Genomic DNA, 81,303 nt, shown 5'->3' on the forward strand with positions numbered 1-81,303 from the left:
AAAAGTATAGTTTTAGTGGTTGGGGGGTTGTGTTTATCTTAGCTCCTGCTCTTTGTGCTTAAGTTTTATCCGATACAGGCGGGGGGGCCCTGGCGGGCTGCTCTTGTCTCTTGCATGGCGGAAGAACGCCTGCTTCAAGCCGCCTTTGCTTCTGCTTCATGGAGCGCGAAAGAGCGCCCGTCCGCGTCGAAAATATGCAGGTCTCCGGCGTCCGCCGTCAGCCGCAGTGTCGCTCCGCGCTTGACCTCGACATTGCCCGGCAGCTTGGTCACCAGCGGCAGGTCGGCGCGGCCGATGTCGACATAGACGAGCTGGACCTCGCCGAGCTGCTCGACGTAATCGACCGTCCCTTCGAACAAATAGTCGGCGCCGGTGGCAATCATCAGATCCTCCGGCCTCACCCCGAAGCTCACCGCTGCGCCTTTCGCCGACGCAGGCGTTGCGATCGGCATCGTTGCCTTGCGGCCGCCGACATGGCTGACGACCGTCGGGTTGCCGGTCTTGTCGATCGTCGCCGGCAGGATGTTCATCGCCGGCGAGCCGATGAACTGGGCGACGAAAAGATTGCCGGGCCGCTTGTAGAGCTCCATCGGCGTGCCGACCTGTTCGATATGGCCTTCCTTCAGCACGACGATGCGGTCGGCCAGCGTCATCGCCTCGACCTGGTCGTGGGTGACGTAGATCATCGTCGTGGCCGGCATCGACTCCTTGAGCTTGGCGATCTCGATGCGGGTGGCGACGCGCAGCGCCGCGTCGAGGTTGGATAGCGGTTCGTCGAACAGAAAAACCTTGGGATTGCGCACGATGGCGCGGCCGATGGCGACGCGCTGGCGCTGGCCGCCCGACATCGCCTTGGGCAGGCGGTCGAGATATTTGGTCAGCTGCAGGATCTCGGCCGCCTGGCGCACCCGCTTGTCGATCTCGGCCTTGCTTTCCTTGCCGATCTTCATCGAGAAGGCCATGTTGTCGTAGACGGTCATGTGCGGATAAAGCGCATAGGACTGGAACACCATGGCGATGCCGCGCTTTGACGGCGGCACGTCGTTGACGATCTCGCCGTCGATCTTGAGCTCGCCCGAGGTGATCTCCTCCAGCCCGGCGATGCAGCGCAGCAAGGTCGACTTGCCGCAACCAGAGGGACCGACGAAGACGATGAATTCGCCCGACTTTATGTCGAGGTCGACGCCGTGCAGAATGTTGAGATTGCCATATGATTTCCTCACTTGCCTTAGCGTGACATCGGCCATGGTACCCTCCAGTTCTTCCTTGAATTCAGTCGATACGCCCGAACCAGGCGCCGTAGCCGCCGAGGCGGATAGTGCCGGCGCCAGTCTGTCCCGAAAACCCGTGTCCCGGCAAGGGCTGCAATGAGCGGCCGCCAAGATCGACTTCGGCCGGCTTTGCTCCGAGATTGAAGGCGCAGACGATCTGCTCGTTGCCTTCGCGGCGGGTGAAGGCGACGGTGTCGCCCTCGCTTTCGATGAACTCGATATCACCCTTGGCCAGTGCCGGATGGGCGCGGCGGAAAGCCAGGAAGCGCCGGTAGTGCTCGAGCAGCGAGCCGTCGTCGCCCTGCTGCACGTTGACGGCTTGCGCAAGGTGCTTGCTGGGCACCGGCAGCCAGGGCTTTGCCGTCGAGAAGCCGCCATTGCGGGCAGCGCCGTCCCAAACCATCGGCGTACGGCAGCCGTCGCGGCCCTTGAATTCAGGCCAGAAGCGGATGCCGTATGGGTCCTGCAGATCCTCGAAGCTGAGCTCGGCCTCGCTGAGCCCGAGCTCCTCGCCCTGATAGATGCAGACCGAGCCGCGCAACGACATCAGCAGCGCGGAGATGACCTTGAGGTAGGCGGTCGGGTCGGGCTCGCCGGCTGCCCAGCGCGAGGCAGGGCGCATCACGTCATGGTTGGAGAAGGCCCAGCACGACCAGCCGTCGCTGGCCACCTTGCCGAAGGTTTCCAGCACCGAGCGCACCTTTGCCGCGCTGATCTTCTCCGGCGCCAGGAAGTCGAAGGAGTAACACATATGCACGCGCTTGCCGCCGGCCGTATAGGCCGCCACCACTTCCAGCCCACGCTGCGAGTCGCCGACCTCGCCAACCGCGGCCGTCGCCGGGTATTCGTCGAGCAAGGCGCGGAAGCGTTCGAGGAAGCCGAGGTTTTCAGGCCGGCTCTTGTCGTACAGATGGTCCTGGTAGTTGTAGGGGTTGACGGCCGGCGCCGTCTGGTCGTTGCGCTGCTCGGGCGGCAGCGGCGGATTGTTTTCGAGGCCCTGGCTGTGGAAATAGAAATTGATGGTATCGAGGCGAAAACCGTCGACGCCGCGCTCCAGCCAGAAGCGGGTGACGTCGAGCAGCGCGTCCTGGACCGCGCGGCTGTGGAAGTTGAGGTCAGGCTGCTCGGCCAGGAAATTATGCAGATAATATTGCTGGCGGCTGGTGTCCCACTGCCAGGCCGAGCCGCCGAAGATAGACAGCCAGTTGTTGGGCGGCGTGCCGTCCGGCTTGGCATCCGCCCAGACATACCAGTCGGCTTTTGGATTGCTGCGGCTCGACCGGCTTTCCTTGAACCACGGATGGATGTCGGAGGTGTGCGAGAGCACCTCGTCGATCATCACCTTGAGGCCAAGCCGGTGCGCCTCTGCGGTCAGCGCGTCGAAGTCGGCCAGCGTGCCGAACATCGGATCGACTTCGCAATAATCCGACACGTCGTAGCCAAAGTCCTTCATCGGCGATTTGAAGAACGGCGAGATCCAGATGGCGTCGACGCCGAGCGAGGCGATATAGGGCAGCCGGCCGATAATGCCCCTGAGGTCGCCGATGCCGTCGCCGTTCGAATCCTGATAGCTGCGCGGGTAGATCTGGTAGATCACGGCACCTCGCCACCAATCGCGATCGATAGCGAGATCGGGCTTCGGGGTCGCCTTCAAAGCGGATTGCATGATCTCAACCTCCTTTCACCGAGCCGGCAAGCAGCCCGCGGACGAAATAGCGCTGCAGCGAGAAGAACACGATCAGCGGCACGATAATGGTGACGAAGGCCGATGTCGTCAGGATCTCCCAGTCGCCGCCGCGCGAGCCGAGCAACGCATTGAGCTTGGCGGTAAGCACGATCTGGTCGCCCTCGGTACCAAGGAAAACCATCGCCACCAGCAGATCGTTCCACACCCAGAGAAACTGGAAGATGGCGAACGAGGCCAGCACCGGGAACGACAATGGCAGCACGATCTTGACGAAGATCTCGAAATCGCTGGCCCCGTCGATGCGTGCCGACTCCATGATCTCGCGTGGCAGGCCGGCGATATAGCTCCTCAACAGATAGATGGCGAAAGGCAGGCCGAAGCCGGTATGCGCCAGCCAGATGCCGAGATAGGTCTTCGACGGCACGCCGAAGAAGCTGCCGACGCCGTTATAGAGCTTCAATAGCGGGATCAGCGACATCTGCAGCGGCACGACCAGGAGGCCGATGATGACGGCGATGAGCAGCGCCCGGCCGGGAAAGCGCATCCAGGCCAGCGCGTAAGCGGCGAACGCGGCGATCAGGATCGGGATGACGGTCGCCGGAATGGTGACGGTCAGCGAGTTCATGAAGGAGCGGCCGATGCCCTCCGAAAACAGCACCGTGTCGTAATTGTCGGTGGTGAATTTCGGCGGCGCCGACGAGGCGTAATAGACGCGCTGGCCGCGCTCGCCTTCGAAAGCCTTCGGCGAGGTCATGACGAAACTGCCGTCGGCATTGAGCTGCAGGGTCACGCCGTCGCCGAGATCGGCTGTCGTGCCGGCGGGATATTGCGTCGGCGCTGCCGACTTGACGCCGAAGGCGCTGATGTTGCGGGCCGGACCGTCGCCGAAAATATTGCCTTGCAGGATGAACTTGCCGTCCTTCTCGACTTGCGCCGAGGCGGGCGGCAGCCGTCCGGCCTCCGTCTGGCTGGAACTGGTGAACGAGTTCCACCAGCCCGAAGCGATGATCTGGTCCTTGTCGCGCAGCGACGAGACCAGAATGCCGAGCGTCGGGATCGTCCAGATCGCAACGAAGATGAAGACGGCGATATGGACGCCGAAACGGCTGACAAAGGACTTTCCGGTCGCCACGGCCATCTCAATGCCCTTCCGTCTCTTTGTTTGCCTGGCGGATGTTCCAGACCATGATCGGAATGACCGCTATCATGATGATGATGGCGATGGTGGCGCCGCGGCCAAAATCGCCGCCGCCGCGGAACATCCAGTCGAACATCAGATTGGCCAGCACCTGGCTGTTCCACTGGCCGTTGGTCATGGTCAGCACGATGTCGAAAACCTTCAGCACCAGGATGGTGATGGTGGTCCAGACGACGGCGATGGTGCCCCAGATCTGCGGCACCATGATCTTCCAGAAGATCTGGAAAGGGTTGGCGCCGTCGATGACGGCGGCTTCCAGCGTCTCTTCCGGAATGCCGCGCAAGGCCGACGACAGGATGACCATGGCAAAGCCGGTCTGGATCCAGATCAGGATGACCATCAGGAAGAAGTTGTTCCAGAACGGCAGCGAGATCCAGACCTGCGGCTGGCCGCCGAAATACTGGATGATGGCATTGAGCAGGCCGATCTGCGTCTGGCCCTCGCCGCGATATTCGTAGATGAATTTCCAGATGACGCTGGCGCCGACGAACGAGATGGCGAGCGGCAGGAAGATCAGGCTTTTTGCGATGGTGCCCCACCAGATCTTGTCGGTGAGCACGGCGATGATCAGCCCGAGGAAGGTGCAGGCGGCCGGCACCACCGCCAGCCAGATGATGTTGTTGAGGATCGAGTTGCGGAACTCGCGGTCGCCGAACGCCCATTGATAGTTGGCCAAGCCGACGAAATGGGCGCCGCCGCGATCGAGGAACGACAGCCTCAGCGTCTCCACTACCGGGTAGATCAGGTAGATCGTGAGGATGATCATCGCCGGGCCGACGAACAGCCAGGGTCGGATCACCCCCTGCCGGCGCAGATTGTTGATCGCCGCCTTGCCGGAAACGCCGCGTGCCGGAAAGATCGTGTCGAGTGCCTTGTTGGCGCCCCAGAAATAGGCGACGCAGCCGCCCACGCCGATGATGATGACGAATATCGCCGAGAAAATCTGAGCCGCCATGGGTCCCTCCCCCTGCGCACGGATCCGCCAGTCGAGAATGGCTTTGGCGACGGGATCATGCGCCGATTCAGTTGTCTGGAGCGCGACCAGCCGGAAAGCAGGTCACTGGGCGCGCGTCATGCCGGAATACGTTGTGCTCACGACAATCGACGCGACGCCAAGCACCGGATAAGGTCCGGGCCGTTTGAGGCCCGGACCACATCACATTTGGAACTCAAGCCGGCCGCTTACTTGATCGCGTCCCAGCTTTTCTGGATGTCGGTGGCGACGTCCTGGGCGGACTTGCCGCCGACCAGGTCGATCATGCCGGTCCAGAACGCACCGGCGCCGATCTTGCCCGGCATCAGGTCGGACCCGTCGAAGCGGAAGGTCGAGGCGTTGGCCAGGATCTCGCCCTGCTTCTTCAGCGCGTCGCTGGCATAGGCGTCCTTGTTGACCGACTTGAACGGCGTCACGAAGCCGCCCTGCGCCATCCAGATCTCATGAGCGAGCGGCAGCTTCAGGAATTCGATGAACGCGCGGGCACTCTTGCTGTCTTTGGTGATCATGGCGAGCGTGCCGGCGCCGAGCACCGGAGTGCCGAGCTCGGGCTTGGAAGCGTAAGGCGGGAAGTAGAAGAAGTCGGCATCCTCGCCCATCTTGGTGCCTTGCGGGAAGAAGGTCGGGATGAACGATGCCTGATGGTGCAGATAACATTTCGGCGGCACCGAGAAGAGGCCCTTCGGGCTGTCACGGAAATCGGTCGCCGCAACCGCCTTGGCGCCGCCCTCGACCATCTTGTCGTCGGTGGCGATCTTGCCGAAAATGTCGATGGCGTTGACCACTGCCGGATCGTTGAACGGAATTTCGTTCTTCACCCATTTGTCGTAGGTCTCGGGCGTCTGGGTACGCAGCATGATGTCTTCGACCCAGTCGGTCGCCGGCCAGCCGGTGGCGCCGCCCGAACCAAGCCCGATGCACCATGGCGTGCCGCCGTCGGCGATGATCTTCTTTTCGAGCTCGGCAAGCTCTTCCTGCGTCTTCGGCACCTTGTAGCCGGCTTCCTCGAAATTGTCCGGCGAGTACCAGACCAGCGACTTCACGTCGGCCTTATACGGAAAGGCGAAGAAGCCGGGCTTGCCGTCCTTGTCCTTGAACGTGCCGAGATCGACCCAGGATTGGCCGGCGCCGTAATTGTCCTTGACCCAGTTGGCCGTGTCGTCGCCGAGCGGCGTCAAAAGGCCCTTCGATGCTAGATCCTGGATCAGGCCCGGCTGCGGCAGCACGGCAATGTTGGGCGGGCTGCCGGCCTGCGTGTCGATGACGATCTGCTGCTCGTAATTCTCCGACGAGGAGTACTTGATCTCGGCGCCGGTGGCTTCGGAGAAGTAATCGAGGACGGTGCGGATAAGCCCTTCGTCCTCGCCGCGCCACGGCCCGAAGATCGTCAGCGTCTCGCCCTTGAGGTCGACTTTCTTGAGCTCTTCGTAGTTGGCCCAGTTGAAACGGGGATCTTCGCCCGGCTTGAACTTCAGTTCGGCTTGCGCCGGCATGGCGAGCGCAAGCGTGGCGAACGCAGCACCCAGCAGAAGCATTTTCTTCATCGGTATTCCCTCCCAGTGGTGACAAACACCGAACGAAACCTCCATTCCGTCCGCCGGCGCTGCAGGACTGTGACTCAGTCGGAAAGGAACTGCAACCTTTCGTAGAGTCTTCCAAAGCGCTTTGGTGATTTTGATCTCGCCACTGAATTGATCCGGAGTCAAGAGAAAGCCAGACTAATCGATTTAATTTCTGCGGCCGGGTGCCGGCGAAAGTGCGCTGCAGCACAGTTTCTGGCGGTGCAGCAGCAAATTCGGCTTCAAACCGGTCCGAACCGTGCGTATGGTCAGTGCGCTCGGCAACGCGGTTCGTAGCGGCTAGCTCGATTCAGATTAAAAGCGCTTTGAGGTTGGAGGCCTCCGGTGAACCTCAAGCAGCTCTCCCACATGCTGGCGCTTTCGCAGACTACGGTGAGCCGCGCATTGAACGGCTACCCGGAAGTCAACGAGGAAACGCGCCGGCGGGTGGTCGATGCCGCCAAGCGTCACGGCTATCGCCCCAATCCGAGCGCCCGCCGGCTGGCGACCGGCAAGACCGGCATGATCGGCTATGTGCTGCCGACGGGAACGACCGTCGACATCGACCCGCATTTCGTCGAGTTCCTGTCCGGCCTCGGCGACTATGCGCGTTCGCACGAGCTCGACCTGGTGCTGTCACCGGCCGATGCCGACGACCAGGAGACGACCTACCGCCGCATTGTCGCCAACCGGCAGGTCGACGCGGTCTATATCTCGTCGCCGAGGCCGGCCGACCGGCGGGTGGCACTCGTCAACACGCTCGGCATTCCCTTCATCGTCCATGGCCGCAGCGAAGGCTTCGATTTCGACTATCCGTTCACCGACATCGACAATGAGGGCGCCTTCCACGAGGCGGCACGGCTACTCGTTCAGCTCGGTCATAGGCGTCTGGCGCTGATCAACGGCGACGATCGCGAGACCTTCGCCATCCATCGCGAGCGCGGCGTGCGCCGCGCGCTTGCGGCGAGCGGCCTGGTGCTTCGTGATCAGCATGTCTGTTCGCTCACCATGACCGAGGAGAACGGCTACCGCGCCGCCCGGCGCTTGCTGGAACAAAGCGACGCGCCGACGGCGATCGCCTGCTCCAGCCTGATCATGGCGCTCGGCGTGGTGCGCGCGGTGCGCGATCTCGGCCTGACCATTCCGGGCGACCTGTCGCTGATCGCCCATGACGACGTCTTTCCCTGGCTGAAGCCGGAAAATTTTTCGGTGCCATTGTCGACGACGCGTTCGTCGATCCGCCTCGCCGGCGCGCGCATCGCCGAACGGCTGGCGGCGCGAATTTCCGGCCTGGAGGAGGGCGCTCGCGGCGAAGTCTGGCCGGTCGACCTGGTGGTCAGGGGATCGGTCGCCGGCGCGCCGGCCTAGAGGCAATCACTCTGAACGGCCGAGGTCGACTCTTGGCGGCTGTTGGCCAGCACCAGCGGGTGCGTCCTGGCCTCAGGTCGCGGATTTGAGGTGATCGATGAAGGCGCGCAGCTTCGGCAGGACTTGGCGCTTGCCGGGATGATAAAGGAAGACACCCGGCGTCGTCGTGGCGACGCTGTCCAGCACCGACTGGAGTTTTCCTTCGGCTATCGGACCTTCGGCGAGTGGTCGCGGCGTCTGCGCCAGCCCGACGCCCCGCATCGCGGCCCCGACCAATGTCGAATAGTCGTGCGCAATCAGCGGGCCTGAGACGATCGCTTCGATTGCACCGTTACCATCGATGAACGACCAGGGTGCGATGGCGCCATTCGAGCGGCGCAAGCGTAAGCAGGCGTGGTGGCGCAAGTCGTCGACACGCTCGGGACGGCCGTAGCGCTCAAAATAGTCAGGGCTGCCGACGACTACGAACGAGAACGGCGGGGTCAGCCGCACCGCGACCATGTCGGCGGCGATGAGTTGCCCGAGGCGGATGCCGGCGTCGAACCCGCCGGTCGCGAGATCGACCATCTGGTCGCTCACGGCGATCTCCAGTTCGATCTCAGGATAGGCTTGGCAGAACGACGCGAGCACCGGCTCCAACATCAGCGGCACGATAGCGCGAGGCACAGACAGGCGCAGCAGACCGGTCGGCCGCTGGCCGATATCGCGGGCAGCCTCGCCGGCCGCTACGAGCTCCTCGAATGCCGGGCCGGCACGGTCGAGGAACCGCTGGCCAGGTTCGGTTAAACCAACGCTCCGCGTCGTGCGGACGAACAACGCCGTGCCCAGGCGAGCTTCCAGCGCGCGCACCGCTTGGCTCACGGCCGATGGCGTCACGCCGAGATCGGCGGCGGCACGGCGGAAGTTACGCCGCCTGGCGACGGCCAGGAACGCCTCGACGCCCTCCAGCGCACCATGTCGGACTGTGTAGTTCTGCTTCATAGGTTGTTGTGATTACACCGGATAGTCGAATTGCGGTAGCGGGCTTAAAGCCGCGTGAACCAACTATTGAGAGTAGGCCAAATGTCCACGGAAATGGTGTTCCAAACCCATCTTGTTCTCGGCTATCTCGCGTGGCTGCTTTGCTTCGGCGCGTACGGTTTGCCGTTGCTCAGGTCGATGGACCGGGTCGCGGCGCAACGCGCTATCGCTATGCTGCACAGCTTCCGCTTCTTCGGGCTCGTCTTCCTGGTTCCGGGCGTCGTAAGCCCCACTCTGCCCGCTGATTTCGCCGTGTTCGCCGCCTACGGCGATTTCGCGACTGGCGTGCTGGCCATGCTGGCGCTGCTCACGGTGAGGATACGCCCGCTCTTCTGGCCGTTGGTCGTCGCCTTCAATGTCGCAGGGACCGTCGACCTCATCGTCGACTATTACCACGCCATTCAGATCGGCCTTCCTGGACGCGCAGGCGAACTGGGCGCCACCTACGCGATCCCGATCATCTACGTACCGCTGCTGATGATAACGCATATCGCCGCATTCTATTTTCTCCTACGTCCTCAGCAAAACGCGACCTGAGCGGGCTATTCCTTCGCCGCCTCGGCCGCCTTGGTGTTCAGAAGCCCGTAGCCGAAGTCATTGTCCCGCCCCTTCGCGCCGAGATCCTTTGCCGTGGCGGCAAGTGCTTTCTCGACCCAGTCGGCGGAGCGGTCGGGCGCGGCATGCAACAGATTGGCGACGGCGCCGGTCACGATCGCCGCGGCGAAGGACGTCCCGGTCACCACGTCCGAGCCGGCGCCGCTCGGCGCCACCATCTCGACGCCGGGAGCGGAGATGAAGACATAGGCGCCGCGATTGGCCTGCGGCATCAGCCCGTCCTTGGCATCGGTGGCCGTCACCGCGATCACGCCGTCGAAGGCGGCCGGATAACCATAGGGCGCCTTCGGTCCGTTATTGCCGGCGGCCGCAACCAGCACGATGCCAAGCGCACGCGCATTGCGGCAGGCGATGCCGAGCAGGTCGTTCTTCGGGCCGACGAAGCTCATATTGATGATGCGGACATCCTGCTCCGCCGCCCAGTCAAGCGCCGAAAGGATGACGTCCATGGTCGACTTGCCGCCCTCGAAGGCGCGGGCATGATAGATCCTGGCGCCCGGCGCCATGCCTTTGAACGCGCCGGTGCCGGCGATCAGTCCATCGACCGAAGTGCCGTGGTCGCGCGCCTCGATCGGCACGTCGGGCATGGCATCGAACTGCCCGGCGATGACGCCGGAGAGCGCCGGATTGCCGTCGTCGATGCCGGTGTCGATGACGCCGACGCGCACATTCTCGCCGCTGGCTTTGTCGGCATCGAGCGCGATGCGCTCGAACGCATAATTGGCGATGCTGGCCGCCTGCTGCAGCGAGTAGACATGGTTGGCCTCACGCCGCAAAGTGCGGCCGTCGGCGGCGAGCTGCGCCAGCACAACGCCGACCGGGTGGCCATCGGGAATGCCGAAGCGCACCAGCGTGTTGCCGAGCAGCCGCGACTGCCGCTGCGAGCGTATCTCGAGGCCGAACGAGGCCGCGATCTGCTGGACCGCGCCGGCATCGCCATTGACGGTGACCAGCACCTCGTCGGGCACGAAATCGCCGGTCACGGCGCGCGGCGGCTCGGTTGCCACAAGATCGGTCGGCGCAACCACCGCACCGCCCGGCGCGGCAAGCTGTATTGCCGGCGCGACGGCGGGTGGGGTTGCAGTATTGCCAGGAGGTATCGGCGCCTCGGTGACTACGGCAGGATTGGGGAACAGGTCGACAATCAAGCCCGGAAGAAACACCGCGCCCGTCGTTCCATGAGCCGGCGCTTTGCCGCCATCCTTCACGCCGCCGCCATCCTTGGCGCAGTCGGCGTTGGCAGCATTTCCCCGGTTCAGGCAGTCGATCTCAGCCTGGGTGAGGTTAGGATCGTTGGTTTGTGCAACGGCAGACGCGGCGAAGATTGTCATCGCCGCCGTCAATCGAATGACCGCCTCAGCCGCCATCAGCCGGTTTCCTTCCCTCCAGGGCAGCTTCGGTGAAAGGCTGGGCGGCGATAAGGCCAAGCAGCTTCTGATAGTCGGCGGCGGTCTCGGCCGGGACGCCGACGCGGAAGACGCCGTCGGCGGTCGGCCCGCCAGCGATCTTCAACTGGTTCTGGTCGAGAAAAGCGACGATATCGGACAGCTTCGCATCCGGTTTGAACTTCACCAGTGCAAACGGCATTTTGGCCAGATCGTCCTCCGATCCGGCAATCTCGAAATCGCCACCTCTGTTGCCGGTCTGCACAAAGGATTGCGCGACGACCAGGGCCAGCAGCACCGCGGCCGCGGCCCAGGCGACGCCGGCGGGCACCGCCATGAAGCGGCTCCAGGCTTGCGCCAGCCAGGACGATGCCGTCGGCGCGCGGGACGGGCCGGCCTCGGCGTCGAGCGCCTTGGCAAAGCGGCTGAGCGCATCGGCCGGCGGGCGGATTGCCTCGTTTGCGGCAGCGGTGCCGGAGAATTCGGCCTCGGCCTCGCCTAGTGCGGCCATCGCCGCCGGATCGCTCGTCAGCCATTCCTCGATGGCTTCGAGCTCGGTGCCCTCCAGCGAGCCGTTCAGATAAAACGGCAGCAGCATTTCCATTTCGTCGCGGCGTGACATCTTTTCAGCGGCGCTCATGGCCACCCCCTGTCGTAACCGGCGGCCTTGAGGGCTTCGCCGAGTTTCTTGCGGGCGTAGAACATCCTGGTCTTGACCGTTGCGACCGGGATGCCGAGTACCTCGCCGATCTCGCTCACCGATTGCCCGTGATAATAGGCAAGGTCGATCACCGTGCGGTGCTCTTCCGGCATGGCATCGATAAAGCGTCGCAAGGCGGCGGCCTTGTCTTCCTTCATCGTCACGACTTCCGGCGTGTCGGCGCCGTCGGCGACCTGGGCCGCGTCATGGTCGTCGATCCAGTCTTCCTTCCTCTTGCGCAGCAGGGACAGCGCCTTGAAGCGGGCAATGCCGAGCAGCCATGTCGAGACCTCCGAGCGCCCCTCGAAGGCCGGTGCCTGCCGCCAGAGTTCGAGGAACACCTCGTTCGCGATATCGTCGGCCATCTGTTCCGATCCCGTCTGGCGTGCCACGAAGCGGTAGACCCGCGCGTGGTGGCGCATGAACAGGAGCCGCACGGCGGCACGGTCGCCTTTCGCGACCCGCTCGACAAGCGCGCGATCGGTCTCCGCGGCCGTCATCGCCGGTCGAGCCGCCTGGCTCCTGCCTGCTCTGTCGCTGATCGGCCCAAAAAGGTTCACCGCATCCGCCCGTATATCTGCGGAGGCTAACTGAAGAGCGGGAGCGTTGCCAGAGGGAGAAGAGGGCGCGCGCTCAACTCAGGAACGGCTTTGCCTTCATCGTCGCCGGCACCGGCACGCCGAGGCGCGCAAGCACCGTCGGCGCGAGCTGCAACTGATCGAGCAGCGTATTGGCTTCCGGACCCTCGCCGGATCCGAAGTAGTAAAGTGCGAAATTCTGCATCTCCTCGTCGTGGCCGCCATGATGGCCGCGATCGGTCTGGCCATGATCGGCGGTGACGATCACCTCGTAGCCGGCTTCCCGCCAGCGCGGCAGGAAGCCGGCGAGCATGGCGTCCATTGCATAGACGGCATGATCCATCTCGTGGCAGTCATGGCCGAAGCGGTGGCCCATCGAGTCCAGAGTACAGCTGTGCAGGATGCCGTAGTCGATGCCGTAGCGCCTGGTCAGCATGGTCAACGTCGCGAACAGGTCGACGTCGCTCGGTGTCATCTGGTTCCTGGCATTGTAGCCGGTCATGGTGTGAAACCGGCCATGGCTGATCGGCCTGCCCGGCTGGTCGAACTCCATGTCCTCGACCAGATCGAACGGATAGGCCCGGAAGAATTCGGACCAGTAGGAGTGGGTGACCGCACCGGTCTTGCCGCCGGCCCTGCTGACTTCGGAAAAGATGTCCGGCTGTTCGACGCGAAACCGGTTCTCGTTCGACAGGATACCGTGCATTTGGGGCGGCACGCCGGTGTGGATCGAGGCATAGCAGGATGCCGAGGTCGACGGCAGCACGGAGCGCATTTTCCATACGCGGGCTTCGCCTGATTGCACCCAGCCTTCGAGATTGCCCATCAGCCGACGCCAGTTCCGGTAAGGCACGCCGTCGAGGATGATGAGCAATAGTTTTGTGTTGAGCGCCAAGGGCGCCTCCATGCGGCTTAATCGGAAAAGTCAGGGCCGGCCTGCCGTTCAATCCACGCCCGGACAGGATCGTCGGGCGCAAAGTGCGGCCCGCTAGTTCCCCGCGCTGGCCATGCGCCGTCCCTTGATCGCCTTCTCTAGCCAGCCGATCTCCATTTCTGGCACCGACGATAGCAAAAGATCGGTGTAGGCATCGAATGGTGGCGTCAGCACGGTGCTCTTGGCGCCGTAGCGCACCACTTCGCCGCGATACATCACGGCGATTGAATCGGCGATCGACTTGACCGTGGCCAGGTCGTGGGTGATGAACAGATAGGCGACGTTTTCCTCTTTCTGCAGCCCGAGGAGCAGCTCCAGTATGCCGTGGGCGACCAGCGGATCGAGCGCCGAGGTCACCTCGTCGCAGATGATTAGCTTCGGCTTTGCGGCGAGCGAGCGGGCGATGCAGACGCGCTGCTTCTGGCCGCCCGAAAGCTCGGCCGGATAGCGGTCGACATAGCCTTTGCCCATTTCGATCTTGTCGAGCAGTTCCGCGACACGGGCGTCACGTTGCCTTCCGCGCAGACCGAAATAGAATTCCAGCGGCCGACCGATGATGGTGCCGACCGTCTGGCGCGGGTTCATCGCCACGTCGGCCATCTGGTAGATCATCTGCAGTTGGCGAAGATCCTCTTTCGGCCGGTCGGCAAGCCGGTTGGCGAGCGGCCGTCCGTCGAAGGTGACGGTGCCTTGTTCGGGCGGCAAGAGGCCGGTGATGGCGCGCGCCAGTGTCGATTTGCCGGAGCCGGACTCGCCGACCACCGCCAGCGTCTGGCCGGGGAAAATATCGACCGAGACGTTCTTCAGCACCTTGATGTGACTGCGGCCATAGGCGGCGGTGATGTTCTTGACCGACAGGAACGGGCTCGTGCCGGGCTTCTGCTCCTGGTGTTCGATCTCATGCACCGAAACCAGCGCGTTGGTGTATTCTTGGCGCGGCTCCTTGATGATCTGGCGGGTGCCGCCCCATTCGACCAGCCGGCCGTGGCGCAACACCATGATCTCGTCCGAGACCTGGGCGACGACGGCAAGGTCGTGAGTGATGTAGAGTGCCGCGACATGCGTGTCGCGGATGGCATCCTTGATCGCCGCCAAGACGTCGATCTGCGTCGTCACGTCCAGCGCCGTGGTCGGCTCGTCGAAGACGATCAGGTCGGGCTCCGAGCACAGCGCCATTGCCGTCATCACGCGCTGCAGCTGACCGCCCGACACCTGGTGGGGAAAGCGCTCGCCGATGCTTTCGGGGTTCGGCAGGCTGAGCTTCTTGAACAGCGCCACGGCGCGCTTTTCGGCTTCGGCCCGCGTCGCCGTGCCGTGCAGGAGTGCTGCCTCGACCACCTGGTCCATCAGCCTGTGCGCCGGATTGAAGGCGGCTGCCGCCGATTGCGCGACATAGCAGACCTCGCGGCCGCGCAATTTGCGAAACCCTTCGTTGCCGCCCTTCAGGATGTCGCGGCCATTGAGGATGACCTCGCCGCCGGTGATGCGCACGCCGCCGCGGCCGTAGCCCATCGACGACAGGCCGATGGTCGATTTGCCGGCGCCGGACTCGCCGATCAATCCGAGCACCTTGCCCTTTTCGAGCGTCAGCGAGACATCGTGCACCAGCACGATGTTCTTCGGCGCCTCACCCGGCGGATATACCGTGGCCTCGATGCGCAGATTGCGGATGTCGAGCAGCACGCCGGACTTTGGTTGCCCGGGCTTCGGTTGCCCGGGCTTCGGTTGCTTGTCAGCCATTACCCGCGTCCTCCCTTCAGGCTTGTCGTACGGTTGAGCACCCAGTCGGCGACGAGATTGACGGAAATCGCCAGCGCTGCGATCGCCGCCGCCGGAATGAGGGCGGCGCCTATGCCGAAGACGATGCCATCCTTGTTTTCCTTGACCATGCCGCCCCAATCGGCGTCCGGCGGCTGCACGCCAAGCCCGAGGAAGGACAGCGTCGACAGGAACAGTACGGCATAGATGAAGCGCAGGCCGAGTTCCGAAACCAGCGGCGACAGCGCATTGGGCAGGATTTCCCGGAAGATGATCCAGCCGCTGCCTTCGCCGCGCAATTTGGCCGCCTCGACATAGTCCATGACGTTGATATCGACGGCGACCGCCCTCGACAGGCGGTAGACGCGGGTCGAGTCGAGAACGCCCATGACCAGGATCAGCGTCACCAGATTGGATGGCAGCACCGACAGCACCACAAGCGCCATGATCAGCGTCGGGATCGACATCAGGAGATCGACGAGACGCGACAGAAGCGTGTCGAACCAGCCGCCGAAAACCGCCGCCGAGAAGCCGAGGATGGCGCCGAGCGAGAACGACAGCGCGGTCGCCAGCACCGCGATGAACAGGGTGATGCAGGCGCCATAGATCATGCGCGACAACAGATCGCGGCCGAGATTGTCGGTGCCCAGCCAATGCGCCGCCGACATCGGTTCCCAAGGGACGTCGCTGACGATCTCGGCATTGCCATGCGGCGCGATCCACGGCGCAAAGATCGCTGCCAGCACGAACAGCGCCGTCAGCACGATGCCGACCAATGCCGGGATGGGGATGCGTTTGATGACGAGCATACCCGCCCCCCTCATTTCGGATGTCTGAGGCGCGGATTGGCGACGATCGCCGCTATGTCCGCGATGATGTTCAGGCTGATGTAGACAGCGGCGAAGATCAGCCCGACCGCCTGCACCACCGGCACGTCACGCTTGGTGACGTGGTCGACGAGGTATTGGCCCATGCCTGGATAGACAAAGATAACTTCGACCACGACGACGCCGACGATCAGGTAAGCGAGATTGAGCATCACGACGTTGATGATCGGCGCGATGGCATTGGGGAAGGCATGCCTGCGGATGACCGCGAAGGCCGAAAGCCCCTTGAGTTCGGCGGTCTCGACATAGGCGGACTGCATCACATTGAGGATCGCAGCGCGCGTCATGCGCATCATATGCGCGAGCACCACCAGGGTCAGCGCTGCCGCCGGCAGTGCTATGGCCTGAATGCGTTCGCCGAAAGGCATCCCGTCATAGACCGTGGAAATGGCGGGAAACCATTGATGTTGCACCGCGAAGAAAAAGACGAGCACATAGCCGATGAAGAATTCCGGAAACGAGGTCGAGGCGAGCGCTAACCCGGAGATCAGCTTGTCGACCCAGCCATTGCGGTAGCGCACCGCGATCAGGCCGAGGATGATCGCCAGCGGCACCGCGACGATCGCCGCCCAGAAGGCAAGGAACAGCGTGTTCCACAGCCTTCCCTTGATAGAGGTTGCGATATCCTGACCGCTCGACATAGCCGTGCCGAGATCACCGGTCAGGATGCCGCCGAGCCAGCGAAAATAACGGATGTAAGCGGGATCATTGAGGCCGAGCTGCTCGCGCAGATTGGCGAGCGACTCCGGTGTCGCCGACTGCCCGAGAATGGCTTGCGCGACGTCGCCGGGCAGGATTTGGGTGCCGGCGAAGATCAGGACCGAAACGGCCAACAGCAGCAGAATGCCCAGCGCAATGCGCTGGGCCACCAGTTTCACGATGGTTGAGGACATATCCGCAAGGCCGGGCTCAGGCTTCGAGCCAGCACTTCGCCAGAGCATATCCGTTCATCAACTCCTGATGCGGATCATCCACCCAGCCGGCGACCTTGGCGCCCGTCGCGTCGATGAACTGATTGAACATCGGCAGGATCAAGCCGCCCTCGTCGCGCACCATCACAGCCATGTCGTGGTACATTGCCTTGCGCTTGGCCTCGTCGAGCTCGGCGCGAGCCGCCAGCACCATCTTGTCGAAATCCGGACGCTTGAAACGTGTGTCGTTCCAGTCGGCCGTCGACAGATAGGCGGTAGAGTACATCTGGTCCTGCGTCGACCGGCCGCCCCAGTAGGAGGCGCAGAAGGGCTGCTTGTTCCAGACTTCCGACCAGTAGCCGTCGCCCGGTTCGCGTTTGATCTCCAGCTTGATGCCGGCCTTGGCCGCGCTTTGCTGGAACAGCTGTGCGGCATCGACGGCACCGGGGAAGGCGACGTCCGACGTCCGGAGCAGGACGGCACCGTCATGGCCCGATTTCTTGTAGTGGAACTTGGCCTTATCGGGATCGTATTTGCGCTGCTCGATCTCGGTGAATAGCGGGTACGATGCATTGATCGGGAAGTCGTTGCCGAGCGAGCCATAGCCACGCAGCACCTTGTTCAGCATCTCCTCGCGGTCGATCGCCAGCTTCAACGCCATCCGCAAGTCGTTGTTGTCGAACGGCGCGGTGTCGCAGTGCATGATGAAGACGTAGTGGCCGGGTCCCGAATGGTTGCGGATGGTGACGCCGGGCACGCGCTTGATCAGATCGACGATCTTCGGCTCGACCCGGTTGATCATGTTGACCTGGCCGCCCTGCAGCGCCGCCGTGCGGGCCGTGGCGTCGTTGATGACGATGATCTCTATCTGGTCGGCATGGCCCATCTTGTCGCCCTGCCAGTAATTGGCGAAGCGCTCGCCGCCATGGCGCACGCCGGGCTCGTTGGTGGTGACCTTGTAAGGACCCGCCGAGATACCGGCATCGGCCTTGTCCTTGCCGCCGTTCGGCTGGATGATCAGGTGATAGTCGCTAAGCAGGTAGGGCAGGTCGGCATTCGGCTCCTTCAGCGTCAGCACCACTTCCTTGCCGCTGGCCTTTATGCTCTCGATGCCTTTCATGTAACCGAGCGCGCCGGACTTCGACTTCTCGTCCGAATGGCGTTCGAGGGTGGCGGCCACGTCCTCTGCGGTCACCTTCTTGCCGTCGTGGAACTCGACGCCATCGCGGATCTTCAGCGTCCAGGTCTTGGCGTCGTCCGACGAGCCGATCTCCTCGGCGATGCGGTTCTCGAGCTTGCCTTCGGGAGACAGTTCGACGATCAGTTCGCCCCACATCTTGCCGAAGGCGAACGGCACCTGCGTCATAAACAGCGCCGGATCGAGGCTGTTGGTGGACTCGCCACCGACCAGGCCGGCCTTGAGCGTGCCGCCCTTGACCGGACCCGCCGCGCGGGAAGCGCTGGATAGCAGCGAATTGGCGAAAGTTGCGGTGACGCCAAGCGCTGCTGCCCGGCCGAGAAAATCGCGACGGCTCAGCTTGCCGGACGCAACGCGCCGGCTCAGATATTCCAGTTCGTTCGACATGTTGAGTTCCTCACTCTGTTGGTCCGACCTTATGGTCGTTTTTCTCATTTCTATCGGGAGAATAATGACCGTAAGGGAAAGCGGTAAGCAAGACCGAATGCGACATGCCGTGGCGTAAATCGTGCGTCGCAATTGGACCAATCGCTATAAGCGCTCAAAGCAGTGCGCGCGGGATTTTCTCCTCGAAGTTGCGCTCGAAGACGAGTTTCTCGCCTTCGTAGGCTTCGATTCTGGCGCTAACCACGAAGCTTTGCGCGTCGGACCGCATTTCGGCGAAGGTTTCTGTGCGCACCGACCATCCATTTCGCGACAGCGTCTGGGTCCAATGCGTCTTGCCCGAGGCTGACAGCGGATTGTCGGGATGGATCGCCCATGTCTCTCTGGCGATGCTGCCATTGGCGAGGCCATGCCCCAGGTCGCGCACCTCACCGAAATCGTCGACGATGAAAAGCGTAATCATTCCGGTCTTTTCGTCGCGATCGACATGACGCTCGGAATTGGCGGGCCGAAGCGTCTCCGTTGCCCAGGGCGCAGCACCTTCGGGAGCGGGGAAGGTGACCTCGTCGCCTGTCGCTGGCGGGCGCACCGGCAGCATCAATGTCGCGGCCGACAATTCCAGCCGGACCGGCTCCGGCGACGGCCAGATCATCGGCCAGTAGGCGTTCGAAACGGCAACGCGCAAGCGATGGCCGGCCGGCACGCGATAGGCGCATTGGTCGAGCACCACCCGGGCGCTGACGGTTTCGCCGGGCACCAGCGCTTCGGGAAATTCGTGCGAGTTGCGATGCGTCAGGTTGAGCACGCCGTACGAGATCAGCTCCGATGCCCCGTCCGGATGGACGTCGCACAGCCGAACCGCGATGTTCGCCTGGCGCCGGTCCGACGAGACGCTGACCACAACTTCGGGAGCACCGACAATGTCGACCGTTTCGGTCAGCACCGGCTGGTCGAAGCACACCGACAGCGCATCGTCGGGGCGCTGGTCACCCGGCAGTTCCGGGCCGAAGGTGAAGGGGAAATATTCGCCGCCGGCGAGGCCGCAGCTTTGCGGCGAAGCGACGATAGCGTGGTTACCTTCAGCGATAAGCTCAACCTCTTGGGTCTTGATGTTGGGTGACGGCCATTCCGATTCAGCGACCCAGCGGCCCGGGCGCTCGGGATGCCAGCGCGCCGGACGCACGCTGTCCATGACATAGGCGCGGTAGGCGGGGTCGGCCTCGACGCCGGTGTCGATATCCTTCAGCCAGCGGTCCCACCAGCGCAAGGCCTCCTGCAGGAAGCCGATGCGCGGTTCGGGCGCGGCGTAATGCGGGTATTTGTGGATCCACGGGCCGACGATGCCCTTGACCGGCGCCTCGATATTGACGGCGAGATGGGAAATCGTATTGCGATAGCCATCATGCCAGCCGCCGATCGACAGCACCGCGGCATGGATGGCGGAATAGTCCTCGCAGATCGAGCCGCGCTTCCAATAGGCATCGCGATGCTGGTGCTTTAGCCACAGCGGTACCAGGAAGGGCTGGTTCTCCAGCCTGGTCAGCCACAGGTCGCGCCATCTGTTGTCGCCGGCCAGCAACGGATCCGGCGGCCTTGACGAATAGGACAGCATGGTCGAGGCCCAGCCGAAATTCTCGATCAGCAGGCAGCCGCCCTTGTAGTGGATGTCGTCGGCATAGCGGTCGACCGTCGAACAGAGACTGATGACCGCCTTCAGCGCCGGCGGCTGCTTGGCTGCTACCTGCAGGCAGTTGAAGCCGCCCCACGAAATGCCCATCATGCCGGCATTGCCGTTGCACCAGGGCTGGTCCGCCGCCCAGGCGATGACGTCGCAAGCGTCCTGCAATTCCTGCTCGGAATATTCGTCGTCCATCAGCCCTTCGGAATCGCCATTGCCGCGCATGTCGACGCGGATCGAGGCGTAGCCGTGGCCGGCAAAATAGGGATGCGTCAGCTGATCACGATAGATCGTGCCGTCGCGCTTGCGATAGGGCAGGTGTTCGAGGATTGCCGGCACTGGATCGTCGGCAGCATCGGCCGGCATCCACACCCGCGCCGACAGCCGGCAGCCGTCCGGCATGATGATCCCCATATCCGGAAATTCGACGATCTTTCGTGGGAATTCAGTGACGATTTTCATGCGGGCGAACTCCAGGAGCGCCAGATGATGGAGCCCGTGAGAGCGCGTCATGGGCCAGTCAACGAATTCGGCTGGTCAATCCGCGTCAATTCAGCGGTATGTCGTTTTCGGCCTTGCTTGCTTGATAGGCGGCGGACAATTCGTCATAGCGCGCTGATATTGCGCCGATACGCGCTTCCAGCCGCTCGCGCTCGGCATCGGGCAGCGAGCGCACCAATTTGCGGATCGAAAAGCTCTTCCAATAGGCATTCTCGGCATTGTAGCCGCCGGGATCGAGGGTGAAGACCTCTTTCAGGATCTTCAAATCGTGCGGGATGTCGAAGCTGTCGCGCGAGTCTTCGTGGCTGAACAGATAGAAGAAATTGTCGAAGCCGGTCCAGGTGATCGCCGACAGGCAGAGCGAGCAGGGTTCGTGCGTGGCAAGAAAGATCGCGTCCTTGGTGTCGACGCGTTCGGCTTTAGGCATTTCGTAGAAGCGCTTCAGGCAATGCACCTCGCCGTGCCAGAGCGGGTTTTCGGTCTCGTTGTTGGTTTCGGCAAGCACCAGCGAGCGGTCGTCCTTGCGCAGAATGGCCGCGCCGAACAGCTTATTGCCGTGCGCGACGCCTTCGACGGTCTTCGGCACGATGTCGTGCTCGATGACGTCGAGCAGTCGGTCGATCAGCGAAATGTCGGTCATCATCTAATCCCGTCGGGAAGATCGATCTCGTAGGCGTGCGAGAAATGGCACTCTTCGAGATTGGAGCCGTCGCCGCCGCGGTCGACGACCACAAAATCCTGGACATCGCCGATCGGCGTCAGCACTCCGTGCCACAGATTGCGCGGATAGTTGATGCCTTGCCCGGGCGCGGTGATGAAGGCATGCGGCTCGCCCGGGCCCTCTTCGCCGTCATGGCAGACGACGACCAGGAACGGCCGTGGTGACAGCGGGATGAAGGCCTGGCTGCCAAACGGATGGCGCTCCACCATGGTAAGCTTCAACGGCAGCTCATAGGGCGTGCCACGCACCATCGAGATCAGCACGCGCGCATTCGGCCCTCGTGCTTCCGCCGTGGCGAGGTCATGGTAGCGCTCAGCCTTGCCGCCATTGATCGGATAATGGTTGTCGCCGCCCATATCGATGACGTCGCCGAATTCGGCGAAATTCTCGCGGGTCAGCGGCCGCGCGACGATGCGGGTCATGGTGTGGGTCTCACGACGCCGGCGCTGCCAAGCTTGGCGTGGCGGTTGACGTCCTTATAGAGGAGATAGCGGAATTTGCCCGGCCCGCCGGCATAACAAGCCTGCGGGCAGAAGGCGCGCAGCCACATATAGTCGCCGGCTTCGACTTCGACCCAATCCTGGTTGAGACGGTAGACCGCCTTGCCCTCCAGCACATAGAGCCCGTGTTCCATGACGTGCGTCTCGGCGAAGGGAATGACCGCGCCAGGCTCGAGCGTGACGATGGTGACATGCATGTCGTGGCGCATGTCGGCCGGATCGACGAAGCGCGTCGTCGTCCATCGGCCTTCGGTACCCGGCATTGGCGTCGGCGCGATTTCCTGTTCGTTGGCGAAGAACGCTTGCGGCTGGTCGATGCCGTCGACTGCGTCATAAGTCTTGCGGATCCAGTGAAAGCGGACGGCGGCACCGCTTTCATTGCGCACCGTCCACCCGCTCGCCGGCGGCAGGTAGGCAAAGCCGCCCGGCCTTAAGCTATGTTTCTTGTCGGCAAGCGAAACGCATAGCTCGCCTTCGACTACGAACAGGGCACCTTCGGCGGCGGCGTCAAGCTCGGGGCGGTCGCTGCCGCCGCCGGGCGCGAGCTCGACGATATATTGCGAAAACGTCTCGGCAAAACCCGACAGCGGCCGCGACAGCACCCAGACGCGTGTCCCATCCCAGAACGGCAAAGCACTGGTGACAATGTCCTGCATCACGCCTTTGGGGATCACGGCATAGGCCTGTGTGAACACAGCGCGGCCGGTCAGCAATTCACTCTGGCCGGGATGTCCGCCCTGCGGCGCATAATAGGTTCGCTCGGCCATTTTCATCATATCCATAAATTCAAGCCTGTTGCGGAAGCCAGGGCATATGGCGGCAGCCAAAGCCTATTGCGGAAGCATGTCCTTGAGACGAAGCAGCGCGATGCACTCGACCTGTCTGCAGGCGGTTTCGAATTCGACGTCGTGGCTGTTGCCGATACGCGCCTCGAACTCGGCCAGGATCTCCGCCTTGGTCTTTCCTTTCACCGCAATAATGAAGGGGAAACCGAAACTGGTGACGTAGGCGGCATTGAGTTTTGCGAACAGCTCGCGCTCCTTCTCGGTCAGCGCGTCGAGCCCTGCCGAAGCCTGTTCCCTCGACGATTCCGCCGTCAGCCGCTTGGCCTGTGCCAGTTTTCCGGCAAGATCGGGGTGGGCATTGAGCACGGCAAACCGCTCGGCCTCGCTGGCCGCGCGAAACACGCGGCAGAGCGCGTTGTGCAGGCCGCCGGCACTGTCATGGGCCGGGCCGAGCTCCAGCTCATAAGCGCGCTCGGCAACCCACGGCGAATGCTCGAAGACGCCGCCGAATGTGTGGACGAAGGCCTCGAATTCCATTTTCGACGGGCGCAGCGCCGGCAACCGGAACGGATGCGTCTCCTGCCAGTGTTTTGCAATGTCGATGCGTCGTGCCAGCCAGACCTTGTCATGCGATTTGACGTAGTCGATGAAGCGCTTCAGTGCCGCGACCCGGCCCGGGCGGCCGACCAGGCGGCAGTGCAGGCCGATGTTCATCATACGCGGCCGCCCTGCCTTGCCCTCGGCATAGAGCGTATCGAAACTATCCCTGAGATAGGCAAAAAACTGGTCGCCCGAATTGAAGCCCTGCGGCGTGGCAAAGCGCATGTCGTTGGCGTCGAGCGTGTAGGGTATGATCAGCTGCGGTTTCGCCGTGCCATCCGGCACCACTTGCTCGAACCAGTAGGGCAGCTCGTCGTCATAGGTATCCGACACATAGTCGAAGCCGCCCTCTTCCGCCGCCAGCCGCACCGTGTTGATCGAGGTGCGGCCGGTGTACCAGCCGGTCGGCCGCGCTCCTGTCACCTCATAATGCAGCCGGATCGCCGCCTCCATGTCGCGGCGCTCGTCTTCCGGGGTATGGTCGCGGTAGTCGATCCATTTCAGCCCGTGCGAGGCGATCTCCCAGCCGGCCTCCTGCATCGCCGCAACCTGGTCGGGCGAACGCGCCAGGGCCGTGGCGACGCCATAGCAGGTGATCGGCACCTGTGCCTCGCTGAACAGGCGCAGCAATCGCCAGAAGCCGGCTCGGGCGCCGTATTCGTAGATCGATTCCATGTTCCAGTGGCGCTGGCCGGGCCAGGGCGCGGCGCCGACGATCTCCGACAGGAAAGCCTCCGAAGCCTTGTCGCCGTGCAGGACGCAATTCTCGCCGCCCTCTTCGTAATTGACGACGAACTGCACCGCGACATGCGCCCCGCCGGGCCATTTCGGATCCGGCGGATTGGCTCCGTAGCCGCGCATGTCTCGTTCGTAACGCATTCTCGCTCCTGCCGGAAATTGTGATCAGGATAGTCGAAAGGAGTGCCTGCGCATTCCCCCGAAATTTTTGAAAGTGTTTTTGTCGCGCTCCGCTCGACCGGGACTTATGCATCGCCTTTAATTGGCGCACAATTCATGAATAGTGTTCGACCGTTCAGGGAATGGAGCAGCCAGTGGCGGAAACGTCGAAAGCCGAAGGCGGGCGCCTGACGACCCACGTCCTCGACACTGCGGCCGGCAAACCGGCGGCCGGTCTGTCGATCGAGCTCTATCATCTTGACGGTCAGGCCCGGACGCATCTGAAAACGGTCGTCACCAATCATGACGGCCGTTGCGATGCTCCGCTGCTTGCCGGCGCGGAATTCCGCACCGGCGAATACGAGCTGGTCTTTGCGGCCGGCGATTATCTGCGCGGGCAAGGGACAAAACTGGCGGAACCGGCCTTCCTCGACCATGTGCCGATCCGCTTCGGTATGGCCGAGCCGATGCACTATCATGTGCCGCTGCTTCTGTCGCCGTACGGCTATTCGACCTACCGGGGAAGCTGAGATGGCAGGGATCAAGACACGCAACGAAATCCGCTTCATCCTCAATGGCGAGGACGTCGCGCTCGGCACGATTGCACCCGACCAGACCCTGCTCGACTGGCTGCGGCTCGACCGCTCGCTGCGCGGCACCAAGGAAGGTTGCGCCGAGGGCGACTGTGGCGCCTGCACGGTGCTGGTCGGCAGGCTCTCCGGTAGAACACTGGTCTATGAAAGCGTCAATGCCTGCATCCGCTTCCTTGGCTCGCTAGACGGCACGCATGTCGTGACCGTCGAGCATCTGCGCGGCGACGCAGGAAAACTGCATCCCGTGCAGCAGGCCATGGTCGATTTCCACGGCTCGCAATGCGGCTTCTGCACACCGGGTTTCGTCATGTCGCTTTATGCTCTGTGGATGCGGGCGCCGGAGCCGTCGGACGCCGCCATCGAAAAGGCGCTGCAAGGCAATCTCTGCCGCTGCACCGGCTACGAGGCGATCATGCGCGCCGCACGTGCAATCTCCAGCTACGGCAAGGCGACAAAGGATCCGTTGGCGGCGGAGCGCAAGGCAGTCACGACCAAGCTCGAAGCGATGAAGGACGGTTCGCGCATTGAGATCGGCTCCGGCAACAAGCGGCTGATCGTGCCGGCCAATGCCGACGATCTGGCCAGCGTACTCGTCAAGGAGCCGGGCGCCACTATCGTCGCGGGTTCGACCGATGTCGGCCTTTGGGTGACCAAGCACATGCGCGATATTGCGCCGGCGGTTTTCATCGGCAATCTCGATGGTCTGTGCGGGATTTCCGAGGACAAGGGCGTCGTCTCGATCGGCGCCGGTGTCACCTATAGCGAAGCCTTCTCGACACTGGCGAAACGCATCCCGGCGCTCGGCCCGCTGTTCGACCGCATCGGCGGCGATCAGGTGCGCAACATGGGCACCATCGGCGGCAATATCGCCAACGGTTCGCCGATCGGCGACACGCCGCCGCCGCTGATCGCACTCGGTGCCCGCCTGACGCTGCGCCGCGGCGACAAGCGTCGAACGATCCCGCTAGAGGAGTTTTTCATCGCCTATGGCAAGCAGGACCGGCAGCCCGGCGAATTCGTCGAGGCCGTGCATGTTCCGGTGCCAGGTAGCGAGACGAAATTTGCCGTCTACAAGATCACCAAGCGCCGCGACGAAGACATCACAGCAGCGCTAGGCGCGTTTTTCCTGAAGCTCGCCGAGCATGGCACGGTGGCGGATGTGCGCATCGCCTATGGCGGCATGGCGGCAACGCCGAAGCGAGCCTTTGGCGTCGAAAAGGCATTGCTTGGCAAGCCCTGGACGGAAGCGACGGTCGAGGCGGCGATGGCCGCGTATGCCGGCGATTTCACGCCGCTAACCGACATGCGGGCAAGCGCCGAATACCGGGCGCTGGCGGCGCGCAACCTGCTGCTGCGCTTCTTTGCCGAAACCACCGGCACCCGGGCGCCGATCCAGGTATCACGGCACGAGGCGGCATGATGAACAAGCACGCCACGCCAAACCTGAAGGCGCAAAAAATCGCCGGCGGCGTCGCCACCGACCAGCGCCATGATTCCGCGCACAAGCATGTCAGTGGCACGGCCGTCTATATCGACGACATGCCGGAACCGGCCGGCACGCTGCACGGCTGCCTTGGGCTTTCGACGGCGACGCATGCCACCATCACCAGCATGGACCTGTCGGCGGTGCGCGCCGCACCCGGCGTCATCGACGTGCTGACGGCGAGCGACGTGCCAGGCGAGAACGACATTTCGCCGACCGGCCGTCACGACGAGCCGGTGCTGGCCGACGGCAAGGTGCAATTCTTTGGCCAACCGATCTTCTGCGTCATTGCCGAAACCCGCGAGCAGGCGCGCCGTGCAACGAGGCTGGCCAAGGTCGAATACAAGGAATTGCCGTTCGTCGCCGATGTCGGTGAGCTCGATCCCCGGAAAGATAAGCTGGTCACGCCGCCGCTGACGCTGAAGCGCGGTGATGCAGCGGCTGCGATCAATGCGGCGCCGCGCCGGCTGAAGGGAAAAATGCGCATAGGCGGCCAGGAGCATTTCTATCTCGAAGGTCATATCGCCTTGGCCATCCCTGGCGAGGACCACGACGTCACCATCTATTCCTCGACCCAGCACCCGAGCGAAATCCAGCACATGGTCAGCCACGCGCTCGGTGTTCCGGGCCATGCGGTGACGGTGGAAATCCGCCGGATGGGCGGCGCTTTCGGCGGTAAGGAAACGCAAGGCAATCAGTTTGCGGCATTGGCCGCTATCGCCGCGAAGAAACATCATCGGGCCGTGAAAATCCGGCCTGACCGCGACGACGACATGATCGCCACCGGCAAACGCCACGATTTCCTCGTCGACTACGAGGTCGGCTTCGACGACCAGGGCAATATTCTGGGCGTAGATTTCATGTTCGCGGCGCGCTGCGGCTTCTCGGCCGACCTCTCCGGCCCGGTCACTGACCGCGCGCTGTTCCATTGCGACAACACCTATTTCTGGCCGGCGGTGCACGCGCAATCGGCGCCGCTCTACACCAACACGGTATCGAACACTGCCTTTCGCGGCTTCGGCGGCCCGCAAGGCATGGTCGGCGCCGAGCGCGTCATCGACGAAGTCGCGTTTGCCGTCGGCAAGGACCCGCTCGAAATCCGCAAGAAGAATTTCTACGGCACCAGCGACCGCAACATCACGCCCTATCACCAGATAGTCGAGGACAACATCATCCACCGCATCGTCGCCGAGCTGGAGGCGAGTTCCGACTATGCGAGGCGCCGCCGCACCATCGATGCTTTCAATGCCAACAGCCGCTTCATCAAGCGCGGACTGGCGCTGACGCCGGTCAAGTTCGGCATCTCGTTCACCGCCACCCACTACAACCAGGCCGGCGCGCTGGTGCATGTCTATACCGACGGTTCGGTGCATCTGAACCACGGCGGCACCGAGATGGGGCAGGGCCTCTATGTCAAGGTGGCGCAGGTTGTGGCGGAAGAGTTCCAGATCGACCTCGATCAGGTTAAGATCACCGCGACGACGACCGGCAAGGTGCCGAATACCTCGGCCACCGCCGCGTCTTCCGGCTCCGATCTCAACGGCATGGCGGCGCAGAATGCCGCCCGCCAGATCACGGACCGGTTGACCAATTTTGCCGTCGAGAGATACCAGGTGCCGCGCGACCAGGTGCTGTTCCTGCCCAACCGCGTGCGCATCGGCAACCAGGAGATCGCCTTCGCCGATCTCGTCAGGCAGGCTTATATGGCGCGCATCCAGCTTTCGGCGGCGGGTTTCTACAAGACGCCGAAAATCCATTGGGACCGCGACAAGGGCGAGGGCCATCCCTTCTACTATTTCGCTTACGGCGCCGCGTGCTCGGAAGTGTCTGTCGACACGCTGACCGGCGAATATATCGTCGAGCGCACCGACATCCTGCACGAAACCGGCCGCTCGCTGAACCGCGCCATCGACCTCGGCCAGATCGAGGGCGGCTTCATCCAGGGCATGGGCTGGCTGACAACGGAGGAACTGTGGTGGGACGACAAGGGGCGGCTGCGCACCCATGCGCCATCGACCTACAAGATCCCGCTCGCGTCGGACCGGCCGAAGATTTTTAATGTGACTTTGGCCGACTGGGCGCAAGCAGGCGAGCCGACGGTGTACCGCTCCAAGGCGGTCGGCGAGCCGCCCTTTCCGCTCGCAATGTCGGTGCTGCATGCGCTGTCGGACGCAGTGGCGAGCGTTGCCAGCCACAAGATCTACCCGCGCCTCGACCCGCCGGCCACGCCGGAGCGTGTGCTGATGGCGATCGAACGGCTGAAGCGGGAAGCCAAAACCGGCACTTGAATCCCGGAAAACGTGCAATTCAGGCCGAAAAACTCTATATTTCCCGATAGGGAACGCAAATGATGAACGCGAAAGTGCAGAGCCTGAAAGCCTTTCTTGCCGGCGCCGGCCGGGTCGCCTTCGTTGAGGTGGCCCGGACAAAAGGTTCGACGCCGCGCGAGACGGGTGCCTTCATGCTCGTCTCAGGATCGGCCACTTTCGGTACGATCGGCGGCGGCCAGCTCGAATACATGGCGATCGACAAAGCGCGACAGATGCTTTTCTCCCCCCTTGAGGGGGAGATGGCCGCGGAGCGGCCAGAGGGGGTCGTCTCAGAAGGTACCGCCAGCGCGTCGAGCACTGCCGCGGCGACCCCACCCGGCGGCTTCGCCGCCACCCTCCCCTCAAGGGGGAGGGATATCCGCGCCACCCTCGACATCGCGCTCGGCCCGGACATCGGGCAGTGCTGCGGCGGCAGGGTCGAGCTGCTGATCCAGCTAGTCGACCCCACGCTTGAAGCCAAGCTGGTTGCGGCGGCGGAAACCGAGGAAGCGCAGCGACCGCATGTCTACATCCTCGGCGGCGGCCATGTCGGCCAGGCGCTGGCCTCCGCGATGGCCTTGCTGCCGGTGCATGTCGTCGTTGTCGAGACGCGAGCCGAGGCGCTCAAAGGCATGCCGGAAGCGGTCGAAACCAAGCTGACGCCGATGCCTGAGGCGATGGTGCGCGAAGCCCCGGCTGGATCCGCCTTCGTCGTCCTTACACATGACCACGCGCTGGACTTCCTGATCGTCGCCGAGGCTCTGAAACGCCGGGATGCCGCCTATGTCGGCATGATCGGCTCCAGAACCAAGAAGGCGACGTTCCGGAACTGGTTCCTGAAATCGGCGGACGGAAGCGAGGCGGAATTTGCCCGCCTCGTCTCGCCGATCGGCGGCGATGCCGTTAAGGACAAGCGCCCGCAGGTGATCGCCGCACTCGCCGTAGCCGAGATTATGACAGCGTTGGCCGGCCATGCGGCGGCACCGTTCGCTCAGTCCAAAGCCCCTCACCGCAAGGCGATGGCTGGCTGACGTTTTGGCTATTCCTTCTCCTGCGTGTGCGCCTCAAGGAACCACAGCAATTTGTCGAGCGAGCGTGAATAGGCGGTGAAGATGTCGGCGGTGTCGGCATCGCCCGCGCCGGCCGCCTCGTCGATCGCCGCGCGTGCCCGCTTGGCGGTTGCGGCATAGCGGTCGATCAGCGCCGCCAGATGATCCCGGGTCTTGTGGATGTCGGTCGGATAGGCCTCGAGCATAGTCGCCTTCGACACCTCTTGCGATGTGCCGAGCGCCGTCCCGCCGAGCTGTACGGCGCGCTCGGCAATGGTGTCGACATGGCCGTCGAGCTCCTCGCGGAACGTGTCGAGCATCTCGTGGATGGCGATGAATTGCGGTCCCTTGACGTTCCAGTGCGCCTGCTTGGTGATCAAGGCCAGATCGATGGCGTCGGCGAGGCGGGCATTGAGAAGATCGATACACTCTTTCTTGGCATTGGATTGCAGGTCATTGCGGGTGGCGATGGCATCCATGATCGGCTCCTGTGGCGGTTGCGTCCGCGTGGTTTGAAAAGAGGGCGAAGTTTGGGATGGTCAATCGAATATGCGCGCAGACGCCCTCATCGCCGCGGCACAGCATCCCAAAACGGCGATCTCCGACTTTCGTTCCGCTCGTCGTTTACGCCGGCGTTTTCAAGCCCAGATGGTCGCGCAGAGTGCTGCCTTCATAATCCTTCCGGAAAAGCCCGCGCCGCTGCAGCTCTGGCACGACAAGCGTGGCAAAGGCTTCGAGTTCGCCGGGAAAATAGGATGGCATGACGTTGAAACCGTCTGCCGCGCCGCCCTCGAAGCGTGCCTCGAGCTGGTCGGCGATCTGGGCCGGAGTTCCGACGACGCGCCAATGACCGCGCGCGCCGGCGAAATGACGGGCAAGCTGGCGAATGGACAGCTTGTCGCGGCAGGATTGCTCGATGACGAGCGCCTGCCGGCTCTGCATGCCTTCGCTGGCCGGCAGCTCGGGCAGCGGTCCGTCGATGGGATAGCGCGCGAGATCGGATATGCTGAGATAGCTGGAAAGCAGCGCGACACCGATATCGTCCGGTATCAGCTCCTGCAGTTCGTCATGTTTTGCCCGGGCTTCCGCTTCGCTTGCCGCAACCACCGGCGCGACGCCAGGCATGATCTTGAGGTCGTCCGGCTCGCGCCCATAGGCCGCCAGCCGTCCCCTGAGGTCGTCGTAGAAAGCCTTCCCCTCCTCGAATGTCTGCGCCGCAGTGAACACCACATCGGCGGTCCGGGCGGCGAGATCGCGGCCTTCGTCCGACGCTCCCGCCTGAACCATGACCGGCGCACCTTGGGGCGAGCGCGGCAGATCGAGCGGGTCGCGCACCGAAAAGCTTCTGCCTTCGTGTCCGCCCTGGCCTTGCCAAAGGCCAGCAACCACGGCAGCGAATTCGCGCGCGCGTTCGTAGCGGTCGGCATGCGGGCGCAGACCGGTCGAGCCGAAATTGGCGGCCTCGATCTGGCTGGCGGAAGTGACAAGGTTCCAGCCGGCACGGCCGCCGCTCAGGTGGTCGAGCGACAGGAAGGTTCGCGCCAGCCCGTAAGGCTCGTTATAGCTCGTCGACGCCGTTGAGACGAGGCCGATGCGCTCCGTCTGCACCGCGAGCGCGGCAAGCAGGCTGATCGGCTCGAAGCCGATCGAGCGTGAGGTCTGGCTGGCGATATCGACATTGGCCTCACGCACGCCGGCGGCGTCCTCGCAGAAGATCATGTCGAACTTCGCCGCTTCCGCCGTCCGCGCCAGCTGGATGTAGTGATCGATGTCGATGCCGGCCGTGACATGCGCCTGCCGATGGCGCCAGGCGGCGATGTGGTGGCCTGTCGCCCACAGGAAGGCGCCGAGCTTCATCTGCCGTAGACCGGTACTCATTGCCGATCCTCCCCGGCAAGTCCGAGATGGGAGCGAAGTGTCGCCCCGCGGTAACCAGGCCTAACGAGGCCGCGGCGGCGAAGGCCCGGCAGCACGCAATCAACGAAATTGTCGAGCGCTACCATCCGCGGCATGAGAATGTTAAAACCGTCACAAGCTGTGGAGCGAAAGCACTCTTCGAGCCGATCCGCAAACATGTCCGGGGCGGCGGCTATTTCGGCAACCGCGACAACGTTCATCAGCACTTTCAGCGCCTCCGGCCTGCGCCCGAACGCAAGCGCACGGCGCTTCAGATCGTCAGCCTTCGCCGGCTCGATCGATGGCTCATCCAGCAGGACGACATCGGCGGTGCGGGCGGCGATATACATGGCGGGCTCGGACAGGCCGGACATGACCAGCACCGGCGTGTCCTGCGGCGACCGCGCCACGTTGAGCGGCCCGCGCACGGAAAAGTATTCGCCCTTGTGGTCGAGAAGGTGCATCTTCTCGGGATCGAAGAAGCGGCCGCCAACTTTGTCGAACAGCAGCGCGTCTGCGTCCCAGCCTTTCCACAAGCCTTGCACGATGCCGATGAATTCATCGGCGCGCAGGCGGAAATCGTCGCAGGAAAACCCTTCCGGCCGGCTGAAATTGGCGGCCTCGCGCGGGTCGGGCATCATGCTCGCGTTCCAGCCGGTGCGGCCATGGCTGATGATATCGAGCGAGGCGAAACGGCGCGCGAGATTATAGGGCCGGTGGGCGACCGTCGACGCGGCAGCGACGAGGCCGATCCTGCTTGTCACCGTCGCCAGGGCCGCCACCAAGGTCGTTGCTTCGAAGCGCATTTGCCGGTTCAGCCCGCCTGCAACCGGCGCGGAATCGCCGAGCAACACCATGTCCAGACCGGCCGCTTCGGCTTCTTGCACGAACCGCGTCAGCAGACTGAAGTCCGGGCCGGCGTCGGGCGGATGGGAAGGAGCGGCTTCCGGAGACAGTGAAACGGCGAGACACATTGTGGCGCCGTTGGCCATCGCTTTTCCCTGTTGAGCGAGATTCCTTGAGAATTATCTCGCCGGCTGGACGGAAAGCAACCGGCCAGCCAGCGATCATTTGCCGGCCAGAATATCCCTGATCAGCCGCTGGCAGCGCTCGGCCATGAAATCGAGCAGCAGCCGCACCTTCGGATCCTGCAGCTTCTTGTGCGGGTAGACGGCGGCGAACTGCACCGGCGTCGGCGGCGTGTTGCTCAGGATCACCTTCAGCCGCTGGTCGCGGATAAACGGCTCGACCTCGAAGCGCGGCTTGTTGATGATACCGCGGCCGGACAGCGCCCAGCCGGTCAGCACGTCGCCATCATCGGTATCGTAGGGGCCGTGCACCTCGAACTTTTGCGGCCCATTCGGCGTCTGCAGCGTCCAGACATATTCGCGCGCGCCGGAATAGCGCAGCATCAGGCAATCGTGTTTCTTGCCGATCAACTCCTGCGGCTCGGTCGGCTCGCCGCGCACGTCCAGATATTGCGGAGCCGCTACCAGCACGCGTTCGCAGTCCATGATGCCGCGCATCCTGAGGCTGGAATCCTCGATGATGCCCAGCCGGAACGCAACGTCGATGCCTTCCTTCATGATATCGACATTGTGATCGGAAAGCCGGAGCCGCACCTCGATATCTGGGTACCTGTCGTGGAAATCCGGGATTCCGGATGCTACCAGCCGCCGCCCGAGGCCGAGCGGCGCTGTCACCTTTATGGTGCCGCGCGGCTGGCCGGATAGCGCGCTGACCGCCGCTTCCGCCTCGGTGACCGCCTCCAGCACCTGCTTGGCGCCAGAGTAGAACACGGTGCCGTGCTCGGTCGGCATCAATTGTCGCGTCGTGCGGTTGAACAGCCTGACGCCCAGGTGCTTCTCGAGCTCCTTGATCCGGTTAGAGGCGACCGCGGGCGAAATGCGCATGTCGCGCCCAGCCGCCGACAAATTGCCGAGCTCGACGACGCGGACGAAAACGGCGATGTTGTCGAGATAGGCCATGCGGCTTCCGTGGCTCTCATGTGGCTGCGTATGATCAGCCTAGTATTTTCCAATTTTTTTTGAAAGTCATCGTGCAGCTCGGCCCTTTCCGTTTGCGCTCCAGTCCGTAAAGTCAGTGGATCGGCAGGGACGATTTTTTCATGATGGATTTCGCGATATTCTGGGATTGGCTGAGTTTCGCCGTGCGCTGGCTGCACGTCGTCACCGGTATCGCCTGGATTGGATCGTCCTTTTATTTCGTCGCGCTCGATCTCGGGCTGCGCCAGCGTCCGGGCATGCCTACCGGAGCCTTCGGCGAGGAATGGCAGGTGCATGGCGGCGGCTTCTACCATGTGCAGAAATATCTGGTGGCGCCGGCTGAGATGCCCGAGCATCTGACCTGGTTCAAGTGGGAATCCTACGCCACCTGGCTGTCGGGCTTCGCCATGCTGTGCGTCGTCTACTATGCCGGGGCGGACCTGTTCCTGATCGATCCGAATGTCCTTGCCATGTCGGTGCCTACAGGCATCTTGCTGTCGCTGGCGACGATCGGCGTCGGCTGGGTGGTCTACGATCTCTTGTGCCGTTCGCCGCTCGGCAACAGCGACACCGGCCTGATGCTGGTGCTGTATGGGGTGCTGGTATTCATGGCCTGGGGACTGACCCACCTGTTCACCGGCCGCGCCGCCTTCCTGCATCTCGGCGCCATCACCGCGACGATCATGTCGGCCAACGTTTTCATGGTCATCATCCCAAACCAGAAGATCGTCGTCGCCGACCTGATCGCCGGCCGTAAGCCCGATCCGAAATACGGCAAGATCGCCAAACAGCGCTCGCTGCACAACAATTACCTGACGCTGCCGGTTTTGTTCCTGATGCTGTCGAACCATTATCCGCTGGCGTTCGGCACAGAGTTCAACTGGGTCATTGCCTCGCTGGTGTTCATCATCGGCGTGCTGATCCGGCACTATTTCAATACCAGGCACGCGCGCAAAGGCAATCCGACCTGGACCTGGCTGGCCGCCGCCGTCCTGTTCGTCGTCATCATCTGGCTGTCGACGGCACCGAAGCTGCTGACCGGCGAGGTCAAAACGTCCTCGGCGGCACAGGTCTACGTCGCCTCGGCGCATTTTCCCGCCGTGCGTGATACAGTGCTTGGCCGCTGTTCGATGTGCCATGCGGCGGAGCCGTCCTACGAGGGCATTTACCACGCGCCTAAGGGCGTGATGCTCGATACCGATGCCGGCATCGCCGAGCACGCCGGCGAGATCTACCTGCAGGCCGGACGCAGCCACGCCATGCCGCCCGCCAACGTCACCCAGATCACCGACAAGGAACGGGCACTGCTGGTAGCCTGGTTCGAAGGCGCGGGGAAATAGCATGACCAGCACGCTGCTGCGCGGCCGCACGCTGTCGTTTTTGCGCTGGCCAGAAACCATCGACGACCATTCCGCCTGGCGCTACGAGCAAGATGGCGGCCTGCTGATGCGCGACGGAAGGATCGTTGCCGCTGGCGCCTATGCCGAGGTCGAGAAAAAGGCGGGCGAGGGAACAAAAAAGATCGACCACAGGCCACATCTGCTGCTGCCCGGGTTCATCGATGCGCATGCACATTTTCCGCAGATGCAGGTCATCGCTTCCTTCGGCGCCGAACTGCTCGACTGGCTGAACACCTACACTTTTCCGGAAGAGACCAAATTCCAGAACGCCCAGCATGGCCGCCGTATCGCCAGGCTGTTCCTGGATGAAGTGTTGCGCCACGGCACCACGACAGTCGCGGCCTATTGCTCGGTACACAAGGAATCTGCCGAAGCGTTCTTTGCAGAGTCGCACGACCGCAACATGCTCAACATCGCCGGCAAGGTGATGATGGACCGCAACGCGCCGGACGGCGTGCTCGACACGCCGCAATCGGGCTATGACGACAGCAAGGCGTTGATCGATGAGTGGCACGGCAAGGGGCGCCAGCACTATGCCATCACGCCGCGCTTCGCCATCACCTCGTCGCCCGAGCAATTGGAGATGGCGGGCGCGCTCTGCCGCGAATATCCTGATCTGCACATGCAGACGCATCTGTCGGAAAACCACGCCGAGATCGCCTTCACGCAGCAATTATACCCGCAGACGCGGGACTACACCGACATCTACGAACACTATGGGCTGCTCGGGCGCAGAAGCCTGTTCGGCCATTGCATCCACCTGTCGGAGCGCGAGGCGGATGCGCTTTCGGATAGCGGCTCGGTGGCGGTGTTCTGCCCGACCTCCAACCTGTTTCTCGGCTCGGGCCTGTTCGATTATCAGCGCTATAGCCGCCGCGAGAAGCCGCTTCGCATCGCCGCCGCCACCGATGTCGGCGGTGGCACCAACTATTCGATGCTGCGCACCATGGACGAGGGCTACAAGGTGATCGCGCTGAACGGCGAGAAGCTCAATCCGTTCCAGTCCTTCTGGCAGCTGACCCGCGGCAATGCCGAGGCGCTGTCGCTTGCGGAAAGGATCGGCACCCTGGAGGAAGGCAGCGACGCCGATATCATCGTGCTCGACGCCCGCGCCACGCCGGCGATGCGGCTGCGGGTGGAGACGGCGGACACGCTCGCCGAGGAATTGTTTCTGCTGCAGACGCTCGGCGATGACCGCGCCGTGCGCGAGGTCTATGTCGCCGGCCGGGCGGCCAAGGCGGATATAGCGGTTTAGCCGTCGTATGCGGCCGGCTTGACCGGGCGGCAGCCATCCGCCAAAGCAACAGGCGAGATCGACAGGGGAACGACATGGCCGTTGCGGACGACATCGCTCTGATCAAGAAACAGGAAGCCACGCTTGTCTTTTCGGCCTTCGACGAAGCCGTCGCTTTCGAGATCGGCTCGGCGATCCGCGACCGGGCTCTCAAGGAAAACCTGCCGATCATCGTCGATATCAGAACTTTCGACCGGCCGCTGTTCTATGCGGCAATGCCCGGCTCGAACGCCTCCAATCCGGACTGGGCGCGGCGCAAGATCAACGTCGTGCGGCGGTTCCTGAAAAGCACCTACCGCATTGTGCTGGAGCAGCAGCGCCCCGACCGCAGCTTCAAGCCCGGCGAAGGGCTGGACGTTGCCGACTATGTGCTGGCCGGTGGCGGCTTTCCCATCACTGTCAAGGGCGCTGGCGTCATCGGCGTGATCGCCGTCTCCGGTCTACCGGAGCGCGAGGACCACGGAGTGGTCGTCGATACGCTGTGTAGCTACTTGGGCGTCGATAGCCAGGAGTTGGTCCTGCCGCCGGAAGCAACATCGTGACGTTGGCGCTGCCCCTCATCCGCCTGCCGGCACCTTCTCCCCGCGTAGTGACGGGGAGAAGGGAAACGCTCCAACGCTGGCGATCCCCTCTCCCCGTCTCTATACGGGGAGAGGGTAAGGGTGAGGGGCAGCGCAAACGCCGCAGAAGCTCGCACAGCGTCCGTGGTAGCTCAGTATGACCGCGCTCGATCCCAAGTCCTTTCTCATTTCGATCTTCAACGCCGCCGTTGCCGCCGCCGATCCCCAGAGGACGATCAAGGATCATTTGCCCGCAAGGCCGAAGGGACGGACCATCGTCATCGGTGCAGGAAAAGGCTCGGCGCAGATGGCGGCGGCTTTCGAGAAAGTGTGGGACCGGCCGATCGAAGGGCTGGTCGTCACCCGCTACGGCTATGGCGCGGCCTGCCGGCGCATCGAGATCATCGAGGCGGCGCATCCGGTGCCGGATGCCGCGGGGCTAGAAGCTTCCCGGCGGCTGCTCGAAAAGGTCCAGGGACTGACTGCGGACGACCTCGTCGTGGCGCTCATTTCGGGCGGCGGCTCGGCGCTGCTGCCGTCACCTGCCGAAGGTCTGACGCTGGCCGATGAGATCGCCGTCAACGAGGCGCTGCTCGCCTCCGGCGCGCCGATCGCCGCGATGAACACCATCCGTAAACATGTTTCCACGATCAAGGGCGGCAGGCTGGCGGCCGCTGCCTATCCAGCCAAGGTGGTGTCGCTGGTGGTCTCCGACATTCCGGGCGATAACCCGGCGCTGGTCGCTTCCGGCCCGACCGTTCCCGATTCCGGCAGCCGCGAAGATGCATTAGCGTCGATCGCCGCCTATGACATGAAACTACCGGCTTCAGTGATGGCGCACATCAATTCGCCGGCCGCCGATGCACCGCGCGTCGATGATCCGCGTTTTTCGCGCAACGAGGTACATCTGATCGCCTCGGCCGGCGTATCGCTGGAAGCGGCTGCGGCCGAAGCCAGGTACCAAGGTATCGAAGCGGTCATTCTCTCCGATTCCATCGAGGGCGAGGCACGTGAGGTCGGCGGCGTCCACGCTGCAATCGCGCGCGAAGTGGCGAGGCGCAACCGGCCATTCGCAAAACCGGTGCTGATCCTGTCGGGCGGCGAGACGACCGTGACCTTGCGCGCGGAAGGCAAAGGCGGCCGCAACTCGGAATTCCTGCTCGCCTTCGCCATTGGGATCAGCGGCATGGCGGGCGTCCACGCACTGGCCGCCGACACCGACGGCATAGACGGTTCGGAAGACAATGCCGGCGCCTTCGCCGACGGCTCGACAGTGTCGCGGATGCATAAGGCGGGCATCGATGCCAAGGCCATGCTTGCCGGCAACAACGCCTGGACGGCATTCAATGCCGTAGATGACCTTTTCGCACCCGGTCCGACCGGCACAAACGTCAACGATCTCCGGGCGATATTGATCAAATAGCTCAGGCGGCCATCAGCTTTTTCACCGCTCTCATATCCTGCAGGAACCGGTCGCGTTCTGCCTGCTTGTCCGCCGGCTCACGAATGCGCAGGATGAAGGACGGATGGATGGTGACGAAGACACGCAAGCCATCGTCGCGCTCCACGACGGCCCCACGCATCTTCATGATCGGCACCACCTTGCCAAGCAGCGCCTGCGCCGCCGTTGCGCCGAGCGCCACCGCCAGATTGGGCTTGATCAGATCGATTTCCTTGTCGAGCCACCAGCGGCAAGCCTGCACCTCGCCGGCGTTCGGCTTGGAGTGGATGCGCCGCTTGCCTCGCGGCTCGAACTTGAAATGCTTGACCGCGTTGGTGACGTAGACTTTCAGCCGATCGACGCCGGCATCGTCCAGGATCGCGTCGAACACCTTGCCCGCCGGACCGACGAAGGGCTTGCCCGCCAGGTCCTCCTGGTCGCCCGGCTGTTCGCCGACGAAGATCACCTTGGCTTTATCAGGGCCTTCACCGAACACGGTCTGCGTGGCGTCGTGCCATAGCGGACAGCGGCGGCAGATCTTGGCCGTTTCGCGCAGTTCAGGAATCGTCCTGGCGTCGATTTCTGTCGTTTCCGGAGACTTGCTTGCAGGCAAGCGTCTTGCCTGCACTTTGGCATGGTGCGGCGTCGGGGTTGTCTGCATCCTGGCGATCATGACTAAGGCGGCCTTGCTCGCTCCTGCAATCAGACACGCAATGAGCAAAGCCCGCCGAAGGTTCCGCTGAAATTATTCCGCATGGGCCTTCACCGGCGGATGGCCGACGATGTGATGCCCTACACCTCGTGCAGATAGAGGTGATAATCCAGTTCGCTGACCGTGCGCGCCACGCGCAGATATTCCGACTGCTTGATCGCCACGAACGTCCGGTGCAGGTCTTCGCCCAATGCGCCCTTGAGGAAGGTCGACGCCCTTGCCGCCTCGATCGCGGCACGCCAGTCGACCGGCATCGTCGTGCGCGTGACGGCTGATTCGTAGCCATTGCCGGTGGTTTCGGGACCGGGATCGAGGCCTTCGTCGAGGCCTTTGACGACACCGGCCAGCACCGTTGCCGCCACCAGGTAAGGATTCGCGTCGACGCCCGATGGCCGGTGCTCGATGCGGCGGTTCCTGGCATCGCCGGCCGGCACACGCAGTGCCACCGAACGGTTGTTGACGCCCCAGGTCGGCGCCACCGGCGCATAGGATTGCGAGACGAAGCGCCGCCATGAATTGGCATGCGGCGCGAAGACCAGCATCGATTCCGCCATCGTCTGGATCAGTCCGCCGAGGCCGCGCAGCAGCGGCAGCGACCAGCTTTCGCCGCCGGTTTCGGCAAAGACATTCTTGCCGGCATCGTCCAGCAGCGAGACATGAAAATGCATGCCCGAGCCGGCATATTTCTCGATCGGCTTGGCCATGAAGCAAGCGGTGACACCATGACGGCGCGCCTGCGCCCGCACCAGTCGCTTGAGCATGACGAGATCGTCGGCCGCCCGCATCACATCCTTGCGGTAGTTGAGCGTCAGCTCGTACTGGCCGGGCGCATATTCCGAGATGACCGTCTCGGCCGGGATGCCTTGCACCTTGGCTGCGGCGTAGATGTCGGAAAACAGCGGCTCCATGCCGTGCAGATGGTCGACGGAATAGACCTCCGTCTTGGCCGAGCGGCGTCCGTCAAGCACCGCGTGCGCCGGCTGCACCTTGCCTTCGGCATCGCGCTCGTTGGCGAGCAGGAAGAATTCGAGCTCGAAGGCACCGGCCGGATGCAGGCCCTTGGCCGCGAGGATGTCTACCTGGCGGGCGAGTGCCAGCCGCGGGTCGGACGACATCGGCTGGCCATCGAGATGGTACATCGCCATCAGCACCTGGCCGCGCGGCGGCTGGGTGCCGAACAGCGGCACCAGTGTGCCGGGGATCGGCCACGCCCGCAGGTCGCCGTCGCCCGTCGTCCAGATCAGCCCGGTCTCGTGAACATCCTCGCCGGTGATGTCGAGGCCGAGGATCGAGATCGGCATGTGCCGGCCCCCCTCGAAGATGCTTATCAACTCATGCCGGCGCACGATCTTGCCGCGACCGACGCCATTGGCGTCGGTCAGCACGATGTCAAACGCTTCGATCTCGGGATGAGCGTCGAGAAAGGCCTGCGCCTCGGCGGGCGTCGAGCCCGAAGGGGATGCCGTGACCAGGTTCAAACTTTGCTTGGGCGCTTGTTTCATGCCGCAAGCTTGTCTCACGCCGTAAGCTTTGCCGCAACCGCGCCGAAGGCAGTGATCAGCCGGTTCACCTGGGCGGCGCTGGTCGCAGGAGAGATCAGCATCATGTTGTGGAAGGGTGCGATCAGCACGCCGCGATTGACCAGCGCGACATGGATTGCCGCCTCGAGCTCCGGCACGTGCGCAGCTTCCGCATCGCCGCCGTTCCTCAGCGGGCCCGGCGCGCAGATGAACTCGACACGGGCACCGACGCGAGCAACATGCCAGGGCAGACGATAGCGATCGATGACGGCGGTCAGCCCGGCGTCGAGCCGCCGCGCCAGATGGTCCATATGGCTGTAGTTCTCGTCGGTCATGACGTATTCGAGCGTGGCGCGCATCGCTGCGAATTGCAGCGGATTGGCCGACAGCGTTGTCCCCATGCCGGAGTAGCCGGGCTCTTTCCGGCTGATATAAGCGGCATAGCGGGCCGCAACGTCTTCGCTCATGCCCCAGACGCTCGCCGGTACGCCGCCGGCAATCGGCTTGCCCAGCACGAACAGGTCCGGCTCCAGCCCGTATTTGCTTGTATAGCCGCCGGGACCGGTCGAGATTGTATGCGTCTCGTCGATTAGAAGCAGCGTGCCGGTCGCACGGGTGAGACGCCGCAAGCCATCATGAAAGCCGGCTTCGGGCAGCACCATGCAGGAATTGGTCAGCACCGGCTCGGCGATGACGCAGGCGACATCGTTGCCCCGGAGTGCTGCGTCGAGCGCCGGCAGATCGTTGAACTCGACGACATCAGTCGCCCGCGTCAGGTCGCGGAACTCGCCGGCCAGTCCCGGTCGATTCACCGTTTTCCCGGCGACCAGCCGCACCATCGTCTCGTCGACCGAGCCATGATAGCAGCCGTTGAAGACCAGTATCTTCTCCCGGCCGGTAACGGCGCGGGCAACCCGCAGCGCGAAGCGGTTGGCATCGGTCGCCGTCGTCGCGATCTGCCACGACAGCAAACCGAAGCGCTGCTGCAGCAACGGCCCGATGGCGAGCGCGTTCTCGGCAGGCAGCATGTAGGTCAGGCCGCGTCCGGCCTGCCGGCGGATGGCGCGGGCGACGGGCGGCGGCGAATGACCGAACATCGAACCGGTGTCGCCAAGACAGAAATCGTCGAGCCGGTTGCCGTCGATATCTCTGATGGTGGCGCCCCTGGCACTATCGACGAGGATCGGGAACGGCGTCGGCCAGTCGTTCATCCAATGCATCGGCACGCCACCGAAGAAGCCGGGCAGGCCGTTGCCGATTTTCGCCATCGATTTCGGCCGCGCCCGGCGGAAGGCTTCTGCCTCGGTCTCGCGCAACTCGGCGATCCGGGCCGGGCCGATGCCGCCGATGGAAGTCTTTGAATGGTTCATGACGTTCATGGCGGCCCTCTCAGTCGCACATTAGACAATCGGCGGCCGCTACCGCAATTGGCCGGGCGGCTGCCCTGTGTTGGGTCAGCGTCATTTGCATGAAAACAGGCGCTTGACCGCGAGCCGCCTTCGGGCGCCAATGGTACTTCGGCTGGAGGGGATAAGATGGTGCGGGCGATCGTCTGCGCAACAACGCTGCTGTCGTCGGTTGGTGCGGCTCTGGCGTCCGGCGGCATCTGGTGTTCCGCCGAGGATGCAGCCGTCAAATTTCAGGTCGGTGCCGGGGTCACCAGAGGCATGGGCGGGCCGACCTTCAATTTTAGCGGTGAGCTCGAGATTCTGGGCAGGCCGGCTGCCGACAGTCTGCGCAAGACGGTGTTCGAGGATCAGAACCTCACGCAATATTGGCTCGACAACAAGGAATTGCGGCTGCTCGTCTACCACGAACGGCAGGTCGAAAACGCCTACGGCTATTTCGAACTGGCGATCCTGACCAAGGCCAGCGACGAAGGCGTCTATGACGGTCGCTATTTGCTCTCAATCCATGATGTAACGGCCGATGCCGAAAAGGACGGCAAGCAGGCTGAATTGACCGGCAAAGTATCTTGCGGAGCCGAGTAAGTAACAGGCTACGCCGAAATATCGATGACGCCGCAGTCGCCCGCAGCGCTGCCAAAGGCGACGCGGCGCTCTTCCTTGTCCCACATCATCGAAGTGACGGCGCCCTTGCCCGGCCGGCGCAACAGCACTTCCTTGGCGTCGGCGAAGCGCACCGCCATCACCATCCCGTCATCATAGCCGATAGCAACGACGTCCTGGCTCGGGTGACAGGCGACGGAGGTGACCATCGCATTGCCGCGCGTGCCGAGTTCCAGCGGCGCCTTGCCCATCGGCCCGTCTTTGCCGGAAAACGGCCAGACGATCGCCGCCGGTGCGCCGGAACTCGCCAGCCATTTGCCCTTGGCGCTCCACGACAGGCTTTTCACCTTGCCGGGGTAGCCGGACATGCGCATGTGCTTGCCGTCGGCGAGCTTCCAGCCATGCAGCGCGTTTTCCTGCATGGAGGTGACGACGAAGCCGCCGTCCGGCGAGAAGGTGATGCCGGTGTGGGCGCCGGCCCATTCGAGCTCGACCGGCTTGCCGTCGGCAGCCGGGAAGTGCAGCGTCGCGCCATTGTAGCGGGCAACGCCGAAGCGCATGCCTTTGGGCGAGAAGGCCAGCCCCTCGACCGAGCGCGGATGCAAGAATTCCCTGGTCTTGCCGTCGGCAAAACGCACATAGGCAATCTTGCCCGAAGCATAGGCAACAGCGCCTTGCGGCCCGGCGGCGACGCTGGTTATCCATTTTTTGCCTGCGGTCGCCAATTCCGTTGTATTGCCGCCTGGGGTCACGGCAAAGATCCTGCCGTCCTCACCACCGGTGATCAATCGGTCGTTTGCCGCATCATGGAAGGCGGCGAGCATTCCGTCATTGGCCTGCACCGTCTTGTGGCCATGGTCGAGCCGATGGATTGTGCCGTCGGCCAGCGCAAAATGCGGCACGTCGCCGAGAAACACGGCGGCGAGGCAGTGGCCTTCGAGATCGAGCGGGGCGACTGTCGGCATGAGAGATCATTCCGTTCGAGATTTCTGCTGCCTCACCCTTAAGGGGTTGAGCTGCGGGTCTCAACCCGTGCTTCGGATCGTGGTGAGGAGAGACCGCCAGCGTTTAGGCTGCACTTCTCTCAGAAGGAAGAAAGGGCAGCTAAATCAAGCGGCCTGGCAGGCCTCGAAGCTTGTCTTCAGTCGCTCGGCGTCGAGTTCGCGGCCGATGAACACCAGCCGGCTCTCGTGCTTCTCGTCGTCCTTCCAGGCGCGCTGGTGGTCGCCCTCGATGATCATGTGCACACCCTGGATGACATAGCGCTCGTCATCGCCTTTCAGCGCAATGATCCCTTTCAGCCGCAGGATGTTCGGGCCTTCCATCTGGGTGACCTTCTCGATCCACGGGAAGAACTTTTTCGGGTCCATCTCGCCGCCGCGCAGCGACACCGACTGCACAGTCACGTCATGGATGTCGGAAGGGTGCGCATGATGATGCCCGTCATGATCGTGGTGATCATGGCCGTCGTGATCATGGTGATGGTGGTCATGATCATGATCATGATGGTCGGGATCGTCATGCGCCTCGAGGAAGTGCGGATCGTTCTCCAGCGCCCGGGACAGGTCGAACGCACCGCGATCGAGCACCTCGGACAGCGCCACGCTGGCGCGTGTGGTGCGATGGATTCGTGCCGCCGGGTTGATGGCGCGGATCGTCGCCTCCACCTTGCTCAGCTCTTCGGGGGTGACCAGATCGGTCTTGTTGAGCACGACGACATCGGCAAAGGCGATCTGGTCCTCGGCCTCGCGGGAATCCTTGAGGCGCAGCGGCAAGTGCTTGGCGTCGACCAGCGCCACCACCGCATCGAGCCTGGTCTTGGAACGCACGTCGTCGTCCATGAAGAAGGTTTGCGCCACCGGCACGGGATCGGCGAGGCCTGTGGTCTCGACGACGATGGCGTCGAAGCGGCCAGGCCTGCGCATCAGGCCTTCGACGACGCGGATCAGGTCGCCGCGCACGGTGCAGCAGACGCAGCCATTGTTCATCTCGTATATTTCCTCGTCGGATTCCACAATCAGCTCGTTGTCGATGCCGATCTCGCCGAATTCATTGACGATGACGGCGTAGCGCTTGCCATGGTTTTCCGAAAGGATGCGGTTGAGCAGTGTCGTCTTGCCGGCGCCGAGATAGCCGGTGAGGACGGTTACGGGGATCTGCGTCTGTGCGTCGCTCATATTGTGCCTCGAATAGGGATTGTCGGCTCCATATAGGATGTGTGCTCGGCTTTTGCACGAGGCAAACCGGTGGGCCAAAGAGGGGCTGGTATTGCTGAACTTTCCTCACATTACCGAACTTTCATTGGCGCCGCCTGACAGCGGGCCCTAGACAGGCGGGGTCATTTACGGAGCTGTTCGCGTTGAAGAGGCGCCAGATGTCCGACAAGTCCTTGCCACTGAGCCGTCGGCAGGCGCTCGGTCTCGTTGCGGTTACCGCTGGCGGCATATTCCTGCCCGCCGGTGCAAGGGCCGGGCAGGTTTCGCCCTATGCCGGGCTTGCTTTGTTTGAAGCCGGTGCCGGTGTCTGCACCATCACGCCCGAGGTCACAGAAGGGCCGTTCTATTTCGACCCGAAGCTCGAACGCGCCGACATCACCGAGGGCAAGAAGGGCATCGCCCTCAATGTGCGGCTGCAAATCGTCGACGCCGCCTGCCGGCCGCTTCCCGGCGCACGCGTCGATATCTGGCATTGCGATGCCCAGGGCGCCTATTCCGGATATCCCGGACAGGGCGACGGGCAGGATATCGACACGTCCGGCCAGAGCTTTCTCCGCGGCTGGCAGAGAACCGATGAAAGCGGCATCGCTTCTTTCGCCACCATCTATCCCGGCTGGTATCGTGGCCGCACCACCCACATCCATTTCAAGATCTTCCCCGACGACCGCTCGGTGATGACCGGCCAGATGTTCTTCCCCGACAGCCTCAGCGAGCAGATATTCGCCACCGTCGCGCCCTATAAAGATCGCCCCGGCAAACGCGATACATCGAACGCGCGGGACGGCATTGCGCGGCAGGCCGGGCCGCTGTCGCAGGCAGCGCTGCGGGAAATGGCGGACGCCTATCAGGCGTTGATGGTGGTCGCGGTGAAACCTGGTTGAGAACACCTCGTCACGTCCCCATCCAGCCATTGCGGAAAGTCGTTTGTCATCTAACTGAAATAAACATCTGGCATTAGCCACGGCGAACACCGCGAAGCTTGCCGGCAAAGCTATTTTCCGAGCCGGAATGTTTCGATCGTCATTGCCAATCGGCGGCCTGCTTCTATGCTGGCCGTTCCGGTTCGGCCGAGGAGGGATGAGCATGGCCAAGGCGGACAAGACTGCAACAATGAGCCGGCTGCATTCGGCGGCGCGGCTGGCGCGCACGGCGCTCGCCGCCCGGCTTCTGGCGCATGGTTTCTATGCCGGCCAGGACCAGATCATGCTGGCGCTCGACCGCGAGGATGGGCAGACGCCCGGCAACCTTGCCGGCCGCCTCGGCGTGCGGCCGCCAACCATCACCAAGACCATCAACCGGCTGCAGGCGCAGGGCTTTCTGGAGAAGCGGGCCTCGTCCGCCGATGCCCGCCAGGCGCATATTTTCCTCACCGACACCGGCCGCGAAATCATCCACGCCATCGAGAAGTCGGTGAAGAAGACCGAAAAGCAGGCATTGAAGGGTCTCGACAAGAAGGACCAGAAAGCGCTGTTCAAGCTGCTTGCCCGCGTCGAGGCGAACCTGTCGAACGGCGAAATGGTGCTCCCGGATGACGAACTGGATATCGAAGACAAGATGCTTGAATAGCTCACGCGTTCGCCGCTGACGGCCGCCGCGTCAGTGCCGACCAACGTCCCGGTGTGACACCGAACGCCTTCTTGAAATGCCGATTGAAATGGCTTTGATCACTGAAGCCGGCTGCGATGGCGATTTGCGCCAGCGGCTCGTCGGCTTCGATCATCCGACGGGCCCGCTGAAGCCGGCGCATCACCAGGAACCGGTGCGGGCTGGTGGAGAAGGTGGCGCGGAAATGCCGCGAAAGGGCATAACGGTCCAATCCGGTTATCGCCTCCAATTCATGCGAACGTACAATCCGCGCAACATTTTCCTCCAGATAGTCGCGCGCCAGGCTGGCGGCGCGCCACGCAGTTTTCGCTACCGGTTTCGCCCGCTGACCGGCGTGCCGCGCTAGGCTTTGCATAAGCTGCGTCATGAAATCGACGACAAACAGCTCGTCCAGTTCCTGATTCAACGGCCCGAGCGCGGAAAGCAGCGTCGCCCGGAGATCGCGGTCTGTCACCACGGCATTCCCGACGAATGGCAGTGATCCGCCGCCGAGACAATCGAGCATCAGGGACGGCTCCAAATAGAGCATTCTGTATCGCAAGCCGTCTTCGGTGCCGGCACCGCCATCGTGCAGTTCGTCGGGATGAAGGATAATGATCTGGCCAGGCAGGCTCTGATGCGTTTGGCCGCGATAGCGGAAGCGCTGCACGCCATAAAGCGTCACCCCGATCGCATAGGTGTCGTGGCGATGGAGATCGAAGGCATTGCCGTGGAACCGGGCCTCGATGCGTTCCATCCCGGCAGCACCGGGTGCCGGTACGATGCAGTTCTCGGCTGCATCCACGCACAAACGTCCAAGACCCTGAAAGGCTTCCCGGTCCAGATCGTGCGCCATCGCTTCACTCGCAGCCTCGGATTGGCCCCCTTTTCGGATGGAAACTGTCGCATGTTCGATACGAAATTTGCAATCGTGCTCAAGGATGATCTTCCCGTCTGGCAAAAGCTCAATGTCACCGCCTTTCTGACCAGCGGCATCGTCGCGCAATTTCCCGACATTATCGGCGACCCCTACCGTGATCGCGCCGGCAATATCTACAACCCGCTGTCGATCCAGCCGGTCATCGTGCTTTCGGCGGACGGCCAGACGCTCGGCGCGGTCCAGCGGCGGGCGCTGGAGCGTGGTGTGACGGTTTCGCTCTATGTCGAGGAAATGTTTTCGACCGGGTATGATCTGGCCAACCGCGCCGTCTTTGCCGAATTTGCGCCGGAGCATGCCAAGGTGGTCGGCATCGCGCTTCGCGCCGAAAAGAAGCTCGTCGACAAGATCACCAAGGGCGCCCGCATGCACGCCTGAGTCGTCGGCCACTAGGTCGGCCACTGGGAAACAAACTGAGCCTGCCGGCGGCTGTCGTTGTGCCAGCCTGTTTTGGCTTGCCCGCAGGCGACAATTGCCGCATTGGTGAGGGACTGCCTTGCTTCCCGTCCGGCCTGAAATTGAATGCTCCCCCAAGACAAGACGAAAGCGCGACATCGCCGGCGGCGATCCTGTGCATGCTTTCCGTCTATGTGTTTTTCACCTTCCTCGACACCAGCAGCAAGTACCTTGTGCTGGCCGGCGTCTCGGCGCTGATCGTCGCCTGGACCCGCTTCGCGGTCCATGTGCTGATCGTCGGCGTCTTTCTGCGCGGATGGCGTGAGCCGCTGCGCTTTCGTCCCGCCAACCTGCCGGCGCATCTCACGCGCGGTCTGCTCCTGTTCGGATCGACGATATGCAACATTCTCGCGCTGCGGACGCTGCAGCTGGCGGAAACCACCTCGATCTACTTCTTCGGCCCGATGGTGATCACCGCGCTTGCCGGTCCGTTGCTAGGGGAATGGGCCGGCTGGCGGCGCTGGCTGGCGATCATGAGCGGCTTTGTCGGCGTCCTCATCATCACCCGGCCGGGCGTCGGCGTTTTTGGCGTCGGCCATCTCTTTGCGCTCGGCTCGATGCTATCGAACAGTTTCTACGTCATCATGACGCGCCGCATGTCGGCTACGGAAACCTCGGAAAGCCTCATCCTGTTTTCGGCGCTGGCGCCGGCCGTTCTGCTGCTGCCGACACTGCCGTTTTCGCTTTCGCTGCCGCAGGATGGCTGGCACTGGTTCATATTGCTGATGCTGGGCGTCTTCGGCGCCATCGGCCATTGGCTTCTTGTGCAGGCCTATCGCCTTGCCACCACCACGGCCCTGGCCCCCTATCCCTATTCGCAGATGATCTGGATGATCATCTCCGGCCTGATCGTCTTCAAGCAGTTTCCCGACCGCTGGACGCTGGCCGGTGCGACAGTCATCGTCGCCAGCGGCCTCTACATCGTCCACCGCGAGCACCGGCTTCGTGTGCGCAACCGCGCGACGCTGGACGCGGAGGCGGAAGCGCTGGCAAAAAAACTTTGATTTGCGCGGGATCGATGGCATAAGAGCCGGCCTTTAAACAGTTTAAATTGCTTCGGGAGCGCAGGGCGCTGGCACAGAAGATCAAGCTTTCCACCATCGCGGATGCGCTCGGCGTGTCCACGGCCACGGTCTCGCTGGCCTTGCGCGACAGCCCGCTGGTCGCCGGCGGCACCCGGGATCGCATCAAGGAACATGCCCGCGCCATCGGCTATATCTACAACCGCCGCGCCGCCAGCTTGCGCACCTCGCGCTCGGGCATTGTCGGCGTCGTCGTCCACGACATCATGAACCCGTTCTTTGCCGAGATATTGCGTTCGATCGAGAGCGAACTCGACCGCAGCCGGCAAACCTTCATCCTGTCGAACCACTACGACCAACTCGAGAAACAACGCACCTTCATCGACACCCTTCTGCAACTCGGCGCCGACGGGGTCATCATGTCGCCGGCCATCGGCACGCCGCCCGAAGACATAATCATGGCCGAGGAGAACGGTCTCCCGGCAGTGCTGATTGCACGCACCGTCGAAGGTGCCGACGTGCCGGTGTTTCGCGGCGACGATGCCTACGGCACCGGGCTTGCCACCAACCATCTGATCTCGCTTGGCCACAAGCGCATCGCAATGATCGGCGGTACCGATCAGACGTCGACCGGCCGCGACCGCTATCAGGGATATGTCAATGCCATGGAGGCGGCGGGGCTTGAGGTCAGGCCGTCCTGGCGTATCGCCGGCCCGCGCACCAAGCAGGCCGGGTTCGAGGCTGCCGGGCAGTTCCTGGCGCTGAAGGACAGGCCGACCGCGGCCTGCTGCTGGAACGACCTCGTCGCCATCGGCCTGATGAACGGCATCGCGCGCGCCGGGCTGGTGCCGGGCATCGACATCTCCGTTACCGGCTATGACGACCTCGAGGAGGCGGCGATCGCGACGCCTGCGCTAACCACCGTCTGGAACGGCCAGCGCGAGGTTGGCCGCCGCGCCGCCAGCGCGCTGCTCGACAAACTCAACGGACAGACGGTGCGGCCGTCGCAGGAACTGATCAAGCCGGAACTGCATGTGCGCCAGTCGACCGGCAAACCGGTGGAACGTGCATGACAAAAACCAAACAGCAGGCTGTCGCCATTCTGGTGCCGGGCCAGTTCAACGATCATGCGGTCGGCCGCATCGACGGGGCGTTCAGCCGCGTCCGGATCGAACGCGCCGATCCGTCGCTGGTCACCGACGAGATGCGTCATACGGTGCGCGGCATCGCCGCCTTTGGCGGCATAAGCTCCGCGTTGATGGACGCGCTGCCAAAGCTCGAGATCATCGCCAATTTCGGTGTCGGCTATGATTCGGTCGATGTCCGCCACGCCGCACAGCGCGGCATCATGGTCACCAACACACCGGATGTGCTGACCGAAGAGGTCGCCGATACGGCGCTCGGCCTGTTGATCAATACCATCCGCGAACTGCCGCGCGCCGAGGCCTGGCTACGCGACGGAAGCTGGCTGCGCAACGGCAACTATCCGCTGAGCCGGCTGACCTTGCGCGGGCGCCATGTCGGTATCTTTGGCATGGGCCGCATCGGCCTCGCCATTGCCCGCCGGCTCGACGCTTTTGGGCTGCCCATTGCCTATCACAACCGGCGCCGCGTCGAAGGCCTGTCCTATGACTATCACCCGACGCTGAAAGGTCTCGCCGAGGCGGTCGACACGCTGATCTCGGTGGCGCCCGGCGGGGCCTCGACGGAAAAGGCCGTCAATGCCGAAATTCTCTCGGCTCTTGGGCCGAACGGCGTCTTCGTCAATATCGGCCGGGGCAGCACGGTCGACGAACCAGCCCTTGCCGCCGCACTTGCCAGCGGCAGCATCGCCGCTGCCGGGCTAGACGTCTTTGCCGACGAGCCGAATGTGCCAGCGGCGTTGCTTGCCGCGCCCAACACCTCGCTTTTGCCGCATGTCGGCTCGGCGTCCGAGCATACGCGCCGCGCCATGGCCGACCTTTGCGTCGACAATCTGGTCTCGTGGTTTTCGCAGCGCAAGGCGCTGACGCCGGTGCCGGAGACGGCAAATGTCAAGGCAAGGCCGTAAGCGGGCTGCCATATCTATTAACTTCAGCTTAACCCTTCGGAATCATTCTGGTCCCCTCGCAGTGTATGTCCGCCTGACAGGACATGACAGCAAGATGAAGCGCGCCTCCCTGATCTCTTCGAACCGGCGCGCTTGAAATGCGCGGAGAACCAGGATGAAGACGCTTCCTGCATTGATGGCAGTCGCTGTGCTGTTCGGCAGCGCCCAGCTGTTTTACGCCGGTAGCGGTGAAAGCCGTGCGGCCAGTGAGTCACCGCTTTCATCCGGCAACTACAGGCTGGTAGCCCATGGCAACGAGGGGTCTTGTGCGGTCAGCCGCGGCGCCGAGATTTCGCAAGGCCTGTCGCTGTTGACGGTCGCAGCAAATTGCCGCCGGGTGTTGCCCGGCGTCGAGCAGGCGAAGTTCTGGCGAGAGCAGGATGACGGCACGGTCACCTTCAGCGCCAACGGCACCGATCCGATCGTCATGTTCTCAGTCGCCGACGGCGATGGTTACGAATCCTACGCGCCGGCGCTGCCGCTGCTGACGCTGGCGTCAGCCGGCAACTAGCGAGCGCGGCAGGACTATTCCGCGGCTGCGCGCGCACCCGATTTCGCCGCCTGATGCAGGCGCACCGCATCGCCGAATGCGCGAAATATCTTTACCGAGATACTGTCCGATTTGACCCAGTATTCGGGATGCCACTGGACGCCGACAGCGAAAGCCCGTGCATCGCGCACCGAAACCGCCTCGACAGTGCCGTCGGCGGCGACCGCTTCGACCTGCAGCTTTGGGCCAAGCCGGTCGATGGCCTGGCGATGCACCGAATTGACCATGATGTCGCCGGCGCCGAAGACCCCGGCCAGGCAGCTGCCGGGTTTTATCGCCACGCTCTGGCGGATGGCGAAGCGTTCGTCCTGATTGTCGCTTGCCGGCGCACGATGATCGAGCGAACCGGCGCGTTCCTGGATTTCGGTGGCCAACGTGCCACCCAGCGCCACATTCATCTCCTGGATGCCGCGGCAGATGGCGAGCAATGGCACCCCGCGCTCCACCGCCCGGCGGATCAGCGGCAACGTCGTCGCGTCGCGGGCGGAGTCGTAAGGACCATTGGCTTCGCTGGCGTCACCGCCATAGAGCGAGGGATGAACGTTCGATTTGGAGCCGGTGACCATGACGCCGTCGACGGCGGAAAGCAGTTCGTCGAAGTCGAGCCGGTCGCCGAAGGACGGTACCAGCAGCGGGAACACGCCTGCACCCGAAAGCGCCGCTTCGAGATATTGCTGTGGCGCGGCATGCCAGGTGTAATTGTCGAACTGGCGGACATCGGTCGATACGGCGACGAGCGGCTGGTGCATTGGTCCGGATCCCATCGGGTGCAACGAATTATCTGCCTGCAAAATAGGCGATCCGAAGGCGCATTTCCATGGCAAGTTTCGGCGTGTCGCGTAGGCCAGTTAATCGACCTTAGACTATAGTTGCAAGATCTGCCCCAACGGCGTGAATTTCCCCGAAATGCGCCACTCAAACCGGGCTGCCGTGCTGGACTCGACTCCTTGCCTGTGTATTGTCGGCTCGAAGCCGATCCGGGCGCCGAAGTGTCCCGAATGTCGGTCAGTGGATCCAAAAGGGAGGAACTTCATGGATCGTCGTTCGTTCATCCGCAAGGCCGGCACCACCGGTTTCGGCGCTGCGGCCGCTGCCGCGACACTTGCTGCGCCGGCCATCGCCCAGTCCAATCCGAAAGTGACCTGGCGACTGGCGTCGTCCTTCCCGAAGTCGCTCGATACGATCTATGGCGGCGCCGAAGTGTTTTCCAAGATGCTGTCGGAGGCGACCGACGGCAACTTCCAGGTCCAGGTCTTCGCCTCCGGCGAACTCGTTCCCGGCCTGCAGGCCGCCGATGCCACCACAGCCGGCACGGTCGAGGCCTGCCATACCGTGGCATATTATTACTGGGGCAAGGACCCGACGTGGGCGCTGGGAGCGGCGGTTCCGTTTTCGCTCAACGCGCGCGGCATCAACGCCTGGCACTATCATGGCGGCGGCATCGATCTGTTCAACGAGTTCCTGGCGACGCAAGGTCTGTTCGGGCTGCCGGGCGGCAATACCGGCGTGCAGATGGGTGGCTGGTTCCGCAAGGAGATCAAAACGGTCGCCGACCTTTCCGGCCTCAAGATGCGTATCGGTGGTTTTGCCGGCAAAGTGGTGCAAAGGCTCGGGGTGGTTCCGCAGCAGATCGCCGGTGGCGACATTTATCCGGCGTTGGAAAAAGGCACGATCGACGCCGCCGAATGGGTCGGCCCTTACGACGACGAGAAGCTCGGCTTCTACAAGGTTGCGCCCTATTACTACTATCCCGGCTGGTGGGAAGGTGGACCGACCGTCCATCTGATGTTCAACAAGGCGAAATACGACGAACTTTCGCCGGCTTACAAGTCGCTGGTGCATACTGCCGCTCAAGCGGCCGACGCCAACATGCTGCAGAAATACGACTATCTCAATCCGGCGGCGGTTAAGCGGCTGGTTGCCGGCGGTGCCAAGTTGAGCCCGTTCAGCCAGGAGATCATGGCCGCCTGTTTCGAAAAGGCCAACGAAGTCTATGCCGAGATGGAAGCCTCGAATGCGCCGTTCAAGAAGATCTGGGATTCGATCAAGGCGTTCCGCAAGGAGCATTATCTCTGGGCGCAGGTGGCCGAGTACAACTATGACACCTTCATGATGGTCCAGCAGCGCAATGCCAAGCTCTGATCCTGTTGCTTCGCGGCGCCAGTGTTCCTTTCGGAACACTGGCGCCGTAGCGCATTCATTTGCGATCAGTCGGGCACCACCACGACCTTGACCTCGCCTGGCGCCGGCGGGTTGGCAATGATCGCCACCGCCTCGTCGAGGCTGACCTGTCGTGATATCAGCCGATCTACTTCGATCGTCCCCGAGGCGATAAGATTGGCGGCCCGGCGATGGGTAAAGGGGTTGAGGAAGGAACCCAGGACCTTCAACTCACGGAACAGCAGATCGAACGGTTCGAACGCCACTTTCATGCCTTGCGGCATCACGCCGACGACGACGACGGTGCCGCCCGCTTTGGCCAGCCGCATCGCCTGCTCAACAGTGTCTTTCACGCCGGCGCATTCGAACACCACGTCGACGCCGCCCGGCATCAAACCCGACCGGCCGACGATCGCATCGATGACATCGAAGGCGCTGGGATCGAGCGTCGCCGTTGCGCCAAATTGCTCGGCAAGAGCCCGCCGCGAGGCCTGACGGGTCGACAAGATAATGGTCGTCGCACCGGCGAGCTTTGCCAGTTGAACGGTGAGCAGGCCGATCACGCCGCCGCCGAGCACCGCGACCGACGAGCCTGGTTTGATCGCGGCAAGGTCCACGCCATGCAGGCAGCAGCCGAGCGGCTCGCAGAAAGCACCATGCGTAGGCTTCAGATCGCCTGGCAAGACGAAGGCCTGTTTCTGGGGCAGGACAAGATATTCGGCAAAGCCGCCATCGCGATGGATGCCGATGGCGCGTAGATTGCCGCAGAGATTGACCCGGCCGGCCTGACAATGCTCGCATCGGCCACAGGCAATGTTGGGATCGCCGGTGACGCGGTCGCCGACGGAAAAGCCGGATACGGCAGGTCCGACCGCCTCGACGATGCCGGAGAATTCATGCCCGAGCGTCACCGGCGGCGTGCACGGGAATTCACCATGGAAAAGATGCCTGTCGGTGCCGCAGACGCCGCACGCCTCGATGCGCACCAGCAGATCGTTCGGCCCGGCGGTCGGTTTCTCGACCTCGCACACGGCGAGGCTGCCCACTCGCTCCAACCGAACCGCCTTCATGGCTGCCGGGCCTTCCTCAGTTGAAACTCGGTGGTTGCGACAGATCGATTGCCGGCGCCGCCGGTTTCGCGGGCGGCTTTTCGTCGAAGCTCGGCGGCTGCGACAAATCCGGTGGGGAAGGTGAGGCCGGGGCAGTGCCGCCGTTGGCCGGCGGCGTGCCAAGCGGCGACAAGCCGATGCCAGGCGTTTCCGGCACCTGGTAGTTGATGGTGCCAGGATCGACGACAGTGCCTTTGTAGTGCATCACCATCTGCGGGAAGGCGATGGTCAGGCCGATCATGATCACCTGGATGCAGACGAAGGGCACTGCGCCCCAATAGATCTGCCCTGTGGTGACGGGCGCGATCTGCTTGCCGGTGAGTCGGTCGAGATAGGGCACGCGCGCGGCGACCGAGCGCAGATAAAACAGCGCGAAGCCGAAGGGCGGATGCATGAAGGAGGTCTGCATGTTGACGCCCAAAAGCACGCCAAACCAGATCAGGTCGATGCCGAGTTTGTCAGCCGCTGGCGCCAAAAGCGGCACGATGATGAAGGCAAGCTCGAAAAAGTCGAGGAAGAAGGCGAGCACGAAGACGAGGATGTTGACGCCAATCAGGAAACCGACTTCACCGCCCGGCAGCGACGTCAACAGGTGCTCGACCCAGATGTGGCCATTGACGCCGTAGAAGGTCAGCGAGAACACCCGCGCGCCGATCAGGATGAACAGAACGAAGGACGACAGCCTGGTCGTCGAGGCCAGCGCCTGCTTGACCACGTCGAGCGACAGCCGCCCCTTCACCGCCGCCATTGCAAGCGCGCCGACGGCGCCCATGGCGCCGCCTTCCGTCGGCGTGGCGATGCCAAGGAAGATGGTGCCCAGCACCAGGAAGATCAGCGCCAGCGGCGGGATCAGCACGATGATCACCTGCTGTGCCAGTCTGGACATCAGGTTGATCTTCAGGCGCTGGTCGACGATCGCCACGACATAGATGAAGATGACGCCGATGGTGGCGCCGAGGATATCGGCGTTGCCGCCATGGTTCGGCGCGAGGTAGCGATACGCCGCATAGGAAACCACCACCGCCGCCAGCAGCGCCGCCAGCAGCGACAGCACACCGTGGCCGAGCGTGCGGGCCTCAAGCGGCAGTGCCGGCATCGACTTCGGCCGGAAGATCGACATGAGCAGGATGTAGAGCATGTAGATGCCGGTCAAAATGAGCCCGGGGATCAGCGCCCCCTTGTACATATCGCCGACCGAGCGGCCGAGCTGGTCGGCCAGGACGATCAGCACCAGTGACGGCGGGATGATCTGGGCGAGCGTCCCGGACGCGGCAATGACGCCGGATGCCAGCCGCCGGTCGTAGCCGTAGCGCAGCATGATCGGCAGCGAAATCAGACCCATGGCAATGACGGAAGCCGCCACCACGCCGGTCGTCGCGGCAAGCAGCGCGCCGACGAAAATCACGGCATAGGCAAGGCCACCACGGACCGGTCCGAACAGCTGGCCGATCGTGTCGAGCAGGTCTTCGGCCATGCCGGATCGTTCGAGCACGATGCCCATGAAGGTGAAGAACGGGATCGCCAGCAGCGTATCGTTCGACATCACCCGGCTGCCATAGAAATTATCCGGCAACGCGTGCAGCAACGGCCAGGCGAGATTGATCGAGCCGCCCGAATAGGGCGACAGAAGCACGCCGATGAAGAAGAACATCAGGCCGTTGGCGGCGAGCGAGAAGGCGACGGGGTAGCCGATCAGCAGGAAGACGACCAGCGAGGCGAACATGATCGGCGCCATGTTCTGGGCGATGAACTCGATCACGAGCGCACCTCTTCGGCGAGCGCCTTGGCTTCGAGTTCGGCCTGCTCATGCGCCGATATGAACGGAGTGGGATCGTCCATCTGACCGCGCATGATGGCGATTTTCTTGATGATTTCGGAAATGCCCTGCAGCGCGAGCAGAAAAAAGCCGACCAGCAAAATCGCCTTCGCCGGCCAGATGATCAGCCCGCCGGAATTGTTCGACATCTCCCCGCTGCGATACGACAGCGACACATAGGGAACGAAATAGACCACCATCAACGTCACGAACGGCATCAGGAAGAAGACGTGACCGAAAAGGTCGATCCAGTGCTGCACGCGGCGCGAGAACATGCCGTAGACGATATCGATGCGGATATGGTCGTTCTGCTTCAGCGTGTAGGCGGCGGCCAGCATGAAGGCGGCGCCGAACAGATACCATTGCAATTCCAGCCAGGCGTTCGAGGACATGTCGAACACCTTGCGGATGACGGCGTTGGCGGCGCTTACCAGGATCGCCAGCAGGATCAGCCACGAAACCCATTTGCCGATGAATTCGTTCAAACGGTCAATGGTTCTGGAAAGAGCGAGAAGCCCTGCCATGCATTCCTCCCTTGTGTCAGAGCGCGGCGGTTCCCTGTCCGTCGTGTCGCTGTGGACCAACGGTATGCAGTGCGTGGTCCGGCTGGTCAACACGGGATAGCCCGCATAAACACAGTTGTGAGATGACGGGCGGCAAAATGCTGCCGCGTCCTTTGCATGTCCAAGGACATGCGGCGCTTTCATCCAAGCAAAGTCGGGTGCGGCTCAGGCGATCTTCTGTTGGTCGCGGCCGGCGCCGATCAGCACAAGCATGGCGACGAGGAACAGGTACATCCAGCCGTCCCGCCATTCGAGCGGGAAATAGCCGGCCCATAGCGATTCGGCCATGCCGAAAGCGGCGGCACCCAGTGCCGCCCGCAAAGGCGAGAGATAGCCGCCCACTGCGGTCACGAACAGGATCTTCAACCCGTAGACCAACCCTGTGCCGAAGCTGATGTTACCGTAGTAGAAGGCGGCGAGCACGCCGGCCAGTGCCGCGCAAAGGCCGCCGAAAAGCACCGCGTGCCGAAACACCGCACGAACATCGACGCCGCACATCGCAGCCGCCTTGGGATCGTCGGATACGGCGCGCCAGCTCCGGCCGAAGCTCGAATATGCGAAGCCCCAGGCAGCCAGCGCTATGGCCGCCAGTACGGCGGCGCAATCGAGCAATTGGATCAGCGTCAACGTCGCCTTGAAGCTGGCATTCTGCGCGAAGACGATGGTCTGGGCCAGCATTGGCGGCAACCATAGGTCATGGGTATCGGCGGCGATGCGGCTGGCTTCCGACAAGACCAGCAATATGCCGAGCGTCGTCACCACGATGGCGTTGGGCGAGCGGTCGGCCAGCGGTTCGAAGATACTTCGCGACAGGACATGGCTGAGCAGCGCCGCATAAAGGAATGCCGCAGCTACGCCGAGCGCGACCGATGCAAACAGCGTTAACCACAGCGCCTGATAGCCGAACGCCGCAGTGAGGATCATCGTATGCCCGCAAAAGGCGAACAGCGCGCCATAGGCAAGATTGGTACGGTGCAGGATGCCGTTGGTCAGCACGTAGCCGAATGCAAGCAATGCGTAGAGCGCGCCCGAATGCAGCCCGTTCAGAACCTGCTGGAAAAAATAGAGCATGCAAGACCCTCTATGCATGCCCCGCAATCGGGGCAGAGGTTTGGGACGAACGATATTCTCAGTACGGCGGTCGCCTCAGTGACAAGCGTTGCACCCGGAATCTAACTTGTCAAACGCGAGTTATCAGTTAGATTCGCCATATGACAGTATCCTGGACTCCGCACCGCTTTACCGGTGGCATGCTGGCGCTCGATACGGCGAACACCGTCGTTTTGCGGAACGATCCGGAGAAAACTTTCGACCGTTTCGACGATCCGGCCGAGATCGCCCGCTTTGCCGAAGCCGCGAGTGCCTTTCGCGTCGCCGAGCTCGGCGGCAGGCGGCTCGTAGCGCCGGCGCCTGAAAAGATCGCACCGGTGGTGCTGTCGATCCGGGAGACGACCGATCGGCTGTTTCGCGGCGCGGTATCGAAAGGTGCAATCGCGACCGGCGATATGCCGAAATTCTTGGAAGCCTGCGCCGATGGCCTCGCTCATAGCCGCACCGAAATCGGCACGCCTGGAAAACCGTTCGGTGATCCGGCGACGCCGATTGCCTTCGAGGCCGCGCTTGCGGTCTCGGCGCTGTCGCTGCTGCGTAGCGACACCATCGCCAGGCTGCGGATATGTCCGAACTGCAGCTGGCTGTTTGTCGACAAAAGCCGCAATTCCAGCCGCCTCTGGTGCGACATGGCGGTGTGCGGCAACCGCCAGAAGGCAAACCGACACTATCGCCGCCGGACCGCGGCCAGGGAGGTCACCAATGTCTAGAAGATTCTCACGCGCGATGATTGTCGTCGCGACTTTGTTCGCGGCGGCCGCGCTCGGCGCCTGCCGTGATTCCGGCAAGGACCAGCTGTTCGCCATTTCCGGGAAGCTGTTCGAGTTCAACTACCGGCTGGGTATCGCCACCTATGTCATCACCCTCAATCCGCTGCGGCCGGTGGGTGAGGGGCAGGTCGCTGTGGTCTCCTTCCAGAACCCGGCCGGTGGTGATCCGATCATCGTCACCCAGAAAATATGGCCGAAGTTGCCGCATGTGACGCTCACCAGCCCGCCGCTTACCTGCGTTGTCAAGGACAAGCCCTATGCGGTGTCGATCCGCATCGAGGATTCCAGCGGCAAGTTGCTGCAGAGTTTCGCGACCACTCTGACGTCCTCGCTCGACCAGTCGGTCCTGCCCGACCGGCCTCTGGTGGTCGGGCCAGTCTACGAGCTCAACAAGGACTTGGCCGGCCATGTCGACGGCAAGCTGCCCGGTGAACCGAAGCCCAGTTGCCCAAAGGCTGCATGATGCATCACTAGCGGCACCGACCGCCGCCGGAATTTTTCATGCTCGGCTATCCTCCCCGACAGGCGTTTCGTGGCGCCACACGGCCGCGCACGGATCGTTTGTTGCGGACCGCCTGGCACCCTTCGATTTTGTTTGACCTCCCCGGCAAGGGAAGAAAGACTGTGGGCACTCGACTCCGACGTTGGCCGCGCACCTCCAGGCGCGGCCTCCGCACAGGAAATGCCTGATGACGCTGCACAATGTCGCGCTCGACGACAAGTTCGACCTGGCAAAGGAGCGCATCTTCCTGTCGGGTGCCCAGGCAGTCATCCGCATGCTTCTGATGCAGCGCGAGCGCGACCGCCGGGCTGGCCTGAACACCGCCGGTTTCGTCTCCGGCTATCGCGGCTCGCCGCTCGGCGGCCTCGACATGCAGCTGTGGAAGGCCAGGAACCAGCTCGCGCAGTCGGACATCGTCTTCCAGCCCGGTCTCAACGAGGAGCTCGCCGCCACCGCCTGCTGGGGCTCGCAGCAGGCCGAATTGCTGGGCGAGGGTACCCATGACGGCGTTTTTTCGGTCTGGTACGGCAAGGGTCCGGGCGTCGACCGCTCCGGCGACGTGTTCCGCCACGCCAATCTCGCCGGGTCGTCGAAACATGGCGGCGTGCTGGCTCTGATGGGTGACGACCACATGGCCGAATCCTCGACCAACGCGCATGCCACCGAGTTCCTGTTCGTCGACACCATGGTGCCGATCCTTAATCCGGCCGGCGTCCAGGAGATCATCGACTACGGCCTCTACGGCTTTGCCATGTCGCGCTTTGCCGGCACCTGGGCGGCGATCAAATGCGTCAAGGACAACATCGAATCGACAGCCTCGGTCGATGCCGCGCTCGACCGGCTAGATATCGTCATCCCGGACTTCGACATGCCGCCCGGCGGCCTCAACATCCGTAATGAGATCGACATGCTCGGCCAGGAGGAGCGGTTGCATGAATACAAGCGCGCCGCCGCTTCAGCGTTCATCCACGCCAATGGGCTGAATCGGATCGTCTATTCGGGCGGCACCAGCGCCAAGCTTGGCATCGTCACCATCGGCAAGAGTTATCTCGATGTTCGCCAGGCGCTGGAGGATATCGGCGTCGACGAAGCGGCCGCCAGTCGTATCGGTATCAGGCTGTTCAAGGTCGGCTGCCCGTGGCCGCTCGACCTGCAACACATCGCCGACTTTGCTCGCGGCCTCGATACTATCGTCGTCGTCGAGGAGAAACGCTCGCTGATCGAGGTACAACTGCGCGAGAACCTTTACGGCACCGCGACGCAGCCGGTCATCGTCGGCAAGAAGGACGAGCGCGGCGACTGGCTGTTCCCGGCCAAGGGCGCGCTCGACCCCAACGATATTGCCATCGAGCTCGGCGAGAGGATTTTGCGAACGATCGGCCCGTCGGAAGAAATCGCCGCGCGGGTGGCGAAGTTGCGCCAGTTCCAGGCGATGCTGGCCGACACGTCAGACATCGCCTCGCGCACGCCGTTCTTCTGCTCCGGCTGCCCACACAATTCCTCGACCAAGGTTCCGGACGGCTCGCTCGCCGCCGCCGGAATCGGCTGTCATTTCATGGCGCTGTGGATGGACCGCAACACCGTCGGCTTCACCGCCATGGGCGGCGAGGGCGCGCAGTGGGTCGGCCAGGCGCCGTTCTCGAAGCGCGAGCACATCTTCCAGAATCTGGGCGATGGCACTTACAACCACTCGGGTGTGCTGGCGATCCGTTTCGCGCTGTCGACCGACGCCAACATCACCTACAAGATCCTCTACAATGACGCCGTCGCGATGACCGGTGGGCAGCCGCACGAGGGCGGCCTGACGGTAGACATGATCGCAAGGCAGGTGCGCGCCGAGGGCGTGGAGCGCATCGCCATCGTCACCGACGAGCCGGACAAATATACCGGCAAGGTGGAATTTCCCGCCGGCGCCACCATCCATCACCGCGACGACCTCGATCTCGTCCAGCGCGAGTTGCGTTCGGTCAAAGGCGTCTCGGTGCTGCTCTACGACCAGACCTGCGCCGCCGAGAAGCGTCGCCGCCGCAAGCGCGGCACCTTCCCCGATCCCGACAAGCGTATCTTCATCAACGAGCTGGTCTGCGAAGGCTGCGGCGATTGCGGCGTGCAGTCGAATTGCGTCTCGATCCAGCCGGTCGAGACCGAATTCGGCCGCAAGCGCAAGATCGACCAGTCGAGTTGCAACAAGGACTTCTCTTGCGTCAACGGTTTCTGCCCCTCCTTCGTCACCGTTCACGGCGCCAAAATCAGGAAAGCCGAAGGCATAGCCGGCGCGGCCGACCCGCTCGCGGGCGTGCCGGCGCCGGCGCAATTTACGCTCGGTGAACAAGGCTGGGCGGCGATTATCGACGGTGTCGGCGGCACCGGCGTCGTCACAATAGGCGCGGTGCTGGGCATGGCCGCGCACCTGGAAGGCAAGGGCTGCGGCATGATCGACATGGCCGGCCTCGCCCAGAAGGGCGGCTCGGTGTTCACCCATGTCCGCATCGCCCGCACGCCGGACGACATCCACGCCATTCGGGTATCGGCCGGCAAGGCCGATCTCGTGCTCGGCTGCGATCTCGTCGTTTCAGGTGCCAAGAAGGTGTTGGCCGCGGCGCGCGAAGGCCATACCATCTTCCTCGCCAACACTGCCGAGATCATGCCGGGCGAGTTCGCCCGTTCGGCCGATTTCTCGCTGCCCGTCGAGCGGCTGAAGAAGGCGATAAGAACGGCCGCGGGCGACGACAGGACGCATTTCTTCGACGCTACCCGCACCGCCACTGCCCTGTTCGGCAGCTCGCTTGGTGCCAACATGTTCATGCTCGGATTCGCCTTCCAGCATGGCGGCTTGCCGCTGTCGGCGGAGGCGGTCGAGAAGGCGATCGAGCTCAACGGCGAGGCGGTAGCGATGAATGTCGCGGCATTTCGCTGGGGCCGCCGCGCCGCCCACCAGCCGGATTTCGTCCGCAGCCTTCTCGCCCAGCCGGGCAAGGCCACGCAGCATGCCGCCATTGCCGAGACGCTGGACGATATCATTGCTCGCCGCGTCGGCTTCCTGACCGCCTACCAGAACGCCGCCTATGGCAAGCGCTATGCCGACAGACTGGCGGCGCTGCGCAAGGCCGAAACCAATGCTGTGCCCGGGTCGACCGTGGTGACCGAGGCTGCCGCAAAGAACCTGTTCAAGCTGATGGCGATCAAGGACGAATACGAGGTGGCGCGGCTTTATACGGACGGCTCCTTTGCCGCAGAGCTCGCAAAGCAGTTCCAGAGCTACGGCAAGCTTGAATTCCATCTCGCACCGCCGATCATGGGCAGGCGCGGCAGTGACGGGAAGCCGAAGAAATCGAGTTTTGGCCCGTGGATGATGAACGGGTTCCGCCTGCTGGCGGCGATGAAGGGCCTGCGCGGCACCGCTTTCGACCTGTTCGGCTACAGCGCCGAGAGGCGTATGGAGCGGCAGCTTCTTGCCCTCTATGAAGCCGACCTGGAACTTGTCGCCGGCGCGCTGGCGCCGGGCAAGATCGAGGTTGCTGCCGCGCTTGTTTCGGTACCGGCGCTCATCCGCGGCTTTGGCCACGTCAAGCAGGCCAGTGCCGAAAAAGCCGCCGGCGAACGCCAGCGTCTGCTCGACCGCCTCTCGACGGCGCCGCTGCGGCCGCAACTTCAAGCCGCCGAATAATTCAGCGCTGTGATACGCCTTGTTTACCTGAACTGTAGTTTCCCTGCTTCCGCGGCGTCACCAATGGATGCCGGCAGGGCTCGAAACGCCGCTCTAAACCTTTCTTAAGGCCAATGTGACACTGCTGGGTTCCCCAGGGTTGGGATCCAGGCGTGAATCTGAGACGAAAAAACGAGATTCCGGTCGACGTTTACATTCCGTTCGTGGAAACGCTGTTTCGCGACGGGTTCACGCTGTCGATCGGCCTTGTTGCGCAGACACTCCTCGTCATTCTGGTCTATTGGAAGACCATGGACTTGGCGTATCTTCTAGTTGCCGCTGGGCTCATCATTGTCGGTACTCTGCGCCTTCGCAACATCCGAAAATACGGGAGACTTCCTTCCCCGACGACGTGGGAAGAAGCCCATGATCGCGAAAACGATTACATAATTTTCGGTTCGATGCATGGTTTCATGCTTGGCGCGTTCTGTTTCGTCAGTATCTATCTGGCAAATGACAGCCACGACAACTATGCCGAAATAGCCTCTGTCTGCGTCACTCTGGCATCGGTCACGTCAATTGCCGGCCGCAATTATGGGTCGCCGCGCATGGTCATGATTTTTATCATAACCACCACATGGCCCATATCGCTTGGCTTTATCCTGCGCGGCGATATCTACCACATCATCCTCGGTCTGATGTCGGCCCCTTTTCTGTTTGCGATCAAGCGGTTCGCCGACATCGTCCGCGAAGTCCTGTTTACCGCCCTGTCGGAGGAAAAGAAGGCGAACCGCATCGCGCAGCGTTTTAATCGCGCGCTCAACACCATGTCGCATGGCCTTGTCATGCTTGGTCCCGACGGCCGGGTGGCGGTGGCCAATGCCGAAGCCGCGCACCTGATGTCGCTCAAATCGGCCGATGCGCTGCTAGGCCGCTCGATCCACGGTCTGCTGATGCGCGGCGCTGCAGGCGGCATGCTGGCGCCGAAAGATTGCCGTTACATCGAAGCCCAGCTGACGCGTGCGTTGCGCGAGGGCCGCGACCGCAAGGTCCTGGTCTCGCTCACCAACGGCCAGCACTATGAATTTTCGGCGCGCGAAGGCAGCCAGGAACTGGGCGTCGTCACTTTCGAGGATGTGACCGCCCGGGTCGAGGCGGAAGACAAGATCCGCTTCATGGCGCGCTACGACAGTCTCACCGGCCTGCCCAACCGCGCCTACTTCCACGAGTTGGTGGTGGAAGCCATGGCCTCAGGGGATCCCGAGCGTCTCTGCGGGCTGGTGGTGCTCGATCTCGATGATTTCAAGAGCGTCAACGACACGCTCGGCCATCCGGTCGGCGACGGATTGATCTACGCCGTTGCCGAGCGGCTGGCGGCAGTCGCTGGGCCAGGCATCACCGTCAGCCGCTTCGGCGGCGACGAGTTCATGATCTTCTTCGAGCGCATCGAGGATGAAAGCCACCTGACCGGCCAGGTTGACGAGATCTTTGTCAATCTACAGGGCGAGGTCGATGTCGCCGGCCACGGATTACGCATCCAGGCCTCCGGCGGCGCGGTGCTGTCGCGGGTCAAGGATACCGACGTTGACGCCATGATCGTCAAAGCCGACCTTGCACTCTACAAGGCCAAGGAGCTTGGCAAGAACGGTTGGCGGCTGTTCGAGGCCTCCATGGATGCTGCCTTCCGCAGCCGTCAGCTGATGAAGGCGGACCTGCGCAGCGCCGTGGAAAACAACGAATTGCGGGTGGTCTATCAGCCGATCGTCGCGATGAGCACGATGCGTATCGCCAGTTGCGAAGCGCTGTGCCGCTGGGATCATCCCGATCTCGGGCCGATTTCCCCCGGTATCTTTATTCCGCTGGCGGAGGAAATGGGGATTATTTCCGACATCAGCACCTTCGTCCTGCATGCGGCCTGCACGGAATGCGCCAAATGGCCGGCCCAGACCAGCGTGTCGGTCAATCTCTCGGCCAAGGATTTCCGCAACCGTGATGTCATCCAGAAGGTTCGCGACGCGCTGGCTGAATCCGGTCTCTCCGCCGGACGTCTGGAGATTGAGGTCACCGAGACGGCGCTGCTCGACGACAAGTCGCTGACACGCCAATATATCGAGGAGTTGAAGCGGCTCGGCGTGCGCATTGCGCTCGACGATTTCGGTACCGGGTATTCGAGCCTCAGCTATCTCCACAAACTGCCGCTCGACAAAATCAAGATCGACCGCTCGTTCCTGATGGATGTCACTCAGAACAGCCGGTCGCTCGAATTGCTCAAGGGCATCGTCAACCTGTCACGGCCGCTGGGACTTTCGGTTACCGTCGAAGGTGTCGAGACCTTCGAACAGCTCAAGATCCTGGCATTGCAGGTCAAGCCGGACCTGGTCCAGGGCTTTCTGTTCGGGTCGGCACTCAGCGCGTCCGGCATCGAGACGATGTCGAGCACCGTCTGGCCCTTTGCCAAGGACATCCAGACGGCAAGGAAGGCGCCGCGGCGCTGACTTCGCGCTGAAAACCTGCGTATTTTAGTATAATTTTATTAATTGTTAACCTTAACGGGCGGTAAACGAGCTCCTACTTATTTTCATCTTTACATCTCATGACCCGTCCGTAGTGTCGGCTGGTGGCGGTAATCGCGGGGAATAGAGTTCATGTGTGCCCAGTTGAGTTCGCTCGGCCATGCGGCGGGCGCTGGTGGGAAAGATGCGTCCGAGACCATGTCCAGCTTCGCGCAACATGTTTATGCGCTGCTTGACCGGACGGAGTACCGACGCTGTGAAAGCGGCGAGGACTTCGAAAACATTTACAGGCTGCGCTACAATTCCTATCGGATGAACGATCTGGTGCCCGAGAATGCGTCCCGTCAGGTCCATGACGAGTTTGACGAACTGCCCAATTGCCATACGTTCGGAATCTATATCGAGGGGCGGCTGGTCAGCACAATGCGCCTGCATAACGTGTCTGCTGATAACGCCACATCACCAGCACTCAGCGTCTACAAGGACTTGTTGATGCCGCGTCTGGCGGCCGGCGAAGTCTTTATCGACCCGAGCCGTTTTGCCGTGGACGCCGAATGGTCACGGCTTTACCCGCAGATCCCGTATGTGACGCTGCGCCTTGCGGGCATGGCTTGCTTCCATTTCGGCGCGCCTTATTGCATATCCATGATCCGCGAGGACCATGCGGCTTTCTACAAGCGCATCTATCGGGCGCGACCGATTGGCGATGCGCGGCCCTATGCCGGCGTGATCAACTGTTTCGCGCTGCTTTATCAAGCCGATGTCCTGGCGATCAAGAATGAAACCTACGCTCGCTTTCCGTTCTTCCGTTCGACGCCAATGGAGCAGCGCATGTTGTTCGATACGCCCGGTGCCGGCGAACTCGCCCCGCTGACCATCCTGCCCACCGCCAAGTATTTTCGCGAAGCCGCCTGAACGAGCCCATGGAGCCTTCCGGTCGCTTCGGCGTTCTGGGCAAGGGTGCTGGTGGTAGGTCGGCATGGCCGGCATCCGCCAAGCATCGCTTCGATAGCGATCCGATCAAAGGAACCGATATGACCATTTCCACGCTCGCCCTTACCCCGCTTATCTCGCTGATTGCAGGCGTGCTGATCCTGGTGATGCCGCGGCTGCTCAATTATATCGTCGCCCTTTATCTGATCGTTGTCGGCCTGCTCGGTCTGTTCCCGCATCTCGCCGGCTAACGACATAGGCAATAGCGGACCTGCCATCCATTGTGATTGGTATCGCCGCGCTTCGCGCAGCGATTTCAAGTTTTGCTTGAGATTGTTGGCTGCGGCGATGCGGCAATAGCGCCATTGCCCTTAACGCGGCTTTTCGCTATGTGCCTGAAAGATGTCTTCGAAGGGGTATTCCAATGGCTGAACACACGCCGACCGGTCCTGTCGAACTAGGCGCGAAGATGGACTATGCCGAGCACGACCGCACCTATGCCGGCTTTGTGATGCTGGCCAAATATGGGTCGCTATTTTGCGCCGCCGTGCTTCTTGCCATGGCGTTCGGCTTCTTTGTGGGCGGCTTCTTCTCGGGGACTATCCTATTCGTGCTGATCCTGGCCATCGGCGCCTTTATTCTCCGATAACTCCTCCAACCTTTGTCGAAGGCGCCGCCGGGGTCGGTCGATGTCTTGCGGTAACAGGGTTCCGGCCGAAAGGATCATGCGGTGGGACAGACGGTTTTCATCCCTCGTGAGCTCGACGCAAACGAGCCGCGCGTCGGGGCCTCCCCCGACACGGTGAAGCGGCTGGCGGCACTGGGTTTCGACGTGATTGTCGAAACCGGCGCCGGCACTGCGTCGCGCATTCCCGACGAGGAGTTCGCCCGGGTGGGCGCCGCGATCGGCAAGGCCGGCGATGCAGCCAGGGCCGATGTCGTGCTGAAGGTGCGCCGGCCCACGGACGCCGAGCTGAAGGGCTACAAGTCCGGCGCCGCTGTCATCGCGATCATGGATCCCTACGGCAACGACGCTGCCGTCGCTGCCCTTGCCGAGGCCGGTGTTACTGCCTTCTCCATGGAGTTCATGCCGCGCATCACCCGCGCCCAGTCGATGGACGTTCTATCCAGCCAGGCCAACCTCGCCGGCTATCAGGCGGTGATCGACGCGGCTGCCGAATATGACCGGGCGTTACCGATGATGATGACGGCGGCCGGCACCGTACCGGCAGCGAAGGCGTTCGTCATGGGCGTCGGCGTCGCCGGTCTGCAGGCCATCGCCACCGCGCGCCGCCTCGGCGCCGTGGTCACCGCCACCGACGTGCGCCCGGCCGCCAAGGAGCAGGTCGCCTCGCTCGGCGCAAAATTCCTGGCCGTCGAGGACGAGGAGTTCAAGGCGGCCGAGACGGCCGGCGGCTACGCCAAGGAAATGTCGAAGGAATACCAGGCCAAGCAGGCGGCGCTGACCGCCGAGCACATCGCCAAGCAGGACATCGTCATCACCACCGCGCTGATCCCCGGCCGTCCGGCGCCGAAGCTGGTCTCGGCGGCAATGGTCGCCTCGATGAAACCCGGCTCTGTGATCGTCGACCTCGCGGTCGAGCGCGGCGGCAATGTCGAGGGCGCCGAAGCCGGCAAGGTGGTGACCACGGCCAACGGGGTAAAGATCGTCGGCCATCTCAACGTTCCCGGTCGCGTCGCCGCCTCCGCTTCGCTTCTCTATGCCAGGAACCTCTATGCCTTCCTCGAGACGCTGGTCGACAAGGCGGCGAAGACGCTTGCCATCAACCGCGACGACGAACTGGTCAAGGCGACGATGCTGACCGATGCTGGCAAGATCGTGCATCCGGCTTTCGCAAAGGCTGAGCAGGAGCCGCCAAAGGGCCAATATGTCGAGCCACCGGCCATTCCGGCCAGGACGATGGTTGCCGAGGCTTCGGCGAAGCCGGCTGCGAAGAAAACGGCCGCTTCGAGGAAGCCCAAGACCACCGGAGGGATCGCGTGATGGATCAGACTCTGCAGAAAGCCCTCGACCAGCTCGACCAGGCGACAGCTGCCGTGCGGCTCGCGGTGCAGAACCTGGCGGCCGCGCCCGGCACCGAGGCGGCGGGTGACGCCGCTCACGCGCTGTCCGGCGGTGCCATCGATCCCTTCGTCTTTCGCTTCGCCATCTTTGTCCTGGCGATCTTCGTCGGCTACTACGTCGTGTGGTCCGTCACGCCGGCACTGCACACGCCGCTGATGGCGGTCACCAACGCCATTTCCTCGGTCATCGTCGTCGGCGCGCTGCTGGCCGTCGGCATCTCGGCCTCAGGGCTTGCCACCGGCTTCGGCTTCGTTGCGCTGATGCTGGTATCGGTCAACATCTTCGGCGGCTTCCTCGTCACCCAGCGCATGCTGGCCATGTACAAGAAGAAGGAAAAGTAGGCCGCTATGAACGCCAACTTCGCCTCCTTTCTCTATCTGGTCTCCGGCATCCTGTTCATCCTCGCATTGCGCGGCCTGTCGCATCCGACCACCAGCCGCCAGGGCAACATGTACGGCATGATCGGCATGGGCATCGCCATCGCCACGACGCTGGCGCTGGCGACCCCTTCGGCCGGGCGCTTCGGCCTCATAGTGCTCGGGCTGCTGATAGGCGGCTCGGCCGGTGCGGTCACGGCACGGCGCATTGCCATGACCTCGATGCCGCAGCTGGTCGCCGCCTTCCACTCGCTGGTCGGTCTTGCCGCGGTCATGGTGGCGGCCGCCGCCATCTATGCACCGGAAAGCTTCGGCATCGGCACCGTCGCCGATATCCATGCCCAGGCACTGATCGAGATGAGCCTCGGCGTTGCCATAGGTGCCATCACCTTCACCGGCTCGGTCATCGCCTTTTTGAAGCTCGACGGCCGCATGTCGGGCAAGCCGATCATGATCGGTGGCCGCCACTTCATCAACGCGGCCCTGGGCATTGCGCTGATCGTGCTGATCGTGCTGCTCGTCACCGCCGAGTCCAAGGTGGTGTTCTGGCTGATCGTTGCCGCCTCGCTGGTGCTGGGTGTGCTTCTCATCATCCCGATCGGTGGCGCCGATATGCCGGTGGTCGTGTCGATGCTGAATTCCTATTCGGGCTGGGCCGCGGCCGCCCTGGGCTTCACGCTCGGCAATCTGGCGCTGATCATCACCGGCGCGCTGGTCGGCTCGTCGGGCGCCATCCTGTCTTACATCATGTGCAAAGGCATGAACCGGAGCTTCATCTCGGTCATCCTCGGCGGCTTCGGTGGCGAGACATCAGCCATTGCCAACGACGGCATCGAGCGCACGGTCAAGCAGGGCTCGGCCGAAGATGCCGCCTATCTGATGATGAATGCGCAAAAGGTCATCATCGTGCCGGGCTACGGCATGGCCGTCGCCCAGGCGCAGCACGCGCTGCGCGAGATGGCCGACAAGCTCAAGGCCAACGGCGTCGATGTCAAATACGCCATCCACCCGGTTGCCGGCCGCATGCCCGGCCACATGAACGTGCTCTTGGCCGAAGCCAACGTGCCTTATGACGAAGTGTTCGAGCTGGAGGACATCAACTCTGAGTTCGCGCAGGCCGACGTCGCCTATGTCATCGGGGCCAATGACGTCACCAATCCCTCGGCTCGTGACGACAAGTCCTCACCTATCTACGGCATGCCAATCCTCGACGTCGACAAGGCGCGCACTTGCTTGTTCGTCAAGCGCTCGCTCGGCTCCGGCTATGCCGGCATCGACAACACGCTGTTCTACAAGGACGGCACCATGATGCTGCTCGGCGACGCCAAGAAGATGACCGAGGAGATCGTCAAAGCGATGGATCACTGAAACGGCGTCGCTGCCAACTCACTGCCGATCGTCGAATACAGCCCGGCTCCGCGCCGGGCTTTTTCTTGGCTGTTACCGGTTCTGAAGCTACGATGCCGACCCGTCGTCTTGCTAACGGCGTCATCGTGGAGGTGCTGGTGCCCGACCCTGGTTCTGCTGCATCGCCGGCCGCCGATCTGACCGCAGCAGAGAAGGCGCCACGCAAGCGCAGCCAGGCGGTAGTGGTCGTGCACGGCATGGGCGAGCAGCGGCCCATGGACACGTTGAGGGAGTTTGTCCAGGCCGTATGGAGCCACGATCCGGCCCGTGCACCGTTCTATGCCCATGTCCCCGATCCGGCCGACCCGATGGGTGCGAAGATCAACCAGAGCTGGATCACGCCCGACAGCCGGACCAATTCGCACGAACTCCGCCGGATCACCACGCCCTATGATGTCGATGGCCGCCGCACCGATTTCTACGAGCTTTACTGGGCCGACATCACCCAGGGCACGACCCGAAGCCGCCTTGCTGCCTGGGTGACGACCCTGCTCTGGCGCAAGCCGGCCGATATTCCGCGCGATGTGCTCAAACTCTATGTCGTCACGCTTTTGGCCACCCTCGTGGTCCTGGGCGCGGCGCTGGCGCTCGCAACGTCGACCTGGCAAGGCTACATCTCCTGGACGACGGGTGTGCTTGTCACGGTTCTGGCGTCGTTCGTCATCTGGTTGGTGGACCAGTTTGGCTTGCCCTATTTCGGCGACGTCGCCGCCTATGTGCGGGCCGAAGCGGCAACGGTCGAGAAGCGGGCGCTGGTCCGCGAGCGTGGCCTCAAGCTGCTGAAGCGTCTCATGATGGACGATGCCTATGACCGCATCGTGCTGGTCTCGCACAGCCTCGGGTCGATCATCGCCTATGATCTGTTGCAGATATTGTGGGCCGATTTCAGGCCTAGAAAGTTGGAAGCCATTCGCGACAAAGCGAGGCTGAAGGCGATCCACGCCGTCGACAAGGCGACGCTGGTCGCCGATGCCTCCGCTTGGCCCGACAGCCTCGATGACCTCCCCGCATTCCGGCGCAGCCAATGGGAGCTCTACCGGCAGCTTCGCGTCGGCGACGCCGATCATCCGCTGCCGTGGAAGATCAGCGATTTCGTCACGCTCGGCAGTCCGCTGACCCACAGCGAGTTTCTGGTGACCTACAACCTCGCCGAATTCAGGCGCGGCATCGCCGAGCGCCTGTTTTCAGCATGCCCGCCGATCGCCGACAGAGCGGCGGGCGGGACCATGCTCTACCAGGAAGGGCGCAGCCATTCCGGCAAGCCGCAGCGGGCAGTGCATCATGGCGCGGTGTTTGCCGCGACACGCTGGACCAATATTTTCGACAGGGGCAATGGCTGGCTGACCGGCGACCCGATTTCAGGGCGGATGACGGAAAATTTTGGTCCCGGCGTGGAAAACATCCAGGTCGAGCTGCGCGGCTCGGGCGGCCGCGTCTTCACGCACAGGCTCTACTGGTCGCTGACGGCGAGCGGCGTCGAGGTCGACGCGCTGGCCGGCGTACAGCCGCGCTCGCACCTTGCCGTGCTGCGCGATGCGGTCGATCTCGGCCGCAAACTGGAAGCTGAGCTGTAGGCGGCAAGCAATGCGCGGCGGCAGTTCAAAGCAAGGTCCCCTTCGGGCGTAATCTTCCCGAAGCGGACCGAGTTCGCTTAGTCACCGATCAACGATTGGTCAGGAAAATCGCTTCCTCGTCGTCGCGCTGCCTGCCGCCAAGTGCTGCAGCCGCGCTGGCAATGAAGGCCCCGACGACCAGCGACAGCGCGCCAATCAACGAGAAGGTCGCGCCTGCCTTTCTGGCGGTGTCGGCCGCCTGCTGGGCCTTGACCTTGGCGTCCTGCGCTCTGGCGATTACCGTATCGACGCGAGCGGTGGCATCCGCTTCGGACAGGCCTGTGCGGGCGGCCACCAGCCGCGATAGATAGGTCTTGTCGTCGGCCGATATTTCGCCTGCTGCGGCACTCGCGATTAGAATGCGCGATGCCTGCGCCGTTGCCGCAGCGTCGCTCTCCGGATTGGCGGCAGCGAGCCTTGCCGGATCGGCCGGGCGGAACAGCGTATCGACGAAATACGATGTGGCGTTGTCAGTCGAGGCGCTACCCGCGTTTGCAGCAGCACCTGCCGAAGCGCCCATTGCCGCGCCCGATGCCACAGTCGAAGCAGCCTGGACACCGGTACCTATCGCGGCCGAAAGCGCCGTGCCGAGCACGCCGGCGACGAGCAGCGTCGCCAGCGCCCAGGCCAGGAAGCCGTGAGCGGTATCGCGGAAGAAGACTTCATCGGTGTGGATGCCGACCCATTTGGTGCGCAGGCGTCCGGCGAGGTAGCCACCCAGGGCCGAGGACAGCCACTGCACGACGATCAGCCAGACGGCGGTGGAAACGGCGAAAGTGGTGACTGACGCACCCGAGCCGGACCATGGCGACACCATGCTCAGCCCAAGCCCGGAGCCGAGCAGCATCAAGATGAAGGTAAGCGTTGACGCAGCAAAGGCGCCGGCGACGATTGGCCCCCAGCTGACAGCAGTGGAAGCGGATTCCGTCGGGGCGGAAACGTCGACAGCTGTTACGGTGGACTGCATCGAAGCCTCCCTACCGTGCGAACAGCATGATCAGAATAATGATCGGAATTGGGACTCCGAGAAGCCAGAGCAAAATGCCACGTCCCATGGATGCCTCCTGCGGCGATTGTGATCAACTACAATGCCTTGAAAGCCTTTCCGTTCCGGCGGTCCTGGTGATCTTTGTTGCGTTGCAGCAGTCGTATTGGTGCGCCAAGGCGCACCAATACACTTCATGCCTGCTGGCTGGGTATCTGGATGGCGACTCAAATGTCCAGATTGGCAACCGACAGCGCGTTTTCCTGGATGAATTCGCGCCTTGGCTCGACCTCGTCGCCCATCAGCCGTGAAAACAAGCTGTCCGCATCAGTCGCGTCATTGACCTTGACCTGTAACAGCGAGCGCACATTCGGGTCGAGCGTCGTTTCCCAGAGCTGCTCGGCGTTCATTTCGCCAAGGCCCTTGTAGCGCTGCATGGTCAGGCCCTTGCGGCCGGTGGCAAACACGGCATTGAGCAGTGCCAGCGGCCCCGAAATGGTTTCCGAGACATCCTTGCGGCGCAGCACCGGCGGCTCGCCGTAGATTTCCGCCAGGCGCGGCGCATAGCGGTCGAGCTGGCGTGCGTCGGCGGAATTGATCAATGCCAGGTCGAGATGCGCGAACTCCTTGACGCTGCGCACCGTTCGCTCGAAGACATAGCCGCCAATGCCCTCGTTCGAGGTCGACATGCGGCCGATCCAGCCGCGCTCGGTGTCCTCGGCGATAATGTCGAGACGACGGGCAACACGCTCGGCCGTTTCGTTGGCGCGGCGGAGGTCGGTGAAGATCTCCGGGTTGAGCGCGCCGGCAATCGCTGCCTGCTCGACCACGCCTCTGTTATAGCGCGTGTGCAATCCGTTGATGAGCTGGCGGACAGCCAAGGCGTCGTCGATGGCGCTGCGCAGGTCCTGTCCAGCCCGCACCTCGCCTGTGCTGAGCGCAAGCGACGCTTCTTCCAGCCCGGAGCCGATCAGGAATTCCTCGAAGGCGGCTTCGTCCTTGATGTATTGCGAGCTCTTCCCGCGCGTCACCTTGTAGAGCGGCGGCTGCGCGATGTAGAGATGCCCGCGTTCGATCAGTTCCGGCATCTGCCGGAAGAAGAAGGTCAGCAGCAAGGTGCGGATGTGGGCGCCGTCGACATCGGCGTCGGTCATCAGGATGATCTTGTGGTAGCGCAGCTTGTCGGCGTTGAACTCGTCCTTGCCGATCGAGGTGCCGAGCGCGGTGATCAGCGTGCCGATCATGTCGGAGCCGAGCATGCGGTCGAAGCGGGCGCGCTCGACATTGAGGATCTTGCCGCGCAGCGGAAGAATGGCCTGGTTCTGGCGCGAACGGCCGCCCTTGGCCGAGCCGCCGGCGCTGTCGCCCTCGACGATAAAGATCTCGGATTTCGCCGGATCGCGCTCCTGGCAATCAGCCAGCTTGCCGGGCAGCGAGGTGACGCCGAGCGAACTCTTGCGGGTGATGTCGCGTGCCTTGCGCGCGGCTTCGCGCGCGGCAGCGGCCTGGATGACCTTCTCGATGACCGCCTTGCCCTCGGTCGGGTGCTCCTCGAGCCAGGTGCCGAGCGCTTCGTTGACAAGCCCTTCGACCACCGGGCGGACCTCGGACGACACCAGCTTGTCCTTGGTCTGCGAGGAGAATTTCGGGTCGGGAACCTTGACCGACAGCACCGCGGTCAGCCCTTCGCGGCAATCATCGCCGATCAGCGCCACTTTTTCCTTCTTGGTCAGGCCCGAGGAGTCGCCATAACCGGTTATCTGGCGCGTCAGCGCACCGCGGAAGCCTGCCAGATGCGTGCCGCCGTCGCGTTGCGGGATGTTGTTGGTGAAGGCCAGCACGTTCTCGTGGTAGCTGTCGTTCCACCACATGGCGACTTCGACCGTGATGCCGTCGCGCTCGGCGCGGATCGAGATCGGCTTGTCGAGCAACGGCTTCTTCGTCCGGTCGAGATATCGGACGAACTCTTCCAGCCCGCCATCGTAGTGCAGTTCATGGCGCACGATGTCGGCATGGCGGGCATCGGTCAAAACGATGCGCACGCCGGAGTTCAGGAAGGCGAGCTCGCGCAGCCGATGCTCCAGCGTACCGTAGTCGAATTCGACCATGGTGAACGTCTCGGACGACGGCAAAAACGTGATTTCGCTGCCGCTGCGCCCTTCATAGGTGCCGGGGACCTTGTCTTGTTCATAACTGCCGGTGATCCGCAGCGGCGCGTCGGCATTGCCATGCGTGAAACTCATCTCGTAGATCTGGCCGTTGCGGCGGATCTTCAGTTTCAGCCAGGCCGACAGGGCGTTGACGACCGACACGCCGACGCCGTGCAGGCCGCCTGAGACCTTGTAGGAGTTCTGGTCGAACTTGCCGCCGGCATGCAGCTGCGTCATGATCACTTCGGCCGCTGAAATGCCTTCGCCGGTGTGGATATCGGTCGGAATGCCGCGGCCATTGTCGATGACCGTCACCGATCCGTCCGGATTGAGCGTCACCGTCACCAGGTCGGCATGGCCGGCCAGTGCTTCGTCGATGGCGTTGTCGACCACCTCATAGACCATGTGGTGCAGGCCCGAGCCGTCGTCGGTATCGCCGATATACATGCCCGGCCGCTTGCGAACGGCATCCAAGCCCTTCAAAACCTTGATGGAATCGGCGCCGTATTCGGCTTCAACGCCGTTGGCGATGTCGGTCTGGTCGCTCATGAAAACCTGTCTGATTGATGCCGTGTGCAGAGCGCGAAAAATCGGCTTCGAATCGCGCATTTCTAATGTCGTAGATATAGGCGCAAAAGGCGGTTTTTCCAAGGTTTGCAGGCATTTCGGAACGGAATGACCATCGCGTGAGCAGGCTATCGGCGCCTGGCTTCGATCCTGGCCAGCCGCTCACGTAAAAACTTGATCATGAACTTGTGGCGCGGTGCCAACCGCCCGCTCGGGTCGAGCTCGAGCGTCATGTCGAGCGCCTTGGAAAGCACAGCCTTCGGGTCCTTTGCGACTTGGGCGTAGTCGATATAGGCGACCACCAGGTCGCGCTGCCAGGTGGCGTTGTCCGGATCGGACCGGGCAAGTTTCTCGCGAATGGCCAGACTGTCCTGAAGGGCTTGCCGGGCGCCCCTGACGTCGCGCTGCCTGAGGCGCAGCGTGGCGACTTCGGACAGCGTTATCGACAAGTCCCGCTGCCAGTCGGAATTGGCGGGATCGAGCTTGGCCAGCCTCTGCGCAATCGCGTAGCTGTCCAGATAGGCTTTCAGCGCGCCTTTGTGGTCGCCCTGTATCGCCAGGACGCCGGCGACTTTCTCGATGCACACGGAAAGGTCGCGCTGCCATTCGGTGTTGTTCGGGTCGCCGGCGGCGAGCGCGCTGGCCTGCGAAAGTGCCTCACGATAAGCCGAAAGTGCCGCCGGCCAATTCTGCTGGTCGCTCAGCGCATTGCCGATCTTGGCGTTGCCGACCGACAGGTCGCGCTTCAACTCGGTGTCGTCCGGATCGCGTTTCGCCAGTTGCTTGACGATCGCCAGACCTTCCTTGTAGGCCGCCAGCGCCCCGGCGGCGTCGCCGCGTTCGCGCAGCAGGTCGCCTATCGTATCGTGGCTGACCGAGACGTCACGCTGCCGGTCGGCGTCTCCCGGTTTGTCCGCCGCCAGCGCCAGCCGCACCTTCAGGCTCTCTTCATAGGCCGCCTGTGCGTTGTCCAGTTGGCCTGCGATATGGGCAAGGTGACCGATCTCATCGTAGGTGATGGTCAGGTCGCGCTGCAGTTCGGCACGGTCCGGCTCTCCGGCGGCGAGCTGCTTCTTGATCGACAGGCTTTCCTGGTAGACCTCTGCGGCGCCGGCCAGATCGCCTTGCGTCGCCAATACGTTGCCGATCTTGTCGTCGGCCATGGCGAGGTCGCCGAACCACTCCAGATTAGCCGGTTCTGCCTCGGTCAGGCCCTGCAGAATGGTCTTGGCCGTCTCATAATTCTGCAGCGCTGTCGGCAGATTGCCTTGCGCAATCCGCACGTTGCCGAGCTTGACGTGGCTGACGGCGAAGTCGCGCTTCACGTTGGGATCGGTTTCATGATGCGACCGCCGCTCAAGATCGGCTTGCAGCGCCTCGAACGCGCGGCCGGCCGCATCGATATTGCCGATCGTGGTATAGAGCTTGCCGAGCTCGTCCAGCGTGCGGATCAAGCGGTCGGCATCGTCGAGCGACAGCACCACCTGTCCGGCTTCGCCATAAAGCGCGAGCACGGACTCATAGTCCTTGATGGCTGTGGCGTAGTCGAGGTCGGCGCGCGCCGCCCCGCCGGACAAATAGCGCGTTGCGGCCTCGGAGAGCGTGCGGCTGACGAAATTGGCCTTCAAAGCGTTGCGAGAGACACTGTCGATCTCGGCTGCCTCGGCGAGCTTTTTCCGCGCCGCATCGAACGCTCCCAGCGAAAGCTGCTCTTCGGCCTGCCGGCGCAACGCCGACACTCTGAGATCGTCGGATCCAAGCGTCTGCATTTCGCTCCGCACCTTGACGAAGGCGTCGGCTGCCTCACGCAGCCTGGCGTTCAGACTGTCCGCGGAGAGGTGGCCGGCATCGGAACTGATCAACGCGCCATAGAGCGGTGCCAGCGGCATGTCGGCGTCGCTGGCGATCTTCTCCACTTCGCCGCGCATCTGAGGCGTCACCTCGGCCATGGCCAGCAACAGGCGTTCGCGTTCCGGCAATTTCTCCTTGGCCGAGGCGGCAAAGAACAGCTGCGGCAGGCCGCTCTCGACATAGGGCAATTGCTTACCGCGCGAGAGGTCGTAGACCTCCTGCTGCACGAGCGTCAGCACGGAGCGGATCTCGAGACCTTCGGTGCCGAGATATTTCGTCAACGCCGCGGTGAACGGCGAATTCTGGCCGGTCCCATCCGCGGCGGTCTCGCCGGGCGCCGCCGAGAAAGCAAACAGAATGTTTTCTGCCCGCCCGATGCGGCCAAGACCCGGCCGGACCTTGTCGCTGACCTCTTTTACCAGCGCCGTTGCGCCGCGGCCTTCGCCGCCCGTAGCCGCAAACGGATCGCTGCGGCAGGCATCGAGCACGATCAGTCCGACCTTGCTGGTGGCGGCGACGGTCGCGCGGATCTCCTCCAGCGGCAGGCTGGTCCTTTCCAGCGTAGCGAGCGACGACGCGTCTGCATCGACCGGCAGGAGCCGATTCTCGCCGGCTATCTCGACGCCGTGGCCGGAGAAGAACACCAGTGCCACGTCGGCGCCTTTGGCATCCTCGCGGAAATCGTCAAGCGCCCGGCGCATGCGCCGCAGGTCGCGGTTGGTTTCGAGGAAGACCTCGAAACCGAGCTTCCTCAGCACCGTTTCCATGATCTCGCCGTCATTGACGGGATTGGCGAGCGGCCGGATCAGCCGGTAGTCGTTCTCGGCGATGACCAGCGCAGCGCGCCGCTCCGCCATTGCAGCGGAGGCCGTCGAGAGGATCAGCAGCAAGGCAAACAGAAAACGCAAATCGAACCGCCCCGGCCCGGTCATTTGCCGGAGCATTCCATCTCTTTATGGCATGAGCAAGTTATGGCATCGGCCAGTTCGGCCGTTCGCGTTGTTAGCTGGCGCGCATCGGCCTCAGCGCTTCGCTCCAGCGGAACAGCTCGTCCAGCATGGTCCTGGCCCCGCCGAGCACCTGCTCGCTGGGCAGGAAGGCGCCGGTCTCGTCGAGCAGCTTCTGGTACATCGGCAGCGCCACGCCTTCCGGAATCGGCATGACACCGACGGCGGTCAGCAACGGTTTGACCGCCTGCGCCGCTCGCAAACCGCCGGAGACACCGCCGTAGCTGAGGATGGCGGCCGGCTTGTATCGCCATTCCCTGAGCAGGTAGTCGACCGCGTTGACGATCGCGGGAGCGGTGAAATAATTGTACTCCGGCGCCACGAAGACGAATGCGTCGGCTGCGTCGATTGCTTTCGACCAGGCTTTCGTGTGGCTGTTTTCGTATTTGCCGAGTCTCGGATGATGCGGCTCGTCCAGCACCGGCAGGTTGAATGCGGCGATGTCAGTGAGCACCGGCTCGAATTTGCCATGCTCGCGCGCAAAGCTCTCCAGCCACTTTGCGAAAGCGGGTCCGGCGCGGCCCGGCCGCGTGCTGCCGATGATGACGTTCAACTGGTGCTTCAAGGCAGGCTCCCGCCGGTTAGTGGCATCTGTGGTGCTGCCACCTAAGACACGCAGCCCGACACAGCAAGCAGGCACTTTCCGGTGCCCCGGTCACATTCCAGAGAGCGGATGCTTCGCCTTGTCGTCCAGTCACATGGACGCCTGCCTTGCCCGCCACTACATTGAGGTGTCAGCGGAGCAAGCCATGGACAGTCAGCCCGTCCCCTTCGTCCCGCCGGCGCCGAAGCCGCGCACCGCGCCGCCTTCAACGCTGGAGATGATCCGCATCGTCTACCGCAATCCGCTCGAACTGTGGGGTGAGGCGACCTACAACGAGCCCTGGATTTCGGTGAACGGCGTCGGGGGACCGCTGGTCATCGCCAACGATCCCGGCCTCATCCGCCATGTGCTTGTCGACAACGCCAAGAACTACAAGATGGCCACGGTGCGCCAGTTGATCCTGCGGCCGATCTTGCGCGACGGGCTGCTGACCGCCGAGGGCGAAGTGTGGCGGCGTTCGCGCAAGGCGATGGCGCCGGTGTTCACGCCGCGCCACATCTTCGGCTTCGCCGAGCCGATGCTGAAACGCACGCTCGAATTCGTCACCCGTTACGAGCAAGGTGGCACGTCGGATATCGCCCACGACATGACGCTGCTCACCTTCGATATCCTGGCCGAGACGCTGTTTTCGGGCGAGATATCGGGCGAGCCCGGTAGCTTCGCCAAGGAGATCGATCGCCTGTTCGAGACGATGGGCCGGGTCGATCCGCTCGACCTTTTGCGTGCGCCCGACTGGCTGCCGCGCCTGACCCGCATCCGCGGCCGCAAGACCATGGCCTACTTCCGCAAGATCGTCACCGACACGGTGCAGATGCGCGAGGCGCGGCTGAGGCGCGCTCCGGACACCGTGCCGCAGGATTTTCTCACGCTGCTGTTGAAGGCTGAGGGACCGGGCGGGCTGACCCGGGCCGAGGTCGAGGACAACATCATCACCTTCATCGGTGCCGGCCACGAGACTACGGCCAGGGCGCTCGGCTGGACGCTCTACTGCCTTGCCGAAGCGCCGTGGGAGCGCGAAAAGATCGAGCACGAGATCGATGCGGTGTTGGCGCGTGAGCCCGACCCGACGAAATGGCTCGACGCCATGCCGCTCACCCGCGCCGCCTTCGACGAGGCGCTCAGGCTCTATCCGCCGGCGCCGTCGATCAACCGCGAACCGATCGAGCCCGAAACCTGGAACGGCCTCTACATACCGCGACGTGCTGCGGTGCTGTTGATGCCGTGGGTCGTCCACCGCCATCGGAAATTGTGGGACCGGCCGGACGCTTTCATGCCGGAACGCTTCCATCCGGGAAGCCGCGAAAAGATCGATCGTTTCCAGTATTTGCCGTTCGGCGCCGGCCCCCGCGTCTGCATCGGCGCCAGCTTCGCCATGCAGGAGGCAATCATCGCGTTGGCGATCATGCTGTCGCGCTACCGTTTCGACGCCACCGCGGAAACCCGCCCCTGGCCGGTGCAGAAGCTGACGACGCAGCCGCAAGGCGGCCTGCCGATGCAGGTCACCCGGCGCGCCTCGTAGGCAACCGGACGTCCGTTCGTATTATGCGGCGGACTTGCGTTGGAACTGGCCGGCGGCGCGGTAGCGCCAGAGATAGCTGGGCAGGATGGTTCCGATCGACCGTGGCTGGATCCCGAGGCCGGCGAGCGTCCGGTTGTCCTTGACGGCGGCTTCCGACACGACATTGTGCTGGCGCAACAGCAGGACCTGGTCCTTGGTCAACAACGGATTGGGCAACAGCCCGAGAATTGATGCCTGGAGGTTCGCCAGCCACCATGGCACGGGCAGCAAAAACCGCTTGCGTTCGATGATGATAAGCAGCTGTTGCATGCATTCCTTGAAGGTAAGCACTTGCGGCCCGCCGAGTTCATATATCCGGCCGCCCTGGACCTTGCCGTCGACCGAATGCGCCACCGCTTCGGCGACGTCGCCGACATAGACCGGCTGGAATTTCGTCTGCCCGCCGCCGATCAGCGGCAGCACCGGGGAAAAGCGGGCCATGTTGGCAAAGCGGTTGAAGAAACCGTCCTCTGGCCCGAAATTGATCGATGGCCGCAAGATCACGGCGTCTTGGACCGTCTCCAGAACGGCCTTTTCGCCGAGCGCCTTGGTACGCGCGTAGTCCGATTGCGCGTGGAGATCCGCTCCCAGAGCCGAGATGTGGGTGAGGCCGGCGCCGACGGCGCGCGCCGCTTCAGCGACAGCGCGCGCGCCGAATTCGTGGACGGCAGTGAATTTCTGCCGGCCGGCCTCATGCGCGATCGCAACCAGATTGACGACA

The 81,303-nt window shown here is 63.1% G+C and carries 70 protein-coding genes; 31 read left to right on the forward strand and 39 right to left on the reverse strand.

Annotated elements, in window-relative coordinates:
* Window positions 1-134 precede the first annotated feature (134 nt).
* From NKH49_RS25425 to NKH49_RS25445, 5 genes are all read right to left on the reverse strand, one after another.
* A complete protein-coding gene (locus NKH49_RS25425; RefSeq protein WP_352928404.1) occupies window positions 135-1,247 on the reverse strand; it encodes an ABC transporter ATP-binding protein in 1,113 nt (370 codons plus the stop codon).
* A 25-nt stretch (window positions 1,248-1,272) separates the two neighbouring features.
* Window positions 1,273-2,937 carry a beta-galactosidase BglA gene (gene bglA / locus NKH49_RS25430; protein WP_352928406.1) on the reverse strand — a complete coding sequence of 555 codons (1,665 nt, stop codon included), beginning with the start codon at window positions 2,935-2,937 and terminating at the stop codon, window positions 1,273-1,275.
* Between the two features lie 4 nt (window positions 2,938-2,941).
* Entirely contained in the window at window positions 2,942-4,096 is a 1,155-nt protein-coding gene (locus NKH49_RS25435) for a carbohydrate ABC transporter permease (RefSeq protein WP_352767362.1), read from the reverse strand.
* A gap of 1 nt (window position 4,097) precedes the next feature.
* On the reverse strand, window positions 4,098-5,111 hold the full coding sequence (locus NKH49_RS25440) for a carbohydrate ABC transporter permease (protein WP_352540346.1): 1,014 nt from the start codon (window positions 5,109-5,111) through the stop codon (window positions 4,098-4,100).
* A 227-nt stretch (window positions 5,112-5,338) separates the two neighbouring features.
* Window positions 5,339-6,694: an ABC transporter substrate-binding protein gene (locus NKH49_RS25445; protein WP_352681550.1), complete on the reverse strand. Its 1,356-nt coding sequence runs from the start codon at window positions 6,692-6,694 to the stop codon at window positions 5,339-5,341.
* Window positions 6,695-7,054: 360 nt separating this feature from the next.
* On the opposite strand from NKH49_RS25445, the gene NKH49_RS25450 reads away from it, so the two are divergent.
* Window positions 7,055-8,077, forward strand: a complete 1,023-nt coding sequence (locus NKH49_RS25450; protein WP_031213013.1) for a substrate-binding domain-containing protein — start codon at window positions 7,055-7,057, stop codon at window positions 8,075-8,077.
* 72 nt (window positions 8,078-8,149) lie between these two features.
* On the opposite strand, the gene NKH49_RS25455 is transcribed toward NKH49_RS25450, so the two are convergent.
* Window positions 8,150-9,058: a LysR family transcriptional regulator gene (locus NKH49_RS25455; RefSeq protein ID WP_352928408.1), complete on the reverse strand. Its 909-nt coding sequence runs from the start codon at window positions 9,056-9,058 to the stop codon at window positions 8,150-8,152.
* Window positions 9,059-9,139: 81 nt separating this feature from the next.
* Between NKH49_RS25455 and NKH49_RS25460 the strand changes: the two genes are divergently transcribed.
* Window positions 9,140-9,634 carry a DUF8737 domain-containing protein gene (locus NKH49_RS25460; RefSeq protein WP_352928410.1) on the forward strand — a complete coding sequence of 165 codons (495 nt, stop codon included), beginning with the start codon at window positions 9,140-9,142 and terminating at the stop codon, window positions 9,632-9,634.
* Between the two features lie 5 nt (window positions 9,635-9,639).
* Here NKH49_RS25460 and NKH49_RS25465 read toward each other — a convergent pair whose 3' ends face one another.
* The 13 genes from NKH49_RS25465 to puuE all read right to left on the reverse strand — a co-directional run bounded on the left by NKH49_RS25465 (window position 9,640) and on the right by puuE (window position 24,111).
* On the reverse strand, window positions 9,640-11,079 hold the full coding sequence (locus NKH49_RS25465; RefSeq protein ID WP_352928412.1) for a S8 family serine peptidase: 1,440 nt from the start codon (window positions 11,077-11,079) through the stop codon (window positions 9,640-9,642).
* Window positions 11,069-11,737, reverse strand: a complete 669-nt coding sequence (locus NKH49_RS25470) for an anti-sigma factor (RefSeq protein ID WP_352928414.1) — start codon at window positions 11,735-11,737, stop codon at window positions 11,069-11,071. The genes NKH49_RS25465 and NKH49_RS25470 overlap by 11 nt, the downstream gene beginning before the upstream one ends.
* The gene (locus NKH49_RS25475; protein WP_352818714.1) at window positions 11,734-12,297 is read right to left on the reverse strand and encodes a sigma-70 family RNA polymerase sigma factor; all 564 of its coding nucleotides are present in this window, start codon (window positions 12,295-12,297) and stop codon (window positions 11,734-11,736) included. The genes NKH49_RS25470 and NKH49_RS25475 overlap by 4 nt, the downstream gene beginning before the upstream one ends.
* A 133-nt stretch (window positions 12,298-12,430) precedes the next feature.
* Window positions 12,431-13,270 (reverse strand): alkaline phosphatase family protein, encoded by an 840-nt coding sequence (locus NKH49_RS25480; RefSeq protein ID WP_352818712.1) that lies wholly within the window; start codon window positions 13,268-13,270, stop codon window positions 12,431-12,433.
* 93 nt (window positions 13,271-13,363) lie between these two features.
* The gene (locus NKH49_RS25485) at window positions 13,364-15,049 is read right to left on the reverse strand and encodes an ABC transporter ATP-binding protein (RefSeq protein WP_352681493.1); all 1,686 of its coding nucleotides are present in this window, start codon (window positions 15,047-15,049) and stop codon (window positions 13,364-13,366) included.
* Entirely contained in the window at window positions 15,049-15,876 is an 828-nt protein-coding gene (locus NKH49_RS25490) for an ABC transporter permease (RefSeq protein ID WP_352928416.1), read from the reverse strand. The genes NKH49_RS25485 and NKH49_RS25490 overlap by 1 nt, the downstream gene beginning before the upstream one ends.
* An 11-nt stretch (window positions 15,877-15,887) precedes the next feature.
* Complete coding sequence (locus tag NKH49_RS25495; RefSeq protein ID WP_352928418.1) at window positions 15,888-16,847, reverse strand: ABC transporter permease; 960 nt, start codon at window positions 16,845-16,847, stop codon at window positions 15,888-15,890.
* A gap of 16 nt (window positions 16,848-16,863) precedes the next feature.
* Complete coding sequence (locus NKH49_RS25500; RefSeq protein ID WP_352928420.1) at window positions 16,864-18,450, reverse strand: ABC transporter substrate-binding protein; 1,587 nt, start codon at window positions 18,448-18,450, stop codon at window positions 16,864-16,866.
* Between the two features lie 154 nt (window positions 18,451-18,604).
* Window positions 18,605-20,587: a CocE/NonD family hydrolase gene (locus NKH49_RS25505; RefSeq protein ID WP_352681533.1), complete on the reverse strand. Its 1,983-nt coding sequence runs from the start codon at window positions 20,585-20,587 to the stop codon at window positions 18,605-18,607.
* Between the two features lie 85 nt (window positions 20,588-20,672).
* The gene (locus tag NKH49_RS25510) at window positions 20,673-21,266 is read right to left on the reverse strand and encodes a nucleoside deaminase (RefSeq protein ID WP_352540356.1); all 594 of its coding nucleotides are present in this window, start codon (window positions 21,264-21,266) and stop codon (window positions 20,673-20,675) included.
* Window positions 21,266-21,769, reverse strand: a complete 504-nt coding sequence (locus NKH49_RS25515) for an ureidoglycolate lyase (protein WP_352767343.1) — start codon at window positions 21,767-21,769, stop codon at window positions 21,266-21,268. Before NKH49_RS25515 ends, NKH49_RS25510 begins: the two co-directional genes overlap by 1 nt.
* On the reverse strand, window positions 21,766-22,614 hold the full coding sequence (locus tag NKH49_RS25520; RefSeq protein WP_502898520.1) for a bifunctional allantoicase/(S)-ureidoglycine aminohydrolase: 849 nt from the start codon (window positions 22,612-22,614) through the stop codon (window positions 21,766-21,768). The genes NKH49_RS25515 and NKH49_RS25520 overlap by 4 nt, the downstream gene beginning before the upstream one ends.
* Before the next feature lie 63 nt (window positions 22,615-22,677).
* Window positions 22,678-24,111 carry an allantoinase PuuE gene (gene puuE / locus NKH49_RS25525; RefSeq protein WP_352928422.1) on the reverse strand — a complete coding sequence of 478 codons (1,434 nt, stop codon included), beginning with the start codon at window positions 24,109-24,111 and terminating at the stop codon, window positions 22,678-22,680.
* Window positions 24,112-24,284: 173 nt separating this feature from the next.
* Between puuE and uraH the strand changes: the two genes are divergently transcribed.
* From uraH to xdhC, 4 genes are all read left to right on the forward strand, one after another.
* On the forward strand, window positions 24,285-24,659 hold the full coding sequence (gene uraH / locus NKH49_RS25530) for a hydroxyisourate hydrolase (RefSeq protein ID WP_352469857.1): 375 nt from the start codon (window positions 24,285-24,287) through the stop codon (window positions 24,657-24,659).
* 1 nt (window position 24,660) lies between these two features.
* On the forward strand, window positions 24,661-26,142 hold the full coding sequence (gene xdhA / locus NKH49_RS25535; RefSeq protein WP_352928424.1) for a xanthine dehydrogenase small subunit: 1,482 nt from the start codon (window positions 24,661-24,663) through the stop codon (window positions 26,140-26,142).
* Entirely contained in the window at window positions 26,142-28,493 is a 2,352-nt protein-coding gene (gene xdhB / locus NKH49_RS25540; RefSeq protein WP_352928426.1) for a xanthine dehydrogenase molybdopterin binding subunit, read from the forward strand. Before xdhA ends, xdhB begins: the two co-directional genes overlap by 1 nt.
* Before the next feature lie 62 nt (window positions 28,494-28,555).
* Complete coding sequence (gene xdhC, locus NKH49_RS25545; RefSeq protein ID WP_352928465.1) at window positions 28,556-29,545, forward strand: xanthine dehydrogenase accessory protein XdhC; 990 nt, start codon at window positions 28,556-28,558, stop codon at window positions 29,543-29,545.
* Window positions 29,546-29,553: 8 nt separating this feature from the next.
* Here xdhC and dps read toward each other — a convergent pair whose 3' ends face one another.
* The 4 genes from dps to NKH49_RS25565 all read right to left on the reverse strand — a co-directional run bounded on the left by dps (window position 29,554) and on the right by NKH49_RS25565 (window position 33,447).
* On the reverse strand, window positions 29,554-30,042 hold the full coding sequence (dps, locus tag NKH49_RS25550; protein ID WP_352469859.1) for a DNA starvation/stationary phase protection protein Dps: 489 nt from the start codon (window positions 30,040-30,042) through the stop codon (window positions 29,554-29,556).
* Window positions 30,043-30,187: 145 nt separating this feature from the next.
* Window positions 30,188-31,441 (reverse strand): LLM class flavin-dependent oxidoreductase, encoded by a 1,254-nt coding sequence (locus NKH49_RS25555; protein ID WP_352928428.1) that lies wholly within the window; start codon window positions 31,439-31,441, stop codon window positions 30,188-30,190.
* On the reverse strand, window positions 31,438-32,451 hold the full coding sequence (locus NKH49_RS25560) for an LLM class flavin-dependent oxidoreductase (protein WP_352928430.1): 1,014 nt from the start codon (window positions 32,449-32,451) through the stop codon (window positions 31,438-31,440). Before NKH49_RS25560 ends, NKH49_RS25555 begins: the two co-directional genes overlap by 4 nt.
* Window positions 32,452-32,526: 75 nt before the next feature.
* The gene (locus tag NKH49_RS25565; RefSeq protein ID WP_352452229.1) at window positions 32,527-33,447 is read right to left on the reverse strand and encodes a LysR family transcriptional regulator; all 921 of its coding nucleotides are present in this window, start codon (window positions 33,445-33,447) and stop codon (window positions 32,527-32,529) included.
* 140 nt (window positions 33,448-33,587) lie between these two features.
* Between NKH49_RS25565 and NKH49_RS25570 the strand changes: the two genes are divergently transcribed.
* The 4 genes from NKH49_RS25570 to NKH49_RS25585 all read left to right on the forward strand — a co-directional run bounded on the left by NKH49_RS25570 (window position 33,588) and on the right by NKH49_RS25585 (window position 38,142).
* Window positions 33,588-34,805: a urate hydroxylase PuuD gene (locus NKH49_RS25570; protein WP_352928432.1), complete on the forward strand. Its 1,218-nt coding sequence runs from the start codon at window positions 33,588-33,590 to the stop codon at window positions 34,803-34,805.
* A gap of 1 nt (window position 34,806) precedes the next feature.
* A complete protein-coding gene (guaD, locus tag NKH49_RS25575; protein WP_352818683.1) occupies window positions 34,807-36,120 on the forward strand; it encodes a guanine deaminase in 1,314 nt (437 codons plus the stop codon).
* Window positions 36,121-36,194: 74 nt separating this feature from the next.
* On the forward strand, window positions 36,195-36,701 hold the full coding sequence (locus NKH49_RS25580) for a heme-degrading domain-containing protein (RefSeq protein ID WP_352697149.1): 507 nt from the start codon (window positions 36,195-36,197) through the stop codon (window positions 36,699-36,701).
* A gap of 175 nt (window positions 36,702-36,876) precedes the next feature.
* Window positions 36,877-38,142, forward strand: coding sequence for a glycerate kinase type-2 family protein (locus NKH49_RS25585; protein ID WP_352928434.1), 1,266 nt, complete (start codon window positions 36,877-36,879; stop codon window positions 38,140-38,142).
* A 1-nt stretch (window position 38,143) separates the two neighbouring features.
* Here NKH49_RS25585 and NKH49_RS25590 read toward each other — a convergent pair whose 3' ends face one another.
* From NKH49_RS25590 to NKH49_RS25600, 3 genes are all read right to left on the reverse strand, one after another.
* Window positions 38,144-38,866, reverse strand: coding sequence for a UdgX family uracil-DNA binding protein (locus NKH49_RS25590; RefSeq protein WP_280952098.1), 723 nt, complete (start codon window positions 38,864-38,866; stop codon window positions 38,144-38,146).
* 86 nt (window positions 38,867-38,952) lie between these two features.
* Window positions 38,953-40,374, reverse strand: coding sequence for a glutamine synthetase family protein (locus tag NKH49_RS25595; protein WP_352928436.1), 1,422 nt, complete (start codon window positions 40,372-40,374; stop codon window positions 38,953-38,955).
* Window positions 40,375-40,388: 14 nt separating this feature from the next.
* Entirely contained in the window at window positions 40,389-41,771 is a 1,383-nt protein-coding gene (locus NKH49_RS25600) for an aspartate aminotransferase family protein (protein ID WP_352928438.1), read from the reverse strand.
* Between the two features lie 156 nt (window positions 41,772-41,927).
* Here NKH49_RS25600 and NKH49_RS25605 point away from each other — a divergent pair, with 156 nt between their 5' ends.
* Complete coding sequence (locus NKH49_RS25605; RefSeq protein WP_352928440.1) at window positions 41,928-42,383, forward strand: hypothetical protein; 456 nt, start codon at window positions 41,928-41,930, stop codon at window positions 42,381-42,383.
* A gap of 8 nt (window positions 42,384-42,391) precedes the next feature.
* On the opposite strand, the gene NKH49_RS25610 is transcribed toward NKH49_RS25605, so the two are convergent.
* Together NKH49_RS25610 and NKH49_RS25615 are read right to left on the reverse strand one after the other, a co-directional pair.
* Window positions 42,392-43,366 carry a WD40 repeat domain-containing protein gene (locus NKH49_RS25610; RefSeq protein ID WP_352928442.1) on the reverse strand — a complete coding sequence of 325 codons (975 nt, stop codon included), beginning with the start codon at window positions 43,364-43,366 and terminating at the stop codon, window positions 42,392-42,394.
* A 144-nt stretch (window positions 43,367-43,510) separates the two neighbouring features.
* Entirely contained in the window at window positions 43,511-44,578 is a 1,068-nt protein-coding gene (locus NKH49_RS25615; protein WP_352928444.1) for a CobW family GTP-binding protein, read from the reverse strand.
* 197 nt (window positions 44,579-44,775) lie between these two features.
* Here NKH49_RS25615 and NKH49_RS25620 point away from each other — a divergent pair, with 197 nt between their 5' ends.
* On the forward strand, window positions 44,776-45,498 hold the full coding sequence (locus tag NKH49_RS25620) for an intradiol ring-cleavage dioxygenase (protein WP_352928446.1): 723 nt from the start codon (window positions 44,776-44,778) through the stop codon (window positions 45,496-45,498).
* Between the two features lie 202 nt (window positions 45,499-45,700).
* Complete coding sequence (locus NKH49_RS25625) at window positions 45,701-46,183, forward strand: MarR family winged helix-turn-helix transcriptional regulator (RefSeq protein WP_254816029.1); 483 nt, start codon at window positions 45,701-45,703, stop codon at window positions 46,181-46,183.
* Between the two features lies 1 nt (window position 46,184).
* Here NKH49_RS25625 and NKH49_RS25630 read toward each other — a convergent pair whose 3' ends face one another.
* Entirely contained in the window at window positions 46,185-47,057 is an 873-nt protein-coding gene (locus tag NKH49_RS25630; protein ID WP_352830586.1) for an AraC family transcriptional regulator, read from the reverse strand.
* 51 nt (window positions 47,058-47,108) lie between these two features.
* Here NKH49_RS25630 and NKH49_RS25635 point away from each other — a divergent pair, with 51 nt between their 5' ends.
* The 5 genes from NKH49_RS25635 to NKH49_RS25655 all read left to right on the forward strand — a co-directional run bounded on the left by NKH49_RS25635 (window position 47,109) and on the right by NKH49_RS25655 (window position 51,216).
* The gene (locus tag NKH49_RS25635) at window positions 47,109-47,516 is read left to right on the forward strand and encodes a DUF2000 family protein (protein WP_352928448.1); all 408 of its coding nucleotides are present in this window, start codon (window positions 47,109-47,111) and stop codon (window positions 47,514-47,516) included.
* A gap of 197 nt (window positions 47,517-47,713) precedes the next feature.
* On the forward strand, window positions 47,714-48,598 hold the full coding sequence (locus NKH49_RS25640; protein ID WP_352928450.1) for a DMT family transporter: 885 nt from the start codon (window positions 47,714-47,716) through the stop codon (window positions 48,596-48,598).
* Between the two features lie 68 nt (window positions 48,599-48,666).
* Window positions 48,667-49,689, forward strand: a complete 1,023-nt coding sequence (locus tag NKH49_RS25645) for a LacI family DNA-binding transcriptional regulator (RefSeq protein ID WP_023676245.1) — start codon at window positions 48,667-48,669, stop codon at window positions 49,687-49,689.
* Window positions 49,686-50,666, forward strand: a complete 981-nt coding sequence (locus tag NKH49_RS25650; protein WP_352928452.1) for a 2-hydroxyacid dehydrogenase — start codon at window positions 49,686-49,688, stop codon at window positions 50,664-50,666. The genes NKH49_RS25645 and NKH49_RS25650 overlap by 4 nt, the downstream gene beginning before the upstream one ends.
* A gap of 154 nt (window positions 50,667-50,820) precedes the next feature.
* Window positions 50,821-51,216, forward strand: a complete 396-nt coding sequence (locus NKH49_RS25655) for a hypothetical protein (RefSeq protein WP_352469876.1) — start codon at window positions 50,821-50,823, stop codon at window positions 51,214-51,216.
* A 14-nt stretch (window positions 51,217-51,230) separates the two neighbouring features.
* On the opposite strand, the gene NKH49_RS25660 is transcribed toward NKH49_RS25655, so the two are convergent.
* On the reverse strand, window positions 51,231-52,004 hold the full coding sequence (locus tag NKH49_RS25660) for a gamma-glutamyl-gamma-aminobutyrate hydrolase family protein (RefSeq protein ID WP_352469877.1): 774 nt from the start codon (window positions 52,002-52,004) through the stop codon (window positions 51,231-51,233).
* Between the two features lie 283 nt (window positions 52,005-52,287).
* On the opposite strand from NKH49_RS25660, the gene NKH49_RS25665 reads away from it, so the two are divergent.
* The gene (locus NKH49_RS25665) at window positions 52,288-53,397 is read left to right on the forward strand and encodes a TRAP transporter substrate-binding protein (protein ID WP_352540376.1); all 1,110 of its coding nucleotides are present in this window, start codon (window positions 52,288-52,290) and stop codon (window positions 53,395-53,397) included.
* A 65-nt stretch (window positions 53,398-53,462) separates the two neighbouring features.
* Here NKH49_RS25665 and NKH49_RS25670 read toward each other — a convergent pair whose 3' ends face one another.
* From NKH49_RS25670 to NKH49_RS25685, 4 genes are all read right to left on the reverse strand, one after another.
* A complete protein-coding gene (locus NKH49_RS25670; RefSeq protein ID WP_352540377.1) occupies window positions 53,463-54,485 on the reverse strand; it encodes a zinc-dependent alcohol dehydrogenase family protein in 1,023 nt (340 codons plus the stop codon).
* Between the two features lie 16 nt (window positions 54,486-54,501).
* Entirely contained in the window at window positions 54,502-56,280 is a 1,779-nt protein-coding gene (locus tag NKH49_RS25675; protein ID WP_352470175.1) for a TRAP transporter large permease, read from the reverse strand.
* Window positions 56,280-56,864 (reverse strand): TRAP transporter small permease subunit, encoded by a 585-nt coding sequence (locus NKH49_RS25680; RefSeq protein ID WP_352452211.1) that lies wholly within the window; start codon window positions 56,862-56,864, stop codon window positions 56,280-56,282. Before NKH49_RS25680 ends, NKH49_RS25675 begins: the two co-directional genes overlap by 1 nt.
* A gap of 204 nt (window positions 56,865-57,068) precedes the next feature.
* The gene (locus NKH49_RS25685) at window positions 57,069-57,974 is read right to left on the reverse strand and encodes a branched-chain amino acid ABC transporter permease (RefSeq protein WP_352469880.1); all 906 of its coding nucleotides are present in this window, start codon (window positions 57,972-57,974) and stop codon (window positions 57,069-57,071) included.
* Between the two features lie 140 nt (window positions 57,975-58,114).
* Between NKH49_RS25685 and NKH49_RS25690 the strand changes: the two genes are divergently transcribed.
* The 11 genes from NKH49_RS25690 (at window position 58,115) to NKH49_RS25740 (ending at window position 71,821) form a co-directional block, all read left to right on the forward strand.
* Window positions 58,115-58,723, forward strand: a complete 609-nt coding sequence (locus tag NKH49_RS25690) for a CGNR zinc finger domain-containing protein (protein ID WP_352767310.1) — start codon at window positions 58,115-58,117, stop codon at window positions 58,721-58,723.
* Window positions 58,716-59,246, forward strand: a complete 531-nt coding sequence (locus NKH49_RS25695) for a hypothetical protein (protein WP_352767308.1) — start codon at window positions 58,716-58,718, stop codon at window positions 59,244-59,246. The genes NKH49_RS25690 and NKH49_RS25695 overlap by 8 nt, the downstream gene beginning before the upstream one ends.
* A gap of 226 nt (window positions 59,247-59,472) precedes the next feature.
* Window positions 59,473-62,952, forward strand: coding sequence for an indolepyruvate ferredoxin oxidoreductase family protein (locus NKH49_RS25700; RefSeq protein ID WP_352928454.1), 3,480 nt, complete (start codon window positions 59,473-59,475; stop codon window positions 62,950-62,952).
* A gap of 152 nt (window positions 62,953-63,104) precedes the next feature.
* Entirely contained in the window at window positions 63,105-65,426 is a 2,322-nt protein-coding gene (locus NKH49_RS25705) for a putative bifunctional diguanylate cyclase/phosphodiesterase (protein WP_352452207.1), read from the forward strand.
* Between the two features lie 150 nt (window positions 65,427-65,576).
* On the forward strand, window positions 65,577-66,359 hold the full coding sequence (locus NKH49_RS25710; protein ID WP_352469883.1) for an N-acyl amino acid synthase FeeM domain-containing protein: 783 nt from the start codon (window positions 65,577-65,579) through the stop codon (window positions 66,357-66,359).
* 119 nt (window positions 66,360-66,478) lie between these two features.
* The gene (locus tag NKH49_RS25715) at window positions 66,479-66,628 is read left to right on the forward strand and encodes a DUF3096 domain-containing protein (RefSeq protein ID WP_013528205.1); all 150 of its coding nucleotides are present in this window, start codon (window positions 66,479-66,481) and stop codon (window positions 66,626-66,628) included.
* A 173-nt stretch (window positions 66,629-66,801) separates the two neighbouring features.
* Complete coding sequence (locus NKH49_RS25720; protein ID WP_023676259.1) at window positions 66,802-67,026, forward strand: aa3-type cytochrome c oxidase subunit IV; 225 nt, start codon at window positions 66,802-66,804, stop codon at window positions 67,024-67,026.
* Between the two features lie 81 nt (window positions 67,027-67,107).
* Window positions 67,108-68,382 (forward strand): Re/Si-specific NAD(P)(+) transhydrogenase subunit alpha, encoded by a 1,275-nt coding sequence (locus tag NKH49_RS25725; protein WP_352928456.1) that lies wholly within the window; start codon window positions 67,108-67,110, stop codon window positions 68,380-68,382.
* The gene (locus NKH49_RS25730) at window positions 68,382-68,804 is read left to right on the forward strand and encodes an NAD(P) transhydrogenase subunit alpha part 2 (RefSeq protein ID WP_036238371.1); all 423 of its coding nucleotides are present in this window, start codon (window positions 68,382-68,384) and stop codon (window positions 68,802-68,804) included. Before NKH49_RS25725 ends, NKH49_RS25730 begins: the two co-directional genes overlap by 1 nt.
* Window positions 68,805-68,810: 6 nt before the next feature.
* Window positions 68,811-70,208, forward strand: coding sequence for an NAD(P)(+) transhydrogenase (Re/Si-specific) subunit beta (locus NKH49_RS25735; protein ID WP_352454727.1), 1,398 nt, complete (start codon window positions 68,811-68,813; stop codon window positions 70,206-70,208).
* Window positions 70,209-70,300: 92 nt separating this feature from the next.
* Entirely contained in the window at window positions 70,301-71,821 is a 1,521-nt protein-coding gene (locus NKH49_RS25740; RefSeq protein WP_352849760.1) for a hypothetical protein, read from the forward strand.
* A gap of 88 nt (window positions 71,822-71,909) precedes the next feature.
* Here the strand turns inward: NKH49_RS25740 and NKH49_RS25745 are convergent, their stop codons facing one another.
* The 4 genes from NKH49_RS25745 to NKH49_RS25760 form a co-directional block, all read right to left on the reverse strand.
* Window positions 71,910-72,827, reverse strand: coding sequence for a hypothetical protein (locus NKH49_RS25745; protein WP_352501122.1), 918 nt, complete (start codon window positions 72,825-72,827; stop codon window positions 71,910-71,912).
* 245 nt (window positions 72,828-73,072) lie between these two features.
* Window positions 73,073-75,544 (reverse strand): DNA topoisomerase (ATP-hydrolyzing) subunit B, encoded by a 2,472-nt coding sequence (gene gyrB, locus NKH49_RS25750; protein WP_352453677.1) that lies wholly within the window; start codon window positions 75,542-75,544, stop codon window positions 73,073-73,075.
* Between the two features lie 146 nt (window positions 75,545-75,690).
* The gene (locus tag NKH49_RS25755) at window positions 75,691-78,357 is read right to left on the reverse strand and encodes a caspase family protein (RefSeq protein WP_352928459.1); all 2,667 of its coding nucleotides are present in this window, start codon (window positions 78,355-78,357) and stop codon (window positions 75,691-75,693) included.
* 58 nt (window positions 78,358-78,415) lie between these two features.
* The gene (locus NKH49_RS25760) at window positions 78,416-78,985 is read right to left on the reverse strand and encodes an NADPH-dependent FMN reductase (protein ID WP_352681479.1); all 570 of its coding nucleotides are present in this window, start codon (window positions 78,983-78,985) and stop codon (window positions 78,416-78,418) included.
* 184 nt (window positions 78,986-79,169) lie between these two features.
* Here NKH49_RS25760 and NKH49_RS25765 point away from each other — a divergent pair, with 184 nt between their 5' ends.
* On the forward strand, window positions 79,170-80,543 hold the full coding sequence (locus tag NKH49_RS25765; RefSeq protein WP_352928461.1) for a cytochrome P450: 1,374 nt from the start codon (window positions 79,170-79,172) through the stop codon (window positions 80,541-80,543).
* A gap of 21 nt (window positions 80,544-80,564) precedes the next feature.
* On the opposite strand, the gene NKH49_RS25770 is transcribed toward NKH49_RS25765, so the two are convergent.
* A partial coding sequence (locus NKH49_RS25770; protein ID WP_352928463.1) for a complex I NDUFA9 subunit family protein occupies window positions 80,565-81,303 on the reverse strand: 739 nt, incomplete at its 5' end.

The organism is Mesorhizobium sp. M1088, assembly GCF_040318575.1.
Lineage (GTDB): Bacteria > Pseudomonadota > Alphaproteobacteria > Rhizobiales > Rhizobiaceae > Mesorhizobium.

Bases quoted from the DNA above. Each gene is read 5' to 3' on its own strand.
- NKH49_RS25425 (WP_352928404.1), bottom strand. From the start codon at position 1,247: ATGGCCGATGTCACGCTAAGGCAAGTGAGGAAATCATATGGCAATCTC.
- bglA (WP_352928406.1), bottom strand. From the start codon at position 2,937: ATGCAATCCGCTTTGAAGGCGACCCCGAAGCCCGATCTCGCTATCGAT.
- NKH49_RS25435 (WP_352767362.1), bottom strand. From the start codon at position 4,096: ATGGCCGTGGCGACCGGAAAGTCCTTTGTCAGCCGTTTCGGCGTCCAT.
- NKH49_RS25440 (WP_352540346.1), bottom strand. From the start codon at position 5,111: ATGGCGGCTCAGATTTTCTCGGCGATATTCGTCATCATCATCGGCGTG.
- NKH49_RS25445 (WP_352681550.1), bottom strand. From the start codon at position 6,694: ATGAAGAAAATGCTTCTGCTGGGTGCTGCGTTCGCCACGCTTGCGCTC.
- NKH49_RS25455 (WP_352928408.1), bottom strand. From the start codon at position 9,058: ATGAAGCAGAACTACACAGTCCGACATGGTGCGCTGGAGGGCGTCGAG.
- NKH49_RS25460 (WP_352928410.1), top strand. From the start codon at position 9,140: ATGTCCACGGAAATGGTGTTCCAAACCCATCTTGTTCTCGGCTATCTC.
- NKH49_RS25465 (WP_352928412.1), bottom strand. From the start codon at position 11,079: ATGGCGGCTGAGGCGGTCATTCGATTGACGGCGGCGATGACAATCTTC.
- NKH49_RS25470 (WP_352928414.1), bottom strand. From the start codon at position 11,737: ATGAGCGCCGCTGAAAAGATGTCACGCCGCGACGAAATGGAAATGCTG.
- NKH49_RS25475 (WP_352818714.1), bottom strand. From the start codon at position 12,297: ATGACGGCCGCGGAGACCGATCGCGCGCTTGTCGAGCGGGTCGCGAAA.
- NKH49_RS25485 (WP_352681493.1), bottom strand. From the start codon at position 15,049: ATGGCTGACAAGCAACCGAAGCCCGGGCAACCGAAGCCCGGGCAACCA.
- NKH49_RS25490 (WP_352928416.1), bottom strand. From the start codon at position 15,876: ATGCTCGTCATCAAACGCATCCCCATCCCGGCATTGGTCGGCATCGTG.
- NKH49_RS25495 (WP_352928418.1), bottom strand. From the start codon at position 16,847: ATGTCCTCAACCATCGTGAAACTGGTGGCCCAGCGCATTGCGCTGGGC.
- NKH49_RS25500 (WP_352928420.1), bottom strand. From the start codon at position 18,450: ATGTCGAACGAACTGGAATATCTGAGCCGGCGCGTTGCGTCCGGCAAG.
- NKH49_RS25505 (WP_352681533.1), bottom strand. From the start codon at position 20,587: ATGAAAATCGTCACTGAATTCCCACGAAAGATCGTCGAATTTCCGGAT.
- NKH49_RS25510 (WP_352540356.1), bottom strand. From the start codon at position 21,266: ATGACCGACATTTCGCTGATCGACCGACTGCTCGACGTCATCGAGCAC.
- NKH49_RS25515 (WP_352767343.1), bottom strand. From the start codon at position 21,769: ATGACCCGCATCGTCGCGCGGCCGCTGACCCGCGAGAATTTCGCCGAA.
- NKH49_RS25520 (WP_502898520.1), bottom strand. From the start codon at position 22,614: ATGGCCGAGCGAACCTATTATGCGCCGCAGGGCGGACATCCCGGCCAG.
- puuE (WP_352928422.1), bottom strand. From the start codon at position 24,111: ATGCGTTACGAACGAGACATGCGCGGCTACGGAGCCAATCCGCCGGAT.
- xdhA (WP_352928424.1), top strand. From the start codon at position 24,661: ATGGCAGGGATCAAGACACGCAACGAAATCCGCTTCATCCTCAATGGC.
- xdhB (WP_352928426.1), top strand. From the start codon at position 26,142: ATGAACAAGCACGCCACGCCAAACCTGAAGGCGCAAAAAATCGCCGGC.
- xdhC (WP_352928465.1), top strand. From the start codon at position 28,556: ATGAACGCGAAAGTGCAGAGCCTGAAAGCCTTTCTTGCCGGCGCCGGC.
- dps (WP_352469859.1), bottom strand. From the start codon at position 30,042: ATGGATGCCATCGCCACCCGCAATGACCTGCAATCCAATGCCAAGAAA.
- NKH49_RS25555 (WP_352928428.1), bottom strand. From the start codon at position 31,441: ATGAGTACCGGTCTACGGCAGATGAAGCTCGGCGCCTTCCTGTGGGCG.
- NKH49_RS25560 (WP_352928430.1), bottom strand. From the start codon at position 32,451: ATGGCCAACGGCGCCACAATGTGTCTCGCCGTTTCACTGTCTCCGGAA.
- NKH49_RS25565 (WP_352452229.1), bottom strand. From the start codon at position 33,447: ATGGCCTATCTCGACAACATCGCCGTTTTCGTCCGCGTCGTCGAGCTC.
- NKH49_RS25570 (WP_352928432.1), top strand. From the start codon at position 33,588: ATGATGGATTTCGCGATATTCTGGGATTGGCTGAGTTTCGCCGTGCGC.
- guaD (WP_352818683.1), top strand. From the start codon at position 34,807: ATGACCAGCACGCTGCTGCGCGGCCGCACGCTGTCGTTTTTGCGCTGG.
- NKH49_RS25580 (WP_352697149.1), top strand. From the start codon at position 36,195: ATGGCCGTTGCGGACGACATCGCTCTGATCAAGAAACAGGAAGCCACG.
- NKH49_RS25585 (WP_352928434.1), top strand. From the start codon at position 36,877: ATGACCGCGCTCGATCCCAAGTCCTTTCTCATTTCGATCTTCAACGCC.
- NKH49_RS25595 (WP_352928436.1), bottom strand. From the start codon at position 40,374: ATGAAACAAGCGCCCAAGCAAAGTTTGAACCTGGTCACGGCATCCCCT.
- NKH49_RS25600 (WP_352928438.1), bottom strand. From the start codon at position 41,771: ATGAACGTCATGAACCATTCAAAGACTTCCATCGGCGGCATCGGCCCG.
- NKH49_RS25605 (WP_352928440.1), top strand. From the start codon at position 41,928: ATGGTGCGGGCGATCGTCTGCGCAACAACGCTGCTGTCGTCGGTTGGT.
- NKH49_RS25610 (WP_352928442.1), bottom strand. From the start codon at position 43,366: ATGCCGACAGTCGCCCCGCTCGATCTCGAAGGCCACTGCCTCGCCGCC.
- NKH49_RS25615 (WP_352928444.1), bottom strand. From the start codon at position 44,578: ATGAGCGACGCACAGACGCAGATCCCCGTAACCGTCCTCACCGGCTAT.
- NKH49_RS25620 (WP_352928446.1), top strand. From the start codon at position 44,776: ATGTCCGACAAGTCCTTGCCACTGAGCCGTCGGCAGGCGCTCGGTCTC.
- NKH49_RS25625 (WP_254816029.1), top strand. From the start codon at position 45,701: ATGGCCAAGGCGGACAAGACTGCAACAATGAGCCGGCTGCATTCGGCG.
- NKH49_RS25630 (WP_352830586.1), bottom strand. From the start codon at position 47,057: ATGGCGCACGATCTGGACCGGGAAGCCTTTCAGGGTCTTGGACGTTTG.
- NKH49_RS25635 (WP_352928448.1), top strand. From the start codon at position 47,109: ATGTTCGATACGAAATTTGCAATCGTGCTCAAGGATGATCTTCCCGTC.
- NKH49_RS25640 (WP_352928450.1), top strand. From the start codon at position 47,714: ATGCTTTCCGTCTATGTGTTTTTCACCTTCCTCGACACCAGCAGCAAG.
- NKH49_RS25650 (WP_352928452.1), top strand. From the start codon at position 49,686: ATGACAAAAACCAAACAGCAGGCTGTCGCCATTCTGGTGCCGGGCCAG.
- NKH49_RS25655 (WP_352469876.1), top strand. From the start codon at position 50,821: ATGAAGACGCTTCCTGCATTGATGGCAGTCGCTGTGCTGTTCGGCAGC.
- NKH49_RS25660 (WP_352469877.1), bottom strand. From the start codon at position 52,004: ATGCACCAGCCGCTCGTCGCCGTATCGACCGATGTCCGCCAGTTCGAC.
- NKH49_RS25665 (WP_352540376.1), top strand. From the start codon at position 52,288: ATGGATCGTCGTTCGTTCATCCGCAAGGCCGGCACCACCGGTTTCGGC.
- NKH49_RS25670 (WP_352540377.1), bottom strand. From the start codon at position 54,485: ATGAAGGCGGTTCGGTTGGAGCGAGTGGGCAGCCTCGCCGTGTGCGAG.
- NKH49_RS25680 (WP_352452211.1), bottom strand. From the start codon at position 56,864: ATGGCAGGGCTTCTCGCTCTTTCCAGAACCATTGACCGTTTGAACGAA.
- NKH49_RS25685 (WP_352469880.1), bottom strand. From the start codon at position 57,974: ATGCTCTATTTTTTCCAGCAGGTTCTGAACGGGCTGCATTCGGGCGCG.
- NKH49_RS25690 (WP_352767310.1), top strand. From the start codon at position 58,115: ATGACAGTATCCTGGACTCCGCACCGCTTTACCGGTGGCATGCTGGCG.
- NKH49_RS25695 (WP_352767308.1), top strand. From the start codon at position 58,716: ATGTCTAGAAGATTCTCACGCGCGATGATTGTCGTCGCGACTTTGTTC.
- NKH49_RS25700 (WP_352928454.1), top strand. From the start codon at position 59,473: ATGACGCTGCACAATGTCGCGCTCGACGACAAGTTCGACCTGGCAAAG.
- NKH49_RS25710 (WP_352469883.1), top strand. From the start codon at position 65,577: ATGTGTGCCCAGTTGAGTTCGCTCGGCCATGCGGCGGGCGCTGGTGGG.
- NKH49_RS25715 (WP_013528205.1), top strand. From the start codon at position 66,479: ATGACCATTTCCACGCTCGCCCTTACCCCGCTTATCTCGCTGATTGCA.
- NKH49_RS25720 (WP_023676259.1), top strand. From the start codon at position 66,802: ATGGCTGAACACACGCCGACCGGTCCTGTCGAACTAGGCGCGAAGATG.
- NKH49_RS25730 (WP_036238371.1), top strand. From the start codon at position 68,382: ATGGATCAGACTCTGCAGAAAGCCCTCGACCAGCTCGACCAGGCGACA.
- NKH49_RS25735 (WP_352454727.1), top strand. From the start codon at position 68,811: ATGAACGCCAACTTCGCCTCCTTTCTCTATCTGGTCTCCGGCATCCTG.
- NKH49_RS25740 (WP_352849760.1), top strand. From the start codon at position 70,301: ATGCCGACCCGTCGTCTTGCTAACGGCGTCATCGTGGAGGTGCTGGTG.
- NKH49_RS25745 (WP_352501122.1), bottom strand. From the start codon at position 72,827: ATGCAGTCCACCGTAACAGCTGTCGACGTTTCCGCCCCGACGGAATCC.
- gyrB (WP_352453677.1), bottom strand. From the start codon at position 75,544: ATGAGCGACCAGACCGACATCGCCAACGGCGTTGAAGCCGAATACGGC.
- NKH49_RS25755 (WP_352928459.1), bottom strand. From the start codon at position 78,357: ATGCTCCGGCAAATGACCGGGCCGGGGCGGTTCGATTTGCGTTTTCTG.
- NKH49_RS25765 (WP_352928461.1), top strand. From the start codon at position 79,170: ATGGACAGTCAGCCCGTCCCCTTCGTCCCGCCGGCGCCGAAGCCGCGC.